Origin of the sequence: Micromonospora sp. NPDC000668, from assembly GCF_042897975.1 — a bacterium.
In the GTDB taxonomy this organism is placed as follows: Bacteria; Actinomycetota; Actinomycetes; order Mycobacteriales; family Micromonosporaceae; genus Micromonospora.
In genome coordinates this window covers 1-115,343 of sequence record NZ_JBIAYP010000005.1, presented here as the reverse complement: position 1 = coordinate 115,343, position 115,343 = coordinate 1, and the positions used below count along the sequence as shown (strand labels likewise).

The 115,343-nt window shown below is 70.1% G+C and carries 98 protein-coding genes and 5 pseudogenes (1 of these 103 running past the window's edge); 61 read left to right on the top strand and 42 right to left on the bottom strand.

The window, feature by feature from the left end:
* Together ACFY29_RS25160 and ACFY29_RS25155 are read left to right on the top strand one after the other, a co-directional pair.
* A protein-coding gene (locus tag ACFY29_RS25160; protein ID WP_386990096.1) for a hypothetical protein crosses the window boundary here: on the top strand, nt 1–765 show its 3' portion. It extends 258 nt beyond the left edge of the window; the window shows 765 of its 1,023 coding nt (coding positions 259–1,023); the start codon falls outside the window, past its left edge; its stop codon occupies nt 763–765.
* A 196-nt stretch (nt 766–961) separates the two neighbouring features.
* Nucleotides 962–1,240 carry a YggT family protein gene (locus ACFY29_RS25155; RefSeq protein WP_328415335.1) on the top strand — a complete coding sequence of 93 codons (279 nt, stop codon included), beginning with the start codon at nt 962–964 and terminating at the stop codon, nt 1,238–1,240.
* 229 nt (nt 1,241–1,469) lie between these two features.
* On the opposite strand, the gene ACFY29_RS25150 is transcribed toward ACFY29_RS25155, so the two are convergent.
* The gene (locus ACFY29_RS25150) at nt 1,470–2,423 is read right to left on the bottom strand and encodes an NAD(P)-dependent alcohol dehydrogenase (RefSeq protein WP_328415334.1); all 954 of its coding nucleotides are present in this window, start codon (nt 2,421–2,423) and stop codon (nt 1,470–1,472) included.
* A 324-nt stretch (nt 2,424–2,747) separates the two neighbouring features.
* Here ACFY29_RS25150 and ACFY29_RS25145 point away from each other — a divergent pair.
* Both ACFY29_RS25145 and ACFY29_RS25140 read left to right on the top strand, forming a co-directional pair.
* Nucleotides 2,748–2,951: pseudogene (locus tag ACFY29_RS25145) on the top strand (hypothetical protein); the annotation flags it as partial.
* A gap of 25 nt (nt 2,952–2,976) precedes the next feature.
* Nucleotides 2,977–3,489, top strand: a complete 513-nt coding sequence (locus tag ACFY29_RS25140) for an SMP-30/gluconolactonase/LRE family protein (protein WP_386990094.1) — start codon at nt 2,977–2,979, stop codon at nt 3,487–3,489.
* 315 nt (nt 3,490–3,804) lie between these two features.
* On the opposite strand, the pseudogene ACFY29_RS25135 reads toward ACFY29_RS25140, so the two are convergent.
* Nucleotides 3,805–4,690, bottom strand: a pseudogene (locus tag ACFY29_RS25135) (DUF72 domain-containing protein).
* Nucleotides 4,691–5,324: 634 nt separating this feature from the next.
* Between ACFY29_RS25135 and ACFY29_RS25130 the strand changes: the two are divergent.
* The 4 genes from ACFY29_RS25130 to ACFY29_RS25115 all read left to right on the top strand — a co-directional run bounded on the left by ACFY29_RS25130 (nt 5,325) and on the right by ACFY29_RS25115 (nt 14,960).
* A complete protein-coding gene (locus ACFY29_RS25130; protein ID WP_386990092.1) occupies nt 5,325–8,471 on the top strand; it encodes an OmpL47-type beta-barrel domain-containing protein in 3,147 nt (1,048 codons plus the stop codon).
* 23 nt (nt 8,472–8,494) lie between these two features.
* Nucleotides 8,495–9,460: a sugar phosphate isomerase/epimerase gene (locus tag ACFY29_RS25125; protein WP_328415340.1), complete on the top strand. Its 966-nt coding sequence runs from the start codon at nt 8,495–8,497 to the stop codon at nt 9,458–9,460.
* Nucleotides 9,457–10,662, top strand: coding sequence for a multicopper oxidase domain-containing protein (locus ACFY29_RS25120; protein ID WP_386990091.1), 1,206 nt, complete (start codon nt 9,457–9,459; stop codon nt 10,660–10,662). Before ACFY29_RS25125 ends, ACFY29_RS25120 begins: the two co-directional genes overlap by 4 nt.
* A gap of 248 nt (nt 10,663–10,910) precedes the next feature.
* Nucleotides 10,911–14,960 carry a ThuA domain-containing protein gene (locus ACFY29_RS25115; protein WP_386990089.1) on the top strand — a complete coding sequence of 1,350 codons (4,050 nt, stop codon included), beginning with the start codon at nt 10,911–10,913 and terminating at the stop codon, nt 14,958–14,960.
* A 243-nt stretch (nt 14,961–15,203) separates the two neighbouring features.
* Here ACFY29_RS25115 and ACFY29_RS25110 read toward each other — a convergent pair whose 3' ends face one another.
* From ACFY29_RS25110 to ACFY29_RS25100, 3 genes are all read right to left on the bottom strand, one after another.
* Complete coding sequence (locus ACFY29_RS25110) at nt 15,204–15,683, bottom strand: MarR family winged helix-turn-helix transcriptional regulator (protein WP_386990088.1); 480 nt, start codon at nt 15,681–15,683, stop codon at nt 15,204–15,206.
* Nucleotides 15,684–16,303: 620 nt separating this feature from the next.
* Nucleotides 16,304–16,747 carry a hypothetical protein gene (locus tag ACFY29_RS25105; RefSeq protein ID WP_386990086.1) on the bottom strand — a complete coding sequence of 148 codons (444 nt, stop codon included), beginning with the start codon at nt 16,745–16,747 and terminating at the stop codon, nt 16,304–16,306.
* Complete coding sequence (locus tag ACFY29_RS25100; protein ID WP_386990084.1) at nt 16,744–18,129, bottom strand: hypothetical protein; 1,386 nt, start codon at nt 18,127–18,129, stop codon at nt 16,744–16,746. Before ACFY29_RS25100 ends, ACFY29_RS25105 begins: the two co-directional genes overlap by 4 nt.
* A 120-nt stretch (nt 18,130–18,249) precedes the next feature.
* Between ACFY29_RS25100 and ACFY29_RS25095 the strand changes: the two are divergent.
* Nucleotides 18,250–18,394: pseudogene (locus ACFY29_RS25095) on the top strand (ATP-binding domain-containing protein); the annotation flags it as partial.
* Nucleotides 18,395–18,416: 22 nt separating this feature from the next.
* On the opposite strand, the gene ACFY29_RS25090 reads toward ACFY29_RS25095, so the two are convergent.
* The 6 genes from ACFY29_RS25090 to ACFY29_RS25065 all read right to left on the bottom strand — a co-directional run bounded on the left by ACFY29_RS25090 (nt 18,417) and on the right by ACFY29_RS25065 (nt 28,815).
* A complete protein-coding gene (locus tag ACFY29_RS25090; RefSeq protein WP_386990082.1) occupies nt 18,417–19,265 on the bottom strand; it encodes an AbiV family abortive infection protein in 849 nt (282 codons plus the stop codon).
* Nucleotides 19,266–19,680: 415 nt separating this feature from the next.
* On the bottom strand, nt 19,681–20,292 hold the full coding sequence (locus ACFY29_RS25085; protein ID WP_386990080.1) for a TetR/AcrR family transcriptional regulator C-terminal domain-containing protein: 612 nt from the start codon (nt 20,290–20,292) through the stop codon (nt 19,681–19,683).
* A gap of 396 nt (nt 20,293–20,688) precedes the next feature.
* The gene (locus ACFY29_RS25080) at nt 20,689–21,876 is read right to left on the bottom strand and encodes a sugar phosphate isomerase/epimerase family protein (RefSeq protein WP_386990078.1); all 1,188 of its coding nucleotides are present in this window, start codon (nt 21,874–21,876) and stop codon (nt 20,689–20,691) included.
* Between the two features lie 138 nt (nt 21,877–22,014).
* A complete protein-coding gene (locus ACFY29_RS25075) occupies nt 22,015–25,467 on the bottom strand; it encodes a ThuA domain-containing protein (RefSeq protein ID WP_386990076.1) in 3,453 nt (1,150 codons plus the stop codon).
* Nucleotides 25,468–25,748: 281 nt separating this feature from the next.
* Nucleotides 25,749–26,690, bottom strand: a complete 942-nt coding sequence (locus ACFY29_RS25070) for a sugar phosphate isomerase/epimerase family protein (RefSeq protein WP_386990074.1) — start codon at nt 26,688–26,690, stop codon at nt 25,749–25,751.
* Nucleotides 26,691–26,709: 19 nt separating this feature from the next.
* Complete coding sequence (locus tag ACFY29_RS25065) at nt 26,710–28,815, bottom strand: PQQ-dependent sugar dehydrogenase (protein WP_386990072.1); 2,106 nt, start codon at nt 28,813–28,815, stop codon at nt 26,710–26,712.
* A 581-nt stretch (nt 28,816–29,396) separates the two neighbouring features.
* On the opposite strand from ACFY29_RS25065, the gene ACFY29_RS25060 reads away from it, so the two are divergent.
* The 3 genes from ACFY29_RS25060 (at nt 29,397) to ACFY29_RS25050 (ending at nt 31,037) form a co-directional block, all read left to right on the top strand.
* On the top strand, nt 29,397–29,630 hold the full coding sequence (locus ACFY29_RS25060; RefSeq protein ID WP_386990070.1) for a DUF899 family protein: 234 nt from the start codon (nt 29,397–29,399) through the stop codon (nt 29,628–29,630).
* A gap of 217 nt (nt 29,631–29,847) precedes the next feature.
* Nucleotides 29,848–30,189 carry a hypothetical protein gene (locus ACFY29_RS25055; protein WP_355611884.1) on the top strand — a complete coding sequence of 114 codons (342 nt, stop codon included), beginning with the start codon at nt 29,848–29,850 and terminating at the stop codon, nt 30,187–30,189.
* 338 nt (nt 30,190–30,527) lie between these two features.
* A complete protein-coding gene (locus tag ACFY29_RS25050; RefSeq protein ID WP_386990068.1) occupies nt 30,528–31,037 on the top strand; it encodes an excalibur calcium-binding domain-containing protein in 510 nt (169 codons plus the stop codon).
* Between the two features lie 1,014 nt (nt 31,038–32,051).
* Here the strand turns inward: ACFY29_RS25050 and ACFY29_RS25045 are convergent.
* Nucleotides 32,052–32,330, bottom strand: a complete 279-nt coding sequence (locus tag ACFY29_RS25045) for a hypothetical protein (RefSeq protein WP_386990066.1) — start codon at nt 32,328–32,330, stop codon at nt 32,052–32,054.
* Here ACFY29_RS25045 and ACFY29_RS25040 point away from each other — a divergent pair.
* A complete protein-coding gene (locus ACFY29_RS25040) occupies nt 32,317–33,780 on the top strand; it encodes a protein kinase (protein WP_386990064.1) in 1,464 nt (487 codons plus the stop codon). The two genes, ACFY29_RS25045 and ACFY29_RS25040, sit on opposite strands and share 14 nt — an antisense overlap.
* Before the next feature lie 50 nt (nt 33,781–33,830).
* Here the strand turns inward: ACFY29_RS25040 and ACFY29_RS25035 are convergent, their stop codons facing one another.
* Nucleotides 33,831–34,007 (bottom strand): hypothetical protein, encoded by a 177-nt coding sequence (locus ACFY29_RS25035; protein WP_386990063.1) that lies wholly within the window; start codon nt 34,005–34,007, stop codon nt 33,831–33,833.
* An 11-nt stretch (nt 34,008–34,018) separates the two neighbouring features.
* Between ACFY29_RS25035 and ACFY29_RS25030 the strand changes: the two genes are divergently transcribed.
* The 11 genes from ACFY29_RS25030 to ACFY29_RS24980 all read left to right on the top strand — a co-directional run bounded on the left by ACFY29_RS25030 (nt 34,019) and on the right by ACFY29_RS24980 (nt 42,696).
* The gene (locus ACFY29_RS25030; protein WP_386990061.1) at nt 34,019–34,195 is read left to right on the top strand and encodes a hypothetical protein; all 177 of its coding nucleotides are present in this window, start codon (nt 34,019–34,021) and stop codon (nt 34,193–34,195) included.
* Between the two features lie 98 nt (nt 34,196–34,293).
* Nucleotides 34,294–34,698 carry an ABC transporter permease gene (locus ACFY29_RS25025; protein WP_386990059.1) on the top strand — a complete coding sequence of 135 codons (405 nt, stop codon included), beginning with the start codon at nt 34,294–34,296 and terminating at the stop codon, nt 34,696–34,698.
* A gap of 169 nt (nt 34,699–34,867) precedes the next feature.
* Complete coding sequence (locus ACFY29_RS25020; protein ID WP_328415375.1) at nt 34,868–35,545, top strand: response regulator transcription factor; 678 nt, start codon at nt 34,868–34,870, stop codon at nt 35,543–35,545.
* 78 nt (nt 35,546–35,623) lie between these two features.
* Nucleotides 35,624–36,178, top strand: coding sequence for an RNA polymerase sigma factor (locus tag ACFY29_RS25015; RefSeq protein WP_386990057.1), 555 nt, complete (start codon nt 35,624–35,626; stop codon nt 36,176–36,178).
* Nucleotides 36,175–36,912: a hypothetical protein gene (locus ACFY29_RS25010; protein WP_328415379.1), complete on the top strand. Its 738-nt coding sequence runs from the start codon at nt 36,175–36,177 to the stop codon at nt 36,910–36,912. The genes ACFY29_RS25015 and ACFY29_RS25010 overlap by 4 nt, the downstream gene beginning before the upstream one ends.
* Nucleotides 36,913–36,974: 62 nt before the next feature.
* On the top strand, nt 36,975–37,655 hold the full coding sequence (locus tag ACFY29_RS25005) for an ATP-binding cassette domain-containing protein (protein ID WP_386990800.1): 681 nt from the start codon (nt 36,975–36,977) through the stop codon (nt 37,653–37,655).
* A gap of 62 nt (nt 37,656–37,717) precedes the next feature.
* Nucleotides 37,718–39,109 carry a hypothetical protein gene (locus ACFY29_RS25000; RefSeq protein ID WP_386990054.1) on the top strand — a complete coding sequence of 464 codons (1,392 nt, stop codon included), beginning with the start codon at nt 37,718–37,720 and terminating at the stop codon, nt 39,107–39,109.
* 68 nt (nt 39,110–39,177) lie between these two features.
* A complete protein-coding gene (locus ACFY29_RS24995; RefSeq protein WP_386990052.1) occupies nt 39,178–39,783 on the top strand; it encodes a hypothetical protein in 606 nt (201 codons plus the stop codon).
* Between the two features lie 79 nt (nt 39,784–39,862).
* Nucleotides 39,863–41,278 carry a sensor histidine kinase gene (locus tag ACFY29_RS24990; RefSeq protein ID WP_386990050.1) on the top strand — a complete coding sequence of 472 codons (1,416 nt, stop codon included), beginning with the start codon at nt 39,863–39,865 and terminating at the stop codon, nt 41,276–41,278.
* Nucleotides 41,279–41,385: 107 nt separating this feature from the next.
* Nucleotides 41,386–41,940 (top strand): phosphatase PAP2 family protein, encoded by a 555-nt coding sequence (locus ACFY29_RS24985; RefSeq protein WP_386990048.1) that lies wholly within the window; start codon nt 41,386–41,388, stop codon nt 41,938–41,940.
* 60 nt (nt 41,941–42,000) lie between these two features.
* Nucleotides 42,001–42,696 carry a DedA family protein gene (locus tag ACFY29_RS24980; RefSeq protein WP_386990046.1) on the top strand — a complete coding sequence of 232 codons (696 nt, stop codon included), beginning with the start codon at nt 42,001–42,003 and terminating at the stop codon, nt 42,694–42,696.
* A gap of 192 nt (nt 42,697–42,888) precedes the next feature.
* On the opposite strand, the gene ACFY29_RS24975 is transcribed toward ACFY29_RS24980, so the two are convergent.
* Both ACFY29_RS24975 and ACFY29_RS24970 read right to left on the bottom strand, forming a co-directional pair.
* Nucleotides 42,889–44,076 carry an FAD-dependent monooxygenase gene (locus tag ACFY29_RS24975; protein ID WP_386990044.1) on the bottom strand — a complete coding sequence of 396 codons (1,188 nt, stop codon included), beginning with the start codon at nt 44,074–44,076 and terminating at the stop codon, nt 42,889–42,891.
* Nucleotides 44,069–44,548, bottom strand: coding sequence for a cupin domain-containing protein (locus tag ACFY29_RS24970; protein WP_328415393.1), 480 nt, complete (start codon nt 44,546–44,548; stop codon nt 44,069–44,071). Before ACFY29_RS24970 ends, ACFY29_RS24975 begins: the two co-directional genes overlap by 8 nt.
* A gap of 90 nt (nt 44,549–44,638) precedes the next feature.
* Between ACFY29_RS24970 and ACFY29_RS24965 the strand changes: the two genes are divergently transcribed.
* Entirely contained in the window at nt 44,639–46,405 is a 1,767-nt protein-coding gene (locus ACFY29_RS24965) for a GAF domain-containing protein (RefSeq protein ID WP_386990042.1), read from the top strand.
* Here ACFY29_RS24965 and ACFY29_RS24960 read toward each other — a convergent pair.
* The 4 genes from ACFY29_RS24960 to ACFY29_RS24945 form a co-directional block, all read right to left on the bottom strand.
* The gene (locus ACFY29_RS24960; RefSeq protein WP_386990041.1) at nt 46,378–47,562 is read right to left on the bottom strand and encodes an MFS transporter; all 1,185 of its coding nucleotides are present in this window, start codon (nt 47,560–47,562) and stop codon (nt 46,378–46,380) included. The genes ACFY29_RS24965 and ACFY29_RS24960 overlap by 28 nt on opposite strands.
* Nucleotide 47,563: 1 nt before the next feature.
* A complete protein-coding gene (locus ACFY29_RS24955) occupies nt 47,564–49,027 on the bottom strand; it encodes a CoA-acylating methylmalonate-semialdehyde dehydrogenase (protein WP_386990798.1) in 1,464 nt (487 codons plus the stop codon).
* Nucleotides 49,028–49,128: 101 nt separating this feature from the next.
* Nucleotides 49,129–50,403, bottom strand: a complete 1,275-nt coding sequence (locus ACFY29_RS24950; RefSeq protein ID WP_355611927.1) for a helix-turn-helix domain-containing protein — start codon at nt 50,401–50,403, stop codon at nt 49,129–49,131.
* A 272-nt stretch (nt 50,404–50,675) separates the two neighbouring features.
* Nucleotides 50,676–51,653, bottom strand: coding sequence for a LacI family DNA-binding transcriptional regulator (locus ACFY29_RS24945; protein ID WP_328415401.1), 978 nt, complete (start codon nt 51,651–51,653; stop codon nt 50,676–50,678).
* 465 nt (nt 51,654–52,118) lie between these two features.
* Between ACFY29_RS24945 and ACFY29_RS24940 the strand changes: the two genes are divergently transcribed.
* The 6 genes from ACFY29_RS24940 (at nt 52,119) to ACFY29_RS24915 (ending at nt 58,146) form a co-directional block, all read left to right on the top strand.
* Nucleotides 52,119–53,186, top strand: coding sequence for an ABC transporter substrate-binding protein (locus tag ACFY29_RS24940; RefSeq protein ID WP_386990038.1), 1,068 nt, complete (start codon nt 52,119–52,121; stop codon nt 53,184–53,186).
* 78 nt (nt 53,187–53,264) lie between these two features.
* Nucleotides 53,265–54,122, top strand: a complete 858-nt coding sequence (locus ACFY29_RS24935) for an ABC transporter permease (RefSeq protein WP_386990036.1) — start codon at nt 53,265–53,267, stop codon at nt 54,120–54,122.
* On the top strand, nt 54,119–54,943 hold the full coding sequence (locus ACFY29_RS24930; RefSeq protein ID WP_386990034.1) for an ABC transporter permease: 825 nt from the start codon (nt 54,119–54,121) through the stop codon (nt 54,941–54,943). Before ACFY29_RS24935 ends, ACFY29_RS24930 begins: the two co-directional genes overlap by 4 nt.
* A gap of 49 nt (nt 54,944–54,992) precedes the next feature.
* Nucleotides 54,993–55,757, top strand: coding sequence for an ABC transporter ATP-binding protein (locus ACFY29_RS24925; protein WP_328415409.1), 765 nt, complete (start codon nt 54,993–54,995; stop codon nt 55,755–55,757).
* 26 nt (nt 55,758–55,783) lie between these two features.
* A complete protein-coding gene (gene hisD, locus ACFY29_RS24920) occupies nt 55,784–57,094 on the top strand; it encodes a histidinol dehydrogenase (protein WP_386990032.1) in 1,311 nt (436 codons plus the stop codon).
* A gap of 41 nt (nt 57,095–57,135) precedes the next feature.
* Nucleotides 57,136–58,146, top strand: a complete 1,011-nt coding sequence (locus tag ACFY29_RS24915; RefSeq protein WP_386990029.1) for an amidohydrolase family protein — start codon at nt 57,136–57,138, stop codon at nt 58,144–58,146.
* Between the two features lie 23 nt (nt 58,147–58,169).
* On the opposite strand, the gene ACFY29_RS24910 is transcribed toward ACFY29_RS24915, so the two are convergent.
* The 3 genes from ACFY29_RS24910 to ACFY29_RS24900 form a co-directional block, all read right to left on the bottom strand.
* Entirely contained in the window at nt 58,170–58,580 is a 411-nt protein-coding gene (locus ACFY29_RS24910; RefSeq protein ID WP_328426562.1) for a heme-binding protein, read from the bottom strand.
* A 5-nt stretch (nt 58,581–58,585) separates the two neighbouring features.
* Nucleotides 58,586–59,476 carry an NAD(P)-dependent oxidoreductase gene (locus ACFY29_RS24905; RefSeq protein WP_386990027.1) on the bottom strand — a complete coding sequence of 297 codons (891 nt, stop codon included), beginning with the start codon at nt 59,474–59,476 and terminating at the stop codon, nt 58,586–58,588.
* 91 nt (nt 59,477–59,567) lie between these two features.
* Nucleotides 59,568–60,824, bottom strand: coding sequence for a PucR family transcriptional regulator (locus ACFY29_RS24900; RefSeq protein WP_386990026.1), 1,257 nt, complete (start codon nt 60,822–60,824; stop codon nt 59,568–59,570).
* A 111-nt stretch (nt 60,825–60,935) separates the two neighbouring features.
* Between ACFY29_RS24900 and ACFY29_RS24895 the strand changes: the two genes are divergently transcribed.
* Together ACFY29_RS24895 and ACFY29_RS24890 are read left to right on the top strand one after the other, a co-directional pair.
* On the top strand, nt 60,936–61,631 hold the full coding sequence (locus ACFY29_RS24895; RefSeq protein ID WP_386990024.1) for a cyclase family protein: 696 nt from the start codon (nt 60,936–60,938) through the stop codon (nt 61,629–61,631).
* Complete coding sequence (locus tag ACFY29_RS24890) at nt 61,628–62,428, top strand: SDR family NAD(P)-dependent oxidoreductase (RefSeq protein WP_386990022.1); 801 nt, start codon at nt 61,628–61,630, stop codon at nt 62,426–62,428. The genes ACFY29_RS24895 and ACFY29_RS24890 overlap by 4 nt, the downstream gene beginning before the upstream one ends.
* On the opposite strand, the gene ACFY29_RS24885 is transcribed toward ACFY29_RS24890, so the two are convergent.
* Genes ACFY29_RS24885 through ACFY29_RS24875 form a run of 3 tightly spaced genes read right to left on the bottom strand, consistent with a single transcriptional unit; the run spans nt 62,425 to nt 65,363 of the window.
* Nucleotides 62,425–63,075, bottom strand: a complete 651-nt coding sequence (locus ACFY29_RS24885) for a GntR family transcriptional regulator (RefSeq protein ID WP_328415421.1) — start codon at nt 63,073–63,075, stop codon at nt 62,425–62,427. The two genes, ACFY29_RS24890 and ACFY29_RS24885, sit on opposite strands and share 4 nt — an antisense overlap.
* Before the next feature lie 45 nt (nt 63,076–63,120).
* A complete protein-coding gene (locus ACFY29_RS24880) occupies nt 63,121–63,828 on the bottom strand; it encodes an enoyl-CoA hydratase/isomerase family protein (RefSeq protein ID WP_386990020.1) in 708 nt (235 codons plus the stop codon).
* Complete coding sequence (locus ACFY29_RS24875; RefSeq protein WP_386990018.1) at nt 63,828–65,363, bottom strand: aldehyde dehydrogenase; 1,536 nt, start codon at nt 65,361–65,363, stop codon at nt 63,828–63,830. The genes ACFY29_RS24880 and ACFY29_RS24875 overlap by 1 nt, the downstream gene beginning before the upstream one ends.
* A 29-nt stretch (nt 65,364–65,392) precedes the next feature.
* On the opposite strand from ACFY29_RS24875, the gene ACFY29_RS24870 reads away from it, so the two are divergent.
* The 5 genes from ACFY29_RS24870 (at nt 65,393) to ACFY29_RS24850 (ending at nt 69,655) form a co-directional block, all read left to right on the top strand.
* On the top strand, nt 65,393–66,286 hold the full coding sequence (locus ACFY29_RS24870; RefSeq protein WP_386990016.1) for an NAD(P)-dependent oxidoreductase: 894 nt from the start codon (nt 65,393–65,395) through the stop codon (nt 66,284–66,286).
* A complete protein-coding gene (locus ACFY29_RS24865; protein WP_386990014.1) occupies nt 66,283–67,029 on the top strand; it encodes an SDR family oxidoreductase in 747 nt (248 codons plus the stop codon). The genes ACFY29_RS24870 and ACFY29_RS24865 overlap by 4 nt, the downstream gene beginning before the upstream one ends.
* Before the next feature lie 243 nt (nt 67,030–67,272).
* Complete coding sequence (locus ACFY29_RS24860; protein WP_328415432.1) at nt 67,273–68,376, top strand: LLM class flavin-dependent oxidoreductase; 1,104 nt, start codon at nt 67,273–67,275, stop codon at nt 68,374–68,376.
* Nucleotides 68,373–68,936: a carboxymuconolactone decarboxylase family protein gene (locus ACFY29_RS24855; RefSeq protein ID WP_328415434.1), complete on the top strand. Its 564-nt coding sequence runs from the start codon at nt 68,373–68,375 to the stop codon at nt 68,934–68,936. The genes ACFY29_RS24860 and ACFY29_RS24855 overlap by 4 nt, the downstream gene beginning before the upstream one ends.
* Entirely contained in the window at nt 68,933–69,655 is a 723-nt protein-coding gene (locus ACFY29_RS24850; protein WP_386990011.1) for an alpha/beta fold hydrolase, read from the top strand. Before ACFY29_RS24855 ends, ACFY29_RS24850 begins: the two co-directional genes overlap by 4 nt.
* Nucleotides 69,656–70,168: 513 nt before the next feature.
* On the opposite strand, the gene ACFY29_RS24845 is transcribed toward ACFY29_RS24850, so the two are convergent.
* Nucleotides 70,169–71,170, bottom strand: a complete 1,002-nt coding sequence (locus ACFY29_RS24845; RefSeq protein WP_386990009.1) for a Gfo/Idh/MocA family protein — start codon at nt 71,168–71,170, stop codon at nt 70,169–70,171.
* 274 nt (nt 71,171–71,444) lie between these two features.
* Between ACFY29_RS24845 and ACFY29_RS24840 the strand changes: the two genes are divergently transcribed.
* On the top strand, nt 71,445–72,593 hold the full coding sequence (locus ACFY29_RS24840) for a flavin reductase (RefSeq protein ID WP_386990007.1): 1,149 nt from the start codon (nt 71,445–71,447) through the stop codon (nt 72,591–72,593).
* Nucleotides 72,594–73,764: 1,171 nt separating this feature from the next.
* Here the strand turns inward: ACFY29_RS24840 and ACFY29_RS24835 are convergent.
* The 4 genes from ACFY29_RS24835 to ACFY29_RS24820 all read right to left on the bottom strand — a co-directional run bounded on the left by ACFY29_RS24835 (nt 73,765) and on the right by ACFY29_RS24820 (nt 80,337).
* Complete coding sequence (locus tag ACFY29_RS24835; RefSeq protein WP_386990006.1) at nt 73,765–73,911, bottom strand: hypothetical protein; 147 nt, start codon at nt 73,909–73,911, stop codon at nt 73,765–73,767.
* 317 nt (nt 73,912–74,228) lie between these two features.
* The gene (locus ACFY29_RS24830; RefSeq protein ID WP_386990005.1) at nt 74,229–75,224 is read right to left on the bottom strand and encodes a hypothetical protein; all 996 of its coding nucleotides are present in this window, start codon (nt 75,222–75,224) and stop codon (nt 74,229–74,231) included.
* A gap of 273 nt (nt 75,225–75,497) precedes the next feature.
* Nucleotides 75,498–77,054: a hypothetical protein gene (locus ACFY29_RS24825; protein WP_386990003.1), complete on the bottom strand. Its 1,557-nt coding sequence runs from the start codon at nt 77,052–77,054 to the stop codon at nt 75,498–75,500.
* A gap of 574 nt (nt 77,055–77,628) precedes the next feature.
* Nucleotides 77,629–80,337, bottom strand: coding sequence for a sugar-binding protein (locus ACFY29_RS24820; protein WP_386990001.1), 2,709 nt, complete (start codon nt 80,335–80,337; stop codon nt 77,629–77,631).
* A 416-nt stretch (nt 80,338–80,753) separates the two neighbouring features.
* Here ACFY29_RS24820 and ACFY29_RS24815 point away from each other — a divergent pair, with 416 nt between their 5' ends.
* From ACFY29_RS24815 to ACFY29_RS24755, 13 genes are all read left to right on the top strand, one after another.
* A complete protein-coding gene (locus ACFY29_RS24815; RefSeq protein ID WP_328415450.1) occupies nt 80,754–81,917 on the top strand; it encodes an ROK family protein in 1,164 nt (387 codons plus the stop codon).
* 36 nt (nt 81,918–81,953) lie between these two features.
* A complete protein-coding gene (locus ACFY29_RS24810) occupies nt 81,954–83,003 on the top strand; it encodes an extracellular solute-binding protein (RefSeq protein ID WP_386989999.1) in 1,050 nt (349 codons plus the stop codon).
* A 127-nt stretch (nt 83,004–83,130) separates the two neighbouring features.
* Entirely contained in the window at nt 83,131–84,204 is a 1,074-nt protein-coding gene (locus tag ACFY29_RS24805; RefSeq protein WP_328415453.1) for an ABC transporter ATP-binding protein, read from the top strand.
* Nucleotides 84,201–85,997, top strand: coding sequence for an ABC transporter permease (locus ACFY29_RS24800; RefSeq protein WP_386989997.1), 1,797 nt, complete (start codon nt 84,201–84,203; stop codon nt 85,995–85,997). Before ACFY29_RS24805 ends, ACFY29_RS24800 begins: the two co-directional genes overlap by 4 nt.
* The gene (locus ACFY29_RS24795) at nt 85,994–86,854 is read left to right on the top strand and encodes a creatininase family protein (RefSeq protein ID WP_328415457.1); all 861 of its coding nucleotides are present in this window, start codon (nt 85,994–85,996) and stop codon (nt 86,852–86,854) included. Before ACFY29_RS24800 ends, ACFY29_RS24795 begins: the two co-directional genes overlap by 4 nt.
* On the top strand, nt 86,851–87,804 hold the full coding sequence (locus tag ACFY29_RS24790; protein ID WP_328415458.1) for an amidohydrolase family protein: 954 nt from the start codon (nt 86,851–86,853) through the stop codon (nt 87,802–87,804). The genes ACFY29_RS24795 and ACFY29_RS24790 overlap by 4 nt, the downstream gene beginning before the upstream one ends.
* 65 nt (nt 87,805–87,869) lie before the next feature.
* Nucleotides 87,870–89,294, top strand: a complete 1,425-nt coding sequence (locus ACFY29_RS24785) for an argininosuccinate lyase (protein WP_386989995.1) — start codon at nt 87,870–87,872, stop codon at nt 89,292–89,294.
* Between the two features lie 106 nt (nt 89,295–89,400).
* Nucleotides 89,401–90,330 carry an ROK family protein gene (locus tag ACFY29_RS24780; protein ID WP_386989993.1) on the top strand — a complete coding sequence of 310 codons (930 nt, stop codon included), beginning with the start codon at nt 89,401–89,403 and terminating at the stop codon, nt 90,328–90,330.
* A 466-nt stretch (nt 90,331–90,796) separates the two neighbouring features.
* Nucleotides 90,797–91,558 carry a cyclase family protein gene (locus ACFY29_RS24775; RefSeq protein WP_386989991.1) on the top strand — a complete coding sequence of 254 codons (762 nt, stop codon included), beginning with the start codon at nt 90,797–90,799 and terminating at the stop codon, nt 91,556–91,558.
* 13 nt (nt 91,559–91,571) lie between these two features.
* Nucleotides 91,572–93,227, top strand: a complete 1,656-nt coding sequence (locus tag ACFY29_RS24770; protein ID WP_386989989.1) for a thiamine pyrophosphate-binding protein — start codon at nt 91,572–91,574, stop codon at nt 93,225–93,227.
* A gap of 226 nt (nt 93,228–93,453) precedes the next feature.
* On the top strand, nt 93,454–94,536 hold the full coding sequence (locus tag ACFY29_RS24765) for a hypothetical protein (protein WP_386989987.1): 1,083 nt from the start codon (nt 93,454–93,456) through the stop codon (nt 94,534–94,536).
* Entirely contained in the window at nt 94,533–95,966 is a 1,434-nt protein-coding gene (locus ACFY29_RS24760; RefSeq protein WP_386989985.1) for a hypothetical protein, read from the top strand. The genes ACFY29_RS24765 and ACFY29_RS24760 overlap by 4 nt, the downstream gene beginning before the upstream one ends.
* On the top strand, nt 95,963–97,174 hold the full coding sequence (locus tag ACFY29_RS24755) for an MFS transporter (RefSeq protein WP_386989983.1): 1,212 nt from the start codon (nt 95,963–95,965) through the stop codon (nt 97,172–97,174). The genes ACFY29_RS24760 and ACFY29_RS24755 overlap by 4 nt, the downstream gene beginning before the upstream one ends.
* A gap of 228 nt (nt 97,175–97,402) precedes the next feature.
* On the opposite strand, the gene ACFY29_RS24750 is transcribed toward ACFY29_RS24755, so the two are convergent.
* Nucleotides 97,403–98,074 carry a response regulator gene (locus ACFY29_RS24750; RefSeq protein WP_355610451.1) on the bottom strand — a complete coding sequence of 224 codons (672 nt, stop codon included), beginning with the start codon at nt 98,072–98,074 and terminating at the stop codon, nt 97,403–97,405.
* Nucleotides 98,071–99,726, bottom strand: a complete 1,656-nt coding sequence (locus ACFY29_RS24745) for an ATP-binding protein (protein ID WP_386989979.1) — start codon at nt 99,724–99,726, stop codon at nt 98,071–98,073. The genes ACFY29_RS24750 and ACFY29_RS24745 overlap by 4 nt, the downstream gene beginning before the upstream one ends.
* A 111-nt stretch (nt 99,727–99,837) precedes the next feature.
* Here ACFY29_RS24745 and ACFY29_RS24740 point away from each other — a divergent pair, with 111 nt between their 5' ends.
* The 5 genes from ACFY29_RS24740 to rraA all read left to right on the top strand — a co-directional run bounded on the left by ACFY29_RS24740 (nt 99,838) and on the right by rraA (nt 104,115).
* Complete coding sequence (locus ACFY29_RS24740; protein WP_386989977.1) at nt 99,838–100,845, top strand: Bug family tripartite tricarboxylate transporter substrate binding protein; 1,008 nt, start codon at nt 99,838–99,840, stop codon at nt 100,843–100,845.
* Between the two features lie 5 nt (nt 100,846–100,850).
* Nucleotides 100,851–101,579: a tripartite tricarboxylate transporter TctB family protein gene (locus ACFY29_RS24735; RefSeq protein ID WP_386989975.1), complete on the top strand. Its 729-nt coding sequence runs from the start codon at nt 100,851–100,853 to the stop codon at nt 101,577–101,579.
* Nucleotides 101,579–103,081 carry a tripartite tricarboxylate transporter permease gene (locus ACFY29_RS24730; RefSeq protein ID WP_386989974.1) on the top strand — a complete coding sequence of 501 codons (1,503 nt, stop codon included), beginning with the start codon at nt 101,579–101,581 and terminating at the stop codon, nt 103,079–103,081. Before ACFY29_RS24735 ends, ACFY29_RS24730 begins: the two co-directional genes overlap by 1 nt.
* On the top strand, nt 103,078–103,470 hold the full coding sequence (locus ACFY29_RS24725) for a universal stress protein (protein WP_386989973.1): 393 nt from the start codon (nt 103,078–103,080) through the stop codon (nt 103,468–103,470). The genes ACFY29_RS24730 and ACFY29_RS24725 overlap by 4 nt, the downstream gene beginning before the upstream one ends.
* A 162-nt stretch (nt 103,471–103,632) precedes the next feature.
* The gene (rraA, locus tag ACFY29_RS24720; protein WP_386989971.1) at nt 103,633–104,115 is read left to right on the top strand and encodes a ribonuclease E activity regulator RraA; all 483 of its coding nucleotides are present in this window, start codon (nt 103,633–103,635) and stop codon (nt 104,113–104,115) included.
* Nucleotides 104,116–104,286: 171 nt separating this feature from the next.
* Here the strand turns inward: rraA and ACFY29_RS24715 are convergent, their stop codons facing one another.
* The 3 genes from ACFY29_RS24715 to ACFY29_RS24705 all read right to left on the bottom strand — a co-directional run bounded on the left by ACFY29_RS24715 (nt 104,287) and on the right by ACFY29_RS24705 (nt 106,007).
* Nucleotides 104,287–104,373, bottom strand: a complete 87-nt coding sequence (locus ACFY29_RS24715) for a hypothetical protein (protein WP_386990796.1) — start codon at nt 104,371–104,373, stop codon at nt 104,287–104,289.
* Between the two features lie 237 nt (nt 104,374–104,610).
* Nucleotides 104,611–104,958: a metalloregulator ArsR/SmtB family transcription factor gene (locus ACFY29_RS24710; protein ID WP_328417878.1), complete on the bottom strand. Its 348-nt coding sequence runs from the start codon at nt 104,956–104,958 to the stop codon at nt 104,611–104,613.
* The gene (locus tag ACFY29_RS24705; RefSeq protein WP_386989969.1) at nt 104,955–106,007 is read right to left on the bottom strand and encodes an NADP-dependent malic enzyme; all 1,053 of its coding nucleotides are present in this window, start codon (nt 106,005–106,007) and stop codon (nt 104,955–104,957) included. The genes ACFY29_RS24710 and ACFY29_RS24705 overlap by 4 nt, the downstream gene beginning before the upstream one ends.
* 547 nt (nt 106,008–106,554) lie before the next feature.
* Here ACFY29_RS24705 and ACFY29_RS24700 point away from each other — a divergent pair.
* Nucleotides 106,555–106,764, top strand: coding sequence for a DUF2795 domain-containing protein (locus ACFY29_RS24700; RefSeq protein WP_328417874.1), 210 nt, complete (start codon nt 106,555–106,557; stop codon nt 106,762–106,764).
* 105 nt (nt 106,765–106,869) lie between these two features.
* On the opposite strand, the gene ACFY29_RS24695 is transcribed toward ACFY29_RS24700, so the two are convergent.
* From ACFY29_RS24695 to ACFY29_RS24685, 3 genes are all read right to left on the bottom strand, one after another.
* Nucleotides 106,870–107,187 carry a hypothetical protein gene (locus tag ACFY29_RS24695; RefSeq protein ID WP_386989967.1) on the bottom strand — a complete coding sequence of 106 codons (318 nt, stop codon included), beginning with the start codon at nt 107,185–107,187 and terminating at the stop codon, nt 106,870–106,872.
* 31 nt (nt 107,188–107,218) lie between these two features.
* On the bottom strand, nt 107,219–108,859 hold the full coding sequence (locus tag ACFY29_RS24690; RefSeq protein WP_386990794.1) for a SulP family inorganic anion transporter: 1,641 nt from the start codon (nt 108,857–108,859) through the stop codon (nt 107,219–107,221).
* A gap of 74 nt (nt 108,860–108,933) precedes the next feature.
* A complete protein-coding gene (locus ACFY29_RS24685) occupies nt 108,934–109,299 on the bottom strand; it encodes a metalloregulator ArsR/SmtB family transcription factor (protein ID WP_328417870.1) in 366 nt (121 codons plus the stop codon).
* A gap of 803 nt (nt 109,300–110,102) precedes the next feature.
* Here ACFY29_RS24685 and ACFY29_RS24680 point away from each other — a divergent pair.
* Nucleotides 110,103–110,954: an aromatic acid exporter family protein gene (locus ACFY29_RS24680; RefSeq protein WP_386989965.1), complete on the top strand. Its 852-nt coding sequence runs from the start codon at nt 110,103–110,105 to the stop codon at nt 110,952–110,954.
* A complete protein-coding gene (locus ACFY29_RS24675; RefSeq protein ID WP_386989963.1) occupies nt 110,951–111,181 on the top strand; it encodes a hypothetical protein in 231 nt (76 codons plus the stop codon). The genes ACFY29_RS24680 and ACFY29_RS24675 overlap by 4 nt, the downstream gene beginning before the upstream one ends.
* 251 nt (nt 111,182–111,432) lie before the next feature.
* Here ACFY29_RS24675 and ACFY29_RS24670 read toward each other — a convergent pair whose 3' ends face one another.
* The 3 genes from ACFY29_RS24670 to ACFY29_RS24660 form a co-directional block, all read right to left on the bottom strand.
* On the bottom strand, nt 111,433–112,722 hold the full coding sequence (locus tag ACFY29_RS24670; protein WP_386989961.1) for a D-alanyl-D-alanine carboxypeptidase family protein: 1,290 nt from the start codon (nt 112,720–112,722) through the stop codon (nt 111,433–111,435).
* Between the two features lie 194 nt (nt 112,723–112,916).
* Nucleotides 112,917–113,921: a CU044_5270 family protein gene (locus tag ACFY29_RS24665; protein ID WP_386989959.1), complete on the bottom strand. Its 1,005-nt coding sequence runs from the start codon at nt 113,919–113,921 to the stop codon at nt 112,917–112,919.
* Nucleotides 113,918–114,511, bottom strand: coding sequence for an RNA polymerase sigma factor (locus tag ACFY29_RS24660; protein ID WP_386989957.1), 594 nt, complete (start codon nt 114,509–114,511; stop codon nt 113,918–113,920). Before ACFY29_RS24660 ends, ACFY29_RS24665 begins: the two co-directional genes overlap by 4 nt.
* A gap of 124 nt (nt 114,512–114,635) precedes the next feature.
* On the opposite strand from ACFY29_RS24660, the pseudogene ACFY29_RS24655 reads away from it, so the two are divergent.
* A pseudogene (locus ACFY29_RS24655) lies at nt 114,636–114,811 on the top strand (transposase); the annotation flags it as partial.
* 198 nt (nt 114,812–115,009) lie between these two features.
* On the opposite strand, the pseudogene ACFY29_RS24650 reads toward ACFY29_RS24655, so the two are convergent.
* Nucleotides 115,010–115,343 (bottom strand): annotated as a pseudogene (locus tag ACFY29_RS24650) (amylo-alpha-1,6-glucosidase); the annotation flags it as partial.

Below are 115,343 nucleotides of genomic sequence, written 5' to 3'. Positions count from 1 at the left end.
CTGGAGTGGTTCCTGGCGGCGCTGAAGGGTCGCGCGCACGTCCACCTGATCAACAAGGAGTTTTTTCTCGTCACCCGGATCGTTGATCTTCTGCTGACCGAGCCGTCGTACGCGGCTTGTACCCGCCTGACCTACGACCAGCGTCCGACCGCTCTCGCCCTTTACCGAGCCAGACGCTCGGCCGGAAGCGACTGGGATGCCTTCCTAGCAGCCTTCGTCGACCTCGTCCGGATCAAACGGCGGCAGCCGGTTCGCCAGACCGTGGAGCGGTTCTTCCAGGCCCGCGATGCGCTGCTACGACACGAGCTCGGCGCACACGCAGATGCTGTCCTCAACAAACTCAGTCCGACCCGCGTGTGGGCTGTGTTGACCAGGCTCGACAACGACGACCGGTCGATTCCTCCACCGCTGGAACCGATGCTGCCAGCACTGGCGGAAACGGTCGTGTCATGGAGCGGCGGACAGCGGCAGGTGCTGGTGATCCACGACGAGCAGAGCGCCCTTACGGCCGACCGGTTGACCCGCCTCCAGCAGGTGCTGGCCAACCACGGCGGACCGTCGGCGGCAGACGCCGACAAGGCGGGAGCATTGCCGGACGGGGTATCACCCCTGGCTGGGCTGGTGATGGTCGACTCCCGCGACGATCCTCGCGTCCAGGTCGCGGACCTCCTCGCGGGGGTGGCCCGGCGGTTGCCGGAGATCATCAATGACGCGTCACTTCAGCGGCCACTCTCCCCAACCTCATTGTGCGATCCCGAAGGGTGATGCCTGGTCACGACGATGACCGCTCGAAACAGTCCGCCCTGACGCGGGTCCGTCAAGGCGCGCTGCACAAGCCGGGCATTGGCGCGCAGCCCCGCCGTACGGCGCGTTCAGCCATGAGTAACAGCTTGTCGCTCAGCGGATTCACAACAAGGGGACGCACAGTTGAGCTGGATCAAACTGGTTCTGGAGGTATCTCATGGGTCCTGTGCTCGGCATCGTGAGCCTGATTTTGCTGCTGATGCAGCTGCTGCTGGTTGCCCGCGTGGTGCTCGACTGGAGCGTGGCGCTCGCCGGTCCCTCGGCGCCCGGGTCGATCCGGTCGCGGCTGTCCGCCGGAGCGCGAGCGGTCACCGAGCCGATCCTCGCTCCAGTTCGGCGGTTCCTGCCCCCGTTGCGGTTGGGCACGGTCTCGATCGACTTGGCGTTCATCGTCGTGTTCATCGCGATCCTGGTGATCCGCCAACTAATCAGCTGACCCCCCCCCGCACGCCGAACGGGGCGTCCGAAGATCAAGCGGTCGACCGATGTCGTGAGCCGGCGTCCTTCGAACCCTGTGGCTCGGCCGTGCGCACACGTTCAGCCCCACGCCGTCGTACCGTGCTGTCACTCCCGGCGCGCCCATCGGCACGCCCGGACGTTGACCTGCTCAACGGGCTGTGACGCTGCGTGGGGCGCGGTCGGCGGCAGATGTGCGCAGTCGCTGGTCAGTTGACGGTCACGATGACCTTTCCGAGGGCGCGTCCCTCTCCGACGTGGGCCAACGCCTCGGGCACCTCGTCGAGGGTGAAGGCTCGGTCGATGTGGATGGCGAGGTTGCCCGTGGCGCAGAGGTCGGCCACCGGTTCGAAGTGGGTCGGGCCTTCCTTGACGGCGAGCACGCCCAGCCGGCGGTGTGTGAGTCGGCCGGCCGCCGCGCCGATCGTCAGTATGCGCAGCAGCGCCGAGACCGATCCGCCGACGCACCGGTAACGGCCGCCGGGGGCCAGTGCCCGGCGGTAGGCGAACACCGACCGGTGCGCGACCAGATCGAGGATGAGGTCGTACGGGCCGCTGCGGGTGAAGTCCTGGCTGCGGTAGTCGATCACCTTGTCCGCGCCGACCGACCGCATGAAGTCGAGCTTGCCGGCGTTGTCGACGCCGGTCACCTGGGCGCCGAGTCGCTTGGCGAGCTGAATCGCGAATGAGCCCGATCCTCCGCCGGCACCGTTGATCAGGACCCGTTTCCCGGCTGCGGCGCCTTTGGTCCCCTGCCACGCGATTACGCCCGCCTGCGGGATCGCCGAGGCCTCGGCGAAGGTAAGGGCGGCGGGCTTGCGGGCCAGAACCGACTCGGGAGTGATCGCGTACTCGGCGAAACCGCCCTTGAGCATGAGGTTGTCGCCGTACACCTCGTCACCGGGTCGCAACCGGGTGACGGCCGGGCCCACCGCCTCGACCCATCCGGCGATGTCCGAGCCGAGTGTCCGGCGCGCCGGTGAGCGCAGCCCACCGATGCGCGAATACAGTGGTGAGCCTTGCAGGGTCTCCCAATCGCTCAGGTTGACCGAGGTCGCCGCAATCTTGACGAGCACCTGCCGGGCAGTGGGAGACGGCTTGGGGACGTTCTCGATCCGCAACACATCCGGGGGCCCGTACCTGTCGTACACGATCGCTCTCATCCGCGTACCCCTAGCCCTTCCAGGAAATAGTCCAGCCGCAGTACGTCCAAGGCCAGCAGGCTACGGCTTCTTGGTAGCACACAGAGACGAGCGACTGACCGACAAGGAAGCTGCCGGCGACGGCGGGGTAGGTGTCCGGGGGCCCGGGGTGGTGGCGGGTCCAGGATGGGCGATGAGTTCCGGTGCCGAATCGTTTCTACTCCAGCGCCGAGCAGAGGGAGAACGTGATGAGCGAAGCTGAAGTCCTGATGGAAGGGCTTCGTTTTCGGCGAGTCACCGCGCTGGCACGACGGGCGAGTCTGGTTCTCCGACTGGGGCGCCAACCAGGTGATCTCGCTTGACATCGACGGCAGCCACGAAGTGGTGGCAACCGTCGCGTCGTTTCCGATGTGCATCGACTTCCTGCCGGACGGTCGGCTGCTCGTCGTGGACTCGGCCCAGCGTCGGTTGCTGCGCCGTGAGCCGGACGGGTCGCTGGTCGAGCATGCCGACTTGTCCGCGGTTTCGGACAAGCCGTGGAACGACATCGTGGTCGACGACCGGGGAAACGCCTATGTCAACAGCATCGGTTTCGACTTTCCCGGGGGGCGAGTTCGCACCGGGCCTGGTCGTGCTTGTCACCCCCGAGGGCGACGTCGAGCAGGTAGCCGACGACCTCGCGTTCCCCAACGGCACGGCGATCAGCCCGGACGGCGCGGCCCTGGTCGTTGCCGAGTCGTACGCGAGCCGACTCACCGCCTACGACATCGGCAGCGACGGGGTCCTCAGCAATCGACACGTGTGGGCAGAGACGCCCGATGACCACCCCGACGGGATCTGCATGGACGCCGAGGGCGCCGTCTGGTACGCCGACGTCGGCAACCAGCGCTGTGTTCGGGTACACGAGGGCGGCGAGGTGCTGGCCACCGTCGGCTTTGATCGCGGAGCCTTCGCCTGCGTGCTCAGCCGCGGGCGGGACCCGCGGTTGTTCGTCGTCGGCCAGGCGTGGGGTGGACCGGAGCCGTCGCAACCTAGCGGGAGGATGGTGGCGTTCCCGGCGCCCGCACCGGGAGCCGGGAGACCTTGACCCGGACGCTACGCACGCTCGGTCGGCGGCATGTGAGGACGTCCGTGAGCCCTGTTACCGGCACGAAGTAAGACGAGGGCAGTAGAGCTTGTCGCGCCCTCCCACGGTGGTCATGCTGTTGCGGTGTTTCGTCGCCTGCAAGCAGACGATCTGCTGATCACGTCGGGGCCGGAGGCAGAGGTGTTCCGGGTGCCTTTGCAACCGTTCTCGTTCGTGTCCGCGCTCCGGTGGTGCGGCCACCGGCAGGAGCTGATCATGACCGCTGCTACAGCCGGGCAACGTGTCCCCGACGTATGGGCCAATGACCGAGGTGATCTACGCCTGTTCCGGTGCGACCCGCGCGACGGCGTCTGGCAGCAGATCTACCGTGGCTACGCGCACGATCCGGTGTGCCTGCCCGCGGGCGGATACGTGGTGCATCGCGGCGCCGGCCTGACCCTGCTCCACGTCGTGGACCCTGCGGGCGAGGTCGGGCGCGTCGGCGTTGTCCGGGGTGTGCAGGAACATGGTCGGCGAGCGGCCCTCGCGCAGCCAGCCAGTCACCACGTCGAGCCACGGTTGCCAGCCCTCGACCGTCCGCGCGGGGTCGTCCCGGCCGAGGTACCGGACGATGGGCCGGTCGGTCAGCGCGCGGGTGCGCAGCGGTGTACGCGGCTTCCTGGTCTATGCCTCCCGTTCCGCGTCGCTGGTCGGCGGGGTGCGGAAGAACGCGGTGGTGTCGAAGGGGATCCACTTCGCGCCGACCGGGTCGAGCGCTTCCTCGAGCGTCCGGACTGCCCGGGGGTCGTCGAAGAACACGGGGTGGCGGACCTCCACGGCGTACCGGTGGTCGGTCGGCAGCCCGCGCAGGAATCGAGCCAGCGCGGGTACGTCGGCGGGGCGGAATGAGCCCGGAAGCTGGATCCAGAGGGCGTGGGCTCCTGGGCAGAGGGGTTCGATCGCGTCCAGGAAGACCCGGTGCTCCTCCTCGGCGCCGGTGAGTCGGCGTTCGTGGGTGACGACCTTCGGCGGCTTGAGCACGAACCGGAAGTCGGGGTCGGTCTGCCGCGCCCACGACGCCACCGTCTCCCATGCCCGGGTGGCGTAGAAGGTGGTGTTCCCCTTGACCGCGGTGCACGCGGCCGGCGTAGGCGTGTAGCCGCTCGTGGGCCGGCAGCGGGTGCGCCAGGAAGCGCCCCTGCCAGGACTTGTGTGTCCACATAGCGCAACCCACGTGCGGGCGCACCTGACCCTCCCCACCAATTCATCGTTCGATATGGATGTCTGACCTGGTGTAACGCATTTGTGGTCGGCAACGCTGGCGACTTTCGTCGCTTTAGAGAAAAGTAGAGCCGGGGGCGACGAAAGCTCTGGACACCTCGAGACCAACTTAGTAGTGTCCGTAACCATCAATATGTTTCATCGAGATTAACCGACGGCGCGGTGAGTCTCGATCGATGGCCCCAGGCGGCGCAACACGTCCGGCGGCCACCGACCCAACCAGGGATGGCACCCCGGGTCAGCGGTATGACCCGTGGCCCGCAGATGCGGTGGGTTTGACCGATGTCCGTCCCTACTCGATGACGCCTCCTCAGCTCCGAGGCGCAACCCTCACCCCATCAGCTCCACGCTGAACGCCGTCCGACGACGCGTGCGATCCGGCTCGCCCGCGGACCAGGACGGAGTCCATCCACACCGGACGGCCGTGGCATCCGCCCCGGCCGGGGATCCCGTGCGGCCAGGAGGGGGCCACGCGATTCGTCGCTCGGGCGACATATCTCGACAAGAGGTGATCTGGCACCGCGGGGGACGTCTGCCCTGCCGGCGCACGCCTCGAACCTGGGAGAGAGGCATTGATGAACGGATACCCACCTCCCGGCCGGCTCCCGGCCGGCCGGTTGCGGAAATCGATCGCGGCCGTCGCCACGGCCGCCCTGGTGTGGGTGACCGCCGGGCTGGTGGCGGTGCCGGCGAGCGCGCGCCCGGTCGACCCGCAACCGTCGACCACCGCCGTCGCGCCGTCGCCGCCGCGCCAGTTGCAGGCCCAGGTGCTCACCTGGACCGCCGGTGACAACTTCCTGGCGTACCGCTCCGCCCCGACCACAGCGGTCGCCGGGCCGACGACGCTCGTCTTCGAGAACAGCGCCGCGACCGGCAACACCACCGGCATGCAGCACACCCTGACGTTCGACACCGGCAACCCGGCGTACAACAGCGACGTCGACGTGAACATCCTGGCCGATCCGACGGACGCCAACGGCGGCCGGTGGACCGTCGACGTGGTCCTCTCCCCGGGCACCTACCGCTACTTCTGCGCGATCCCCGGCCACGGCGGAATGACCGGGCTCCTGGTCGTCACCGGTGGCAACTCGGACACCACCCCGCCGACCGTGGCGGCCGCGGTCACCGGTGAGCGCGACGGCAACGGCGCCTACCTGGGCGCGGCGACGGTGACGCTGTCGGCGACCGACAGCGGATCGGGAGTGAGCCGGGTCGAGTACTCCCTGGACGGCGGGACCTACGGCACCTACTCGGCGCCGGTCACCGTGAACCAGCCGGGCTCGCACACGCTGACCTACCGGGCCACCGACCAGGCGGGCAACACCTCGACGCCGCAGTCGGTGTCGTTCACGGTGGTGGAGCCGCCGGCCCCGGACACCACCCCGCCGACCGTGACCGCCGCGGTCACCGGCCAGCGCGACGGCGCCGGCGCGTACGTCGGCACCGCCACCGTCACCCTCACCGCTGTCGACACCGAGTCCGGTGTCGACCGGGTCGAGTACTCCCTGGACGGCGGGCCGTACGCCGGCTACTCGGCGCCGGTCACGGTGAGCCAGCCGGGTCAGCACACGGTGAGTTACCGGGCCACCGACAAGGCGGGGAACACCTCGGCCGCGCAGTCGGTGTCGTTCACCGTGGTCGAACCCCCGAAACCGGACACCACCCCACCCACCGCTTCGGCCGCGCTCACCGGTGAGCGCGACGACAACGGGGCGTACGTGGGCTCGGCGACGGTGACCCTGTCGGCCACCGACACCGAGTCGGGCGTCGACCGGGTCGAGTACTCCCTGGACGGCGGGCCGTACGCCGGCTACTCGGCGCCGGTCACGGTGAGCCAGCCGGGTCAGCACACGCTGAGTTACCGGGCCACCGACAAGGCGGGCAACACCTCGGCCGCGCAGTCGGTGTCGTTCACCGTGGTGCGGCCGCCCGCGCCGGACACCACCCCGCCCACCGCCTCGGCCGGCGTGACCGGCCAGCGGAACGACGCCGGCGCGTACGTGGGGTCGGCGACGGTGACCTTGTCGGCCACCGACACCGAGTCGGGCGTCGACCGGATCGAGTACGCCCTCGACGGCGGCGCGTACGCCGCCTACTCGGCGCCGGTGAGCGTGAATCAGCCGGGCCAGCACACGGTGAGCTACCGGGCGACGGACAAGGCAGGGAACACCTCGGCCGCGCAGTCGGTGTCGTTCACGGTGGTGGAGCCGCCGGCCCAGGACACTACGCCGCCCACCGCGACCGCCGCGGTGACCGGCGAGCGGAACACTGCCGGGGCGTACGTCGGGTCCGCCACGGTCACCATCTCGGCCACCGACGCGGGCAGCGGCGTGGACCGGATCGAGTACTCCCTCGACGGGCAGCCGTACGCCGGCTACCCGGCGCCGGTCACCGTCAACCAGGTCGGCCAGCACACGGTCAGTTACCGGGCCACCGACAAGGCCGGCAACACCTCGGCCGCGCAGTCGGTGTCGTTCACCGTGGTCGACCCGCCGGCCCCGGACACCACCCCGCCCACCGCCACCGCCACGCTCTCCGGCCAGCAGGACGACACCGGCGCCTACCTCGGCAGCGCCACCATCACCCTCACCGCCGCGGACGCGGGCTCGGGCGTCGACCGGATCGAGTACGCCCTCGACGGTGGCACGTACGCCCGGTACTCGGCGCCGGTCACCGTCGACCAGCCGGGCGCGCGCACGCTCAGCTATCGGGCCACCGACAAGGCCGGCAACACCTCGGGCGCCGCCTCGATCACCTTCACCGTGGTCGCCAGCGGTCCTGCCGCCTGCCCGGTGCCAGACACCCGTCCGACGGTCTGGCTCGGCACGGTGGACAGCGGCGTACCCAACCGGGTGGTCGCGGACGCCTGCACGATCAACAACGCCATCCAGGACGAGCGGGCCTGGCCGAACCACGGCCAGTTCGTCAAGCACGTCACAGATGTCGCCGAGCACCTGCACCACCTGGGCGTGATCGACCACAAGGAGCACGGCCGCCTGGCCAGCGCCGCCGCCCGCTCGGGCGTCGGCAAGTCGGACGACAAGAGCGGCTACCAGCCGCTGCTGGACACCTCGGCGGCGTCGTTCAACCGGTGGGAGCACGTCGGGGCGGGCGGCTTCACCCGCGACGCTGACGGGTCGATCACCAGTCGCCCGGTCGCCGGCCTCGGCATGCTCTGGCTGCCCACGGCGACGTACGGGGACTTCTCGCTGAAGCTGCAGTGGCGCGACGACGCGCCCGGCGACGGTCGCGCCAACAGCGGAGTCTTCGTCCGCTTCCCGGACGTGCACGGGCACCCGGCCGAGTCCCGGCCCGAGTGGGTGGCCATCAAGTACGGCCACGAACTGCAGATCTACGACCGGCCCGACGGCGACCAGTACAAGAGCGGGTCGGTGTACGGGTTCGACCGGGTCGACCTGGCCGGCGCGCGGGTCACCCCGAAGGGCACCTGGAACGACTACGAGATCCGGGTGGTGGGGCAGCACTACTCGGTCTACCGCAACGGCGAGCTGATCAACGAGTACGTCAACACCCCGGAAGCCGCGTTCAGCCCGCCCCGCGCGGATGACCCGGGCGGGGCCGGACGGCAGAGCGCCCGCGGCTACATCGGCCTGCAGAACCACGGCACCGCCGATGTCGTCAGCTTCCGCAACGTCCGGATCGCGCCACTGAGCCCGTGCTGCCCGGACGGGACGCCGTCCGCCTCCACCAGCTGCTGCTGACCGAGCGAAAGGACCACACCACCATGGCGAAGAACAGGATCGACCGCCGGGCGCTGCTCCGCGGCCTCGCCGGATCCACCGTCGCGGTCGGCGCGGCGAGCCTCGCCGGCGCGCTGCCGGCCGTCGCGGCGGGCGAATCGAGCGGCCGCCTGATCCCGCAGGGGCATCTGGGCATCCAGCTCTACAGCGTCCGCGACAAGATCACCCAGCTCGGCTTCGCGGCGGTCTTCGAGGAGCTGTCCCGCATCGGCTACCGGGAGGTGGAGTTCGCCGGCTACACCCAGGGCAACGTCGGCCCGATCACTCCGGAGCAGATCCGGCAGCTGCTCGACGACAACGGGCTGAAGGCGGCGGGCAGCCACCGTGGGCTGGGTGACTTCCGCACCAACCTGGAGTGGGAGCTGGACGCCGCCGAGACGCTCGGCATGTCGGCGATCGGCACCGCGTCCGCGCCGACCGGCAACCGCACCATCGCCGGCTACCAGGCGGCCGCGGCGGAGTTCAACGCGTGGGGCGCCGCCGCCGCGGCCCGCGGGATCAAGCTCTACCAGCACAACCACACCATCGAGTTCAGCTTCGCGACCGACCGGCCCGACGTGCGGCTCTACGACCTGTTCCTGGAGCTCACCGACCCGCGGTACGTGTTCCTGGAGATGGACATCCTGTGGGCGTACGGCGGGGCGCGGAAGTACCCGGGCTTCCGCCCGGTCGACTACGTCAACGCCCACCCGCACCGCTACCCGCTGTTCCACGTCAAGGACGGCGTCCCACTGCCCGACCCTCAGCAGGGCAACTCGTACCTGGACGTGGAGTTCGGCGCCGGGGTGATCCCGTTCGCGGAGTTCTTCACAGAGCTCGACGGGGGCGGACGGTTCACCTACCTGTGGGAGCAGGACACCGGGCCGAACGCGCAGCCCAATCCGCCCGGCTCGCTGGGCGCCGCCGAGCGCAGCTACCAGCGGATGGTCGACCTGCGGGGTGAGCGGTGACGGCCTGGCGGCTCACCGAGGACGCTCCGCCGCCCGAGGACGCTCCGCCGCCCGAGGGCGCAGCGGCGGCTGAGGAGGGCCACTCGGCCGACCCCCGCCGCCCGCGGTCGAGCACCCGCCGGCTGCTGGTGGTGGCGGCGACCGTGCTGCTGACCCTGGTCGGCGCGGGCGGCCTGGCGATCGCCGGCACCGGCGTGCTCTCGGCGGAACGGCCGGAGGGCTGCGTCAAGCCGGACCGCAGCATGCAGCTCTACGCGGTGGAGTTACCCAGGGACGGCACCCAGATCCGGCTCGGCTACGGCACCAGCCCGCAGACCGCCTCCTACCCGGGGCCGACCATGGAGATGATGGAGGGGGAGTGCCTCGCCATCACCCTGCACAACCTGGTACCCGCCGCGACGCTGGAGCAGCTGCGCACCGACCCGGCGCACCCGCTGGGTGTGTCGCTGCACGTGCACGGGGTCAAGTACACCCAGCTCTCCGACGGCACCGTGCAGAGCGGCTCGTTCGTCCCGCCCGGCGAGTCACGCACGTACACCTGGTTCGCTCAGCAGCGGAACAGGAAGACCGGCTCGCCGGGCACGGCCGGCTACTGGTGGTACCACGATCACGTGGTGGGCGGCCCGCACGGCACCCAGGGCCTCGGCGCGGGACTCTTCGGCGGGCTGGTGGTACGCCGACCCGGCGACCCGAAGCCCGACCGCACCTACACCGTGGTCTTCGGTGACCGGCAGAGCATCAACCTGCGCCGCGGCGCGGCCACCGACACCTGCGACGCACAGAACCCGCAGCCCGGCCCGACCTGCCTGGTCGCCCGCAAGGGGGAGAAGGTGGAGTTCATCGTCGTCGGGATCGGCAACGACATGCACACCTTCCACCTGCACGGGCATTCCTGGGCGGACACCCGGACCGGCCTGGTGAGCAACGGGGAACCGTTCGCCGACAGCGTCCCGGTCATCGACAACAAGCCGCTCGGGCCGGGCGACTCGTTCGGGTTCCAGGTGGCGGCGGGCGACTCCGTCGGGCCGGGGCACTGGATGCTGCACTGCCACATGCAGTTCCACTCCGACGGCGGCATGTCGACGATGCTGCACGTCCTGGACGAGTCCGGGGCGATGCCCCCGGGCCACGACCACTCCCACCCGGCGACCGCCGCCGGCACCGGTGCCGCCACCGACACCGGCGAACACCAGCACAACTGAGCACCGGCGCCACCGCGCCGGTGACCGGGCCGGTGGCTGCTGGTCTGTCGGCGGACCAGCAGCCACCGGCGGGACCCCGCGCCCACGGCGGGCTCCCCAGCCATCCACCAGTCCGCCGCAACGTCCCCGCACCCACCCCCAACCCGTCCGGGCGTCGCCGGTGGTCCCACGCACCGGTGTCCGGTCGATCCCGGCACGACCGCTCGGCAGCGCATGTCCGCCACATCCCAACCTGAAGAGGAGTCGAGATGGCTCAAGGACGCCATTTCCGGTTATCCCGCTGGGTCGGACGACGGCTACGGTCCGACTCGACGACCACCCCACCACCGCCTGCCCGACGGCGGGCCATGCGCCGCGCCGGTGCCCTCGCGTCGAGCGCCGCGCTGGCCCTCGGCGTGCTGGGTCTGCCCGCCCAGGCCGCGAGCCCGACCCCGGTCAAGGCCGCGGCCGCCGAGGCCGCCGCGGCGGTCAAGGTGCTGGTGTTCCACGGTCCGGTGGCCCAGCAGGACGACCCGGTCAACCGGGCCGTCACCGCAATCCGGAGCCTCGGCGCGGACCACGGATTCTCCGTCGACGACTCCAGTGACCCCGGTATCTTCACCTTCGGCAACCTGTCCCGGTACCGGGGCGTGGTGTTCCTCTCCGCCAACGGGGTGACGCTCAACGACGCCCAGGAGGCCGCGTTCCAGGCGTACGTCAAGGGTGGCGGCGGGTTCGTCGGTGTGCACGACGCCGCCCGCGCGCAGCCCAGCTCGGCCTGGTTCACCGGCCTGATCGGCACGCGGCCGGCCGCCAGCCTGCCGAACGCCGAGAAGCCCGTCTCCGCCACCGCGAGCGCCGAGAACGCGCCGAACGAGACCGCCGCGAAGGCGATCGACGGGTCGACCGGCACCAAGTGGCTCACCTTCAACCCGACCGGCTGGCTCGCGGCAAAGCTGGCGAAGCCGGTCGTGGTGAGCCGCTACGCGCTGACCTCGGCCAACGACTTCCCCGGCCGGGACCCGAAGAACTGGACCCTGCAGGGCTCCCAGGACGGCACCACCTGGACGGACCTGGACACGCGCAGCGGGGAGTCCTTCCCCCAGCGGTTCCAGACCAAGCAATACAGCTTCACCAACACCACGGCGTACCAGCACTACCGGCTGAACATCACGGCCAACGGCGGCGAGCCGTTGATCCAGCTCGCCGAGCTGTGGCTGATCGGCCCGGACGCCGGACCGGCCCCGGACACCACGGTGCAGCAGGCCGTGGTGGACTTCACCGACCGTCAGCACCCGGCGAACAAGGGGCAGCCGCTGACCTTGACCCGCTCCGACCAGTGGATCAACTGGGACCCGAGCCCGACCGGCCGGGTGCACACCCTAGCCCAGGTCGAGGAGGGGACCTACAACCCGGGGCTGAGCGGCAACGGCGCGTTCCACCCGATCTCCTGGTGTCAGGACTACGACGGCGGCCGGTCCTTCTACACCGGGATGGGTCGCACCGAGGCCAGCTGGACGAGCGACACGAAGTTCCAGAGCCACCTGGTCGGCGCCATCCAGTGGACCACCGGCATGGTGCGCGGTGACTGCCAGGCGACCATCGCGTCGAACTACCGCATCGAGCGGCTCACCACCACCAACCAGCCCGGGCAGCTCGACCAGATCGGCGAGCCGCACGGCCTGACCGTCGCGCCGGACGGCAAGGTGTTCTACATCGGCAAGGCGGCCTGCGCGTCCGGGCCGGTCGTCAACTGGGACGACCCGAAGGTCGGCCTCGGCTGCGGCACGATCCACCAGTGGGACCCGAAGACCAAGCAGGTCAAACTGCTGACCACCCTCGCCGTGATGGGCAACCGGGGCAGCGGCAGCGAGCTGGTCAAGAACGAGGAGGGCCTGGTCGGCATCACCCTGGACCCGAAGTTCGCCGAGAACGGCTGGGTGTACGCCTACTGGATGCCGCACGAGTCGATCGACCGGGACCGGCGGATCGGCCAGCGGACCGTCTCCCGGTTCACCTACGACGCGGCGAAGCAGTCCCTCGACCAGGGCACCCGCAAGGACCTGCTGCACTGGGACACGCAGATTCACAGCTGTTGCCACGCGGGCGGCGGGATGACCTTCGACGAGTCCGGCAACCTCTACATCGGTAGCGGGGACAGCAACTCCTCCGGCGGCTCCAACGGCTACGCCGGCAACAACTGGACGCAGGAGTACAAGGGCGTGTCGTTCCAGGACGCCCGGCGTACCTCCGGCAACACCAACGACCTGAACGGCAAGATCCTCCGCATCCACCCGGAGCCCGACGGTACGTACACCGTGCCGGCCGGCAACCTGTTCACCGGCAAGGAGCAGGGCGGCGGCAAGACCCGCCCGGAGATCTACGTGATGGGCGTCCGCAACATCGCGCGGATCGCCTGGGACCCGGTCAACGACTGGCTCACCGCGGCGTGGGTCGGCCCGGACGCCGGTGGCCCGGACCCGAACCTCGGCCCGGCCAAGTACGAGACGGCGACCATCATCACCTCCGCTGGCAACCAGGGCTGGCCGTACTGCATGGGCAACCGGCAGCCCTATCGGGACCGCAGCAACGTCGACGCCACAGTGCTGACCGGCTGGTACGACTGCGACAACCTGAAGAACGAGTCCCCTCGCAACACCGGTCTGGTCAACATCCCGCCTGCGCGGGACAACATGATCTGGTACTCGCCGCAGGGCGGTGGGCCGGTCTACCCGAAGCGCACCGACGGGAGCGGACTGCCGACGTACCAGGCGGGTCAGGAGACCTTCACCCAGCCGTACCTCAAGGGCGGCGGGCAGGCCATCATGGATGGCCCGACCTACCAGCGGGAGAACGTCGACACCGCCAGCGGCGTGGCGTGGCCGGCATACTGGGACAACAAGTGGTTCATCGGTGACCAGTCCAACGCCAACAACCGGATCGCGGTCACCGTCGACCCGAGCAAGGTCGACAGCCACGGGCCGCCGGCCTTCGCCGAGGACCTGCGCAGCATCATCCGTTCGGGCAGCGGCACCACCCAGCTCCAGTCCTGGATGGACGCCAAGTTCGGACCCGACGGTGCGCTGTACATGCTCGACTACGCCGGCGGGTTCTTCAGCCTGCACCCCAACCAGAAGCTGATCCGGATCGCCTACCAGGGCGGCCCGGCGACGCCGAACCCGAACGACGCCACGGCGCGGGCGGTGGCGCAGAGCAACCCGAAGACGATCGCCTTCTCCAATGCCCGGACCGGTGGCCTGAAGTGGGAGTGGAACTTCGGTGACGGCAGCGCGCCGTCACACGAGGCGAAGCCCACCCACAGGTACGCGGACTACGGCACCTACCAGGCGACGGTGAAGGTCACCTACGCCAACGGCGAGGTCGCCACCGGCACGGTCCAGGTCGTCGTCGGGTGCGCCGCGCCTGACGGCCGGCAGACGGTGCGGATGCTCGACACCGACACCGGCGTGGCCAACCACCAGGCCGGCGGCGGCTGCACCATCAACGACCTGATCGACGACGAGCGGATGTGGTCCAACCACGGCCAGTTCGTCAGCCACGTCAGCGACGTGGTCAACGACCTGCGGGCGGACGGCGTCGTCGACAACCGTGAGGCGACGACGCTGAACCGGGCGGCGGCGCAGTCGGAGATCGGCAAGGTCGCCGGCTACCAGCCCATCTTCGACGGAACGGCGGGTTCCCTCGCCGACTGGCGACAAGCACCGGGCGGATCGTTCGCGCTCCGGCCGGACGGGTCGATCCGCAGCTCCGGCGGGCTGGGCATGCTCTGGTACGCCAAGGACGAGTTCGCCGACTTCTCCCTGCGGATGCAGTTCCGGGACGTCTCCGCCGGCAGCGTCTACGCCAACAGCGGCGCCTTCGTCCGGTTCCCGGACCCGAGGACGCCGCTGGCCGAGCGGCCGGAGGGCAGCTGCGGCACGTTCGGCTCGGCCCGGAGCTCGGAGGCGTGGGTCGCCATCTACTGCGGTCACGAGATCCAGATCTACGACGGACCCACCGGTGAACCGCAGAAGACCGGTTCGATCTACAACTTCGACCCGAACGGGCTGGACCAGGCGGGGGCGACCCCGAAGGGCCAGTGGAACGACTACGAGATCCGGGTGGTCGGCCAGCACTACACGATCATCCGGAACGGTGTGGTGATCAACGAGTTTGACAACACCCCGGGCAAGGCGTCGTCCCGCCAGGGCGACCCGCCCACGGACCTGCGGCAGTTCCTCAGCGGGTTCATCGGGTTGCAGAACCACGGCACCAACGACCTGATCGAGATCCGCGACGTCAGGGTTCGCGAGCTGTAAGCGGAGGGCGTGCCGGGTACGGGGGACCTACCCTCCGTACCCGGCACTGCCGTTGGTGCTCAGGTCTTGCGCGCCGTACGCCGGCTGCCGAACGACTCCATGGTGGTCGCCTTCTTGGCCGGGGCCCTCATGTACAAGCCTCCGAAGCTTCGCGGTGACCAACCCGAGCCCGCAGGTGCGCAGGGTGCTTGACGTCATGGGCGTCCTCGGGTTCCTCACCGAATCTGCCTGCATGCAACGCCGTTAGTTTCGAGAGGGGAACCCCGCTCCCGTCAAACACGCATTCGGCCCCAACTCACTCATGTGGCTTGCCAAGCACGAATCTCCTGACGATAGTGCCGTGTTCGATGACAGGTCCGCAGCGGCCGAGAGCGAGTGCAGCGCGGCGATGAGGACGTCCACTGAGACTGAGGAAAGCGCGGAGGCCGGGTCGGCGAGGGCGGCTCGCTGTCGGTCGGTGATCTCGGCCAGTAGGCGGCCTCCGGCCGCAGTGAGGTGCAGATAAACCTCCCGCCGATCGGTGGCGCCGCTGCGTCTGCTGACGACGTGGCGGCGTTCGAGGCGGCTGCATTGCCGGGAGGCGGAGGAGGGCCGAACGTTCAACGACGCGGCGACCTCGGCCATCCGCTGCGGTCCTCGCGACTCGAGCAAATCCGGGACCCGGTACTGCGACACTGTGACCTCAGGCTCGAGGCCGGCCAGTGAGCGCGTGACCAGAGCCATGGTTGCCCTGATCAGGGGCGCCAGCGCGTCGAGGGTCGTCGCGGGGTCGTGTGCACCTGAAGGCTGCCGGCGTTGACGTGCGGCGTCTGTCACTGCCTGTCACCCCGGCAGGAGTCCCGATCGAGATGGCCAGGTGTCCGACAGAGTGGCGGATCGTTGGCCCCTCGGGGTCGCTGTAGTCGACAACGAGATCGGGGCCCTCGTCACACTCGTGGTGGCTTCCCGCTGTCCTGCATGGGGACGTCCCGGACCGGGGAGTTTGGTTGTCCTCGGTGACGCGGATGTTGATCTGACACACTGTGTCGTCGTTGCTGGCATGAGTCCTGTCGACGATCTCGACGACCGTCGAGCTGTCACGGGTGCGCACAGTCGCGTCGGGAGCGTCCGTCGGAGGGCTGTTCGAGGTGGATGCCAGGCAGCGGCAGGCCCGCCCGCGGGCGAGCAGGGCGCGGGTTAGCTGTCCGGCGAAGGTCAGGTACGACGGGGAACAGGCGACCGCGACACGGAGGGCTCTGCCGAGGGCGGCGGTGACGATGGCGTCAGCGACGGTTGCCAGCACCTCCCGCTCCCGTTATCGGGGCTGGCGATAACGTCAGCTTGGGGCCCGTTGGGTGTGTAGGTCATGACGCTGCCGGCGGGGCCATCGGCGGCACGTCCACTACCCGAGGGCCGGGGTACCCGGGCCTGGCCACGGATGCCAGGCAGGCGAGCGCGGCCACAATCATCGGCGGCGGGCCGCCGGTTTCGACGTGCAGCGGGCTGAGCATCTGCTCGTGCAGGCCTTGCTTGTGCAGCACCTTGTATAGCTCGGTGAGCATCGCGTCGTCGGTGCGACCGGCCGCGGGATCCGGGATGCCGTACTCGGTCAGCGTGGCGCTCGCGGCGCGGATCTTCCAGGCGGGAATACCGGCAAGCATGGCGCGTTCGATCGCGTGGTTCGGTGGTAGGCGGATGACCACGTCGCAGGCGGCCTGGACTTCGGCCTCGACTGCCGCGCCGCCCTTGTCGCGATCGATGAGCGCGATGACGCGGAATCCGAGCTGGCGGGCGAGTTCGGCGATCATCGGGATCTTGCTGATGCCGCCGTCGCCGCCCGTGCCCGCGGCGACCAGCCTGACCCCAGACGCGGACAGCGGCGGGGTGGTAGTTGCCGCCCTGCGGTCGACGCGCTGTAGACCGTGACATCGTGGGGGCCTTCGACGATCGCGACGGTGGTCGCGGTGAGGGCGGCCAGGAGCTGGGAGTGCAGCTGGCGCATCGCCGGCAGCTTCTTGCGGTCGACGGTCTTGGGTAGCTGGTAGTGGGCGCGTACGCCGCCGTGACGGACCAGGCGTACCAGTTCTGCTGGTTCGAAGGCACGTGCCGCCTCCGGCCGCCTGGTCGACAGCCACAGCTGACCGGCCCCTGCGTGCAGGACCGAGGCGAGGTGTTCGGCCGCGGCGGCGTCGAGCTGGTCGCCGAAGTCGTCGGCGAGCACGATGGCGCCGGGGACGGTGGCCAGCAGCAGCGCTTCGGCGGTGGACAGCACTGCGGTGGCCGTACTGCCGTGGCTGGTCAGCGGTAGAGGTCCTGCCGTGTCGAGGTCCAGCGATGGTTGCAAGGTCCGCAGCAGCGCTGACAGGGATCCGTCTTCGGCGTGGAAGCCGACTTGAGCCGAGGTCACCGGGGTGTCGCCGAGGCGAGCATTGGTTCCGCCCGCGCCTAGCACGGCGTCGACTGTGGCGGAGATGGCCCGCTGGGCCGACAGGGTGGACGCGGCCGTGTTGACCGCATTGCGCAGCGTTTCGAACGCGAGCGCCGCAGCTTCCGGATCGCGTTCGTCGATGAGCTTGCGGAGGTTCCCGCCGGCACGCAGCTGCAGCGGCCTGCCTGCGCTGAGCGTGATGACCGGAAGCGCCCGGCGGGTGGCGGCCGCAGCGCGGGCGAACTGGCCCGTGGCAGGATTGCTGCGCGCCGGGTAGTAGATGACGGTGTCCAGCGTATCGGCGTCGGCGTCGTAGGTCAGCCGGTAGGTCAACCTGACGCACAGCGGGGCGGCGCTGTCTGCGTCCCCATCCTGGATAGCTTGCCCTTCGGCGTCCACGGGTTCGAGGAATCCATCGAAGAGCTGCTGCACGTCGGGATCGAGCCCGGTCAGAGTCACCTCGATCTCCGCCGTGTGTGCCCGTTGGACGCCGGTGCCGGCGACCTGACCCGGGTCGGCGACGGACGCGGGGCTGGAGGTGCCTGTCACTGTGGGTACCGACAGCATGCCCTGCCACAAGTCGGTCAGCGCGGGCCCGCGGCTTGCCTCCGGATCGAGCACACGACTCAGCGCGGCAATGATGTCGCTGCGGCCCGACCGGGGAACCCCGGCCAGCAGCACATGGCTGTTCGGCCGAAGGTCGAGTGCCCGCCAGCCGCGGAAACACGTGATGAGGAGTCTCGTGACATGCACGGCGACCATCAGCCCGGACGGTTCCGGACGCCCCCGGCCCGGGCACGCGAATAAGCGCCGCTGCCGGCCGCAAGGTCGTGTTGCGGACCACGGGCGGGATACCGCCGTGGCCTGGGATCTGGAGGTTCGCTGCGGCGGAACCTGCTCTACACCGCCGTCACCCGCGCCAGGAAGCTCGTCGTAATGGTCGTTCCCGCCGCGCCTTGCGGCGGCCGTGGGCACCGTCGGTGCCGGCCGCCGGCACACCGCCTTGGCCTACCGCCTTTCGACCTGACAGTCGACCCTCGCCCTCGGCGTCACCACCATGCCAAGGAGGCGAGGTGCTCGTCGCGGCGGGCCTGCAGCTCCTTGAGCGGCACCCGGACCTCAGCGAGGTCGAGGCTGTGCAGTGGGAAGGTCCACCGGTCGATGACCAGCCGGGCGTCGTCGGTCGTGGCGTCGGGCAGGACGAGGCTGGCCTCGGTCAGCTGCGTCACCACGCGCTTGTTGAGGGCGGCGACGCTAGTCCAGTGGGTATCGTCGTCGATGGCCTGTCCGGTCCACTCCTTGGCGATGATGTCCAGCCCGGGGCGGCTGGTCGCGCCGAGACGGTGCAGCGCGGCGACGAGGTGCTGCACGGCCCTGTTCGGTCCGAACGCGAGGCCGGCGTAGCGGGCGGGCGTGACCCATTCGGCGTCGTCCTCGTGCTGGACGTAGTCGACGTACAAGCCGCTCTCTCGGGCGTCCAGCAGCTCGTTCCGGTAGATCCAGTCCACGTCGCCAGGGCCGTCGAGGTAGTGGGACGGCCGCATCCCCCGCACCAGCCGCCGTACCTCGGCGAAGTCCGCTGGACTCATCTGCGACACCTCGGCGTAGATGCACCGGGAGAGGTGGCTGTAGAAGCAGCGGATTTGAGCCATGACCCTTTCGTGATCGCCCCAGCCGAGCCGGACCAGGTCGAGCAGGATCAGCACCTTGGCGGCTTCTTCCTGCGACTGGGTCTGCAGCATCGGCACGCCGCGACGCCGTCCGGCCTGCGCGAGGTACAGCAGGTCGTCGGTCAGCGCGGCGACGTGCTCGACGAGAAGTTCGAGTCCCTCCGCGATCGCGTCCAGGCGCCGCGACGGCGGTAGCTGCACCAGGTTTTTCAGGGCACGCGGTTGCACGTGGGCGACGGTACCGCGCCGCGGTGCCGGGAAGGCACCGGTTTTGCCGCAGGGGAGGTGCCCCGTCCGTGTCCGGTCAGCCGGCTGCGCCGCCATGGTGGGTGTGCCGATCGCAATTCTCGCCGGATTCGGGTGGATGATCATGTCGCCGCAGGAGGGCACGGCCGGCGGAGCGCCACACCTCCATGATCAGCTACACGTCGGAGGGCAACTACATCGAGGAAGGTTGCGGGCGAGGCGGTCCATCGAGTGCACGGTCACGGCGGCTGAGGGTGAGGGTGCGCCGTCCATGGCGTTAATAGTCATGAATCTATCGGCAGATCCCGGAAGTTTCAGGACTTGAACATCGCCACGACGATGGCGATGCACGCCAAGGCCCGGACCCGAACCGTGGGGATGCGGTACCAGCGGTGCGTCAGCGCGCGGCGCCGTACGCCCGCAGGAAGGCCTGAACGCCCACCGCCGTGATCCGATCGGTCTCCTCCCGTGGCAGCGGGATGACGCCCCAGTAGGACCGGTGCACGATATCCGTCGAGGTCAGGGCCATGAAGTGGGAAATGGCCTGGGCCGGATCGTCGTGCACATCGAGCAGGCCGTGGTCGGCGAGCGCGGCCATGACCACGGTGAACTCGCGGCCGACCGCGCGGGGTCCGGCCTCCTGCCAGGCGTCCAGGACCTCGGCCGGGACGTGTCCGGCCTCTCCGTGGATATGCCGGACCAGCGAGAAGTGGTCCCGGAATTCCGTCATCAGGGCGACCCAGGCGCGCGCCAGGGCCAGCAGGTCCCGCTCGAGATCCTCGGGCCGCGGTAGGCGCTGTGGATCCAGGTACTTCCGCAGCCGGGCGAGTTGCTCGTCCCTGACCTGCCCCGCACTCCACTGCATGACCGAGCGGAACAGTTCCGCCTTTCCGCCCGGGAAATGGTTGTGGAGCGTACGGGTGGAGGCGCCGGCCTCGGCGGCGATGGTATCGATGCTGGCCCGGGCTCGCCTTTCAGTAGCCACCGGACCGAGCGCCGAACTGAACACGGCTGGCCCGCTACGCGGGCCAGCCGTGCCACGATCACCCGAGATCGGCACCCAGGATCCACGTCAATTTAACAGTCAGCACAGCTGCAGTTCAGCGGCCATTTTGATCATGTAGTTACAGCTCAACTCGGGCCTCGAACACGAGACGTGACCGAGGTGCCGGCAACAAACTGTTGCGGTTACGTGAGCGTGAGTTGTAGTTCGCCACGAACGACGATCATGGATTCGTGGTCAACCTCCCCCCACCGACACGAACCCCCATGCCTGCGGTAGACGGGTCGTGACGGGTAGGCGCACCGAGTTGTCTTGAGGAAGCCGACGGCGGCGCTAGGCAGAAGATCGCCCGCTCCGGCCGACGCGCCGGGTCGGCCGGAGCGGGCGAATCTGTGGGAGTTGTCAGTAGCGCAGGGCGCGGAGGTTTGCGTAGCTGTCGCACGCGGACGAGACGCCGTCCGGGCGGGGGCTGTCGTTCTCGGTCAGGTAGAGGCCGACGCCGCTCATCTGGCTGTAGGCGAAGATGCGGGCGAAGTCGATGGTGCCCTCGCCCACGTCGGCGAAGGAGCCGTCGGCGGCCATGTCCTTGACGTGGAACAGCGAGAACCGGCCCGGGTACTGCTTGATCAGCTCCACCGGGTCGACGCCGACGCTGGCCGCCCAGTAGAGGTCGAGCTCCATCGCCACCAGGTTCGGGTCGGTCTCCCGGACCAGCACGTCGTAGCCGCGTACGCCGTTCTGGGCGGTGAACTCGAAGCCGTGGTTGTGATACGCGACGGTGATGCCGGCCTGCTTGAGCGTGGCGCCGACGGTGTTGAGGGTCACGGCCACCCTGGAGTAGTCGGCGAGGGTCCAGGAGCCCGATCCGGAGATGCGGACGTACTTCGCGCCGAATGCCTTGGCGTTGGCGATGACGCCGTCGAGGTTGTTCTGGAGGTCGCCGAGGCCGATCCCGATAGAGGGAACGGACAGTCCGGCGTCGGCCACCAGGGGCGCGAGCGCGGTGGCCGTCTTGCCGTAGAAGTTGTTGACCGCGCCCGAGGGTTCCGCGTTGCGGTAGCCGCAGGCGGCGAGCGAGCCGAGGGTGGCTTCGGGTGCGCTCGACATGGTGGCCCGGACCGTGTAGAGGACGAGGCCGATGCGGTCGTCGGGCAGCGCGCGGGTCCCCGATGCCGGCTGCGGTGTGCCGATCTCGGAGCCGGCCGCCGCTCGTACGATGCTCGCGCTCTCCTCGGGTGTGATGACGTCGTCCTGCCGGAGCGTTTTGGTCAGGCCGCTGACAGTGCTCACGAAGCTGCCGTGGTCGGCGAACGGGGCCTTCGCCCAGACGGCGTCCAGGATGGTGCACCCGCTGCCGAGGTCGCGGTTGGGTACGCCTGAGTCGGCGCCGGCGCGGCCGAAGAAGACCGTGGACGAGGTGGTGTAGCCCCACGGGCAGAGGTCGGCGGCGACCTGTTCCGCGGCGGACGTGTCGGGTTCGGCGGCCGACGCCGGAGCCGCGGTGAGCGGCAGGAGTGTCGCTGCGAGCAACACGGCGAGGTGACGGGCTCGCGGTCGATGGTGGGACGGGCGGGCGGAGCTGGAGTTCATCGTTTGTCTCCCGGAAGTCGGAGGGGCAGGTGGTCAGGCCACCGAGTGCAGCGCCACGGATGGCGGTTGCTGGAGGCTGTCGGGGCCGCGCCGGGTCGGTGGTGGCGGGGCGGCGTTCCGCCCCGCCACCCGTGACGCTCAGCTCACCGTCACGACCACGATCGAGGACGTCGTCGCCCCGACGCTGTCGGTGACGGTCAGTCGTGCCGTGTACGTGCCTCGGCGGGCGTACGTGTGACTGGCTGACGCCCCGTGCACGACGGCTGAGTTGTCGCCGAAGTCCCACGCGTGATCCGTGATGGTGCGCCCAGCCGCTGGCGAGGCTGTCCCGGCGAAGGCGACCGCCAGCGGCGCGGTGCCGGTGGTGGGAGTGGCCGAGGCCGAAACGGTGGCGTCGGTCTGTTCGCGTACCCCGGCGCCGTTGAAGCGCAGCCAGTCCAGCGCCATCAGGTCGGGGGTGCCACCCGTTTGGTTCGGGTTGAGGAAGACGAGGTAGAGGGTGGTCGTGCGGCCCGGATCGGTCAGCTCGACGGTGGGCGAGACGACGTTGTCCCAGCCGCCGGTGCCGCCGATGGTGGCCCGGCCGAGGAGCTGGCCGGTGGGGGAGTCGGCCCTGATCTCGATGTCGCCGCCGCTGCTGCCCGAGGCGACTCCGAAGGTGACCGAGTCGATGTTGCGGAGGTTGACCGGGCCGAAGTTGATCCACTCGCCGTTGTCGATGTCGCCGATGCGCTTGCCGGCGCTCGCTGTCGCGCGGTCGAGGACCTGGATGCCGCTCTGGCCGTCGAAGTGCTCGGCCTCCTTGCTCTTGGTCTGCAGCTCGGCCCGGGTCGAGCCGACCAGTTTCGGTGCCCCGTTCGCCCCGCCGTCGGTGTACTGGGCGGAGAGCAGCGTGTAGAGGTTCTGTCCCGGGCCGTGCCCGTCGCCGCCGTTGCTCTCGGTCACTGCCACCCCGGCGCACCCGACGTAGTTGTCCAGCGGGTGGGCGTGTGAGTCATGGCCGAGCTGGGTCTGCACGACCACCTTGGAGCAATCGATGGTGCTCTCCTCCGGGTCGGTGACTGTCACCGTGTACGGGATGCGGTCACCGAAATCGAAGAAGGCCCCGTCGGGGACGCTGAGGGTCACCGTCGGGCGCGTGTTGCCGGCCGTGATCTCCTGTACGGCGACGGCGGTCTGCCCGTTGGTGGCGGTGACGGTGAGCCGGGCGGTGAAGCGCCCCGGTGTGCCGTAGGTGTGGCTGGGGTTGGCGGCGGTGGAGTCGACGCTGCCGTTGCCGTCGAAGTCCCAGGCGTACTGGATCGCGGTGCCGTCCGGCCCGCTGGAGCCGGTGCTGGAGAAGGCGACGGTCAGTGGCGCCGGGCCGCTGTCCTTGTCGACGGCCAGCTTGGCCACCGGCGGCCGGCTGTTGGCGACGTAGTCGATGCGGTAGATGCCGGCGCCCTCGTTGCTGCCGCCCCGACCGCTGCCGCTGCCCTCGCCGAAGTCGATGACGTAGAGGGAGCCGTCCGGCCCGAACTCCGCCTCGAACGGCTGGATCCACGACATGTTGCCGAGGATCCCGTTGATGGACTGCAGGTCACCGGCGTTGGTGGGGCCGAAGCGGGGATCGCTGAAGGTCTGGGCGGTGTCGTGGATCGACAGCGTCTTGAACCACCTGCGGGTCAGCTCGTAGACGATCCACTTGCCCTCGTAGTACTGGGGGAACTTGGTCATCCGCTTGTTGGACGGGTCGTAGTCGTAGACGGGCCCGCTCATGGGGCCGCCGCCGCCCGTGCCCAGCTCCGGGAACTGTGGGGAGGCCGAGTAGGCGTACGAGACCAGGGCCGGCCGGGTTGCCGGGAGGTTGGTCAGGCCGGTGTTGTTGGGGGAGTCGTTGACCGGCGCGGCGCAGTCGAACTTCGGCCCCGAGGTGGCGGTGGCGAAGTCGTAGTCGTTGAACGGGATGTTGTTGCCGATGCAGTAGGGCCAGCCGTAGTTGCCGGCGCTGGTGATCCGGTTGAACTCGACCGTGCCCTCCGGCCCGCGGGCCGGGTTGGCGGACCGGGCGTCGGGGCCGTAGTCGGCGATGAGCAGCGCGTTCGTCTTGGAGTCGACGGTGATGCGGAACGGGTTCCGCATACCCATCGCATAGATCTCGGGCTTGGTGCGGGCCGTGCCCGGGGCGAACAGGTTACCGTCGGGAATGGCGTACTTGCCGTTGGGCAGGGGCTTGATCCGCAGGATCTTGCCGCGCAGGTCGTTGGTGTTGCCGGCGGTGCCCTGGGCGTCGTACGCGCGACGGCCGGTCCGCTCGTCGATTGGGGTGAAGCCGCTGGACTCGAAGGGGTCGGTGTTGTCACCGATCGCGGCGTACAGGTTGCCCTGCTGGTCCATCGTCACCGAGCCGCCCATGTGCGAGTTGGCGCGAGCCTCACCGCGCCAGGTCGGGATCGTGAGCAGGCGCTTCTCCGAGGCGAGACTGACGCTGTCGCCGTCGACGGTGAAGCGGGACAGGTTCAGCTGCTTCTCCACCCGGTCGGACCAGAGCAGATAGAGCCAGTTGTTGTTGGCGAAGTGTCGGTCCAGAGTCATGCCGAGCAGGCCGTCGGACTGACTGGTCTGCGCCGGCGTGTAGGCGAAGTCCAGCAGGGTGGTGACCGCGAGGGTGTCCTGGTTGACGACCTTCAGTGCGCCGGTGCGCTCGATGTAGAAGACCCGGCGGTCGGGCGCCACTGCCAGTTCGAACGGGTCGGAGAGGTCCTGGTTGACCAGGGGGATCCGCTCGAAGTTGGTGGTCCTGGTGGCACCGCAGTCACCGGGGGCGGCGCCGGCGGCCCACTTGATGCCGCCCAGCAGATGCGCGAGGAAGGCCGGCTCCTGGAACGACGAGGAGCTGTGCCCGCCGGCGGTGAACCAGGAGCGCCCGCCGTCGTAGTTCTGGCACCACGAGTAGGCATGGTCGGTGCCCTCGTCGAGCCCGGGAATGCCGTCGCGCACCTTGATCTGGGCGAGCGTGTGGACCTTGCCGGTGGGGTTGGTCCGCCAGTTGTACCACTCCTCGCTGCGCTCCCAGAGCTCCGGCAGGTCCTTCGTGGACGGGTGGGCGTGGTCGAGGACCTTGATCCGGCCCGGGAAGGTGCCGCCCGTGGCGGAGAAGTCCGGGTGCTGGTCGAAGATGGTCCCGACCAGTCCCTCGTACCAGGTCCAGTTCCGCTCGCTCGCCGACGCGGCGTGCAGGCCGACCCAGCCACCGCCGTTACGGATGAACCTCTGCAGCGCGGCCCGCTGGTCGGCGTCGAGGAGGTCGCCGGACGTCGGGGTGGAGTTGGTGTTGTTGAACACGAGAGCGTCGAAGCCGGCGAGGTTGGCGTCGGTGAACGCGCCCGCGTCGGTGGTCGCCTCGACGGCGAATCCCTGTTGGTCTCCGAGCTGCCGGATGGCGGCGACGCCGGCCGGGATGGAGTCGTGGTAGAAGTTCGTGACCTTGGAGAAGACCAGCACCCGGAAATTGGCGGCGGTCGCGGATTCGGCGGCGGTCGCTGCGGTGCTCGGCAACAGAAGTGTGACGGCCGCGAGCAGGGCGAACAGTAGCGTGCGTTGGCGTCTCATACACGCGCTCCTTGGCGAGGGTCGGTGGTAAGAAAGCGCTTTCCACGTGCTCTGAACCCTACGAGATCAATTTTGGCAGGTCAATATTCTGACGGCGCCCGCATTCGGCGTTGGCGCATTTCTTGCTGCCGTTTCATGGCATGCCGATAACCACTCTCCTCGCGAAGAGGGAGTGGTTATCGCGGTCAGTTTTATATCGACAATAAATGCTGGTCGGGCACCAGAGCCGAGATTTCCGGCCGCCGGCCCTGGTGCCCGTCAGCACTCCCGTCGGCGGTTCCTCAGAACCGCAGCTTGCGCAGGTAGCGGTAGCCGATCTCGGCCGTCTGCTGCGGTGTCACGTCGGGCGTGTCGTTCTCGACGATGTATTCCAGGACCGAGTGCTCGCGGAAGATCCGGGCGAAGTCGACGGTCCCGGTCCCGAGGTCGGCCATGTCGCCGGTGGTCTCGTCCCGGTCCTTGACGTGGTACTGCAGGACGCGCTGCGGCGCGGAGCGGATGACGTCGAGGGTGAAGCCCTCGGGGTCCGCGACGCCGTCGCCGGAGTTGATGCCGCCGGTGACCGCCCAGTAGAGGTCGACCTCCAGGTGCACGAGTTTCGGGTCGAGTTCGGCGGTCAGCACGTCCCACGGCCGCTTGCCGCCGCCGAGGTCGATGGTGAACTCGTGGGCGTGGTTGTGGTAGCCGTAGCGGAGGCCGACTGCCCGCGCCGCGGCGGCCTCGACGTTCATCTGCTCCGCCCAGCGTTTCCAGTCGTCCGTGCTTTCGGAGTACAGGTAAGGCACCACCATGAACTGCTGGCCCAGGGTGACCGCGTTCTGGACCTTCTGCTCCAGCTCCGCGGCAGTACCGCTGATCCCGTCGTGGCTGGAGCTGGCCCTGATGCCGATGCCGTCCAGGAACTGGCGGAGCTGGGCGGCGGTCCGACCGAAGTAGCCGAGCGCCAGCTCCACGCGCGGATATCCGATCCGGGCCAGGTGGGTGAGGGTGGCGTCGTAGCCGGGCGCACCCCACAGGGCGTCGCGCACGGTCCACAGCTGGATGCTGATCAGACCCGGGGGTACGTGGTGCCGTCCGGTCCGGTGGCCGGTGGCCGACGCGGCCGTCGCGCCGAGGCCGGACGAGGCGAGCCCGACGCCGACGGCGGCCAGCGTGCCGCGCAGCAGGCTGCGCCGGTCGACGGAGCGCCGCAGCGCGGCCATCCCGTCATGTCCGTAACACATGGTCTCTCCTTCTCGAACGTTATGCGCTGGGGACGAGGACGACCTCATCGGTGCCGGTCAGGGACGGCAGGCCGTCACCGCCGGGGTCGGTGTAGGACGCGACGAACACCCCGGTCAGGTGGTCGGTCGCCGGATCGTGACCGGACGGCACCGTCGTCTGGATCGAGCCGGTGCAGCCGTTCGCGGTGGTCTGCGGGTGCCCGTGGGTGTCGTGGCCGAGGATGTACGTGACGCTGACCCGGGAGCAGTCCACCGGCTGGTCGTCGGTCACCCGTACCTCGAACTGCACGGTGTCGCCGAAGGCGAAGGGCTGGCCCGCGACCGGCTTGACGAGCTCCACCACCGGCGGGGCGTTACCGACCACCACCCGCACCGACGCGGCGGCCGAGAGCCCACCCGGGTCGGTCACCCGCAGGGTGGCGTTGTAGAGCCCGTTGTCCCGGTACGTGAACGTCGGGTTCGCCGCGCGCGAGTCGACCTTGCCGTCGTTGTCGAAGTCCCACGCATACTTCAGCCGGTCGCCGTCGTAGTCCGTGGTGCCGTCGCTGGAGAACGTGACGGTCAGCGGCGCGAGCCCGGCGGTGGGCGTGGCCGAGACCTGCGGCGCCGGAGTGTGGTTGCCCGTCCAGCCCGTGTAGTCGATCCGGGCCAGCTGCGCGTCCTGGTTCTCACTGAAGTAGCCGTCGCCGTACTCCAGCACGTACAGCGCCCCGTCCGGACCGAACTCCAGGTCCATCGGGTTGTCGAACGTGAACGACGGCAGCACCGGCTCGATTCCGGTCAGGTCGCCGCCGGCGTCCAGCCGCAGGCCCTTCACGTAGTCGCGGGTCCACTCGGCCAGGAGCGGGACGCCGTCGTAGTAGGCCGGCCACGCCACCGGCGCGCGTCCCTGCGTCCCTGGCGGGCTGAACTGGTACGCCGGCCCGGCCATCGGGCCGATGCCGCCGGTGCCCAGCTCGGGGAACTGCGCCGACTGGCCGTAGGTGTACCACACCTGGGGCTGCGCCACCGGCGGCAGTTCCCGCAGGCCGGTGTTGTGCGGCGACTCGTTGACCGGCGCGGAGCAGTTGAACGGCGCCCCGGACACGCCCGTCGCGAAGTCGTAGTCGGTGTACGGCAGCGCCGCGGTGGCGCAGTAGGGCCACCCGTAGTTGCCGGCCTCGCGGGCGGCGAGCCACTTGCCGTGCCCGGCCGGCCCGCGCAGCGGGTCCGCCTGGCGCGCGTCCGGCGAGTAGTCGGCGACGTACAGGTCGCCGGTCTCGCGGTTCAGCTCGATCCGGAACGGGTTGCGCAGGCCCATCAGGTAGATCTCCGGACGGGTGCCGGCCGTGCCCTGCGGGAACAGGTTCCCGTCCGGGATGCTGTACCCGCCGTTGGCGCCGACCTTGACGCGCAGGATCTTGCCGCGCAGGTCGTTGGTGTTGGCCGAGGTGCGCTGCGCGTCGTATGCCGGGTTTCGGCCCAGGCGCTCGTCCAGCGGCGCGTAGCCACCGGACTCGAAGGGGTTGGTGTCGTCGCCGGTGGACAGGTACAGATTGCCTTCGGCGTCGAAGCCGATGTCGCCGCCGACGTGGCAGCAGATGCCCCGGTCGACCGGTACGTCGAGGATCTGCTGCTCGGTGGTGAGGTCCAGCTTGTCCTTGACCAGCCGGAACCGGGATAGCCGGAGGGCGCCCTTGAACTTCGCGAAGTCCGCGGCGGTGCCCCAGGCCGGTGCGTCGCCCTCGTTGACGTTCGGCGTCGACGGGTCGTCGACCGGGGTGTTCATGGGCTGGGAGTAGTACAGGTAGACCCAGTTGTTGCCGGCCTTGCCGAAGTTCGGGTCGATCGCGACGTTCTGCAGGCCCTCCTCGTCGTGCCGGTAGACGTCCAGGGTCGCGGCGATCGTGTTGCGGCCGGTGTCCGGGTCGTGCAGCCGGACCTCACCGGCGCGGGTCACGTGCAGCACCCGGCGGTCGGGCAGCACCGCGAGGTCCATCGGCTCGCCCGGGTTGTCGTTGAGGGTCACCTTCTGGAAGTCGCTCTCGGGCGGCGGGCTGGTCGGCGCGGCCGTCGCGACGGTGGGGGTAGCGACGAGCGCGATGGTCGTCAGACCCGCTACTGCGAGCGCGAGTCGTCTCTTCATCTGCCTCTCCTTGCTCGGGACTGGTCGGGGCAGGTCGAGGAAGCCAACAACTCCTTGATGGACCTGTGCGGGCATGGCTGAGTCGCCCGTCGCGACGCACGCCGCCACCGCGGCGTCGAGCAGGTTGCCGACGGCCTGCGGCTGCGTGGTCGGGAACGGGCGGAGGACAGGGGTAGGGGGGACAGGTGCGGTCAGATGTCGCCCGGCAGCCAGGGCTGCCAACGTCGCGGTTAACCGCGACGAAACACCATCGACCTGGCCGACGCTACAAAAGACATGTAGGCGTGTCTATAGCTTTCCTTCGACTCAACCGAACTTTCGTCCGAGACGGACGAAAGTAGCTCTTCGTGCGCGATTGCGGATGGAGTCGGTAGGCTCGCGCGCTGGTCAACCGCGAGCCGCGGGTATGGCGGAGCAGCTGTGGACCGCGGTCCACGCTGGGCGGGGTCAGGCAGCCGGCGAGCCGATAGGAGTCAACACGGGTGTCGCCGCCGGTGTGCAGGGCGATGGCGGCGGCGCCCGGGTCGATGAGGTAGATCCATTCGGCGTCGAGGTGACCGGCGTGGCACAGCGGGAAGACGGTGACCTTCGGCACCCAGGATGAGCTGGCCGAGGAGAAAGGTCCGCCGTGGGCCGGCGGCCCTTGGACGGAAGACATGCGCGGCACCGAAATGCCCGGGATTAGCGCGTTCCTCCAGGTTGATGGCGAAGTGTTTCACATGTACTCTATGTACGGTCGGGGCATCGAGGAATCGACGTTCACCACCGCCGGTGTGCCACGACCCGCGGCATCCTCATCGAGGAAGTACCCATGACCGTTCCGATATTCGACTGGTACCTGCAGCACCTTCACGAGTAGGTCATCACCACCGCCGTCAGCGCTTCACCCGCGAAGCTGTACGGGCGTGGCCACTGGGTCCGCCCGGGGCGGCGCAGAGCCCGACCTGGAGGAGGGCGTGTCGGACCTGCTCGGGCCTGCAGCCGCGGTCGCCGACCGGACCCGCTCTCATTGCGGGAAGGGGGAAATCCTCTGTGCAGGTCTTTCAGGTCAGTCTCATCCTTTTGATCACCGCACCCGAGGACGCCTCGCTGCCGGCATTCATTGACGATCTGCGCGATCAGCTGACGCAGCTTCAGCACCGGTGGGAAGGCGTCATCGCGCCGACCGTTCGCTGCATGATCGAAACAGACACCTGCGAGGTGACCCTGAGTGTCATGGCCGATGACATCACCACCGCTCCCATAGCCGCAGGCCGGGCAGTCGCTTACGCCGCCGATCGTGCGGCGGCCTCCTGGCGGGTCGCCATCGGGCGCATCACCGTTCAGAGACCACCTCGGCCAACCGCCCTCGCGGACCTGCCACCGCTTCCCTGACCCGGCCAGGCCGGGGTGCAGGTGCCGCCCACGCTCTTCGCCCGCATCCACGGACCCGGCCCGCCCCAGGCGCAGCAGTTTGGACGCACATGACGCACAGCGCGGCGCGGCGACGCCGGCACCCAACCAGGTGACGCTGCGGGTCGCTCTCACCGAGCCGCCCGCCACGGGCGCCACACCCGTGCTCCTCATCACGGGCCTCGACGACACGGGAAGCTAAGAAATACTGCTGCCCGTCAGGCCCGGACCGTGGCCTACCAGATTCGTCTTCTACCCAACCGACAGGGAAGCCGCCACTGATGACACCCGACCCCCACCAGGCGCCGCACGGTGACACCGTGCAGCTACCCATCTACCAGCCCCCGTCAGCAGCCAGGAAGAAGGCGGTCCCATGGGTGATCGCCGCCTCCGTCCTCCTCGGTCTCTGCTGCTGGGGGGGTTTCATCGTCGCCGCCAACGACGACGAACCGAGCCGCCCCTCCGCCGGAAACAGCCCCACCCAGGCCGGCCCCTCCGCCGCTGCACCCCCCGACGGCGGCGCGACCGCCACCACCGACTCGAACGTCCTCCAGCAACTGCCCACACCGACACGATCTACCCCCACCACGTCCGGGGCGCGGCCGAGCCCGTCATCAGCCCGGCCGAATCCGACCGCCACCCACAACACCACGCCACGGCCGGCGCCCACCAGCTCCCGGCCGAAGCCTCCACCCGCGCCCACGACCGACCCGCGATTCGGCACCTGCAAAGAGGCCAACAACGCTGGCTACGGCCCGTACTACCGCGGCCTCGACCCCGAGTACGCCTGGTACACGGACCGGAACAAGGACGGCGTGGTGTGCGACTGATAAGTCCCCAACCCCGGCGGAACGGAGCAACCGATCATCACTTGTGCCCACCGCTACGCCCTGCCGCTCCTGGCCGTACCCGGGCCAAGGTCGCGCACGGTGAGTGCGGCGAAGGTGGCGAAGGGGGCAGCGCTGGACGAGTGTAGATGTAACACCCCAGATTCCCGCGACGCCTGTAAATGATGGAAAGGTCGGGTGCGCGGCCTGACGAACGGGCGGAACCGCACCACCCCCGCAATCTCGCCCGGTACCTGGACCGAACAGCGCACCATGAAGCCCGTCGGGAGATATCCCATGGCTAATTCGACACCTCGTACCCCACCGCCGCGCTGGCCGGGCAGCCACAACGGCGTCGCCGCGCCCGCCGTCTGGAACCTGCCAACCCAGCCACTTCCCCAACAGCCGCAACGCTCGGGCGAGTGGTGGCCCTATGCGGTGTTCGGCGCAGGGACCCTACTGCTCGGGTGCTTGGCGATGGTGGTCGTCCTGCTGGCCAGGTAGCCCGCGGGGCGCCGTTTCTTACTTGCTGTCAGGCAGCGGCAGGCCCGGCCACGGGCGTTCAACGCCTGTCGGCCTCGGCCAGGTGCGAGGTCGGGCAGGCCACCGCGATCCTTAGGCCTTTGCCGACCGACGCTGCGACGGTCGCGTCGGCAATAGTTGCTAGCGCACCGCTGTTACATGATCCTGCCTCGGCCTGCAGCGCTAGACGATCATGGACGGGCTCTGAGCCGCCGCGGTACCCTCGCCAACCGTCGTGAGCAACTGGCGATCGGCTCGAAGCCGGTAGGAGCACGGCCAGTAGGCCTGGCAGTCTCGACACCGGCGGGGGTCGTCATCACACTGCCGGTGCCGCTCCGCCAACACGTGCCACTGCTCCAGGTCCATGTCCACGCCTTCCTGATACCCAGAGCGCGACCCCGGCACGCCCGGGCCGTGCAGCCGTGGCCCACAGTCAAGCGTGGCAGGAGTGTCATGTCCCGGAAGGTGTGTCAAACGTGTGTCCCGGGACGTGTGTCATGGGGTTGGGGTGAGGCGGACGTAGCGGGTGTCGTTGGTGGTGGCATGGCCGATGGGGTGGCCGCCCGCGGTGTAGACGGTGATGCGGTGGTGGTCGCGGATGGCGGTGAGGTGGTGTCCGCGCCAGGCGCAGCCGATGCCGATGCGGGCGGCTCCTTTCAGCGCTGCCGCCGTACCCCAGCGCTGTCTCCTCGGCGCGCTCAGCCCGGCGGCGGCAGGGCGGTTGATGGCTGGTGCCGCCGGGCGGGCACACTGGACGGCCATGTCGCCGTTCACGCCCACCCTCCGGTTGCACGATCGGTACGTCCTGCGCGAGCGCATCGGCCTCGGCGGGATGTCCGAGGTGTGGCGCGCCGACGACGAGGTGCTCGGCCGGCCCGTCGCCGTGAAGGCGCTCGCCGGTGAGTTCGCCGTCGACCCGCAGCTGCGGGCCACCATCCAGCGCGAGGCCCGCGCGGCCGCCCGGCTGACCCACCCGCACGTCACCCAGGTGTACGACTACGGCGAGGCGACCCTGGCCGGCGGCACGGTGGTGCCGTACCTGGTGATGGAGCTGGTCGACGGGCGCAACCTCGCCGATCGGCTCACCGGCGGCCCGCTCGCCTGGCCGGAGGCGGTCCGGATGGCCGGCCAGGTCGCCGCGGCGCTCGCCGCCGCACACCGGATCGGGGTGGTGCACCGCGACATCAAGCCGGGCAACGTCATGCTCACCGACACCGGCGCCAAGGTGCTCGACTTCGGCATCGCCGCGCTCGCCGGCCCGCACCACCCGCTCGCCGGACAGACAGGCGAACTGCTGATGGGCACCCCGGCCTACTTCGCCCCGGAGCGGCTGGCCGCCGGCCCGCCCAACCCGGCCAGCGACGTCTACGCCCTCGGTGCCGTGCTCTACCGCTCCCTGGCCGGCCGGGCCCCGCTGCCCGTGCAGACCTGGGAGGACGCGATGGAGGTGCACGCCGGGCGCACCCCGGTACCGCCGCTGCGCATCCCCGGCCTGCCCACCGACTTCGCAGAGCTCAGCCTCGCCTGCCTGGCGGCCGACCCGGCCCGCCGGCCTACGGCGGCACAGCTCGCCACCCGGTTCGGCGCCGGCCAGCCGGCCGATCCGCCCACCGCGGTCCTGCCCACCCTGCCGGCCAGCCGGGCGGCCGTCGCGCCCGCGCACCCGCCCACGCTGATCGACCGGTCGCTGCCCACGGCGCGACCGGTGCGCGCCGCATCGCCGGCAGGCCAGTCGCGCCGGTCGAATCGGCTGCTCGCGGTGCTCGTCGCGGCCGGCCTCGCCCTCGCCGTCGGGGTGGTTGGAATGCTTACCCTCGGCGGCGAACCGGACAATCCGCCCGCCGCGCCACCGGTCGCCGTCACACCCGTCGAGCAGCCGGCGTCGGATGCACCGGGTGATTCGTCCGATCCGGGTAGCGCTCCGCCAACGACCGGCGGGCCCACCCCGGTCACCCTGCGGCAGCTGACCGCCCAGCTGACGGCGGTGATCGACAACGCGGAGAGCCGGAGCGAGATCGACCCAAAGACGGCCGAGGAGCTGCGGGACAAGCTCGCCGATCTGGACCGGGGCAAGCCCAAGGACCGCGCCAAACGGATTCGGGAACTGAGCGAGCGGGTCGCCGACGCGGCCGACGGGGGCCGGATCAGCGCCGACACCGCCACCCGCCTTCAGGACCTGCTCGCCGGGTACTCGCAGGCGCGGGACGAGGAAGACGACGACTGACAGCTCAGGCGCAGGCTGATGCGGTCGTTGTCCGAGGCAGGCGAGGGCTGCTATCCGACCGGCGTTCCGTTGAGGTGTCGTCGCGCCGTCCCGGTCGGTGACGCCAGCTCGCCGGTCGATGTCTCCGCCACGGTGGCGGTGGGGTCGGCGGCGCGCGCGGCGAGCACGCGGGCGGCATTGGACGGGTCGAAATCGCCCGGGATCTGGCTCGCCTCACCGTGGGCCATGGCGTTACTCGGTGGCGCCCAACTCCGGTTTGGCCTTCGGCACCGGCGGCGGCCACGTCCGGCTGAATCTGGCCACCGCACCGGAGCTGATCACCGAGGCGGTACGCCGGATGGCCACCGCCGATTTCCGGGGCAAACTTCGTCAGCTATTGCCCGGCTGTTCGACGCTCCCGCCGGACAGGGGGTGATCATTCGACAGCGCCGGCATGTCTGTCACAACCGTCGGGACCGGCAGCGCCTACGCCCCTGGTGGGCGTGGCGGGCAACTGATGGCATGTCCTCGACGATGCTCGTGGTCGGCCCGAAGCTCGGTGTTGCGCTGGTCGTCCTGACCCTCGTGGCTGCGGTCGTCGTGACCCTCGGAAAACTGGGCCACGGTCGGCAGGTCATGGTCGCCGCCGTCCGTGCCGCGATCCAGCTGGGTGGCGTGTCGCTGCTGATCGCGGGCATCGTGGTGTCGCTGTGGGCCACGGCCGCGTTTGTGGTCCTGATGTGCGCGGTGGCGGCTGGCACCTCCGGTCGGCGTGTCACGGGCGGTGCCCGAGGCTGGTGGGCCGGTGTGCCGATCGTCGTGGGCAGCATGGCCGTGGCTACCTGTCCCAGGCACCCAACGACGGCGGCCTCGGGCTGGGCACGGACTTCACCAGCGCCCTGTTCCTCGCGACGATCCGGGGACTGGTCGCGTACCTGAACGTCACGAAGCGGGACGTGTCGGACCAGGACACCGGGGCCCCGCTCCGGTGACGGCACCTCACCATCGGGGTAGCAGGCCTGCCCCCGCCCCTTTGCACGCGATGATCGGAGGTGACGCGGACCCGGCCGGGCCCGCCGGGGACTACGGGCGGGAAGGAACGAACGGCGTGCGCGTGCTGGTCGTCGAGGACGAGACCGCCCTGGCGGAGGTGATCCGCACCGGCCTGACCGACGAGGGATTCGCTGTCGATGTGCAGCACAACGGGACCGATGGGCTGTGGGCGGCCACCGAGAACCCGTACGACGTGGTGGTGCTCGACATCATGCTGCCCGGTCTCAACGGCTATGAGGTGTGCCGCCAGCTGCGCTCGCGGGATGTGTGGACGCCGGTGCTGATGTTGACCGCCAAGGACGGCGAGTACGACCAGGCCGACGCGTTCGATCTCGGCGCCGACGACTACCTGATCAAGCCGTTCTCGTTCGTGGTGCTGGTGGCCCGCCTGCGGGCCCTGATCCGCCGCGGCGCTCCCGCCCGACCGGTGATCCTGACCGCCGGCGACCTGGCAGTGGACCCGGCCCGGCGGCAGGTGACCCGCGCCGGGCAACCGATCCGGGTGACCGCCCGGGAGTTCGCGCTGCTGGAGTTCCTCATGCGCCACTGCGGCGACGTGGTGTCCAAGCGGCAGATCATCGAGAACGTCTGGGACGCCAACTTCGACGGCGATCCCAACATCGTCGAGGTGTACGTCGGCTACTTGCGCCGCAAGATTGACCAGCCGTTCGGCCGGAGGGCCATCCAGACGGAACGGGGCATGGGCTACCGGCTGGCCGCCGACGGCGGGTGACAGCGTCGGGGGGCCAAGTTCACAAAATGCGTGTGTGATCAGTGAACCGATCCGCTCTGGAGCGCAACAGTAGTGGCGATGGACAACGAGGATTTGATCGCTGCCGTGGCTGGCGGTGACGAGAGCGCGCTGCGGGAACTGTTCTCGCGGCACGCCCCGTGGCTGGCTGTTCGGCTGCGCACGGTGCTGCCGCCCCCCGACGTGGAGGACGTCCTGCAGGAGACCTTTCTGGCCGCCTGGCGAGGCGCCGCGGCGTACCGACGTGAGGGTGCCGGCGGCTGGCTGTGGGGGATAGCCCGCCGCCAGGCCGCGCTGTGGCTGCGCCGACGAGGGCAACCAGAACTGCTGCTCTCCGCCCTGGCCGAATCCGTTGGCCAGCACGGCGCAGACCCGGCTGACGCGGCGCTGTCCAGGGCCGAGCTTGCCGACGCCGTGAAGGTGCTGGGGCCGGAGGGCAGCCTGCAGCGCGAGACCTGGCGATTGATGTACGTCGAGGACAAGTCCGTGGCTGAGGTGGCTGAGTTGATGGGTGTTCCCGCGGGGACGGTGAAGAGCCGCGCGTACCAGATCCGCCGGCTGATGCGCGCTGCCCTGCGGCGCCACGAGCCGGCGCGCGATGGAGGTGCGCGGTGACCAGCGGTGATGCGACGCGCCAGGCCCAAGAGCCCCAGGAACGCGGCCCCGGGCCAGAAGACGTCGATCTTGGTCGGGTCTGGATCGGGGTGGCCGCCCAGGTATGGCGTCGCCATCCCGGGGCGGTGGAGCGGCTGGCGGGCCACCTGCTCCGCTCGCCGGGCCTGGCCCGGGCGTTAGTGACGACGCCGTCGCTGCTGCTCGGGTGGGTCAGCGCTACTGCGGTGGTGCTGCTCGCCGGACTGCTCGCCACGCTGAGCACCGGAACGCCGTACGTGGCCCTCCTCGCGCCCGCGGTCGCCGCCGTGGGCATCGCGTTCGCCTACGGCCCGGGGATCGACCCCACGTGGGAGCTGTCGTGCAGCATGGCGGTCAGCGATCGCATGGTGCTGCTGGTCCGGGCAATGGCGGTGTTCGGTGTAAACGCGGCGCTCGGGCTGGCCGCCTCGGGCGCCTCGGGATCCGCCACTGCGGTCACGCTCGGCTGGCTGGTCCCGATGACCGCGGTGTGCGCGCTGGCCCTGGCCGCCGCGACCGTCGCCCGGTCGGCGAACGTGGGCGTGGCCGCGGGCCTGCTCGGCTGGACGATCACCGTTCTGTCCGGGCAGGTGGCCGCCGGTCGCCTCACCGCCGCGGTCACCGAATCCGCCCTCTGGCCTGCCTACCTGGCGTTCGCCGCCTGCTGCGCGGCGATCGTCCTCTATGCGACCCGGACACCGAGAGGAACGTCATGAACGTCGAGATCAGCGATCTCACCCGACGCTTCGGCCGCACCGAGGCCGTCGCCGGGGTGACGATGCAGACCGGCCCCGGAGTGTTCGGTTTGTTGGGACCGAACGGGGCGGGAAAGACATCGCTGTTGCGGATGATGGCCACGGTGATCCCACCGTCCTCGGGTCGCTTACGGCTGCTCGGCCGAGATCCCGACCAGTACGGGCAGCGCCGGCAGATCCGGCGCCGGCTCGGCTACGTGCCGCAGACCCTCGGCTACTACCCGCGGTTCACCGTCGTGGAGTTCGTCGAGTATTTCGCACTGCTCAAAGAGATGCCGCCAGCGCGAGTGCATCACGCTGTAGCGGCCGCGATTGAGCGTGTGGGCCTGGGCGACAAGGCGACGGCGAAGCTACGCACGCTCTCCGGCGGAATGCTGCCCCGGGTGGGAATCGCGCAGGCCATCGTCAACGATCCCGAACTGCTCCTGCTGGACGAGCCGACCGCCGGGTTGGATCCCGAGCAGCGGGTGGCGTTCCGTGCTCTGCTGCGCGACCTGGGGCAGCGGGCCACCGTCATGGTCAGCACGCACCTCGTCGAGGATGTCGGTGCCGCCTGCAGCGAGGTCGCCCTGATGGACCGGGGAAAGATCGTTTTCCAGGGGACGCCGGAGGAGTTGACCGCGCGCGCCGAGGGAACCGCCGCGGCCGGCGATGCTCCCCTGGAGCGCGGATACAGCGCGGTGCTAGCGCAGGCACGCGCGTGACCGCCGCTTCAGTAATGCCTGCGCCGGGCGAAACAGCTCGTCGTACGCGCCTGGCGCTCACGGTGACGGGAGGGCTGCTGCGGCTGGAGACGCGCCGCAGCGTGATGCTGTGGATGCTGCCGCTGGTCGCCATGCTGTTCTGGTTCATCACCTACCGCCCGAGCATGGCGTCCCCGCCGTTGTGGAACGTCCGGGCCATGGCCATGCAGACGACCACCCTGGCGGTTTTCGCGCCGACGGTGGTTGGCGCCGCCGCCTGGCTGGGTTGGCGGGAGCGTCGTCATCGCATGGCCGACCTGGTGATCGGTACGGCCCGGCCGCGATGGGCTCGCCAGCTCGCGACCTGGGCCGCGACCACCTGGTGGGCGATCGTCGCCTACCTGGGATGCGTGGGTGTCCTGTACGGGGTGACCGCGTGGCAGGGTGCCTGGGGCGGGCCGTTGTGGTGGCCGGCCGTGGTGGGCGCCGTGAGCATGCCAGCGTTCTCCGCGCTCGGGTTCGTAGCCGGGGTGCTTCGCCCCAGCCGGTTCACCGCCCCGCTGGTCGCGATCGGCGTGTTCCTCGCGCTGCAGATCAGCCTGCAATTCATTCACGGCGACCACTCGTACTGGCAGATCTCGCCGTTGGTCGCCGGCCCCTGGGAGATCGGGCCCGACCCGGGTGTGGCGACCTTCTACCGCTACCTGCCCGACCTTCCCATCGCCCAGGTGCTGTTCCTTGCCGGCCTGACCGCGGCACTGCTGGGCGCCCTCGGCCTGCCGGCCGGCGCTGGCGGGCGGTGCCTACGCCGGTGCGCGGCGGCCATCACCGCGGCCGGGCTGTTGGCAGCCGGAACCGCGGTTATGCTGGCCGGCACCGGCCGGCTCGACGCCCACGGCATGATCGCCATTCCGCTGCTGCACAATGCGGGCAACGACCGTCCGGTGCGCTACACGCCGGTCTGCAGCCACACCCCGATCCCGGTCTGCCTGCACCCCGCCTACACCGGCTACCTGCCCGCCGTGACGGAAGCCCTCGAACCGATACTTACCGAGGTGGTCGGCCTGCCCGGCGCACCCGTGCGGATCAGCCAATCCGCCGCGATATATGAACAGGGGCCCGACAATCGCGTCAGCATCAGTCGGGCTGGCCCTCCTACGAGCGGCACGCCGCCGGTGTTTCACCTGCTCCTGCCCCACCAGATGACCACCGACGAATTTGCTGTCGAGCTACGCGCGGCCGCCGGGCACAGCATCGTGAACAGCGTCGTGGGCGGCGGCCGCGACGCGAATCCGGCGCAGCAGGCGGTCACGGAGGCCATCCTGGGCACGTCCAGCGTGGCGCCGCCCGGAAGCCCGACCGCCGCTGCGGCGCAGCGGTTAGCCGCGCTGCCGATTACTGCCCGGCGCGCCTGGCTCCTGGAGCACGTGGCGGCGCTGCGAGCGGGCCAGCTCACCCTGGCGCAGCTGCCGTGACCGGGGACGAAACGCGTAATCTCTTGTCGGCGGTGGCGCCGGGCGGTGCGGGGCGGGCGAGGTTGCGGTTGGCTCGCCTGTACCTGGTCAACCGCCGCGTCCCGGCGGCCCTGGCAGCGGTGGCGGCCTGCGCTGTCGGCCTGAGGGTCGCGCTGCGGTGGCAGTGGGAGGCATACGGGGCGCTCCAGCTGCCGCTGATCTTCGAGACCGGTTGCGCCGTGGCCATCGCTGTCACCGCCACCAGTCTCCTCGGCGAGCCGGAACGCGTCACCGGACGGTGGCTACCGTTCCTCCGGTTGGCCACCGCGGTGGCACTGACCGTCGCCGCTGTCGGTGCGCTGGCCGCCGCCGGAGCCGGTGGCCACCTGGCCGGCGGCGCCCTGGAGGTGCTGCGCAACGTCGCCGGGCTGACGGGCATTGGCCTGTTGTGCGCTGCCCTGTTCGGCGGCGCGCAGGCATGGGCCGGCCCTACCGCCTACCTGATGGTCGCCCTCTACGCGCTGTACACGCAGTGGCACGGGCCGGCGGTGACCACGCCGTGGATCTGGCCGGCCCGACCGCCGCATGACGTCGGCGCCGCACTCTGCGCCGGCTTAGTTTTCGTCGCCGGCGTGGCGCTGGTCGCGGTGCGCGGAGCCCGTGACGCCGATCCCGAAATCCCGCGCAGCGAATGATCGCGAGAGACGGCGGGGAATCGCACCACCCCGCCGTCTCTCAGCGCCTTCTCAGCCCTGAGGACCCTAGGCTGCGGATATGGCCGCCATGCGCACCTCGTTGCGGGCCCCGGCCCGGTGGGCACGCCGCCGCTTGGGCGTGCGGCTGCGCTCGGCGCTGGCCGCCACCATGGTGGTGGCGGTGGCCTTCGGAATCGGCGCAGCCGCCTTCATCTACCTGGCCCGGGCCAACCTGGTCCACACCGTGGATGCGGCTGCCCGGCAACGCGCCGCTGAGGTGGCCGCCGCGGTAGCTGACGGCGACTCCGACACCATCGCTCGGACGCTGAAGCTCAGCCCGGGGGAGCAGAGCCTGGTGCAGGTACTGGCGCCGTCGGGTGAGGTGCAGGCGGCATCGCCGACGCTCGGCGGCGCGGAGCCGCTGTCCTCACTGCGCCCCGCTGCCGGTCAAACGCTACGGGAACAGCGGACGCTGCCCTTTGCTGTCGAAGACCCCTACCGAGTGGTCGCGATCGGTGTCGGCACCAACTCGGGCACCCGCACAGTGCTGGTGGCCCAGTCGTTGCGACCAGTACACGAGAGCACCGAGGTGATCGCCGCGATCCTGGTCACCGGTTTGCCGCCGATGCTGCTGCTGATCGGCGCGGCCGTGTTCCTGTTCGTCGGCCGGTCACTGCGCCCGGTGGAGGCGATCCGCCGCCGGGTCGCGGGCATCACCGCCCGCGACCTGCACGCCCGGGTGCCGGTGCCGCAAGCACACGACGAGGTGGCGGCACTCGCGCAGACGATGAACAGCATGCTCGACCGATTACAGATGGCGGCGACCAGCCAACGGCGGTTCGTCGCCGACGCCAGCCACGAACTACGCAGCCCGCTGGCAACCTTGCAGGCCGGCCTCGACCGCCTCACGATGACACCCCTACCCGGCGCGAACGACGACCTGGTCCGACTGATGCGACACGAGTCGCAGCGACTGGGCCGGCTGATCGCCGACCTGCTGGTACTCGCCCGCATCGACGAACACGGCCTCGCCCTGCGCCGCGAGGACGTCGACCTCGACGACCTGGCCTACACCGAGCGGGACCACCTCTCCGCCCGCCGACCTGACCTGACCGTCCGAACCCAGCTCACCCCGGTCCGGGTGACCGGCGACCCTCACGACCTCGGGCGGGCGCTGCGCAACCTCGCCGACAACGCCGCCCATCATGCGCGCCACGAGGTGCTCCTACGGGTCCGGGTCGAGGACGGGTGGGGATGTTTGGAGGTCACCGACGACGGGCCGGGCGTTCCAGAGGCCCAGCGGGAACGCATCTTCGAACGGTTCGTCCGGCTCGACGAAAGCAGAGCCCGCGCCGACGGCGGGAGTGGTCTCGGCCTGCCGATCACCCGGGAGATCGTCGCGGCGCACGGCGGGACAGTGCGGGTGCTGCCCGGCCCGCCAATGACGATCCAGGTCCTACTGCCGCTGACCAGCGACGGCGAATCGAGCGACTGACCCGCGAGAGATTTGCGCCTCGCTCTTCAGGGTCCTCTCAGTCGCGAGCGGAGAGGGTCAGCTCAGCCGGTCGAGGGAGCCGGGTCGGCCACGGGATCGGACGCCCGATGAACTACCACCTGTTTCACCTCATCAACGCAGCCGCCGGACACCACGATCCGCTCGACGACGTGCTGGAATGGTGCGCCGTCTGGCTGATCTACCTTCTCGGCGCTCTGGCGGCGGTCGCGCTGCTGCTCGCCCCGAGGTCGCGTAGTTGGTCGATATTCGTGCGCGTCGGGGCGTCGCTGGCCCTGGCGTTCGTCGTCGGTCAGGTGGTCGCCCTCGCCAGCACCGAGGTCCGCCCGTTCCAGACGCACCCTGTGCACCAGCTGATTCCGCACGACCCAGGCGGATCCCTGCCCAGCGACCACGCCACGGCGGCATTCGCGGTGGCCTTCGCTGTCGGGGTGTTCCTGTCCTGGCGCTGGGGACTCCTGCTGTCGGTGCTGGCCACTGTCATCGGACTCGCCCGCGTCTGGTCAGGTGTGCATTACCCGACGGACATCCTCGCCGGCGCGGTCATCGGAGCGGGAGCCGTCCTGATCATCGCGCTTGCCGTACGCGTCCTCGACCGGCGTGCCCATCAACACCGTTCCGGCGCGGCTGCCAGCCACCACTAGCCGCTCCGGCCCGTCTGCCCCGCCCGCTCCACCCGTCACGCCCCTCTCGGAGGTCTCCTCGTGTCAACGTCCCTCGCCTTGGCGGCCGTGGGTCCCAGCTTTCTCAACCCGGAGTGGCTGATCTCCACCTTCGGGCTGATCGGCATCCTCGCCATCGTCTTCGCCGAGTCCGGGCTGCTGATCGGGTTTTTCCTGCCCGGTGACTCACTGCTGTTCACCGCCGGGCTGCTCGTCGCCGACGGCCACTACCTGCACCAACCGCTCTGGCTGCTCTGCCTGCTGGTGGCCGTCGCTGCGATCGCCGGAGATCAGGTCGGGTACCTGTTCGGTAAGCGCGTCGGTCCGAGCCTGTTCCGCCGACCCAACTCTCGCCTGTTCAAACAGGAAAACGTGCACCGGGCCAACGACTTCTTTGCCCGCTACGGTGCCCGATCCGTGATCTTGGCCCGATTCGTGCCCATCGTGCGGACGTTCACCCCGATCATCGCCGGGGTCAGCCGGATGCGCTACGGGACGTTCCTCATCTACAACGTCCTCGGCGGGACCCTCTGGGGCGTCGGCGTCACCGTCCTGGGCTACTTCCTCGGCCAGGTCGCGTTCGTCAAGGCGAACATCGAGGCCATCCTGATCGGCATCGTCGTGGTCTCCGTACTGCCGATCGGCATCCAACTACTCCGATCCCGCCGCGCCGCCGCCCGCATATCCCCAGAGGCAGTGAACCCCGCGGCAGCGGCACAAGCGCCCCGAACCGAGTGATGCGCCGCACCGACGCGGATCAGCGCGGTGCGTATGGTGAGGAATTCGCTTGTGCGGTCGCCTTGGGCCCGTGAGGACAAGAAGGCTACGTCGCCCACCGTCTCTTCGTCCGCCCAGCCCCCAGGCGGTCAGGTAGGCCGCAGTCGAGGGGTCTTCCCGTTGCCTGCGTCCCACAGCCCCACCTGAGGCGTCCTACTGATCGGGGCCGTAGAGGCCGAAATGCAGCGCTGGGTCAGCCGGATCCCAGGTGTTCGTGAACTGCGACCGTGCACCCATCTCGGCAACTCGACTGAGAAGGTTGTTGCCCAACGCCAGCCGGGCCGGCTCCCAGGCGGCCAGCGCGCGCGGAATGTCGGGCTCAGCAGAGAGCGCATCCGCGAGCGCCCAGGCGTCGGCGGCCGCCTTGGCGGTGCCGGCCGCTGCGTGGGGTCGCGCGGCGAACGCAGCGTCGCCGATTAAGGCCACGCGTCCGAAGGCCATCTTGCGCACCGCGATGTCGAGAACGATCTGGATGTACGGCTGCGCGCTCCGGGTCACCAGCTCGGCTGCCGCGGGCGGCAGCAGCTCCAAGGCGTCGGAACGCATCCGGTCGACGTACCGCTGCTGCACCTGGCCCGGGTGCACCGAGACGGGCGCGGTGAAGCCGCGCTGGTCGGTGACCATCTCGTCCAGTTCCGGACCCTCGGGCACGTTGCGGTACCAGACGTAGTTGAGCTGCCGGTCCCCTCGGGCGAGGCTGCCGTTGCTGTCGGGGATCGGGTACATGCAGAGGTGCGAGGCGTCGATGACGGCGTAGCTCGTCGCGTTGTGGATGAGGTCGGCCGTCTCGACCGACACCGCGCGCTCGGGCACGGTTCCACGCCAGCCGATGTAGCCCGAGTAGCGCGGCTGGAACTGCGGCTGAAGCCGCCGGCGCCCGATCGACGAGATTCCGTCGGCGAACACCACGAGCTCGGCCCTCTCGGTCCGGCCGCTGGTGAAGCGGATGTCCACGCCGTCGTCGTCCTGACTGACTCCGACGGCGTACTCGCCGATGTGGTAGTGGTCGGTGCCGAAGTCGTCCAGCAGCACGCGGTACATCGTTGTCCAGGAGCTGAATCGCCAGGCGGCGGGCTCCTCATGCACGATCTTGTTTCCTACGCCCAGGTAACGCGTCACCGACGAGCCGATGCTGATGTCGTCGACGCCGAAGCTGTGGGGTCGTTCGACGATCCAGCGGACGGTGTCGGGCTGGAGGACGATGCCGCCGCCTCGGCCGTCGAGGTACGTCGGGGTTCGCTCGAAGACGTCGACCTCAAAGCCCTGCTCCCGCAGCAGCAGGGCCGCGGTGAGTCCGGCGAACGAGCCGCCGACGACGACCGCGCGGCGCGCCTCAGTCATGGTCGTACCTCTCGCTGTTGTCGAGTGCGGGTCCGTACGGGTGGTGCTCGAGGTTGACGACGATGGCGTCCTGGGTGGTGCGCGCGACGATCATCCGCACCGGCTCGGCGCCGCTGGCGTTCTCCTCCCAGTGCACGACGTGGGGCTTGATGTAGACGAAGTCGCCTGGGTGCGCCTCCCGCATGTCGTCGAGGGTGTCGCCGACCCACCAGCGACCCACCCCGCTGAGCACGTAGAGCGCGGTCTCGGACTGGCCGTGGTGGTGGACACCGGTCTTGCTGCCCGGGGGGAGCACCGAGAGCCCCATCCACAGGTCCTGGGACCCGAGGCGGCGGGCGGAGACGGCCTCGAAGCGCTTCAGGCCGGACGTCTGGGGTGTCTCGTCGGAGAGGTCGTCGCCGCGGATGATGTGCACGTCGGCCTCGCGGGACCTCCCGGGCGGCTCGGCCTCGGACAGGTGGTGATCGTTCATGGCGCCTACTGTGGCCTCCGCTGGCCCCGTTCGGACATGTGTCGCCACACAGGTATGGCGCGGAGTCGGGTGTCGTGGCACAGTCGCGCCATGCAGACGAGCGGTGCCCTGCACCTGCGCCCCTGGCTCGAGGCGATCGCGACCATCGCCACCGTGATCAATCGACCGGTTTCGCCGCCAGAGGTGCTCGACCTCGTGTCCGAGACGGCGGCTCGCCTGCTTGGCTACGACTTCTGCGCCGTCTTGATCGTCGACGAGGAGGGCAATTCGCTGGCCATCACCGGCACTTACGGCCTCTCGTCGAGCTACATCCAGCAGGTCAACGCCGACCATCCGGTGATGCTGGACCCGGACGACGAGCTGCAGGCTCCCTCCAGTAAGGCGTTCCTCACCGGTAGGTCGGTGCAGGTGGTTGATACCCTGGCCGACGCGACCTTCCTCCCGTGGGGTGGGGTGGCGCGCCAGCAGGGCTACCGCTCGTTGATCTCGGTCCCCGTTGTGTCGTCCGGCGTGCCCGTCGGGACGCTCAACTGCTACAAGCGGGTTCCCCACGAGTACGGCGCCGACGAGCGGGATCTGCTCTCTCTGCTCGCCGACCAGGCTGGCGTCGCGATCGAGACGACCAGGCTACGCGATCGCGAGGCCGCGACCATCGCCGAGCTGCTCGCGGCCAACACCGCTCTCGCCGAGCAGCACGAGTTGCTGCGTCGCGGGGAGGCGGTGCATGAGCAGTTCACCCAGGTCGCGCTCCGGGGCGGTGGCGTTGCGGGGGTCGCGGCGGCGCTGACCGAGGTGCTGGGTACATCGGTCGTGGTGACCGAGGAACCGTCTGGGGCCGAGCTGGCCGCGGTGAAGCGCGACGAGAACCCTCTCGTCACGCAAGACACGGAGGCGCACTCGACGCCGGTGATGCTCGGCCTGGACACGGTCGCTCGGATCTGGGTCCCCCGGTCCGTGCTGCCGCTGCCCGCCATCGACGTCCGCGCGCTCGAGCACGCCGCCACGGTCTGCGCCCTCGAGGTGCTGCGGGCCCGCACGGCACTCGAGGTCGAGTGGCGCCTGTCCGGCGAGGTGGTCACGGACCTGCTCACCGGGAATCCAGCGGGGTTGGTGACGGCCGCCGAGCGGGCGGGCCGGCTCGGTCTCGACCTGACGAACCCGCATGCCGTGATCGTGGTCCACGGCGGCACGCAGCGTGCCGGGTCCGCCCGCGTCCTGTCGGTCGCGAGGTCGCTGGTGGCCACCGCTCAGCCCCGTGCGTTGGTCAGCGCGATCGCGGACGACGTCGTGTTGCTGTTGCCGGCGAAGGACCAGGCCGACGCCTTGGACCGCGCCGGTCAGCTCCAACGGCAGCTGCGCCGTATCGGCGTCGGGGCGGACACCGGGGTGGCAGTCTCGCCGCTCTGCACGACGCTCGCCGACTACCCCGCGGCCTACCGACGTGCCCGCGGTGCGGCGACGATCGCCCAGCTCCGTGGGCAGGCCGACACGGTCGCGAGCTTCGAGTCGCTGGGCGTGCACGGGCTGCTGCTGCAGCTCGAGGACGTCTCGGAGCTACGTCGCTTCGCCGCCGAGACGCTCGCCCCGATCCGCGCCCACGACGCTACGCGCGGGACTGCTCTCGAGCAGACGCTGCGCGCCTACATCGCCCACGACCTCAACACCGCTGCCACTGCCGCAGCGCTGTTCGTGCACCCCAACACGGTCGGCCTGCGCATCCGCAAGGCCGAGCAGCTGCTGGGGGTGTCCACCGCGCACGTGCGGTCCCTCGCCGAACTCCAGATCGCGCTGAGTGCCGACGAGGTGGCCGACGCGCTCGGGACCCGTGGTCAGGACGGCGGCACGGCACGTGGCTGAGCACCGCGCGGGAGCACGAGCAACGGCACCAGCCACAGCATGGCGACGACGACCAGTGTTAAGGAGGCGTGCCCGTGGTCGGCTGCCCACCCCATGGCCGGGGTCGCCGTGACGACGAGACCGAACGCGGCCGTGTTCATCATCCCGACGGCAGCCGCCGGTCGCTGCGGGTAGCGCGCTTGGGCGGCGCCGACCACGCTCGCGAACGGCAGTCCGCTGAACAGCCCGAGCACCACCACGGCCAGGACCGCGACCACCGGCGCGGTCGGTCGGGACAGCGCCACGGTGGCGGCCGAGCACGCGATCAGTGCGAGGACACAGATCGTCCGGCTGTGGGTGGGCCACATCGCCGCGATGTGGCCGCCGAGGGGCCGGCTCACCACGGAGAGGCCGAGCACGCCCGATCCGATCACGGCGGCCGCCGTGGACTCGAACGACCAGATGTCGACGAGCAACGTGGTGGCCCATGACGAGAGTACGAGGCCCACGCCGAGCGTGACGGCGTGGACGGCGGCGAGGCGGAACAGCTCACCGTCGCGCAACAGCGTCGACGGTGGTGATCCGGCGGTGTGGACGCCATGCGTGGGCGTCGCTCGGCGGGCTCCGTCCGGCGGTTGCCGCGCCGCCAGTACCAGCGCGAGGGCCGTCACAGCAGCTGTCGTGACCCAGGGAGCCCGCCAGTCCAGCACGAGCTCGGCGAACGGCACCACGAGCACGGCCGCTCCCGACGCGGCGAGCGCCACGCCACCGAAGATCCCCATGCCCCACGATCCGCGGCCGCTGCTGCGCGCCAGCTCGGCTCCGGAGACGAAGCAGACGGCGAATCCCGTCCCGGAGGCGATCCTGGCCGCCACCGCCAGCCAGGGCAGGGGAGCCAGCAGGGCCAGCAGGTGCGCGGCGACGACGAGGGACAGCCCGGCGGCCGCCGCCGTTCGCACGCCGAGGCGGTCGACCAGGATCCCGCCGGGGAACTGGAGGGCGGCATAGGGCGCGGCCAGCGCGGCGGTGAGCAGGCCGACCCAGAGAAGGTCGGCGCCGTAGGCGGCCGCCATGGTGCTCGCTGCGGCGCCCGCGGCCGTCATCGCCCAGCCGGCCGAACCGCCGAGCAGGCAGGCAAGAAGGAGCGTCGGAGCGGGGGGCGCCGCAGTGGTCGCCACTTCAGGTGTTTTGCGGGAAGCCGAGCTGCACTCCGCCGCTCGGCGCGCCCCACCGCGACGTGATGACCTTGGCGCGGGTGAAGAACCGCACCCCCTCGGCACCGTGGGCGTGCGTGTCGCCGAACAGTGAGTTCTTCCAGCCGCCGAAGGAGTGGTGCGCCACCGGCACCGGCACCGGCACGTTGATCCCGACCATGCCGACCTGCACCTCGTTTTGGAACCGCCGGGCGGCCGGGCCGCTGGAGGTGAACAGGGCGGTGCCGTTGCCATAGGGGTTGGCGTTGATCAGGCGAAGCGCCTCGTCGAAGGATTCCGTTCGTACGACTGCGAGAACCGGGCCGAACACCTCGTCGCGGTAGACCGACATCTCGGGGGTGACATGGTCGACCAGCGTCGGCCCCAGCCAGAAGCCTGACGCCTCGCCATCCACGTCCCAGTCGCGGCCGTCGACGACGAGCTTGCCGCCCTCCGCCTCCGCCGCCTCGACGTACGAGGCAACCCGATCGCGGTGCTCGCGCGTCACGAGCGGCCCCATGTCGACGTCGCGGCGCCCGGACCCGACCGACAGGGCACGTGTCCGGTCGGCGATTCGGGTCACCAGGTCGTCCGCTACCGGTCCCACCGCGACGACAACGCTGATTGCCATGCACCGCTCGCCGGCTGAGCCGTAGCCCGCGCTGACGGCGGCGTCCGCAGCGGCGTCGAGGTCGGCGTCGGGGAGCACGACCATGTGGTTCTTGGCGCCGCCGAGGGCCTGCACGCGTTTGCCCGACACGGCTGCGGTCTCGTAGACGTGCCGCGCGACGTGCGTCGACCCCACGAACGACACCGCCTCGATCGCGGGATGTCTGAGCAGCGCGTCGACCGCTTCGGCGTCACCCTGCACGACGTTGAACACACCGGCCGGCAGGCCTGCCTCCTCCCACAGCCGCGCCAGCCAGATTGAGGCCGACGGGGTCTTTTCACTGGGCTTGAGCACGACGGTGTTGCCCGCCGCGATGGCCACCGGCACGAACCACAGGGGCACCATGGCCGGGAAGTTGAACGGGTTGATCACGGCGACCGGTCCCAACGGCTGGCGCACGGTCGACACGTCGACACCGGTGGCGGCGTTCTCACTCACGGCGCCGTGCAGCAGCTGGGCGATCCCGCAGGCGACTTCGACGACCTCCTGGCCGCGGCTGACCTCTGCGACGGCGTCCGCCATCACCTTGCCGTGCTCGTCGGTGATCAGCTCGGCAAGCTCCGTCTTGCGTGTGTTCAGCAGCTCGCGGAAACCGAACAGTGTCTGGGTGCGGCGGGCTAACGACGTGTCGCGCCACGCCGGGAACGCCGCGACGGCGGCGTCGACCACGCGGGCCACGTCGTGCGTGGACGCCAGTGCCACCGCGGCGGTCACCGCTCCGGTCGCTGGGTTGGTGACCGAGGCGGTACGGGTGCTCGCACCCGCGAATTCTTGCCCCATCCAGTGGTTCACACGCGCCACGTCGCCGTTCATCTGCTCGCTCCTCATGCGGGGACCCTCAGGATGGGAGGTCCGACCGAGCGGTGTACTCACGCCGGGCGTCATCCCGGCGTGCCGGGACTGACCGGCGGCGGCAGTATCGGGCTGTCGGCCCGACTGTTGTTCTCGGTCAGCAGCCGCGCGAGCCTCAGCGCGACCTGGAGCTCGGTCCGTCGCTCCGTCAGCGGGCGGCCCAGCAGCTCTGCGGCCTTCTGCAGCCGGTTGCGCACGGTGTGCTCATGCAGGTGGAGGTGCGCGGCGGTGGTCACATGACTGCCCCACCGTTGGGAGGCCTCGACGGTCTCGCGCAGCCGCGCGGCCAGGTCGTCGTCGGCACCTAGCTGTCCGAGTTCGGCGTGGACGAACGCACGGGCCTTGACCGAGTCGGCCATCAACAGGATCTCGAGGCTAACGTCGGGGTGGCCCAGCACCCTGGGGCTGCCCGCCGCACCCCACGCCGCGCGCACCCGTTGCACGTCCCGCACCTGGAGCCAGCCGGCCCGCACGCCCTGTACGCCGACGTGCGGGTCGCTGACCGACGCTTCGACGCCGAGGCCGCGGAGGCAGTCGGTCAGGTTGGCGATCCTCGCGGCGCGCCATCCCGGTGGCCGGGGGTGTGCCAGCCACACCACCGTGTTGGTGAGGTCGACCGGATGGACGAGGGTGTCGCGGGTGTGGCACGCCTCGCGCAGCGCGTTGAGGATCTGGCGCGCAGCGCCTTCGGGCATCGCCGGCAGCAACACGGTGATGTGGCTGGCGTCGAGGGGATAGTCGAGCAGAACCAGGTCCGACGGTGGGAGTGGCGTGGAGTCCTCGCGTAGCAGATGCTGGACGAGGCCGTTGCGTACGTGCTCGCGCGAGCGGCTCAGCGCCTCGTCGGCCCGGGCGAAGCTGTCCGCGACCTGCGATGCCACCTGGTGCTGGTAGCCGAGCAGCAGCGCAGTCATGCCGCGTAGTGCCTCGAGACTCTCTGCGCGCGGGACGTCGTTGCGGTCGGCCCGCTCGACCAGCCGGTCGCTCCACTCGTGCCACATGGTCAGGAAGCCCACACGGTAGGACCGCTGCAGTGCCGTCTGCGGCAACCTGAGCCGGGCCTGCAGGCGGGCCAGGGCGAACGGCTCGGCGAGCGTCACCTCAGTGAGGTGGATCCGCCCGGCGATGACCTGGCGGAGGTGGCGGAGGTTCTCGACCACGCTGGCCCGTAGCCGGGACACGAACTCGTCGTTGTCGCGCAACGTGTCGAACGCCGCCGCGAGGTCCGCCTCGACGACCCGGTCCGCCAGGGCCACCAGATCCACGCCGTCGGAGGCCTCGCGTGCCCACGTCGGCAGGCGCACGTCGGCGTCTGGACGCGGTCGTGGGGCTGGTGTGGGCGTAGTCACCTGGTGGAGCGAGGCGGAGGTCATGAGGCCACGGTGCCGCCGGCCGCGGATCCGTGCCGATGTGTCGCTCACCACACTGTCGCCTCAGAAATGGGTGGCCCCACATGGTGGCGCGTCGCGTGACGCGGCGAGGCTGTGGCGCGTGGGGCGGTGCCGAACCTACCGCCCCCTCTCGAGGAGGACATGCCATGTCACCAGCGACGGCCGGGCCCTGTGGGCACCGGGTGTCAGCGGGCCACCCGCTGGGTGGTCGACCGCTGCACGAGGCTGGTGGCGAACAGACGCTCGCGCCCGGCGCCGATGTCGCCGCCGTGCTCGATGCGCTCCACGAGCAGTCGGGCGGCCGTCCGTGCCATCTCCGACAGGGGCTGGCGGACCGTGGTCAGCTGGAACACCTCCCAGGCTGCCATCGGAACGTCGTCGAAGCCGAGCACCGAAACGTCGCCCGGCACGTCCAGGCCAAGCGACTTCGCGGCGTCGATGGCGCCGAACGCGATCACGTCGTTGCCGCAGATCAGCGCGGTCGGGGGAGTGGCCAGCCGGAGCAGCTCTCGGGCGTTCTGGTAGCCGCACTGGTGCGAGTACGGTCCTTCGCGGACGAGACGCTCGTCGAGTGCGACCCCGGCGTCGACGATGCCGGCGTGCCTGTCCCTGCTCGTCGAGGTGTTAGCGGGGCCACGGATGACGCCGATGGTGCGGTGGCCGAAGTCCAGCAGATGGCGAGCGGCGGCGCGTCCGCCCTGGTAGTTGTCCGCAATGACGCGGTCGACGTCCATCCCGTCGACGTACCGGTTGAGAAGCACGACCGGCAGGTCCCGCCCGGCGAGGGCCTGGCCGAGCCGCGAGTCGAGGGTGGCCGTCGTGACCAGGACGCCGTCGATCGACCGGTTGAGCAGGTTGACCAGGGCCTCCTGCCCGGTCGGGATGTCGGTGCGCTCGGCAAACAGCACGACCCGGTAGCCCATGATCTGCAGCTCGTCGTGCACCGGCGTGAGCAGCGTCGGGAAGAACGGGTTGGTCAGGTCGGAGACGACAACGCCGATGGTGCGTGTGCGCTGTGGCGTCGGGGGAGCCACCCAAGATGGGCGGTAACCCAGCCGCTCGGCGGTTTCCTCGATGAGGCGGCGGGTGTCCTCCCGCACCCGGGGGTCGCCCCGCAGGGCGCGCGAGACCGTCGACTGGGAAACGCCGGCGGCCTGCGCCACGGTCGAGCTGTTCGTCGCAGGGCGCGCGCGGCGCCGTCGTCCCGGACCATCGCCCGTCGTGCCCGGATTCACGCTCACAACCCGTCTCACTTCCTTCTCGTGTCCAGGCGTCGGCCCTCGATGCGGGCAGAAATGCATAATCTATGCACGACGAAGATAGACGATCATCTCGTTGGCTGTCAACTTCCTAGCACTCCGTCTGAGTCCGGAAATATCGGCCACGCAGGCGTGAACCCGGCGGCCGTCGAGCGCATGGTCGAGAACAGGAGCATGCATAAGTTTCCGAGAAATGCTTGACTTGCAAGATTAGTCACGGCAGTCTCAGGCGCCACATCCCCACCACTCCATCCCCACCACTTCACCCCCCACCACTTCACCCCCACCCCCAACCACCACCGGGCCCGTCGTAGCGCGTCGCCCCTGATCGCACCCTCGGACCGGTCGAACGACTCTGAGAGGCACGATATGAGCACTGCACGCATCTTCCGTCCCCACCGCTCGCGCCTGGTGGCCGCCGCCGGTGTCATTGCCCTGCTGGTCTCCGGCTGTGGATCGCGCCCAGGCGCCGCCAAGGGCGGCGAGGCAAAGGACGCCGGCGGCGTCGTCAACATGGTGATGGCTCCCGACCCGGTCTGGAAGTGGATGGAGAGCCAAGGCATCAAGCAGCAGATGGAGGAGGAGGCGGGGATCCAGGTCCTCACCTCGTCCTCTTGGGACGAGTACGGGGTGTACGCCGGCGGTCACGCGGACGTCGTCTCAGCCGCGTCGTACGAGGTACCCGACCTGGAAAAGCAGACCGGCGAGAAGACAACAATCTTCGGCAAGTTCAATTCCGACAGAAGCATCCTGGCCGTGTCGGCAAAGAGCAACGCCCAGACCATCTGCGACCTCAAGGGCAAGAAGATCGTGACGCACAGCGCCGTCTCGATCACGATCATGTGGGGCGTCTACGCCCGCAAGTTCTGCAACCTCGACCTGCGCGCCGGGGGCGGCGACTTCGAGCTCGTCGTGACCGACCCGCAGAACGCCGCCGGCCTCATCGAGCGTGGTGACGCCGACGCCGGTCTGCTGCTGCCCGACTTCTCGATTCCGCAGCTGTCCAGCGGCGCGATCAAGCCGCTCTACGACTCCAAGTCGGTCTCGCAGATCTACGCCGAGAAGTTCTCTTCCGACCCGCAGAACGTCACCCACCCGCAGAACAATGTCTTCGTCGCTCGTAAGGCCTGGGTCGAGAAGAACCCCGACGAGGCGGCCTTCCTGGTCAAGATCTGGGACCGCGGCGTGCAGGAGTGGGCCAAGAACCGCGACGCGATCGTCAAGGCCTACCCCGAGGACTTCGCCGCCGAGACGCCCGAGGAGAAGGCGTTCATCCAGGACTGGCTGGCCAACAAGTACGACTGGTTCGTCGACACGACCTACCTCGACCAGGCGTGGGTCGACAGCGAGACCAAGCTGTTCGAATTGATGAAGGAGACCGGCTTCGTCGACAAGAACACGCCGGCCCCCGACTTCACCATCATCCCGAAGTCCTGAACCTCGAGTCCCGACGCATCCAGCAGGCCCGGTGTGGCCGGGTGAGTGGGCCCGGTAGGGCCGAGTGAAGGAGAGATGATGACGGATCAGCTGGTGGGCGCGGCTTCGGCCGCGCCCCCCGCGGACCCCGACGACCGCGAGGCGAGCGCCCGCAGGATCGACCGGCTGCGGCGCTGGCGGCGCACCGGCCTGCTCGTCCTGGGCTGGATCGCGATGTTCCTGCTATGGGAGTTCGGCTCTTGGTGGTACGGATCCCGGCTGCTGCCCCGCCCGCACGAGGTCTTCCAAGCGGCGGTCGAGATCGTCGAGAACGGCAACTTCGTCACCGACTTCTCGGCGAGCGTGCTGAAGACCTTCGCCGGTTTCGGGGTCGCCGCCGCCATCGGGGCGCCGGTCGGCTATCTGATGGGCCGGTACAACTACTGGCGGGCGTTCTTCCACGGTGGCGTGACCATCGCTGGCACGATCCCCGCGATCGTCTACGCGGTCATGTCGCTGATCGTGTTCGGCCTGTCGAACTTCGGGCCGATCCTCGCGGTCGCGCTCGTGTCCGCGCCCTACGTCGCGCTCAACGTCGCCGAGGGCATCCGGGGCGTCGACAAGTCCCTGGTCACCATGAGCGAGGCCTTCGGGCGGGCCCCGCACCAGATCCGCCGGGAGGTGCTGCTCCCGACGATCGTGCCGTTCGTGTTCGCCGCGATCCGGATGTGCTTCGCAGTGGCCTGGAAGGTCGAGGCGCTGACCGAGGTGTTCGGAGGCCGCAACGGTGTCGGCTTCCAGATCCGCACCGAGTACCAGCTCTACGACATCGCTGCCGTGCTCGCGTGGACGTCCCTGTTCATCGTGTTCATGCTCCTCATTGAGCGCCTGGTCCTGTTCAAGGCCGAGGCACGGCTCCTCGCATGGCGTCCGGAGGAAAGGAGTTCCGCCTTATGAGCACCACGTTCCAGGCCACCGCCAACCGGCGCCGCTCGACCAGCGAGATCGAGCAGAGCACGCCGGCCTGGCGCAAGCGGCTCACCTCCGACGGGGCCGCCCGGGTCGCCGCGCTGCTGTCCTTCTTCCTGTTCTGGGTCCTGATGTCGCTGCTCTTCGGCCGCGTCCCGGGCCCGGTCGAGGTGGTGCAGCGACTCGGCGAGGAGTTCTCCCGCGGCGAGGTCTTCGGCAACTTCGGCTCGACGCTCTACCGCTTCGGCGTCGGGTTGCTGCTCGCGACCGTCGTGGGCATCGCGATCGGTGTGCTGATGGGCCTCTCCTCGCTGTCCCGGGCGTTCTTCGAGAGCCCGGTCCTGGTCGGCCTGTCGATCCCGGCGATCATCTGGTCGTTTCTCACGGTGATGTGGTTCGGCTTCGGCGACATGAGCCCGATCATCACGACGTTTCTGACCTCGGTGCCGTTCGTGGTCGTCAACGTCGCCCAGGGCGTGCGGGGCGTCTCCCGCGACCTGCGCGATATGTCGTCGACGTACAACGTGCCGGTCACCCGCCGCATCCGCGACCTCGTCCTCCCAGCCGTCACCGGGTACATCGCGGCCGGCGTGCGCTTCGCGATCATCATCGGCTGGAACGGCGTCCTGCTCGCCGAATGGTTCGGCGGCGGCGGGGGTGTCGGTTACCGGGCCCGCTTCTGGTACGACGCCAACCGGTTCGGCGGGTTCGCCGCCTGGGTCGTGCTGTTCGTCGGCTTCATCGTGCTGCTCGACCGGCTCGTGCTCGACCGCGCGATCAAGCGCGCCTTCCGCTGGCGGGATGGCTGATGATCCCGTCCGCCCTCATCCTGCACACCCCCAGCCCTAGGGAGCTCTCGTGGCAGTCCTGACCGTCAAGAACCTCGCCAAGACCTTCAACCTGGGCACTCCCCGGGCGAGCCGGGTCCTTGACGACATCTCCTTCGAGGTGAGCGGCCAGACATTCGTGTCGATCGTCGGGCCCTCGGGCTGCGGCAAGAGCACGCTGCTCAACATCATCTCGGGCGTGGAGGAGCACACCTCCGGCGAGATCAGCCTGACCAGTGACGATGGCGGCCCGGCCCGTATGGGCTACGTCTTCCAGGACCCGCGGCTGCTTCCCTGGCGCAGCGTCATGCGGAACATGATGTACGTCCAGGATGACCGGAGCGAGGCCACCGTGGCCAGGGCCAAGCGGTACCTCGAGATGGTGGGCCTGGCGAAGAACGCCAACTTCTATCCCGGTCAGCTGTCCGGCGGCATGCAGCAGCGCGTCGGCATCGCCCGTGCCTTCGCGGTCGAGCCCGACCTGCTGCTGATGGACGAACCGTTCAGCCATCTCGACGCGATCACCGCCCGAGGGCTTCGCGCGCAGCTACAGGACATCTGGGCCCAGTCGAAGAAGACCGTGGTCTTCGTGACCCACGACGTCGTCGAGGCCGTCGAGCTGTCCGACCGGATCATCGTGCTCCAGCCCGGCGGCCGGATCTACGAGGACATCACCATCGATCTGCCCCGCCCGCGCCGGCAGACCGACCCCACGGTGGCCACCCTCCAGGCCGAGGTGCTCGCGCGTCTCGAGGCCATGAAGGAAATGAGCCCCACTGCCGAGCCCGTGGCCTGACCGCACCCGCCCAGGACAGGAGCACCATGAGCACCCACCTGAAGTCCCCCACCGGCGGCGTGCCCGCCGCCCACGGCAACGATGACGTCTCCGCCGTCGTCCGCGAGGTGATCAAGGACGTTCGCGTGAACGGCGACGAGGCCGTACGCCGCTACTCCGAGAAGTTCGACAACTGGTCGCCCGAGTCGTTCAGGCTCGGGCCGGAGCAGATCGAGGAGCTCGTCGCGTCACTGACGTCCGAGGTCGTCGACGACATCCGAACCGTGCAGGCCAACGTCCGCGACTTCGCCCAACGCCAGCGCGACACCCTGCAGGACTTGGAGGTGGAGACCCAGCCGGGCGTGTTCCTGGGCCAGAAGCACCTGCCGATCGTCGCGGCCGGTGCCTACGTGCCCGGGGGCCGCTACCCGCTGACCGCCTCGGCGCACATGACCGTCGTGACAGCGAAGGTCGCCGGGGTCGAGCGGGTCACTGCCTGCACCCCGCCGCTGCGCGGAAAGATCCCAGCGGCGACCGTGGCCGCCCTACACATGGCCGGCGCGGACGAGATCTTCCTGCTCGGCGGTGTCCAAGCGGTCGCCGCGATGGCCATCGGCACCGAGTCGATCGGCAAGGTCGACCTGATCGCCGGACCGGGCAACGCGTACGTCGCCGAGGCGAAGCGGCAGCTGTTCGGTGAGGTCGGCATCGACCTGTTCGCCGGACCGACCGAGATCCTCGTCGTGGCCGACGATGCCGCCGATCCGTTCGTGGTGGCCGTCGACCTGCTCAGCCAGGCCGAGCACGGGCCGGACTCCCCGGCGGTGCTCATCACCACCTCAGAGGCACTCGCCCGAGCGGTCATGGTCCACGTCGACGAGATCCTTCCGGGCATGTCGACCAACGACATGGCCGGCCCCGCGTGGCGCGACCACGGGGAGGTGCACGTCGTCGAAAACCTCGACGCGGCGTACGCGCTCGCCGACACCTACGCCAGCGAGCACGTGCAAATCCTCACCCGCAACCCGCGCGAGGCGCTGGACAAGATGCGGCACTACGGCGCGCTCTTCCTCGGCGAGGGCACCTGCGTGTCATATGGCGACAAGGTGATCGGCACCAACCACGTGCTGCCCACCCGCGGTGCCGCCCGCTACACCGGCGGGCTGTGGGTCGGGAAGTACCTGCGCACGGTGACGTACCAGGAGGTCACCGATCCGGCCGCCAGCGCCCGGCTCGGCGAGCTGTGCGGCCGCGCCGCACGCGTGGAGCTCTTCGAGGGTCACGCCCGCTCCGGCGACGTCCGGGCCGCGAAGTACGCCGGCGCGCAGCTGCCTTGGGCGCCCACGCCCGTCGGCTGAGTCCGCTTTCGCCCCACGTCCCAACGAACAGAAGGTCATCCATGCCCAGCGGATCCCACCGAACCGTCGACATCCACGCCCACGTCATCCTCCCCGACTGCCAGCCGCTCGTGGAGGGGCTGATGGCGCCGGAGATGGAGCCGTTCAGCTACTACGGCGGCGACGAGACCAACGCCTACCAGCTCGAGCACGTCCGCGAGATCATGCCGCAGGCAACCGACCCGCAGACACGGATCGCCGACATGGACCGGATGGGCATCGACGTCCAGGCCATCTCGGTGGCCCCGGCCGGCTACTTCTACTGGGCCGACCCGGAGCTTGCCCGTGAGCTCGCCCGGATGCAGAACGAGAACCTCGCCAAGATCGTCGGCGACCACCCCGATCGGTTCGTCGGGTTGGCCACCGTACCGATGCAGGACGTGCGATCGGCGGTCGAGGAACTCGAGCGGTGCGTCACGGAGTTCGACTTCCGGGGCGTCGAGATCAACACCAACGTCATGGGAATGGATCTCGACGACCGCCGGTTCCGGCCGTTCTTCGCCAAGGCGGAGGAGCTCGACGTCGTCGTGATGCTGCACCCCAACGGGTTCACGGGCGGCGAACGGTTCCGGAAGTACTACCTGACCAACGTCATCGGCAACCCGCTCGACACCACGCTCGCGCTGACCCGAATCATCCATGGCGGGGTCCTCGAGGAACACCCCAACCTCAAGCTGGTCGCCGTGCACGGCGGCGGCTACCTGCCGTTCTACTCCTCCCGAATGGACCACGCCTACGAGTTGCGGCCCGAAGGCCGGCACCACATCTCACGACCGCCGAGCACCTACCTCAAGCAGATCTACGTCGACTGCCTGGTGTTCGACGCGCCGCACCTGGAGTTCCTGGTCGAGCAGATGGGCGCCGATCACGTCGTCATCGGCACCGACTATCCGTTCGACATGGGCCACTACGACCCGCTCGGCCAGATCGACGGGACCCGCGGGCTCAGCGACGACGACCGGGAGGCCATCCGCGGTCGGACGGCAGCGCGGTTGCTGAAGCTCACCGACTGATCCGCCGACCGGGGCGCGCGCCGTCAGACCAAACCGGCGGCCGCGATCCCGGCCAGCACGCACGCCTCGTCCACGTCCGAGACGTCGCCACTCGCGCCGACGGCTCCCAGCAGGGAGCCGTCGGCGTCCCGTACCAGAACACCTCCCGCCGCGGGCGCCAGCCGACCGCCGGTCACGGCGGCGAGCGAGGCGAAGAACGTCGGCTGCCGCTCCGCCCGCTGGGCGATCTCCCGCGACGACATGCCCATACCGAGCGCGCCGAAGGCCTTGGCGGTCGCGATCTCGACGCGCAGGATGCCCGCGCCGTCCTCGCGCTTCACCACGACCACGTGGCCGCCCGGGTCGAGCACCGCCACCGCGAGCGGCGCCGCCCCGGCCGCGCGGGCGTGTCGCAGCGTCCCGGCGGCAACCGCCTCCGCCTGCGCCAAGGTCATCCCGCTCAACCCCGCACCTCCGCCTCGACGACCTCCAGCAGCGCGGCCGCGTCGGCATCGGCCCACCCGGCGTCCACCGCCTTCGTGTACAGCGGCAGTGTCGCGTCGAGCACCGGCGTGGCGACGCCGACCGACGCGGCCAGCTCCTGCACCAATGAAACGTCCTTGACGAACATCGACACCCGCGCGGTCGCCGGCCGGTAGGCACGCTCGACCATGAGCGACCCGCGCTTGTCGAAGATGACCGACCCGCCCGCCCCCTCGCGGACTGTCTCGTAGAGGACGGCCGGGTCGAGGCCCGCGGCCACGCCGAGCGCGAACGCCTCCGCCGTCGACGCGTTGTGGATCGACACCAGCAGGTTGGCGACCAGCTTCATCGTGATGCCGTGGCCGAAGGGCCCGACGAACCGTACTGACCGCGCGAACGCTGCCATCACCGGACGGGCTTTCTCGAACGCCGCCTCGTCGCCGCTGCCGAGCACCACCAGGTCGCGGTCGCGGGCCTGCGCGCCGGTACCGCTGAGCGGGCAGTCGAGCAGCGGTACGCCGACCGCGGCGAGCAACTCGCGGCACTCCTGCTTCACGGCCAGCGACAGCGTCGACGTCTCGACGACGACGAGGTCGGCCGGCTCTGCGGCGGCGAGGCCCCGGCACACCTCCAGCGCCGCCGCGGCGGACGGAAGCGAGGTGACCACGACCGCCGACTCGCGCGCGAGGGCGGCGAGGTCGCGGGCCGGGCGGCCGCCGCGGGCGACCAGTTCGTCGACCGCGGGCCGGGCCAGGTCGGTGCCGGTCACGTCGAAGCCGGCGGTCAGCAGGTGGCCGGACATCGCCGACCCCATGATCCCGAGGCCGACCACGCCGACCGTCGTCACGTCCGTCTGGGCTGTCGTCATCCGGCCACCCTAGGGCGAGCCGGTGTGAACAGGGGTGTCAGCAAACGTCAGTGCCGGGCCGCCGGACTGCTGGGCGACAGGTGTCCCAGGCTCAGGGGCGGCGCAGCACGAGGTCGCAGGCGATGCGGACTTCGGGGCGGTCGAGCCGGAGCCCCGAAATCGCGGCTATCCGGTCGAGCCGGTGCCGGACGGTGGTGACGTGCACGCCGAGCTCGCGGGCCGTCGCCGAGGCGCTGCCGCACGCTGCGAGGAACGCGCGCAGAGTGCGCTCCAGCTCGCCGCCTTCTGGCCCGGTGCCGCGGTCGGCCGCGCGCAGCCGATCGATCCCCGACAGCCGGACACCCGCCGGCAGCGCGGCAACCACGTCCGCGACGAGCACCTCGGCATCGACGTCCGCGTACGCGACGAACGACCCGTCGTCGCCTGCCACGACTGTCGCGGCGGTCGCCTCGGCACGCAGCCTCGGCAGGACGGCGAGGCCGGCGCCGACCGAGCTCGCCGCGACCCGCATGGTGCGCAGCGGGCCGTCGCCAGCGAGCCTCAACACCTCCTGGCCGAGCCGCGCGGCCATCTTCTCGGACTCTTCGGCCCGCAGGGCCACCAGGGCGAGCCCGCCGTCGCCGCGGGGGGTCACCACCCAGCGGCGGTGGAACGAGTCAAGACAGAGACGCAGGTGCTCCAGCAGGCGCGTCCTTCCGGCCTCCCCGTCCTGCGTCCGTGCCCGCGCCTGTGCCGGACCGGCGACGGACAGGACCACGAAGCGGCCGTCCCGGTCGAAGCCGAGCCGGTCGGCGGCGGCAGGTGCTCCGGGCAGTCCGTCGAGCAGCGCGGAGGCGAGCCGCGACCGGTGCGCCTCCTCGGCGTCGAGCCGCTCAAGGTGCCGCAGCAGGGCGGGCGTCTCCTCGTCGACGGCGCGGCGGAAGGCGCGGGCCGCCCCATCGCCGAGCGGCCGCTCGCCCTCCGCGACCCAGGCGAACCCCAGCAGGCGGTCTCCGGCCCGGAACGCCGTGATCAGCCGGCGGTGCGCCTTCCACGGGCCGTCGGACAGGTCGACGACGTCCGCGGTGCCGCGGAGCCGGTCGAGGCTTCCGGTCCGGGTCAGATGCTCGAGCCACACACCCGGGATCCTGCGGCCGAGGATCGCCTCGGCGCGGCCACGGTCCATCGGGCCGACGAAAGCGGAGTAGCCGAGCACTCGGAACGACGGGTCCTCCAGGATGACCGGGCCGCCCACCACCTCGGCGATCCGGTCCGCGATGTCGAACGGCGACGCGGTGGCCCCGGGCCGGGGCGGTGTCATGCGTGCCGAACCGGGACGCCGGACCGCTTCACCGATCGGTGCGTTCATGACCGTAAACCTACTCCGATTGAAGCGTCCGTGCCGCGCGCGGCCGCCCTAGAGTTCCGACACCCAGCCACCCCGGTCAGCGGGGCCGGCCCGACGGAAGGGAGTGTCGACGTGCAGCTCGTCGACCTGTCACAGGACATCTACCAGGGCATGCAGGTCTATCCCGGCCACCTCAAGACCGTGGTGTTCGACCACGCGTTGCACGAAGAGACGGCGCTGCGCTTCGTGGGCGGCTTCTCGTTCCAGACCAAGGGCATCATCTTCAACGACAACGGCCCGACCCACGTCGACTCGTTCTCCCACCTCGACCCCGACCCGTCGGCCCAGACAATCGACCAGATGTCGCTCGACCTGTTCTACGGGCCGGCGGTCTGCCTCGACGTCTCGCACGTCGGCGCCGGCCAGGACATCACCGCCGAGCATCTCGACGCGGCGCAGGACGCCGTCGACGTGACCGTCGAGCGCGGCGACATCCTGCTGCTGCATACCGGGACGCACGGCCGGTACGCCGGGCAGCCGCAGTACCTCACCGAATTCCCCGGCCTCGGAGAGACCGGCAGCGAATGGATCGTCGAGCACGGGGTGAAGACGTTCGGCGTGGACAGCCCGACACCCGACAACCCGACCAGCAAGTCCTACCCGTGCCACATGATGTGCCGCCGCCACCACATCACCCACTACGAGAACCTCACCAATCTCCACCAGCTGATCGGCAAGCGGTTCACGTTCGTCGGCTTCCCGCTCAAGGTGCTCGGCGCCCACGGCGGCCCGACCCGCGCGGTCGCCCTGCTCGATGGTCCAGCGTGACCACCGTCGACGGGCCCGCCTTCCCGGGCGACCGGGTGGCGGGCCGTACCGCCGTCGTGACCGGTGCCGGCAGCGGGCTTGGCCGTGCGATCACGCTCGCTCTCGCGGCCCGCGGCGCCCGCGTGGTCGCGGTCGGGCGCAACCGGGAGCGGCTCGATGCCGTGGCGGCCGAGGCCAAGGCGATGTCCGGCAGCGTCCGGGTCACGGCGGCCGACGTGTCCGACCCGGCGAGCGTTGCCGCGCTCGCCGAGGAGGTGGCCGACGAGACGGTGGGGATCCTGGTCAACAACGCCGGCGTCCCTGGCCCCGTCGCGCCGCTGGTCGACATCAAGCCCGACGAGTGGGACGACGTCTTCGCGATCAACGTCCGCGGCATCTACCTGATGTGCCGGGCGTTCCTCCCGGCGATGGTCGAGCGGGGCGTCGGCGACGTGATCAACCTCGCGTCGGTGAGCGGCAAGCGCCCGCTGATCCGCCGCACGCCGTACACCGCCTCCAAAATGGCGGTGATCGGGCTGACCGCGACGCTCGCGTACGAAGTGGGCCCGGCGGGCGTCTCGGTGAACTGCCTGTCGCCGGGTCCGGTCCAGGGGCCGCGGATGACCCGCAACTTCAACCTGGAGGCCGAGCGCACTGGGACGACGTACGAGGAGGCCGAGGAGGCGTTCGTGTCGCGGGCAGCGCTGCACCGGATGCTCACCGAGGACGAGGTGGCCGCGGCCGTCGTCGCGATGCTGCACATGCCCGGCCTCTGCGCGGCCGACATCGACCTGTCCGCGGGGATGGTGGCGCGCTAAGCCCCGTCCCGCTCCTGGGTGAGCAGGTAGTCGAGCACGACGGCGTGTGACGACGCGAGGTGGGCGCGGGTGAGCTCGGCGGCAGCCCGCGCTTCCTGCGCCTTCACCGCGTCGAGGATCTGCCGGTGCTCCTCCTGCAGGTGCCCGGCCTGGCCGACCACGTCGAGATGGAAATAGATGTAGCGGTCGGCGAGCCGCCGCAGCTGCTCGACCATCGCGATCATGCGCGGCCGTCCGGCCAGCGTGTAGACCTCCGCGTGGAAAGCCGCGTTGGTCTCCACCCAGGTGCCCGGCCCGATGGCCGGGTCATCCATCACCGCGAGCAGATGGGTCATCCGCGTAATGCCGGCCCGGCCCACCCGCGGGACGGCGAGCCGGGTGGCGACGGGTTCGACCGCCTCACGCAGCTCGTAGAGTTCCTGCAGATCGTCGATGGACAGCGGGGTCACCACCGCGGTCGCGCCGCGTAGCTCGACGAGCCCTTCGCTGGCGAGCTGCTGGAGGGCGTCGCGGACCGGGATACGGCTGACGCCGTACTCCTCGGCCAGGCCTGCCTGCGACAGCGCGGTCCCCGGCAGGAGCTGCCCGCTGGACACACGCTCGCGCAGGCTACCCGCCACTCGCGCGGCGGCCGACTCGGTGGACACCCGAGCAGTCTGCCGTACGCCGGTTGAACCCGTCATGCCGCCACGTCAGCCCTCGCCACGGCGTAGCGACCCGACCACGAGCCGGTCGATGCTCACGTCGAGAGCGCGCTCGTCGCCAACATCGCCGAACACCCGGAGCATGTCCTTGATGTCGCCGTGCACCCGCGGGCTGCGGGCGCGCAGCTGCGCAACCATGTCGTCGACCCGCTTGGTCAGGGCGTCACGCGTGTCGACCACCTCGTTGAGCAGGCCGAGCTCCGCCGCCTGTTCGGCGGCCAGTGGCTCTCCCGTCGCGGTGAGCCAGAACGCCTTCCGGCGGCCGACCACGCGAGGCAGCCAGGCGAGGACCAGGGCCGGCGCGAGGCCGATGCCGACTTCGGGGAACCGGAAGGCCGCGTCCCGCACCGCCACCGATACGTCGAAGGCCGCCACCAGGCCGACACCGAACCCGGCCGCGTCGCCCTGCACCTCGGCGACGGTCACCAGCCTCGTCCGCTGAGCCGAGCGGGTGAGCCCGGCGAGCGCCTCGGCCTCCGCCCGCACCTCGGCCGGGGTCGAGCCGCCACGGTCGCGGCCAAGGCAGAACACGTCACCGGTTGCCCGCAGGCGCAGCACGTGCGCGCCCTCCGGCGGGTCGTCGAGCACCGCCGCCAGCTGTCCGCACAGCTCGATGCTGAACAGGTTTTCCGGGGGCCGGGACAGCTCGGCCAGGATCACGCCGTTCTCGACCGGTTGGATGGTCAGGTCGCTCATCAGTTCAGCCTTCCGGTCGCTTTGCCGCCGTACCAGTCAACGTCGTCGGGCGCCGTCCGGACGGTCACCGCACGCACCTGCGTGAAGTCGTGGAACGACTCCCAGCCGCCCTCGCGGCCGATTCCGCTCTCCTTGAGACCACCCCACGGGGAGGACGGGTCCAGGCGGTGGTGGTCGTTGATCCAGACCATCCCGGCCTCGAGCCGGGACGCCACGCGGTGGGCGCGGGCGATGTCACGGGTCCATATCGCGGAGCCGAGGGCGTACGGCGAGTCGTTGGCGATCGCGACGGCCTCGTCCTCCTCGTCGAAGGGGATCACCACGACGACGGGGCCGAAGATCTCCTCGCGGGCCACGGTCATGTCGTTGGTGACATTGGCCAGCACGGTCGGCTGCACGAAGAAGCCGTCCTCCAGCCCGGGCACGGTCGCGGCGGCGCCACCCGTGACGACGCGGGCGCCGGACCGCACGCCCTCGGCGATGCGGCCGAGGATCCGGTCCCTGGCTCGGGCGGAGATCACCGGGCCGAGCTGTGTGGACTCGTCGCTGGGGTTGCCGATGCGAATTCCCTCGGCGACCGCGGTCAGCGCGTCGAGGAACCCGTCGTGGATGCTGCGGTGCACCAGCAACCGGCTACCCGCGATGCAGGTCTGGCCGGCCCCGATGAAGCCGCCGAACGCGGCGCCGCGCGCGGCCACGTCGACGGGGGTGTCACCGAAGATGATGACCGGCGACTTGCCGCCGAGCTCGAGTGTGGTCTTGGCGAAGCGCCTCGCCGCCGCGAGCGCGATCGACCGGCCAGGCTCGGTGCCGCCGGTGAACACCACCTTCTTCACCAACGGGTGCTCGGTGAGAGCGGCGCCCACGACCGGGCCGAGGCCGTTGACGACGTTGAGTACGCCGTCGGGAATGCCGGCCTCGTGGGCGATGTCGGCCAGCAACATCGCGGTCAGGGGGGTCTGCTCGGACGGCTTCAGCACCACCGAGTTGCCGGTCGCCAGCGCGGGCGCGAGAGCCTTCGACGCGATCATCATCGGGTGGTTGAACGACGCCAGGATCGTGACCACGCCGAGGGGCAGCCGGCTGGTGTACGAGTGGTAGGGCCCGGGCATCGGGACCACCGCGTCGCGGTCCGCGAGCAGCAGCGAGGCGTTGTAGCGGTACCACTCCGGCAGCCGGGTGATCTGCGCCTTCGTCTCGGTCAGTGGCCGGCCGTTGTTGGCGGTCTCCAGCTGGTAGAGGTCGCTCATCCGCGCCGCGATCCCGTCAGCGAACCGGTGCAGGATCCGCGACCGCTCGTGGATTGGCATCCGACTCCACACGCCGGAGTCGAAGGCCGCTTGCGCGACCCGGACGGCCTCCTCGACGTCGGCCTGGTCGGCACTGTCGGCGACCGCGAGCACGCCGCCCGTCGCGGGATTGACGACATCGAGCCGAGGGCCCCGCCCCTCGACAACCCGGCCGCCGATGCGTAGCCCGGTCGCCAATGGTCCAGAGGGGAGCGCCACCGTCGGCCGGATGTGGGCCGTGGTCACGGCGCCATTCGCTTGGTATACATCATGGCGTGAAGGTATACACGAGTTCCGGTCAGGTCAACGGTCCCCGCGTCTCCGTGCTCGGCACCGGGGTGATGGGCGCCAGGATGGCGCGCAACCTCGCCGCGGCCGGGCTGCCGCTCAACGTCTGGAACCGCACGCCCGAGCGGGCGGCCCCGCTGGCCAAGGCCGGCGCCCGCGTGGCCCCGACGGTCGCCGACGCTGTCCGCGACGCCGACGTCGTGCTGACGATGCTGTGGGACGCCGACACCGTCGAGGAGGTGCTCCGCGACGCGGACGGAGCGTTCGCGCAGGGCGCGGTGCTGCTGCAGACCAGCACCGTCGGCGTCGACGGCGCCGCGCGCCTGGCCGACGTGGCGGCCGAACTCGGGTTGCGGTACGTCGACGCGCCAGTCCTCGGCACCAAACATCCCGCCGAGCAGGGAACCCTCGTCGTGCTGGCGTCCGGGCCCGCCGACACGCGGGCCGTGCTCACCCCAGTGCTCGACGCCATCGGCTCCCGGACCGTCTGGCTCGGCGAGGCCGGCACGGCCTCGCGGCTCAAGCTCGCGGCCAACGCGTTCGTGCTGAACGTGACGGCGGCCATCGCCGAGTCGATGGCGGTGGCAGGCGCGCTCGGCCTCGCCCCGACAGCGTTCCTGGACGCGATCCACGGCGGCCCGATGGAGTCGCCGTTCGTCGCGGCCAAGGGCACCCTGATGGCGGCAGGCGACTACCCGCTCTCCTTCGCAGTCGACAGCGGGATCAAGGACGCCCGATTCATCCTCGCCGCGGCCGGCGACGCCGCGCCCCTCACCGCCGTCACGCTCGAGCTGCTCGCGACCGCCTCCGCGGCAGGCCACGGCGGCGACGACATCGCGGCGCTCGCCCACGCCGTACCCCAGCCGCGGGGGGCGCGGTGAGCCGCCCGGTTGCCGTCGTCACGGGCGGAACGCGTGGCATCGGGGCCGCCACCGCCGAACTCCTCGCCGACCGCGGCCACGACCTGGTGCTGGGCTACCGGTCGCGCGACGCCGAGGCGGCCGAGCTGGCCGAACAGCTGGGCGAGCGGGGCGTCGAGGTGCGCACCGTGCGCTGCGACGTCGCGGACGAGGCCGACGTCGAGCGACTGTTCACCGTCGCCGACGCGCTGGGTCCGCTGGCCGCACTGGTCAACAACGCCGGAGTCCTCGAACAGCAACGATCGATGGTCGAAATCGACATGGCTCGCTGGCGCCGGGTCTTCTCCGTCAACGTCTTTGGCGCGGCCGCGTGCTGCCGTGCCGCGGTCCGCCGTATGTCCACCCAGACCGGCGGCAAGGGTGGCGCGATCGTCAACCTGTCGTCGCGCGCCGCGCAGCTCGGCTCGCCCCTGGAGTACGTCGACTACGCCGCCAGCAAGGCCGCCGTCGACACGATGACCCGGGGACTCGCGCTGGAGGTGGCCCGCCACGGGGTGCGGGTGAACGCCGTGCGCCCCGGCATCATCGACACCGAGATTCACGCGAGTGGTGGGGATCCGGGGCGCGTGCCGCGGCTCGGCCCCACGCAGCCGATGGGACGGCCGGGCACGGCCGTCGAGGTCGCAGAGGCCGTCGTGTGGCTGCTCTCAACATCGGCGTCGTACATCACCGGCACCGTGCTCGACGTTTCGGGCGGCCGCTGAACCGACGCCGCCTGCCGGCTCCCTCGGCGCGCGGGCTGATCACCGAAGCCGGCCGCCTGCACGTCATCGACAGCCGCAGGACAGCGGTGGTGGAGCGCTGGCCACCGCACCGGCACTGACGACTTGCGTCATTCACCGCCTGCGGATTCACAGGCCGCGCCACTGCCCAGACACGGATCGCGAACGAGACTGCCGATACGCGGAACAGACCGCGGGCCGACGCACAGGAAGCGAGAGCACGCCGTGAGACTGGGTTACTTCTCGATGCCGCTGCACCCACTCGGCCGGACGTGGGCCGAAACCCTCCGGGAGGACCGCGAGGCGGTCATCCTGGCGGACTCGCTGGGCTTCCACGACGCGTTCATCGGAGAGCACCTCACCGACCAGCACGAGAACATCACCAACAGTCTGCTGTTCCTGGCAACGCTGATCTCCGACACGCAGCACATTCGGCTGGCGACCGGCACCACGAACCTGTCACAGCAGCACCCGGTGCTGGTAGCGGCGAACTCAGCGATGTTCGATCACCTCAGCAACGGCCGGTTCATCCTCGGCATCAGCCCGGGCGCGCTGACGTCCGACGCGGAGGCTCTCGGCATCCTGCACGAGGACCGCAACCGGATCTTCGCCGAGGCGATCGACGTGATCACGAAGATCTGGGAGCTGGACCCGCCGTACTCAATCGATCTGCCCGACAACCGGTTCAAGGTCACCACCGAGACCACCATCGACCTCGACTTCGGCGTCGGCATCATGCCGAAGCCGCTCCAGCAGCCCCGGCCCGAGATCGTCGGCACCGTCGTGGCGCCGTTCTCCAAAGGCGTCATCGCGATGGGCCAACGGGACTTCCACCCGCTGTCGTCCAACTTCCTGCTCCCGCAATGGGTGGCCACGCATTGGCCCAACTATGTTCAGGGCAAGCAAGCCGCCGGCGAGGTGGCAGACCCGGCCGACTGGCGCGTGGCTCGTACGGTGTTCGTCGCCGACGACCCTAGCGTGGCGCAGGCCTACGGCCGCGACAACGAGGACAGCCCGTACCGGTTCTACTACTCGCAGATGCTGAAGAAGATGCGGAAACTCGGCCGCCTCGAGCTGTTCAAGACGCACCGGGACCAGCCGGACGAGGAGATCACGCTCGACTACGTTCTCGACAAGCTGGTCATCGCGGGCACGCCGGAGTCGGTTACCGAGCAGATCCTCGCCTTCCGCCAGGAGATCGGCGAGTTCGGCGAACTCGTGTACGCCGGACTGGACTGGGTCGACCCGAGGCTGGCCCGCCGCTCGATGGAGTTGATGGCGCAGAAGGTCATGCCCGACGTCAACTCGGCCCTGGGTTCCGCGGCGTGAGCGACCGCCTGCCACTGCCATCCGACGCCGAGCTCACCCACGAGCAGCGCGCGGCCGCCGCACGGATCGCCGCCGGTCCGCGCGGCGCGATCTTCGGGCCGTTCGTGCCACTGCTGCGCAGCCCCGAACTGATGACCCGGCTCCAACTGGTCGGCGAGTACCTGCGGTTCGACAGCGCACTCGACGACGACCTGGTGGAGCTGGTGATCCTCTACGTCGCGCGGGCTTGGGACCAGGAGTTCGAGTTCGGCTACCACCAGCCGCTGGCGTTGCAGGCCGGCCTCCCCGAGGACGTCGTCGACGCCGTCGCGCGAGGCGTGCGGCCGGCGGGTGGCCGGCCGGAGGTCGGTTATGTGTACGACCTGCTCGACGAACTGCACACCACGCGCCAGGTCTCCGACGCGACGTACGCCTCCGCTGTCGAGGCACTGGGCGAGGCGCGGGTCGTCGAGGTGGTCGGCACAGCCGGCTATTACACCACTCTGGCAATGACGATGAACACCGCCCGGACACCCCCGCCCGACCGGGCGCCACGACTTCCGGCCCGGGAGCGCGCATGAAGGCCCCGCTGGTCCTACTGCATCCGCTGGGTGTCGACCACCGGTTCTGGAACCCAGTGGTCGAAGCACTGCCCGACGACGTGGGCGACGTCGTTGTGCCCGACCTGCTGGGTCACGGGTCCGCCCCGCTGCCGCCGCAGGGCGCGACAATTGATGACTTCGCCGATGCGATCGAGGCTGACATCGCCAGGCATAGCCAGATCCATCTCGTAGGGGTGTCGCTCGGCGGCCTGGTCGCCCAGGTGCTCGCCGCTCGACGGCCCGACCTTGTGAAGCGACTCGTCGTCGCCGACACCGTCGCGGTCTACCCCGACGCCATGCGAGCGATGTGGCGAAACCGGGCGGCCACGGTGCGGCGTGAGGGCATCGAGGCCGTCGTCGAGCCGATGGAGGCGCTGTGGTTCTCCGAGGCGTTCCGCCGGGACGCGACCGATGCGGTCGAGCGCGTGCGCCGGATCCTGCTGGCCAGCGACCCGGAGGGGTACGCCCGCACCTGTGAGGCGTTGGCGATCGCGGACACCACCGCCTTGGTGGGGTCGGTTGCGGCGCCCGTGCTCGTGGCGTGCGGCAAGGACGACGCGCCGCCGTTCCGGCAAGCGACCCAATGGTTCGCCGCGACGATTCCAGCGGTGACGGTGGCGTGGCTCCCGGGCGGGCACGCCACGGCATACGAGCACCCGAAGCCTTTTGCGGACGTGGTGGCGGGCTTTCTCTCCTGACCGTCGGTGCGGATAAGCCGTCGCCTCGCGTTCGGGCTGGGCGAGGGGACGTAGGAGCAGCCGTACCAGCCGGACGGCGACCTCAGGCAGGGTTCGCCGCCGCTGAAAGGAGTGGCCGAGCAGCGCGGTCTTGTGCAGCCGGTTTCGCACCGTGCGCTCGTCGCAGTCGTAGCTGCTCTGCCGCCGCTACCTGACTGCCGGGAGCAGGGCCCGGACCTCGTGCGGGTCGTCGCCGTGAAGTCCGGCGAGCTCGACGAGGGCTGACCCGTCGTATCCCCCTGCGAGCCAGAACGCGGCCCACCGAGGGATCCATTCGGTGGGCAACATGCCCAGCGTCAGCCACGCGACAGGAGTTGGTGCGGGAACCTCGCTGCCGGAGTGTCCGGGCCAATCGTGCATTCGGTCGTCGTGTCGACTCGGTGGTGATCGCGCGAGACGTTTCGTCGCTGGAGTGGTTAGGCGCGGACCGCTAGGGAAGCCGGCTGCTGTCGAACCACGATGCGCCTGGGGTCGTCACGACGAACCACCCACCCGTTCAACGAGCCCGCTGTGCGCCGAGCGGGTGATCGCCTCGAACGCGTCGACGTTGTACAGCATCTCCTCGTACAACACCGGGTACGGCTTTTCGCCGGCGGCGGCACGGGCGAATGCTTCGATGTTCTCGCGGACGCTCGGGTGCGGCGGAAAGAACACCGTCTTCGGCTCCGCTCCCCGGTGCACGGTGGTGACATCCCAGCCGCGCGGGAGCTCGGGGTGGTTGCGATCACGGATCTCCACCCACGCCTTGGACCCGAGCACCGTCACCCGGCCGACGAACGGCGTGGTGAGGATGGCCGTGATCATCGCAGTTCGGCCGTTCTCGAAGCCCATGGTGATCGTGAGAGTGTCACCGTTTTCGAACGTCGTCGCGTGGATGCCGAGGCGGGCCCACACCTCCACCGGTCGACCGAACACCGCGATCGCCAGGTCGACCATGTGGATGCCGGTGGCCGACAGCGGGCCGACCGGCGCGTCGACGGTGGACAGCCGCCAGTTGTCGCCCGGCAGGTCCAGGAACTTGTTCTGGCTGAAGTTGCCCTCGAACACCAGCGGGGTACCTACCTCGCCGCTGCGGCACATCTCGCGCAGCTGCTGGACGGCCGGCTCGAAGCGGCGCTCGTGGCCGATGCCGAGCTGCACGCCCGCCGCCTGCACCGCCGCGATGGCGGCACGGGCCTCGCGGCCGTTGGTGGTCAGCGGCTTCTCGCAGAACACGTGCTTGTCAGCCCTGGCCGCGGCCACAATCTGTTCCGCGTGCAAGCGGTGCGGCGTGCAAAGGATCACCGCATCGACGGCCTCGTCCGCGAGGGCCTCGTCCAGCGAGGTCGCCACGCGGATGCCGTGCTCGGCTCCGCGCTCACGGGCGGATTTGGCGACGTCCACGCCCAGTACGACTCGAACGTGCTCGCTGTTGGCCAGGTCGGCGACGATCTTCTGGCCCCACCATCCGAGGCCCACGACGGCTGCGTTGATCACCCTAGAAGTCAAGCCTCGGGACCGGGGAAAGCGGAGTGTCCCCCAACGTGAAATTCACCCGCCGCGATGGCGGAATCCGTCAGTCCCACCGGATACCTCGCCGGGTACGACGCGGAGCAGCAGCCTTCTTACGGCCCCCGGCACCCCGGCACCCGCGATCTCACGGCTTGCGTGAGTGCCCGCCATCCGCCCGCTTTGTTCAATGAGCAGCACCGGGAAGAAGGACGTGACACCGTCCGCAGCCAGTCCCGGCAGCGACGACGGAGGTAGGGGAATGAAGCCCGCCAGCACCAGCACGGACCCGTCGGTGGATGCGGCCAACTTCCGGCACGTCGTCGGTCACCTCGCCAGCGGGGTCACCGTCGTCACGACCGAGGCGGACGGCAAGCGTCACGGCATGACCGCGAGTTCCGTGACGTCGCTGTCGCTCGACCCGCCGATGATGCTCGCCTGCATCAACAACGCCGTCCCAACCGCACAGGCGGTGTCGATGTCCAGGCGGTACGTCGTCAACGTGCTCGGCGAGGACCAGGGCGAGCTCGCCAAGCAGTTCGCCATCGCGAGCAGTGACAAGTTTCGCGGTGTCGCCCTCCACATTGGGGCGCTCGGGCTGCCGCTGCTCAGCGACGCCCTCGCGCACATCGAGTGCGAGGTCGTCGAGTCGGTCGCCGGCGGTACCCACACGATCTTTCTGGGGCGGGTGGTGTCCGCGACCGCCGGCCAGGGGCAGCCGCTGACGTACTTCCGCGGCGGGTTCGGCCGGTTCGAGTTCGCTCGCGACGATGAGGTCTACGGACGCGCGCGCGAGCTCGTGCTGAGCCGGGTGTACCCCGCCGACCACGCGTTGCCGCTCGAGGAACTGGCGACGCAACTCGACGTCGACCAGGCAGCTGCGTTCTACGCGCTGACCCGGCTGTCGTCGGATGGGCTGGCACGCCGTGACCCGGACCGCGGCTACGTGATCGCGCCGCTCGACGTGCGCACCTCCGACGAGACCTTCGACGCCCGGCTCGCGATCGAACTCGGCGTCATCACGCTATCGATGCATCGGGTGACCGATGACGAGGTGGCCGAGCTGCGTCGCCGTTTCGACACGATGGCCGCGTTGCTCGTCGGCGAGCGGTTCGTGGACTTTCACGGCTATCTCGACGCCAACTACGCGTTTCACGAGCACCTCGTGTCCCTCGCCCGCAATCCGCTGCTCACGTCGACGTTCGGTCGGCTCAGCATCAAGAGCGTGATGACCCGCTCATTCGGGTCGACGCCCGAAACGTCACAGAAGTTCGTGAAGGTTCAAGGGCGCCTGATGGAAGCGTTCGAGCGGCGCGACGCACGCGCCGCAAGGCAGGCCGCCGTCGACTACTGCGAGCTCGCAAAGAAGCGGGTCCGCGAGATCCTGGTGTTCACCGGCGGGCGGCTCTAGATGCGCCTGCTTACAGTCGGCCGATCGGGGATCCGCCGAGCGCGCTGTGCCGTTCGGCTCAGTCCCGCGTGAGCTTCCTCGATCGCCGCAAGGGTGGCCTGCAGGTGCTGGACGGTCAGGCGCACGGCGGCCTGTTCGTCCCGCCGCTGGTAGATGTTCAGGAGCTCCTTGTGCTCCGCGTTCGCCTCGGCAACCTGGCATGGCCGCGCGGTGAGCGAGAGTGCGACATAGGCTTCTGTGGACGTCTGAGCTGGCGGGATGCGGCCGGAGCAGGTCCTGCGAGCGTTCGGGACGGGGCTATCGAGACGGTTGGCCCGGTTCGCTGGCCGGCAGGAGCCTCATCATGCAGGCCTGCCTGTGGGCTACCAACACCTTGGCTACGTGGCTGAGCTGGGCATCGGTCCAAGTCGCTCATACTCGTGATCAGCAGGTGGAGGACGGGCTGACGTTTTGTCCGCGCGTGGGTCAGGTCAGCGGCGACGGAACATTTGGAGCATAACGGTTGCAAGTGCAGGGCCCGGATGTCCGCCCATCGTGGTGACCCTTCCTGATTTTCGGTCAAGGACCTGAACAGTCCTTAACGAAAGGCCGAGGTGAGGTCCGATCACGGTTTACCAAGTCAGGCGCGAGGGGTAGCCTCCTGGAAAACTCTCAGTCCATAAGTCGACGAGCGACATGCCACGAGACAGGCCTCCGGTATAACCCATTCCGATTAATCGTGTTGGTCCACGCTCAGAGGCCTCTGTCGAGGTCGCCCGATTCGGAGGTGTTTGATGAGGTCGGACGAAGGTGTCCCAATCCGATGGATCACTTGGCCAGCTGGCGTAATCGCCGCGCTCGCCTGGGGGGCTGGTCGCCTTACGTCGATCGCGTTTCTTGACCTCATCTTCGTTGCCGCGGTCGCTTGGTTAGGCGGTTGGTTGTTGAGCGACTTTGCATGCCGCTACCTCACCCGTCGTGGGGAGCTTGCACCGCGGGAGGGTGAAGTCGAGTGGGCGGTCGACGAGCCAAGACCGCGCCCACGGTGACGGATCCGCCACCTCCTTCCCCCGGTTGTTCGTGCCGACCGACGGGTGGGTAGGAGAAAGGAAGGGTCCTGGACCGGCGAGCGATGGACGGGCGAGATCATCGGGTACAAGCCGGGCACAACCGACGCCAACAAGGGCTGTAGTCAGATGGTGCCGCTGGACCGCGGCCTGATCATGAAGTCCTCGGCATCGGGCACGGGCGGCAGTTGCGCGACGGACAGGAATGTGCAGGTAGGAAGCCCATTGCCGGAATAGCCGGTAACGGGCTTCGCTGCATTTGCGGCGTACATTTGAGCCATTCTCATCGTAGGTGGCGGCGTCTTCGGCGGGCTTGAGGACGAGGATGGCTTGCGGCTCGTTGTTCGATCGCTTTGGATGTCGATGTCGTTCTCGTCTTTCGAAATAAGCGCGGAGACAGTATGACGCGCCAACAACAGGAACCAGCGGTCGTACGGATGACCGAGGTGTGGTTCCTCGTGGGAAACTCTGGCTGGCCGATCCAGGCAGACGCGCTGCGCCGCCTCGATGCCAGGACCAGAACTGCAGACATCAACAGCGATCAAATCTGCCGGGCGGACGGAACCGGCGTCGGCGCGAGTTGGCGAGGCTAAGCCCGTCCAACTGTCCGGTCAGTTTGGTCGTGGTCAGGACGTCCGCTGCCTGGGCTGGACCGTTGCGCTTTAATGGGTGACAGCTCTCCAGGATCACCGCCATCGGGCCGGGGCTCGTCGCGCCACCGTTCGATGGTCTGCACCATCCAGAACACGGCAAAGAACGCGGCGACGACGATCTCGAGCAGGAACAGGCTGATCCAGTCGACAAGCCACAGCAAGATGCCTGCACCGGCGGCCCCTAGCAGGATCCGCGCGAACCATGCGTAGAAATCCCTGGAGCGGGCTAGCGCGCCGGGAACGGCGTTGAGAGTCTCCAGCCGCCCCTGGTCGCGTCGAAGTGCGTTGGCCACCGCCACGACGATGATGCACGCGAGCAGACCGACGGCGGCGATGTAGTGGGCGTTATCAACAAACCATGCCCTGGACACCGCGAAGGCACCGGCGCAGCCCCCGTACACCACCAACGTCGCCGCGAATGCCCACCGAGGAAACTTTTCCCCAGGCGTCCTCCGGTCTTTCAACGAGTAGAAGAGTACGGCGGCGAGGAGAGCCAGCGCGCCCACGAACAGCAGAGCAACCGTGCTGTTCTCGACGTTCGCATTGGTGGCCTCGGCCAACGTCCGGACAGTGGGGCAGTCCAGCTTTTCGAGCGCCGGACTGTCCGCCTGCTCGCAGGCACGAACCGCCGTCCTATAGTCCGCGCCGCGCGACGTGGGAACGATCGCGACCACGGCCGCAAACATGCCGCCGAGGTTGAGGAATACGTCTTCGACCTCGTTCGTCCCTTTCAGAGCGATCATGCAGGCTCCGAGGGCGATGAGGGCACCGACGAAGATCGCCTGGGCAGGGGTGTAGTAGTAGGCACTAACGGATGCGAGGAAAGCACCCGCTTGCAGGCTGTGGTACAGGACCGCTGCTCCTAGGCCCAGCAGCAAAGCGACCATCGCCGTTCGCAGATAGCGGTAAGATTTCACCTCGATGTTGGACATTTCGATGCTCCTCGACCGCAGTGAGCGTGCCCTTGTGTACGCATCGTGTACCGAGAAAAGTGCGCCTGGCGGGCACCGGCGTCCAGCGTGGTGTCGTCAAGCCGACAGCCAACGAAATGCGATTGGATACAAGCGGGATCGGGGGACTGCCTCGTGAACGGTGTTTCCGGCGATCTTGGTTAGTAGGTTTCAGCGGCTGGGAAGCGGTCGCTGAAGGTGATGGTCACTGCGGCCTGGGAGTATTCGTTGATCAGGCCGTTGAGGATCTTTCCGTCAGGGCCGACCGGCCTCGGCCGACTGGGCGTTCGACCGACGCCGAACGGTCTCCGAGCTCGGTCGCGGGTCCCCGTCGTCCCGCCGACGCGGTCGCGGTCGCGACGCTGATCGTTGCTCGGTGGCCTTCTCCACCGCGTCGGGGGCCGCGACGGGTGGTGTGGTGCGGCTCGCCGCGGTGTTTACCAGATCCGGCAGGTCCCGCCCGGCCACCAGGGGTAGCTCTCGCGTGACTTGCGTGGTCGGCGCCGCCTCGCCCGCCAGGTCGGCGACTCGGGCGGCACCTGCCTGTCCCGTCGCGGTTCGCGGCATCGGTGCCGCGCGGCGGGTCGTTGCCCGCGGCGCGGTGTCGGCCGGCTCCGCGACGGAGCCTGGCGCGTCCGTGGTCGACGGCGATTCCGCCCGGCTGGTGGCCGACCGGCCTGCTGTGTTGCGCGGCGTTCGGCGCGATGGGGCTGCCGGTAGGAGCGGGGCGAGTTCCGCGTGCAGCGCCGCCCAGTCGGAAGCGGGGGGCGGGTCGGGCTGATCCGTGGTCGAGGTGAGCTGACCCGTGTCTTCGGACCGCTCCGACTGCCGGTCGGTACGGTCCGGCGTCACCGCCAGGGACCGCTCCGATCCCGGGCGCTCGTCACCGTCTCCTCCCGCCTGCTGAACGGCGTCCCCGGCCGACTCTGGCCGTGCTGAGCCGCCGGCGGCCACGTCCGCCGCGGGGGCTACGGGGGCCGCGTCCATGAGCGGCTCGGGGGCGTGGGCGAGCAGCCGCGCGGCCGAGGCTAGTGCGGCGGGGTCGGGGTGGCCGGCCCGACGCCACCGGCGGCGGCGGCCGCCAGCCGGCAGGTTCCCGGCCAGCACGCGCGCAGGTGCCAGATCGGCGGCGATCAGCGCGGTGAGCCCTTCGTAGTCCGCCTGCTCGGCCAGCCGCTGGGCGATCTCGTCGAGGTCGTACACCGCCAGGGCGATGTCCGCGGTGGTGGCGTCCAGTGCTCGGCTGATCTTGCGGCGCAACACCTTTCTGAGCGCCGCCTGCCGCCGCTCGGCGCGAATCTGCGCGCGGGCCGCGTCGAGCGAACCGTACAGCCCGAGGCCGGGATCGGCCTTGGCCAACGAGCGGGCGCGGCGGGTCAGCCACGGGTGTCGCAACCAGTGCCCGACCGGTTCGTACCCCGGCGTCGTGGGTGGCAGCTGCTGCCTGGCGCGCAGCCGGTCCCGCCGCTGATTCTCGCTGCTCATCAGCCACACGAGATAACCGAGTAGCGACATGCCCGCGTAGAAACCGCCTTCGAGGTGGTTACTGTGAGCCAGCCAGTTGAAGGCGACAGCGGCGGTGGCGATGCCGGCCGACAACACCCGGGACAGCATCGCCCCTTCGCCTAGTCGACGGCGTACGTCGGCGTTCGCCAGCACCACGACGCCGCCCAGCTCCAACGCCCCAACCGCGGGAAGGGCGACGTACCACGGCATGCCGAGCCCTTCCATCGCCCCGGACACCTGGCCACCGAGCGCGATCAGCAGCACGACAACGTAGAACCCGGTGCGCAGCACGGCAACGTGCCGCATCGCCTTGGCTAGCTCCGCGTCCCACACCTCCGGCGGCCCGGCGCCTGACGCCCCGCCCCTGGCGCCTGAGGCCCCGCCAATTGAGTTTCCGCCGATCATCCGAGTCTGGTCCGGTTCCTGGAACACGCCGAGCAGGTTCCTCTCTCACGCCGGCCCCGGCCTGACCGGCGCCGCGGCCGCCCGACCCGGCGGGTGCCGCCCGCCGAGTCGTACCAGAGCCGCGCTCCAGCTGCCGGCCGTCGTCCGCCGCATGCTACAAGGTTGCGGGCCGAATTGGAGTTCTCAGATACCACGCTGAGTGCGTCGGGTCGCCCCTCCCGTGCCTTGGCGGTTCAGCCGCGCACTCTGGAGGTCCTGGCCAGTCGCGAAACGGTCGACGACGCCCGTCCCAACCTGCGCGTGATCGACCGCAACGACTCACCCCGCAGCCCGACCCAACCCGATCTGTTCCCGCTCCAGCGGGCTCAACCTTGAGCCACAACCACCCCAACGAAAATCACAGAAGAGTGTTGCAACCACTGGTTGAGCCCGCCGGTGGAACGACAACTATCCAAGATCACTGTCCGGAGCGGAGTCAGCGGTGGATCGGGGCCTGCTTCGCCAGCGCCGCGCCATTCGCCTCGAAAGCGGCCAGAACCGAGGTGGCCGTTCCGTCGGACACCGGGACCAGCACCTTCACCGCTCGGCCGGGCCGCAGCTCCACGGTGCGGCTGCCCAGCGCCCGGTCACCGTCCCAGCTGTAGAGGTACGCCGTACCCTTCCGGTCCGCCTTGACGGTCACCTCGACGCCACCGGCTACCGGGCGCTGCCCGGTCAGGGTGAGCGCCCGCTCGGGCAGCCGGGCCACGGCGGCCGGGGCCACCCCGTCCACGGCAGACTGGGCGATCGTCTGCGGGCTGTGAACGCTACGCGCGGAGGTGTCCGGGAAGACCGGGGCGCTCGGCGCCCGGTCCGCCGGGGTGTAGCCGGGCAGGGTCACCAGCCCGTACCGGTACGGGTCGGCCCGGACGCCGGTGAAGGTCGACCAGCCGAGCCGGGACTGGGACGACAGGTCCTGGGTGTCCGAGTCGTAGACCAGCACGTTGAAGCCCATCCGGGCCGGGTCCACCGCGTCCGGCAGCACTGCGAAGGGGATGCTCGTCTCGATGGTGTAGCCGGTGTAGGGCGAGCTGACCCGGCTGACCACGGTCATCCCCGGAGCGGTCTCGGCGCCCGGCCCCTGCCGGTTGTCGGCGTCGCGCTGCCAGCACGGCGGGTTGCCGTTGGCCGGGTCGTCGGTGACCGGGAAGATGCCCGCCTTGAACACCGTGGAGGTGTCCGAGGAGTTTCCCTTCGGGTCGACGATGATCTCCACGCTGTCGGTGCGCCGCTGCCGCTTGCAGTCCTGCGGTACCACCTTCCTGCCGAGCACGTCGTCAGTGACCGTGACGATCACCTTGAGCGCGTCCTCGGTGTACGCGATCCGGCCCTTCGCCGAGGCGTCCTGCGGTGTGCTGGCCTCACCCTCCCAAATCCGGGAGAGGTCCAGCTCCGGGCCGGGGTACTCGCCCGCGCTGGCCACCCCGTCGACCGCGTGGTCGCCGCCGGCGTGCGGCACCTCGCTGGCCGGCACGATCTCCAGCGCACCGGTCTCCACCGTGCTGCCGACGGTGCTGGTGGTGGTGATGGTGACGCCGTAGTCGCCGTTCTCGCCGCCTTCGTTGGCGGTGGGCAGCGAGGCGTCGGTGTTGGTCACGGTGAAGGTGACCGCGCCGGTGGCGCCGGCCGCCAGGTCGGCGTAACTCTTGGTGGTCGCGTCGGCGGTGAACCCGGCGGGCAGGTCGAGGGTGACCGTGCCGCGCTGTGCGGTCTCACCGACGTTTCGCAGGTCCACCCGGACCTCGCGGCCCTGACCCGAGCCGATGGTGAGCACCGGCTTGATCAGCGTGTCGAGCTGGCCGTAGCCGCCCTCGGCGGCCCACTCGCGGAACAGGCCCACCTCGGGCAGCGGCTCCAGGGTGCCCCTGACATCGGCGACCACCCGGAGCGCCTCGTCGGTGGTCCCGGTGCCCTGGCCCTTGGTGGTCAGGGTGGCGGTGAGCAGCTTCTGCGCGCCGGTGTCGGCGCCCTTCGGCACGGTGACCGTGAAGGTCGCCGTCCGCTCTTGGCCCGCCGGGACCACGGTGCCGAGGCCCTTGCCGGCGGAGACCTGCCAGCCGTCCGGGGCGCGCAGCGCGACCCGGGGCACGTCCAGCTTCCGGTCGCCGCCGCGTACGTGTGCGGTGACCTCGACGCTCTCGCCGGGGGCGACGTCGAACCGGTCGGTGGTCAGGTACAGCTCGGTGCCCTTGGGCAGGCCACCCTTGACCGGCGGCAGCACCGGCCCGCGCAGGATCGCCGCGGGTGAGGTGTCCGACGGGTCGTAGGGCACCCGGCTGTCTACCAGGGTGTAGAAGTCGCAGCGCCGTGCGGCGGGGTCGGTCGGGGCGGCGGCGGTGCCGGCCCAGCCCTGGGTGACGTACTCCCGGCGGGCGTCGACCTCGATCTCCGCCCAGCTCTTCCCGCTACTGCTCGGGGTGCCCTCCCATACGCCGAAGACCTGGTCGGTCGGCACGGTCGGGGTGAAGCTGGCCGCGCACTGCGGGCCGGCCGAGGAGCTGCCGGTGCCGCCGGTACGCAGGAACTTCGCTGCCCGGAACGGCTTCAGCCCCTCCTTGCGCAGCTGGTCGGGGAAGGCATTCGGGTCGGCCGCGGCCTGGAACGCCTCGGCGGCGAACCGGGCCGCCTGCTGGTGGTTGCCGTGGTTGCCCGGGGTCGGCGACGGGTTCATCGTCATGATGATCTCGGGCCGGGTCTGTCGGATCACCCGGACGATCTGGCCGAGGGTCTCGTCGTGCCCCCAGATCTGCTCCGACAGCGGAGCGGACGCGGTGTACCAGAAGTCGACCCGGTCCAGGTTGTACAGGTTCGCCACGCCGGCCTTGCCGATCGCGGAGCGCTCCTCGCGCTCCCGGATGATGCCCAGCGGCGGCCCCTCCTCCAGGCCGACGGCGTTGCCGCCGCCCTCGCCGCGGGTGATGGTGACGACGCCGGCCCGGGCGCCATACTGCTCCTTCCACTGGCCGAGGGTGGCCAGGCTGCCCGCCTCGTCGTCGGGGTGGGCGCTGACGAAGAGCACGTCCAGGTCGACCGCGCCGGTGGGCCGCTTCGGGGCGGCGTCGGCGGGCGCGGCGAACGCGGTGGTGGGGGTCGCCGTCAGGGCCAGGGCCAGGGCGGCGGGTAGCAGGAATCCCTTTGCTCGCATGCAGATCCTTCCGGACCACGGATCCGACCAGCGTCGACCGGCGGCGGACGCACAACCGCGTCGGCGCCGGGCAGGGTGGTCGGATGGCTGGTGGGGAGCGGACGGTGCTGGACGCCGACGGCGTCGGATCACCGGGGTGCACAGCGGCACGGCTGGTCCGTACACACTGGAAGGCCTTCGCCGGGTGACGCTAAAGATCGGCGGTACGGACCGTCAATACCTTGGAGAAGGTTTTCTTCGTTTGCGAAAGAAACTAAGCCGGCCCGCTCTGGCCCGCCCCCGGCGGCCATCCGCCGGGGGCGCTCTCCCGTCCATCCCGCTCGCGGAGGCCGTCTACGCAGCTCAGCGCAGCTTTCGGATACGCCGAGACGCATTCGTTACTTGACTCATTACTTTATTCGCCGTAGGAAGGAAGTGTGACTGACGTGGTGACACCCCCAACGAGCCCGGTGAGCCGGGAGCGGTCGAAGGAGATCAAGCGGTTGTCCGTGATCTCCACCGCCCGTCAGGTCCGGTTGCTCTCGCGCGCCGAGCTGACCGAACTCACCGGCCTCAGCCCCGCCACGCTCACCCCGCTGGTCCGCGAGCTGATCGCCGAGGGCTACCTGATCGAGCGGGGGCCGGGCGCCTCCCGCGCCGGCCGGCCCCGGGCCATGCTGGAGTTCAACCCGCGCGCCGAGCTGGTCGCGGCGGTCTCCCTGGAGCCGTCCCGGATCAGTTGCGAGATCGCCGACAGCGACGGCAACGTGGTGGCCCACCGCGGCGTCCGGCTCACCGGCGACATCGTCGACACCATCTGCCGGTTCATCCCGGAACTTACCGGTGACGCCCTGCCCGCCCTGCGCGGCGTGGCCATCGCGGCGCCCGGCGTCAGCTCCGGCGGTGCCGTCCGGCTCGCCCCGTCGGTGGGCGTGGTCGAGGGGCTGCCGATAGGGGAGTCGGTGCAGCGGCGGCTCGGCGTGCCGGTGGTCGTCGACAACGACGTCAACCTGATGGCGGCCGGCGAGCACGCCGCCGGTGCCGGCAGCGACGTCGCCGACCTGCTGCTGCTGCATGTGGCCGACGGGATCGGTGCCGGGCTGGTGCTCGACGGGCAGGTCCGGCGCGGTGCCGGCGGGGCCGCCGGCGAGGTCGGCTTCCTGCCGCTGGACCCGGCCGACCGGGGGCACGACGGGATCGGCCCGTTCGAGGCCCGCTGGTCGGAAAGCGCGATCGCCGAGCGGGTGGTCGCGCTGCGCCCGGGCCGGCGTCCCGAGTCACCCGTCCGTGCCCTGGTCGAGCTGGCCGGCACCGACCCGGCCGCCGCCGCGTACCTGGACGAGGTGCTGCACGCCTGGTCCCGCCTGATCGTCTCGTGCGCCTGCGTCATCGACCCGGGCCGGGTGCTGCTCAGCGGGGCCGCCGCCCAGCTCGACGACGCGGCCGTCGCCCGGGTCCAGGAATACGTCACCGCCGCCGCGCCGGCCACCACCGAAGTACGCCGGGCGGTGCTCGGCGACCGGTCCGTGTTGCACGGGGCGGTGAGCTACGCCCTCTCGGCCGCCGCGTCCGGCCTGCCCAACCTGCTGCCCACACCCTGATCCCCTCGCAGTTCCCTTCCCCCTCGGAGGTACCCCATGAGACGTCGCCTGTTCCTTGCCGGAGCGCTCGCCACCGTGCTGGCCGCCGGCACCGCCTGCGGCGGCGGAGGCGGAGACGGCGCGGCCGACGGCGCCAGCGCCGAGAAGCTGACCATCTACACCGCCCGCGACAAGAAGGTCTCCACCTTCGTCGTCGACCAGTTCACCGCGAAGTACCCCGAGTACAAGGGCAAGGTCGAGATCCTCAACCTCGGCGCCCAGGAGATCCTGGAGCGGGTACGCGCCGAGAAGGCCAACCCGCAGGCCGACGTCTGGTGGGGAGGCACCCAGCAAGGGCTCACCGCCGGCGCGACCGAGGACCTGCTGGCCGCCTGGCAGCCGACGTTCGCTGCCAAGATGGACGCGCAGTACAAGGACTCCGAGGGCCGTTGGTTCGGTGAGATCCTGCTGCCCGAGGTCATCATGTACAACAACAAGGCGCTCACCCCGGAGCAGGCCCCGAAGGACTGGGACGACCTGCTCAAGCCGGAGTGGAAGGACAAGATCCTCATTCGGGATGTCGCCGCGTCCGGCACGATGCGGTCGATCTACGCCTCGATGATCGTGCGGCAGTCCGCCGACGGCAGCAACCCGCAGCCCGGCTACGACTGGCTCAAGAAGCTCGACGCCAACACGGGCGCCTACGCCGCCAACCCGGCCGACCTCTACCTGAAGCTGTCCCGCCAGCAGGGCCTGCTCAGCGCCTGGAACCTCCAGGACATCCTGCTCCAGGCCAACCAGTCGAACATGCCGTTCGGCTTCGTGATGCCGACCTCCGGCGCTCCCGTGCTGGTCGACGGGCTGGCCGCGGTCAAGGGCGGCAACACCACCGGAGCGCAGAAGTTCGTGGAGTTCCTCTTCGACGACAAGCTCCGCGCCGACCTGGCCAAGGACTACTACCAGATCCCGGCTGTGGACATCGCCCAGAAGCCAGAGTGGCTGGCCCAGCTCAACCTCAAGCCACTCGACGTCGACTGGGACGTGATCGGCAAGAACGAGACCGAGTGGATCAACCACTGGAACAGCCAGATCAAGAACAAGGGCTGACCGGACGGGCGCCGGACCGGGTTTACCCGGGCCCGGCGCCCGCCGCCACCCGGCCCGCACCGCCCACCGGGCCCGGCCCCACCACCTGCGACCGGCCAGCCCCGGTACCAGACAGAGGAGAGACATCATGATCGATGTCACGTTGGAGTCGGTGAGCAAGCGCTTCGCGCGCGCCGGCGACACGGCCGCCGTCGACGGCGTCGACATCACCATCGCCGCCGGACAGTTCTTCACCCTGCTCGGCCCGAGCGGTTGCGGTAAGACCACCACGCTGCGCATGGTGGCGGGCTTTTACTTCCCGACCTCCGGCCGAATCCGGTTCGGACAGGAGGACGTCACCCGCCGCCCGCCGAACAAGCGGGACACCGGCATGGTCTTCCAGAACTACGCGCTCTTCCCGCACCTGAGCGTCGCGCAGAACGTCGCGTACGGGCTGAAGATCCGCAAGGTCGGCAGGGCCGAGTCGAAGCGGCGGATCGAGGAGGCGCTCGGCCAGGTGGACCTCGCCGGTTACGGCGGCCGGCGCATCGACGAACTCTCCGGCGGCCAGCAGCAGCGGGTCGCGCTGGCCCGCGCGCTGGTCATCCGGCCGCGTACCCTGCTGCTCGACGAGCCACTGTCCAACCTCGACGCCAAGCTGCGCGAGGAGACCCGGACCGAGATCCGCCGGATCCAGAAGGAGACCGGCACCACCGCCCTGTACGTCACACACGACCAGGCCGAGGCGATGGCAATGTCGGACCGGATCGCGGTGATGCAGTCCGGCCGGGTGCAGCAGATCGGCTCGCCGCAGGAGATCTACCACCGGCCGGCGACCACATTCGTCGCCCGGTTCATCGGGCGCAGCAACGTGCTTACCCTGCCGGTGCTCGGCGCCGGCCCGGAGACCGTCACGGTGGGGCTGCCCGACGGCAACGAGGTCACCGTCGCCGCCCCGGCCGACCACGGCCTGCGCGCGGGGGAGACCGGCCTGGTCTCGATCCGCCCGGAGCACATCGGGCTCACCTCGACCACCGCACCGGACGCCCTGCCCGGCCGGATCACCGACCTGGAGTTCACCGGCATGGCCACCAACCTGGTGATCGACGTGGCCGGCGAACCGGTCCAGGTCGCTGCTGTGGACGTACCGGCCGGGATCGCGGTCGGCGACCAGGTCGGGCTGCGGCTGCCACGGGAGCGGATGTGGGTGGTGCGGCCGTGACGACCATCCCGGCCGCGCCGAGCCCGGCGACCGTCCCGCCGATCACCGAGGACCGCACGCCCTCCGACGACGGCCGTCGGCCGCGGTTCACCGACCGCTTCGCCGGGGGTACCAACTCCCGCTGGTTCCCATACCTGCTCGTCTTCCCGCTCGCCCTGATCCTCTTCGGGTACGTGGTCCAGCCGATGTTCGCCACCTTCGTGGAGAGCTTCGGCGAGGACGGCACGGCGAACTACACAAGCTTCCTCACCGGCGCCGGGGTGGCCCGGTCGTCGCTGGTCACCTCCCTGATCATCTCGGCGGCCAGCGTGCTGCTCTGCGGGATCGTCGGAGTGTCGATGGCCTTCCTGCTCAAGCGCTTCTCGTTTCCCGGCCGCCGGCTGATCGAGGCGATCATCCTGGTGCCGGCGGCGCTGCCACCGCTGATCGGGGCGATCTCGTTCCAGCTCCTCTACAGCGAGACCGGCATCCTGCCGCGCGGCCTCCAGCAGCTCTTCGGCACCGAGAACCCGGTGCTGCCGTTCAGCGGCATCGCCGGGGTGCTGGTGGTGCACACCTTCACCATGTACCCCTTCTTCTACCTGTCCGCCTCGGCAGCCCTCGCGGGGATGGACCCATCGGTGGAGGAGGCCGCCTACAACCTCGGCGCCGGCCGGGTCCGGGTCTGGCGCACCGTGCTGCTGCCGATGCTCACCCCGGCGCTGGTCTCCGCCTCGCTGCTGGTCTTCATGACCTCGCTGGCCTCGTACACCGCCCCGCTGCTGTTCGGGGTGGACCAGACCATGACCATGCAGATCTACATCAACCGCACCAACAACGACCTGCCGATGGCGTCCACCTACGCCTCCGTGCTCGCGGTGGTCTCGGTGCTCTTCCTGCTCGGCATGCGCTGGTACGAGGGGCGGCGCAGCTACCGCTCCCAGTCCAAGGGGGTCGCCGCGCACCGCCGGGAGATCACCAACCCTTTCGGCAAGTGGCTGGCCCTGGCCGCCTCGCTGCTGGCCACCGCGCTGCTGCTCGCCCCGGTGGCGACCATCGCCCTGGTCGCGTTCTCCCAGGACGGCTCCTGGACCACCGAGGTAATCCCGGCCGCGTACACCTGGCAGAACTTCGTCACGATCTTCTCTGACCCAGACGCGTTCCAACCGATCCTCAACTCGCTGCAGATGAGCCTGCTCGCCACCGTCGGCTGCGTGGTGATCGGCGTGCTCATCGCTTACGCGGTGCGCCGGCTCAACTTCCGCGGCCGGGGCCTGCTGGACGTAGCGGTCATGCTGGCCTGGGCGCTGCCCGGCACGGTGGTCGCGATCAACCTGATCTCGGCGTTCAGCACCGGAAACGCGTTCAGCTTCGGGCAGGTGCTGATCGGCACCTTCTGGATCATGCCGCTGGCGTACTTCGTGCGATTCCTGCCGCTGGTCTTCCGGTCCAGCTCGGCGACACTGGCCCAGATCGACCCTTCGCTGGAGGAGGCCGCCCGCAACCTCGGCGCCTCCTGGTGGCGAGCGTTCGGCACGGTGACCCTGCGGCTGATGCTGCCGGGCGTGATCGCTGGCGCACTGCTCGCCTTCGTGCACGGCGTCGGTGAGTTCGTCGCCTCGGTGCTGATCTACACCTCGGAGACCGCGCCGATCTCGGTGGAGATCAACAACCGGATGTACTCGTTCGAGGTCGGCACCGCCGCCGCATACGGCATGCTCCAGGTGGTGTTGATCTTCGTGGTGATGGTGGTCTCCGGCCGGCTGCAGAGCGGTCGCCGAGCCACCCGCGAGGCGGCACAGTGGACCACGTGACATCCTGGCCGGCACCCGGGGGGCTCGTCCCGGCCTCCCGGATACCCGGCGGCGAGCTGGCGGCGGTCGCCGCGGCGGCGGACTTCGCGGTCCTGCCGGTCGGCGCCGTCGAGTGGCACGGCCCGCACCTGCCGCTGGGCACCGACCTGATCCTGGCCGAGGGCTTCGCCGCCGAGAGCGCAGTGCCCGGCGACACCGGCCCGCGCGGGGTGCTCTTCCCCGCCGTGCCATACGCGGCCTGCCCGGGACAGACCCGGCCGTGGCCCGGCACGGTGGCGATCCGACCCGAGATCGCGGTCGGCTACCTCGCCGACGTGATCGAGGGGATCGTCGCGGCCGGCTTCCCCCGGCTGCTGATCGTCAACGGCCACGACGCCAACATGTCCACCGTCCGGGCCGCCATGGAGTGGGTCTCCGGCCGTCGGCAGGCCAGCCTGCTGCTGGTCAACTGGTTCCAGCTGGTCACCCCGGCGGAGACCGCCGAGATCTACGGCCCGCTGGTCTCCCGTGGGCACGGCGGGGCGTACGAGACCTCGGGCGTGCTCGGCTTCGACCCCGACGCGGTACGCCTCGACGCTGCGACCGACCTGCCGCCGAAGCCGAAGCTGCCGGTGACCCAGCCATACGTCCTGGTCGAGTCCCGGCCGGACCCCTGGCAGGGCTGGTCCGGGCACGTCTCGTTGGCCAGCGAGGCCGCCGGCCGGCAGATCCGCGAACTGGCCGGAGCCCGACTGCGCGAGGTCGTGACCGCCTGGGTGGCCGCCGAGCTGCCCGCCCCGCCCACCGCCGACCCGCTGCCGTCCGATTCGCCGCCGTTCTCGGCGCCGGCCAGACCACTGCCAGAGGAGAGCGCATGACCGTGGACCGTGGACTGGACATCGTCGACTTCCACCTGCACTTCCGGATCGGTGCCGACGAGACGGTCAAGGGTTGCGAGCACGCCGCCGGCATGCACCCCGGCGGCGAGCACGAGGCGGCTGTCCGGGCCGCCGGCTCTGCTCCGTACGCCCGGCAGTGGCGCCGCGCCTGGAGCTTCCCCGACCCGGAACCGCCCGCCCAGCGCTGGCAGGACGAGGCTGACCGGTGGGCCCAGGAGCTGCGCGAGGTCAACATCCGCCGGGCGGTCTTCGTCACCGGCGGCGGCAACGACACCGTGGCCGACGTGGTGGACCGGCATCCGGACCTGCTGCTCGGCTTCGCCCACCACGACCCGTACGGCCCCGACGCCGCCGGTGAGCTGGAGCGCGCGGTGGTCGAGCGCGGCCTGCGCGGGCTGAAGCTCTTCGCCCCGTTGCTGCGCGGCCCGCTGGACGACGAGGCCCTTGACCCGCTCTGGGGCACCGCCCAGCGACTCGGCGTGCCGGTGCTGATCCACATCGGGCACTACGGCAGCGCCGGCGGCCTCACCGTCGGCCGGTACGGAAGCCCGGACGAGCTGGCCCGGATGGCCCGCCGCTTCCCGGAGCTGGCGGTCGTGGTGCCGCACTTCGGGGTGCAGCACGTACAGGAGCTGTTCTTTGCCGCCTGGGGCTGTCCGAACATCCACATCGACACCTCAGGCTCCAACCAGTGGGTGCGCTGGATGCCGTACAAGCTCACGCTGGAGGACCTCTTCCGCCGCTGCTACGAGACCATCGGCCCGGAGCGGATCGTGTTCGGCAGCGACTCGTCCTGGTTCCCGCGCGGCTACGTCACCCGATACCTCGACGACCAGCTCCGGGTCTGCCACGAGCTGGGCCTACCCGACGACCACCTCCGCGCGATCTTCGCCGGTAACGCCGAACGGCTGCTCGGCCTCAGCGACTGACCGGCTGACCCCTCCGGGGGCGGCGAACCGGCCGCGTCCGGCCTGGAAGGAAGTAAGGAACCGCCATGAGCACACCCGCGCTGACCACATACCAGCGGCACCACCTGCGGCCCACCTACGACCACCACGTCGGGTACCTGTACCCGGCGATGGTCCGGGCCAGCCAGGCCCACGTGGTGATGCTGACCGAGCAGGGGCTGATCCCGGCCGAGCGGGGCGCCCGGCTGCTGCGCGGGCTGGCCGAGCTGCGCGCGGACACCACACCGGCGCCAGCATTCGACGGCAGCTTCGAGGACACCTACTACCTGCTCGAGAAGCGGCTCGCCGAGGCGTGCGGTGTCCCCACCTCCGAGCTGGACGTGCAGATGGCCCGCAGCCGCAACGACCTCGACGCCGGGGTGTTCCGGATGCTGCTGCGCGACCAGCTCCTCGGCGTGCTGGAGCGGGCCGACCGGTACGCCGACGTGGTCATCACCGGCTACACCCACCGCCGGCCGGCCCAGCCCACCACCATCGGCCACGCCCTCGCCGGCTACGCCGAGGCTCTCGCGGGCGAGGCGGTCGCCTACGCCGACCTGATCGACCAGCTCAACACCTCGCCGCTGGGCTCCTGCGCCTTCGCCGGCACCGACCTGGACATCGCCCCGGCCCGGGTGGCGGAACTGCTCGGCTTCGCCGGCCTGGTCACCAACTCGTACGAGGCGGTCGCCGGCGCGGACCACCTGGTCCGGGTGGGCACACTCAACGCCCAGGCGCTGGCCACCGGCGCCCGGCTGGCCCGGACCCTGATGGACTGGCTCACCTGGCGCTGGGTGGCCACCCCCGGCGACTTCACCCAGGGCAGCAGCATCATGCCGCAGAAGCGCAACCCGGTGGTGCTGGAGCACCTGGTGTCGATGGCCGGCGCCACCGCCGCTGACGCCGCCTCCGTGCTCAACAACGTCGGCGCGGCCTGGTGGGAGGACTCCAACAACGCCACCACCGACGTGCAGGTGCGGCTCTGGGACAGCAACGACCGCACGGACCGGTTCTTCGCCCTGCTCGGCGGCTTCCTGGCCGAGCTGGAGCCGCTGGAGCCGCCGACCCGGGAGGAGATCGTCGCCTCCGGGGCCACCACGACCGCCGCCGCCGACGCGCTTACCCGGCACGGGGTGCCGTTCCGGGCCGCGCACTCGGTGGTCGGACGGCTGGTCCGGGGCGGTGCGCCGGACGGCTGGACCGTCGACTCGGTGCGGGCCGCGGCTGACGGGATCACCGCCCGGCTCGACGACGCGGCCGTCGCCGACCTGATCGCCGCCGCAGTCCGGCCGGAGCTCGTCCTCGACCGGGTCCAGGTCGACGGCCCCGGCGCGGCCGCCGTCCGCGCCCAGGTGGGCGTGGTACGTGGCACTTTCGACACGGTCGCCGGCCGGCTCTCGGCGGTCCGGGACCGGCTCGCCCGGGCGGACGCGGCGCTGGACGCGGTCGCCGCCGAGCAGGCGGCCCGGTGACCGCGCGGTGGTCGGAGGATCCGCGGCCGCTGACCGCCGGTTGCCCGGTGAGCGCGCGACGGCCCGGCGCGACGCCCGCCAGCCCCAGTGCCGAATGGCGGGACCGATGAACGTCCGGCTCGCCGGCCAGGCCGCTCAGCCTGTCGCACCGACCGGCACCGGCCCGCTGCTGCTCGGCATCGACTTCGGCGGCACCAAAATGGCGGTCGGGGTGGCCGACCGCCAGGGCCGGCTGCTGGCCCGGGAGCGGGTGCTCACGTACGCCGAGCAGGGTGCCCCGCAGGCCCTGGACCGTGCGCTGGAGCTGGCCGCGAAGCTGGTGGCGCAGGTCGGCGGCCCGCTGACGGCGGCCGGCATCGCCTCGCCCGGGGTGGTCCGGCCGGACGGCATCGACCTGGCGCCGAACGTGCCCGGCTGGGACCGGCTGCGGCTGGCCGAGGCGGTCCGGAAGCGGCTTGACGTGCCGGCGGTGGCCGTCGACAACGACCTGAACGCCGCCGCCCTGGCCGAGCTGCGGCTCGGCGCGCTGCGCGACGCCGACCCCGGCCTGGTGGTCGGACTCGGCACCGGCGTGGCGGCGGCGGTCACGGTACGCGGGGAGGTGCTGTCCGGTCACCACGGCGCGGCCGGCGAGATCGGGTACGCCGTCGCCGGTGCCGCCCGGCCCGGCGTCATGCTGGAGGCGACCTTCTCCGGTCGGGCGTTGGATCAGCTCGCCGAGGAACTGGTCCTGCCCGGTGGGGCGGCCGGGCTCGCCGTCCGGGCCGGACAGCCCGGCGGGATCCGGGACGCGTTGCTGGCCCGGGTCGACGAGCTGGCCCGCCACCTGGTCACCTGCTGCCTGCTGGTGGATCCGCAGCGGGTGGTGCTGGTCGGTGGGGTGACCGGCAGCGACCTGATCCGGGGAATGCTGGTCGAGCGGATGGCCGAGGTCCTGCCGTACCCGCCGGAGGTCGTCCGCTCCGGGTTCCCCGACGACGCCGCCCTGCTCGGCGCGGTGATCCTGGCCCGCGAGGCGGTGTCTGCCCCGCACTGACCCACCGCCGGGCCAATTTCGTCGCCTGGACGCGGTACGCCAGCTGGCGGCACGAGGACGTTAGTCGTGTCGACCAGCCGGCGCCGGGCAAGGCGGCGATGACGGGGCGTTGCCACTGTCGTTCGCGGGGACCACCCTGCGGTACTTCGGGATGCTGTCCGCGTCGAGAGGAGGACCGGGGTCAGGTTCGCCTCCAGAACCTGTCCCCAGAGGTAGCGTCCAACTCGCCAGGGGAGCGAACTCACCGAACATGCCAGCATGAAGACCTGCAGCCGGGGCCTCCGTGTGCGAGGACCACCCCCGTCCGGAATGCGCGGCCACCGCCGGGGGCGTACGACGACCGCGCCGCACGGCGGGGCCCGGGAGCCGCTCCCCGGCCTACGAGCCGCGGGGGCGGGGCAGCGCCGCTGACACGCCCCCGTTCGAGGGTCCATCGTGGAGCGGGAGCGCGGTGTACCGTCGCCGCATGACGGTGCTGCAGGAGTTTGTCGCCGCTCTTTCCAGCGGCCGGATCCAGGTTGTCGACCTCACCGCTCCGCTCTCGGACCAGACCCCGATCCTGGGTCTGCCCGAGCAGTTCGGCCAGACCTGGCCGTTCCGGCTCAGCGAAATCAGCCGGTACGACGACCGCGGTCCGGCCTGGTACTGGAACAACTTCTCCACCGGCGAGCACACCGGCACCCACTTCGACGCCCCGGTGCACTGGGCCACCGGTCAAAAGGGCGCGGACGTGTCGCAAGTTCCGGTGAGCCAGTTGATCGCCCCGGCGGTGGTGATCGATCACGCTGCCGACGCCGACGCCGACCCTGACTTCCTGCTCGAGGTCGAGCACATCAAGGCGTGGGAGGCGGAACACGGTGCCCTTCCCACCGGTGGCTGGCTGCTCTACCGCACCGGCTGGGACACGTACGGCGACGACCCGGAGCGGTACGCCAACGCCGGGCGTACCCCGGGCATCTCCGTCGAGTGCGCCCGCTGGCTGGCCGAGGAGTCGCCGATCCAGGGCGTCGGGGTGGAGACGGTCGGGACCGACGCGGGCGCTGCGCATTCATTCGACCCGCCGTTCCCGTGCCACTCGTTCCTGCTCGGCCAGGATAAGTACGGCCTGACCCAGCTACGTAACCTGGCGCAGTTGCCGGCGACCGGCGCGGTGGTGATTGCCGGACCACTGCCGATCGTCTCCGGGTCCGGCAGCCCGTGCCGGGTCCTCGCGCTGGTCGAACGGTAGGACCGGGCCACAGATGCGGGTAGCCGAGGTGGTCGGGCGGGTTCTGTACGGACACGGCGCACGGTACGTCTTCGGGGTGGTCGGCAGCGGCAACTTCCATGTCACGAACGCGCTTGTGGCGGCCGGCGCCCGGTTCGTGGCGGCGGCCCACGAGGGCGGCGCGGCGAGCATGGCGGACGGGTACGCCCGCACCTCCGGGACGGTGGGCCTGCTCTCGGTGCATCAGGGTCCGGGCGTCACCAACGCGCTGACCGGCCTCACCGAGGCCGCGAAGAGCCGTACCCCGATGGTGGTCCTGGCCCCGGAGGCGACCGCGCCCCGGTCGAACTTCTTCATCGACCTGCCGGCGCTCGCCACCTCGGTCGGGGCCGACTTCCACCGGGTATGCGCGACGCACGCGGCCGAGGACGCGGGCGCGGCGTACCGGGCCGCCGCCCGGGGCGCGACGGTGGTGCTGGGCCTCCCGTTGGAGGTGCAGCACACCGTGACCGAACCGTGGTCCGGCCCGGTCCCTGCGGTCGCGCCGACCCCGGCCACCGCCCCGCAGGTCGAGCCGTTGCTGGCCGCGCTCCAGGCCGCACGTCGACCGGTCTTCATCGCGGGTCGGGGCGCCCGGGCGGCCCGGGAACCGCTGACCCGGCTCGCCGACGCGTCCGGCGCGCTGCTCGCGGTCTCGGCTGCGGCGAAGGGACTGTTCGCCGGGAACCCGTGGAACATCGATGTGGCCGGCGGCTTCGCCACCCCGCTCGCCGTCGAGCTGATCGGCGCGGCGGACCTGGTTGTCGCGTGGGGCAGCACGCTGAACATGTGGACCACCCGGCACGGCGAACTGATCCCGCCCTCCGCCGTCGTCGTCCAGGTAGACCACGACCCGGCCGCGTTCGGGGTGAACCGCCCGGTTGACCTGACGGTGGCCGGCGAGGTAGCGGCGGTCGCCGAGGCGGTGCTCGGTCGGCTGGGCGCCGGCTCCACGAGGCCCGTGGACGCCGGGACCGGCGGCTGGCGTACGCCGGAGCTGGCACAACGGATTCGCGACCACGGCCGGTGGCGGACGGTCCCGTACCGGGACGAGGGTGGGTCGGCGCGAGCCGGCGCGGCGACGATCGACCCGAGGACGCTCTCGGCCGCCCTGGACGACCTGCTGCCGCCCGACCGGACGGTGGTGGTCGACTCCGGCAACTTCATGGGCTACCCGTCGATGTGGCTCGACGTGCCGGACGTGGCCGGCTTCTGTTTCACCCAGGCGTTCCAGTCGATCGGGCTCGGCCTGGCCAGTGCGCTCGGCGCGGCGGTCGCCCGGCCGGACCGGCTCACCGTCGCCGCGGTCGGCGACGGTGGCTTCGTCATGTCCGCGTCCGAACTGGTCACCGCCGTCCGGCTGGCGCTACCCCTCCTCGTGGTGATCTACGACGACGCGGCGTACGGCGCCGAGGTGCACCACTTCGGCCCGGACGGGCACCCGTTGGAGACGGTCACCTTCCCCGAGACCGACCTGGCCGCGATCGCCCGTGGTTACGGCTGCGACGGGTTGACCGTCCGGACCGTCGACGATCTCGAGCCGGTACGCCGCTGGCTCGCTGGTCCCCGTACCCGGCCGCTGGTGGTCGACGCCAAGGTCTGCGCCGCGCGCGGCTCCTGGTGGCTGGAGGAGGCGTTCCGTGGCCACTGAGCCACCGCCGTGCGTACGGCGACGCGGGGCGGCGTAACCGGAATCAGGGCGGGAACCCGACCGGGGCGCGGAGTCCAACCAGCACAAGACGGGCTCTCAAGAGCATGTTCTCGCCGAGCGGGTCCGCGTCGACCTGATAGCCGGCCTGCTCCAGGACTCGGCGGTAGCGCCCGCTCGTATCGGCGCCGGCATCCCTGGTGGCGTCGTCCGGATAGGATGATTGGCCGTGTCCCCTCACTCGCGCACGCTATCCGCATTGCTGAAACCGCTACGGAATTGGGGCATGGTCCTGGTCCTGTCGATGGCGGTGGTCGTGTCCGGGGCGATCGTGGCCGTCAAGCTGCGCTCTTCCCCCGTCTCTCCCTCCCGGCCGGTGCTGATCTCCAGTGGAGCGTGGGCTCCGTTCGTGGGGCCTGAGCTGCCCGACGGTGGACCGGTCACGAAGTTGGTCGTCGAGGTCCTCAACAGATCTGGGTATTCCCCCGAGATCAGCTACACGTCGTGGTCCCTTGCCGAGGAACAGGTCGCCTCGGGCTCCGCTGTCGGGGTGTTTCCACTGGTGAGCAGCGGATCACGGGGCGCCAATTTCCTGATTTCCGATCCACTCATCGACTTCGAGTACGTCCTGTTCTACGACCGTCGTGGCGGCAAGCCGCAGATCTCCCCGGCTGCGAACCTGAGCGCGCTGCGGGTGGGCAGGATCGCCGGCTACGACTACTGGCACGAACTGGAGTCGGCGGTGACCGACTTCGTGGAGTTCGACTCAGCGTTGGATGGCTTCCGGGCTCTGGCCGATGGCAGGATCGACCTACTCGCCGAAGGTCTGCTCTCCGGCCACGCGGTGCTGACCGATCCGGCCTTCGCCGGGGACGCCGGGAACTTTGCCTACCTGCAGGACGGCGGCCCGCTGGTGCACTCGGTGCAGGGCCTGCACTTCATGATGGCGGACACTAGTGCGGCCACCTCCGTGATGAAAGAGTTCAACAAGGAACTGGCGAAGATGCGTCAGGGCCCGGCGTACGAGGAGATCGTCTCGGAGCTCGAGCCGTCCGCGGTCAGGGACGTTACCTTGACCCCGTCCGGTAAGACGGGTTTGGTGGAACTGCTGAACGCCGATGGGAAGCTGGTGCTGCTTGCCCCGGGAGGTACGCGGGCACGCGTGCTCACCTGGCCCAAGGAGTTCGTCGGCTCCGCCGGAACACCCTCCGAAAACATCCTCGTCGAGGTGAAGGTCACCAATGGCCCGGCGAAGGGCCGCGTCCTCTACGTGGACGCCCGTGCCCTGCAAATCGAGGCGGAAGGGCGATGACCGAGCTGCGGATCCTCGCCCCAGTGGTGGTGGACTACTACGCCGTGCCCGGAGCATCTCTGCGCGATCCCAGGGCTTACGCCCAGTTCTGGGCCAAGCAGCAGCCGGCCGTAGACGAGCTGCTGGAGCTCCTGGTCCCCGATTCTGTGAAGGAGGGCCCCGGGACGTCCCCAGCTGTCGTGCTGGAACACACCAGGGCCACCAGCTCACTGAACCTCTACCGCACCATCAGCGACCACGCGTTGGAGCGCACGTTTCACGTCCTCACCGGCAAGCTGGCCCCGGAGCACCTGCCGGGCGAGTTCGACGGGGCCACCGACGCCCTGCACGTTGGGGTCACCGAGATCGGCTTTCGACTCTACGACCACGGCCTGATGCTGCTGGAGCTGCTGGCAGACGTGCAACGGTCGCTTACCGAGCCCAACGACGGCCTCGAGGCCCACCTCGACGACCTCCAGGCCCGCGCGGTGACGATGGGTGAGCGGGTGGCGCGTGAGACCGTTCGGCGATACTTGAATCCGGTGCTCGACCTACTGCGCCAGGCCGACCGCGACGAGCAGATCCTCGTCGCGGCCACACCTGCGGACGACCCGGTGACGGCGGAGTTCGGCGAGTCGCTGTGGGTCACCCGCAGCCTCGTGGTGGACCCGTCAGAGTCGGGTATCGAGAGGGTGGTGCGGCACTGGGTCAAGGACGTGGTGACGGCCGGAGACGGCGACACGACCCCGGCGGACCGATTGTTGGACGGCGACCTCGACCACCTCGTGCGCTGGCTGAACTACATCTTCATGGATCGAACTGGTGCGGGCGGTCGGATGTTGCCCGGTGACCCGTTCCGGGACCAGTGGGACGCGTTGCGCTACGCGCAGGTGTTCTACGGTGTTCTGGACCGCATCGACACCCGCCTGTCGAAGATCGTGGCCGACTCAGCGGCGCCAGCTTCCCGCTGGGACCTCGAGCAGCTCAAGGGGCAGCTGATGAGCCTGAGCAAGCGGGCCGAGCTGATCATCATGGAGCGCCGCGACCTGTCGAAATACCTCAAGCGCGCCGTACGCGTGGAGATGGACGCGATCCTCGAGTTCTGGGACTACGAGAACGTCCTGGAGCAGCCGGTGCGGTTCAAGATCGAGATTTGCGACCGACGCCTGGCCGAACTTGCCTCGAGGCGCACAGCTCGGTCGACGATGTTCACCGACCTCATCCTGTTGGGCATCGGTGTGACGTCGATCCTCGGCACGGCCTTGGCGGTGACCGAGTTCGGACGGTCGATAGCCAGCGATCCGGGCACGGCAATATACGACCTGGGCCAGTCCTCCGCAATGGAGTGGATCGCCGCACAGCCAGCGGACGCTATCCTCATTACCTCTGGACTGGTCTCAGTGCTGCTAGTGATGGTGTACCTGTTCTTCCGTCGCGACAACGGCTCATGAGGACAGCGCTTCGCAGCCGTTCAATACGCACCTTTGCGGCCACCCAGTTCCTGCTCGAGGTGCAGTTCTGGTTCCCGATCTGGCTTATCTACCTGCTGGACCTGGGCTTCCCGCTGACAACGGCAGTGCTTGCCGACGCGGTATTCCGGCTCGTCTCGGTGGTATGTGAGTTCCCGGTGGGAGTGGTCGCGGACCTGATCGGGCGGCGGCGCACCTACCTGGCCCTGACCGGTGGGACAGTGCTGACGTTCGCGGTGATCACCCAGATCCAGTCCGTGCAGTTGCTGATCGGGGCATGGGTGCTGTGGGGTGTGCTGTGGGCGCTGACATCTGGGGCGGCCAGCACCTACCTGTACGAACTGTGCGCCCACGACGAACTCGACGTCAACCCGTCCAAGGCTTTCGGGCTGGTCCGGGCCACCGGCCATGTGTCCATACTGCTCTCACTCCTGACTGCCGGTTACCTGTACGAGGTGGATCCACGGCTGCCGTTCGCCGTCACCTCTGTCCTGGCTGGAGTGGCGCTCGTGCTCGCGTTCACCCTGCCGGAAGTCAGCGGGCCGCGGGTGGTCTCCACGCTCACCTCGGTGATGGCGGACATTCGTGGCGCGGCGGCTGACGCGAGGGTGCGCCGGGCCGTGTGGCTGGGCGCCCTGCTGCTGTTGGTCGGGTGGAGCGCCCGCATTCTGTTCCAGCCGTTGGCGCTGGAACTGGGCATGTCCGTGCGGGTCGCCGGGTGGATGTATGCCGCGTTCGCGGCTGCCTCAGTGCTGGGTGGGTTGGTGGCCGGGTACACGGGCGAACTGCACCGCCGGTTGGCCCTGACCACGGCGTTCGTCCTCATCCTTGCCGCTCTAGTGGCCACGAGTCAGGTGATCTGGCTCGGCCCGTTCATGTTTTTGCCGGTGATGGGATTCGGTTACGCCCTGGGCACGACGGTGCTGGAGGTCTTCACCAATGAAGTCACCCCACAAGCGGTGCGCGCCATGATCTTTGGGGTGATGACCTGCATAGGTGGGGTTGGCATCGCCGTGGCCCGCCCCGCGCTCGGAGTGCTGGCAAATGACCACTCCACCGCGTTCGCGTTCGGAGTGTGGGCCGGCGTCGGTGCGGTTTTGGTGGGCCTGGCCGTGCTGGTGATCCGTCGGGTGCACCCGGAGCGCCGACCTACGCCCCGCCAACGAGCGGCTGGACCCATACCGAGGTGATGGCCCGGTCGAGGCTGGGCCGGGATTCCCGACCTGCTTCACAGCCAGACGGCCGGCCCTACAGGAGCGATCGTCGCCCGACAGCCGACATCGTGCTGGCGGAATCCGCCAACCGTCAGGGTGATACTTGCGGCGGCCACCATGAGATCCGGGCGTGCAGTCTCTTCCAGCCCGGCAGCAGCCGGCTACTGTCCCGCCAGCGGTCCGCTGGCACGCCCGCAGCACCCGTCACCCGACCCAGCTGTAGCGGCGTTCCGGCCGGCCGGCCGCACCGTAGCGCAGGGTCACCGCCGCCCGTCCGGTACCCGAGAAGTGCTCCAGGTAGCGACGGGCGCTGACCCGGGAGATTCCCACCCGGTCCCCGCATTCGGCTGCCGAGAGGGTGCCGGAGTTCTCCCGGAGTGCGCGTTCCACCAGCTCCGCGGTCTCAGTGCTAAGGCCCCGGGGCAGGGCGGAGGTGACGTGCGAGCTGCTACGGGACAACACCCGGTCCACGTCGGACTGGTCGCTGACCACCGCCGCACGCAGCGAGTTTCGGCGCGCGGCGTACTGCTCCAGCCGGGTGCGCAGCTCGTCGAACCCGAAGGGCTTGAGCAGATAGTTGACCGCGCCGTAGCGGACCGCCCGGCGGATCGCCTCGGCCTCCCGGGCGGCGCTGATCACCAGGATGTCGCAGTCGTGTTGGGCGGCGCGCAGCCGGGTCACCACGTCGAGGCCGAACATGTCCGGCAGGTAGAGGTCGAGCAGCACCAGGTCGGGCCGGAACTCGTCGACAGCGGCGACGGCCTGCTCGCCGGTGCCCGCGGTGCCGACGACCCGGAAGCCGTCCATCCGCTCGACGAACCCTCGGTGGATCCGGGCGACCATGAAGTCATCGTCGACGACCAGGACGTCGATCAACGAACTCCCTCCAGGATGGTGGCCACCGACATCCGTGCGGTGAACATCGCGCCCTCCTCGGTGTTCGTCACCGTGATCTCCCCGCCGCGCCGGTTGCAGACCAGCCGAGTGAGCGCCAGCCCGATACCGCGCTCGCCGCCCTGCGCCGCCTTCGTGGTGAAGCCTTGGGTGAAGACTTCCTGAGCCAGCTCCGGGGCGATCCCCGGCCCCGAGTCCCGGACGATGATCTCCACGGACGAGGCGTCCTGGCGCAGCTCAACCTCCACCCAGGCCGATCCGTCCGCCGCGCCGGTGCCGCCGGCGGCCGGGCCGGCGTCCCGGCCGTCGACGACGGCGTCCACGGCGTTGTCGACCAGGTTGCCCAGCACCGTGGCGACATCCGCGGTGATCTCCGGCTCCATCCGGGCCAGGCTGGTCCGTTCGGAGACCCGCAGCTCCACGCGACGCTCGGCGGCCACCGCGGACTTCGCCATCAGCAGCGCGGCGACCGCGGTGTCGTGGATCCGGCTGGTCACGGTCAGGTCGAGCGACGCCCGGTGCCGGCTCAGCGCGTCCACGTACCGGACCACCTCGTCGTGCTCGCCGATCTGGATCAGCCCGGAGATGGTGTGTAACTGATTGGCGAACTCGTGGGTCTGCGCGCGGAGCAGCTCCGCGGTGCTGCGGAATGACCCGATCTCCCGTTCCAGCCGGGCCAGCTCGGTGCGGTCCCGCAGCGTGGTCACCGAACCGAGCCGGCGACCGTCCTTGTTGACCGTCATCCGGTTCATCACCAGCACCCGGCCGGCGCGGACGACGACCTCGTCGCGGGCCTCCGGACCGTCGCCGGTGCCGGCCAGCACGTCCCGCAGTCGGCCGGAGATGCGCAGGTCGGCGAGGCTGAGGCCGAGGCAGTGCTCGGGCAGGTCGAGCAGCCGCCGCCCGACGGCGTTCACCAGGGTGACCCGCAGTTGCGGGTCCAGCGCGATGACGCCCTCGGCGATGCCGTGCAGCAGCGCCTCTCGGTGCTCCGCCAGCCCGGCGATCTCCCGCGGCTCCAGGCCCAGGGTCTGCCGCTTGATCCGCCGGGCCAGCAGCCAGGATCCGACGACGCCGAGAGCGCTGGCGATGCCGAGATAGGTGAGGAGGTACGAGGAGGCGCCGACCATTCGCTGCGACCACGTCGGCGAGGCCTCACCGATCACCACGGCACCCAGGTAGCGGCCGAGGTTTTCCTTGCGGTCGTCGAGTACCGGAACCTGGGCCACCAGTTCCCGCGATCGGTCGACCTCCAGCTCGCCGAACCAGCTACGGCCGTCGGTTACTCGGGGATCGCCTAGCACTACCGCGGTGCCCACCAGGGTGGGGTTGGTGGAGCTGACCACCCGGCCGCGGGCGTCGGCGACGCTGACCGTGGTCACGCCGGCCTGGGTCAGCACGTTCTGCACCAGCGGCGCGATCGTCTCCGCCGGTGCCGGCTGGGTGAGGCGGTCGCGCAGAAGCCGGTTGCCGGCGAGCTGCTCGCCGAGGGCGGCGACGCGGCGGCCCTCCACCCGGTTGAAGGTCGCTGCCGACTGGGCCAGGGACACGGCGGCGACGGCCAGCAGCACCACGACGATGATCGCGAGCTGGAGGACCAGCAGTTGCCCGGCCAGGGTGCGGCGTCGGGACATGATCGCGACCACAAAGACCTCAATTTCCGCTGGTGACAGAAGGCAGACACGGAGTCCGCCCGAAGGCCATCATCTTGCCGCCGGACTCCTTCGAAACGGAAGAGAAACATGATGGCAACTCGGAGAAACATGCTGGTCATGGGTGTCGCCGCCGCGACGGCGCTGGCGCTGGGCGCCTGCGGCGCCACCGCCGGACAAGACGAGGGCGGGTCCGGCGATGACGGGAAGCCGATCGCCGGCCTGCGGATCATGGTGCCGAACACCCCCGGCGGCGGGTACGACACCACGGCCCGCACCGCCGCCAAGGTGATGGAGGACGCGAAGATCGCCACCGGCGTGCAGGTGTTCAACCTGCCCGGCGCGGGCGGCACCGTTGGCCTCCAGCGGATGGTGAACGAGAAGGGCAACGGCAAGCTCGCCATGCAGATGGGGCTGGGCGTGGTCGGTGCCTCCTATACCTCCAAGTCGTCCGCGACGCTCACCCAGACGACCCCGCTGGCCAAGATGATCGAGGAAGCCGGTGCCATCGTGGTGCCGAAGGATTCGCCGTACAAGACGATCGGCGATCTGGTCACCGCCTGGAAAAAGGACCCGAAGAAGATTGCCGTCGGCGGCGGCTCCTCGCCAGGCGGGCCGGACCACCTGCTGCCCATGCAGCTCGCCAAGACGGTCGGCATCGACCCGCGCCAGGTCAACTTCGTCTCGTACGACGGCGGCGGCGAACTGCTGCCGGCGGTGCTCGGCGGCAAGGTGGCCTTCGGCGCCAGCGGCTTCGGCGAGTTCCTCGACCAGGTCGAGGCGGGCCAGCTCCGGGTCCTCGCGGTGACCAGCGAGGAGCCGATTGAGGCGCTCAAAGAGGTGCCGACCCTCAAGGCGTCCGGGATCGACCTGGTCTTCACGAACTGGCGCGGCATCGTCGCCCCGCCCGGCATCAGTGACGGCGACAAGAAGGTCTGGATCGATGCGCTGACGAAGATGCACGAGTCCGCGGAGTGGAAGGCCGAGCTGGCCAAGCGGGGCTGGAACGACGCCTTCGTGACCGGTGACGCCTTCGCCACCTTCCTCACCGACCAGGACGCGTCCGTGGCCGACCTGCTCAAGCAGCTCGGGCTGGCGTGACCGGCATGACGACCCGACCGGACCGGGGCGGCGACCCGCCGCCCCGCCCGGCGGCGCCGGGGGCGACCGCTCCCGTCGTACCGCCGATCCCGGCACAGCCGACCGCGGGGGCCGCCGATCCGGTGCCCCCCACGACGGAGACCGAGACGGCCGCGGAGCGTACGCCGGACCTGCCCCCGGTGGCGAGGCCAACAGCGGCCGACGACCGGCCGCCGGTTGCGGATGCGCCGGACGGCGCGCCTCGGACAGCGAAGCCGGACCCGGCGCAGTACGGCGTCTGCGCATTCCTCGCCGTGGTCGGCGCACTGGTCATCGTCGACGCGATCCGGATCGGGCACGCGATCAGCAGCGCTGACCCGATCGGGCCGAAGCCGGTGCCGATCCTGCTCGGCGCACTGCTGCTGGTGGTCGCCGCGATCTACGCAGTGGACGTGGCGCGCGGCGGCGCGGGTGAGCCCGAAGCCGGCGAGGACGTCGACCTGAGCAGCCCGATCGACTGGCGGACGGTTCTCCTGCTGATCGGCGCCTTCCTGGTCAACGCGGTGCTGATCGACCGGCTCGGATGGGTGATCAGCGGCACCCTGCTGTTCTGGGGTTCGGCGTTCGCGCTGGGCAACCGGCACTACATCCGCAACCTGCTGATCGCCGTCGCCCTGTCGCTGATCACCTTCTACACGTTCGCCATCGGGCTGGGCGTCAACCTGCCCGCCGGCGTCCTGCAAGGAATCCTCTGATGGACAATTTCGGCCACCTGCTCGACGGGTTCGCCAATGTGCTGACCCCGATGAACCTGCTGATCGCGCTGCTCGGCGTGACCATCGGCACCGCTGTCGGTGTGCTGCCCGGCATCGGCCCGGCGATGACGGTCGCGCTGCTGCTGCCGGTCACCTACGGGATGGAGCCGACGCAGGCGTTCATCATGTTCGCCGGCATCTTCTACGGCGGCATGTACGGCGGCTCGACCACCTCGATCCTGCTGAACACCCCCGGCGAGTCGTCCTCAGTGGTGACCGCGATCGAGGGCAACAAGATGGCGAAGGCGGGTCGGGCCGCGCAGGCACTGGCCACCGCCGCGATCGGCTCCTTCGTCGCCGGCACCATCGCCACCCTGCTGCTGGTCGTGGTCACCCCACCGGTGGTGGCATTCGCGATCAGCCTCGGCGCGCCGGACTACTTCGCACTGATGCTGCTCTCGTTCGTGGCGGTGACCGCGGTTCTCGGCGCGTCCCGGGTGCGCGGCTTCGCCTCGCTGCTGATCGGCCTGGTCATCGGCGTGATCGGGATCGACCAGACCGGCCAGCAGCGCCTCACCTTCGGCATCCCGCAACTCGCCGACGGCATCGACGTGGTGGTGGTCGCGGTGGGCATCTTCGCCGTCGGCGAGGCACTCTGGATCGCCGCGCACCTGCGGCGCAAGGCCGCCGAGGTGATCCCGGTGGGCCGCCCCTGGATGGGTCGGCAGGACTGGAAGCGTTCCTGGAAGCCCTGGCTGCGCGGCACCGCGTATGGGTTCCCGTTCGGGGCGCTGCCGGCGGGCGGGGCGGAGATCCCGACCTTCCTGTCGTACGCGACCGAAAAGAAGCTGTCGAAGCACCCGGAGGAGTTCGGCAAGGGCGCGATCGAGGGTGTCGCCGGGCCGGAGGCGGCAAACAATGCCTCCGCCGCCGGAACGCTGGTGCCCATGCTGGCGATCGGCCTGCCGACCAACGCCACGGCCGCGGTCATGCTGGCTGCCTTTCAGCAGTACGGCATCCAGCCCGGCCCGCTGCTCTTCGAACGGGAGTCCGGCCTGGTCTGGACCCTGATCGCCAGCCTCTTCGTGGGCAACCTGCTGTTGCTCGTGCTCAACCTGCCCCTCGCGCCCGCCTGGGCCCGGCTGCTGCGGGTTCCGCGGCCGTACCTCTACGCCGGGATCGTCTTCTTCGCCTCGATGGGCGCGTACGCGGTCAACGCCCAGCCGTTCGACCTGTTCCTGTTGCTCACCCTCGGCCTGATTGGGTTCGGGATGCGGCGCTTCGGGCTGCCGATCCTGCCGCTGATCGTCGGGGTGATCCTCGGCCCCCGGGCGGAACTTCAGGGCCGGCGGGCGCTGCAGCTCTCCGGTGGCGAGCTCTCCGGGCTGCTCGGTGGCTGGGTGTCCTGGCTGATCTACGCCACCGTGCTGGTGGTGCTGCTCTGGCCGCTGCTCGGCCGGTTCCTCGTACGACCGCTTCGGGAAAGGTTGGTGACCGGGTGACCGTGCTTGTGGGGTACGTGCCGTCGGCGTTGGGCGAGGCGGTCCTGTGCGCGGCGGTTGAGCAGGCCCGGTTCCGCGGTGAGCCGGTGCTCGTGGTCAACACCTCGCGCGGGGAGGCGTACGTCGACCCGCGGTTCGCTCAGGACCACGACCTCGAACGTGTCCGCCGGGAGTTGACCGGGCTGGGCGTGCGGCACAGCGTCCGGCAGTTGGTGCGGGGCCGTGACGCGGCCGATGAGATCCTCGAGCTGGCCAAGTCCGAGGACGTGTCGCTGGTGGTGATCGGGATCCGGCACCGGACGCCGGTGGGCAAGATGATCATGGGCTCCACCGCGCAGGAGATCCTGCTCGGCGCCCGCTGCCCGGTGCTCGCCGTCAAGGTTGACTAAGTGCGACGCTTCCTGCCGTGTGCGGGGACCCTTTGCTGAACCAGCCGGAGCGGAAGGGAATCCTCGTGCCAGCCGCAAACCGCACCCAGCGGCCGTCACCGCCACCGACTACGCCCGTCACCGCCCCTGGATCCGACACCCAAAGTGGAAGAAGGACGAACCATGCAGGCCCCCACCGCGGACCTTTACGACCGGTACATGGACGAACTCGGCTCGTGCGACACGCAGCTGCGCCAGTTCGGTGGAGTCCACGCCTTCAGCGGACCGGCGGTCACCGTGCGCTGCTTTGAGGACAACGCCCTGCTGAAGTCGGTCGTCTCCGCACCGGGTGAGGGGCGGGTGCTGGTGGTGGACGGTGGCGGGTCCGTGCACACGGCTCTGATGGGCGACGTGATCGCCGGTATGGCGGCGGAGAACGGCTGGGCGGGTGTGGTGATCAACGGCGCCGTCCGCGATGTCGCCGCCCTGCGCGCCCTTCCGATCGGCATCAAGGCGCTCGGCTCCAACCCGCGCAAGAGCGCCAAGACCGGGGCCGGCGAGCGGAACGTGCCGGTGGCGTTCGGAAACTGCACCTTCAATCCCGGCGCCGAGGTTCACAGCGACGACGACGGCATCGTCGTCCTGCCCCTGGGCCGGCGCGCGTAGGCATGGAAGGAGGGCTCCCTCCCAGCGGAGAGCTGTCTACGGCCACGAGGGACGGCGGGACGCCCTGCCGGAGAGGGGGCGAGCTTCCCGAGCTCGGCGGGCTGCACGAAGAGTTCCCGCCGGGCGGCAGCCCCTCCCCGAGCGTCCAACCCTCGGCGGCGGCAGTCTGGTTCACCGGCCCGTCGAGCCGCGCAGGGCGGACACGATTGCAGCGGGTTCCGGCGGGCAGCCCGGCACCTGCACGTCCACCGGCACCACGTCGGACACCGGTCAACACGTCAGCGTGCCGCGGCGAGGCCACCAGCCGTACCCCATGCCGCTCGAGGTCATACACCAGGCTGAGCCGGCAGCGGCCCCACCGGGGCCTCGGGCGCGGGTTCGGCCGTCCGACCTACGCGGCGGATTTTGCCGATCAGCCCCAATGTCCGCTCCGATCATCGACGCCATCGGCTCCTGCTCATGAGGGCCACCGTGCTGCCGACCTTGACCGCTTGTTCACGAGGGTTCAGCGCGCTCGGTCGCGGCACGCAGGTCACCCAGCAGTTCGGCCTGACTGGTCAACACCTCGGTCAGGATCCGCCGCGCCACCGCCAGCAACTCGGCTACGTGCGGGCTGACCAGCGAGTAGTACACGGTCGAACCATCTCGGCGGGTCACCACCAGGTTCGCCCGGCGCAGCACCGCCAGTTGCTGCGACAGGTGCGCCGCCTCGATACCCACCTGCGGCAGCAGCTCCGAGACCGCGTGCTCCCGTTCGGCGAGGAGTTCGAGGGTCCGGATCCGCGCCGGATGCCCCAAAATCTTGAAAAACTCAGCTTTAGCCTGATACAACGGCGTGCTCACGGGCCCACCCCTTCCTGCGGGGATACGTTACGAGCCGTGTCCTGCCGGAGCACGCCACCGGCCGCCGGAGCGACACGGCGCCGCCGCTCGGCCGCGACCGCCGCCACCGCCCCGGCCACCGTGGGCGCCACCTGTTCGTTGAGCACCTCGGGTAGCAGCCGGGTGGTTGACAGCGCCTCCCGCGGCACCAGCCCGGCCAGCACATCAGCGGCGGCCAGCCGCATCGGCATCGTGATCCGCGGCGCCCGCGCATCCAACGCACCCCGGAACACGCCCGGGAACGCCAGCGCGTTGTCGACCCGGTTCGGGTAGTCGCCGTGCCCAGTGGCTACCACCGCGGCGATGTCACTCACCAGCTCAGGTCGAATCTCCGGCTCCGGGGCGGCCAACGCGAACACCACCGGCGCCTCGCCCATCGACGCCACCAATGCCCGGGTTAGCACCCCCGCCCGAGACAATCCCACCACCGCGTCCGCCCCCGCTAGGGCATCGGCCAGCCCGCCACGGACCCGTCGCCGGTTGGTCAATTCGGCCAGCCGTGCCTCGTGCGGCGGCAACCAGGGCATGTCGTCGCAGTGCAGCACCCCGCCCCGGACGACCACCACCACATCGGTGGCGCCGCCCGCCACCAGCAACCTCGCCGTCGCCGTACCCGCCGGGCCGGCCCCGACCACGACCAGCCGCGCCGACTCCACACGCTTGCCCACCACCCGCAATGCGTTGCGCAGCGCGGCCAGGACCACGATCGCTGTGCCGTGCTGGTCGTCGTGGAACACCGGAATGTCCAGCGCCTCCTGCAGCCGCCGCTCCACCTCGAAACATGCCGGCGCGGCAATCGCCTCCAGGTCGATCCCCCCGAACGAGGGGGCCAGAGCCCGCACCGCCGCCACGAACTCGTCCGGGTGCTTGGTGCCCAGGCAGACCGGGACCGCGTCAATCTCGGCCAGGTGGACGAATAGGGCCGCCTTGCCCTCCATCATCGCCAATGCCGCCGCCGGCCCCACATCACCCAGGCCCAGCACCGCCGTGCCATCGGTAACCACTGCCACCCGGTTACGCCGCCCGGTCACCTCGCCAGCCGCGGCCGGGTCAGCTCGTTGGCTTTCGTTCGGCGGTCCGCCCGTGGCCCCCAACTGGTCCGGCCGCCGTTGCAGCCGTGCCGGGCCTCCACTTTTGGCATCCATCCGGTGACGCCGCCTACTCCTCGGCGATCCGCGACGTCCAGGCGTCGGTCATCCGGACCGGTGCGGCGTAAGCCAGTTCCCGGTCCGGCCACCCTTCGACCCAAACGAATCTCATGACTTGCTAAAGTTAGCAAGTCATCAGAGCGCCAGGAAGCCAATGCTGTGAAGGCGTGACTGGTGACCCCGCTCATGGCAAAGCTCCGAGTCCGTTCCGCCCGCAACCCCTGTCAGGCGGAACGGACTCCCCGTGCACCGTTACCTCGCCGCGCCGTAGCGGCGCGCTGACCCGGCATGGCCCGCCGATCCTTCTCTCGTACGGCGGGCCATGCCGCCTTACCGCAACGGAACTACCTCGCGTTGGCAACCATCCCTTCGGCGCCGATGGGCGGCCGGCAATCAACGAGGAGAAGTCGTGCTCTCAGTCACCCGCACCGAACTCGCCAGCCACATCGCTACGGCGTTCGACGCCGGCCGCGCCGGCCGTGCTGAGCTGCTCGCCGCAGCCGCGAGCAGCCATGCCCGGCCGCAGGTGATCGCGGTGCTACAGCGGCTGCCCGACCAGGAATACGGCAGCATCCGCGACTTGTGGCGCCACCTGGCGGACGTACCCATCGGTGGTTGATCTCGCCACACACCCGCTCCGGATGCCGGGGCGTGCCCGTCCGTCGGCGTCGTCTCCAGCGGCCGCTCACGCAGGGAGAAGCTCCCAACGCCACACCCCGGTCGGCTATTGCTGGGCGCCCGGCAGCCGGACTGCGCCTCGGGAGAGTCTGAACAGCCACAGGAGCATGATCCGCAGCATGGCGGTGAGGCCGGCACGGTCGCCGGCGCGCTGCAGTTCGCGGGCACGACTGACCACGGTGATGAGCCTTTTGCCGTAGTCGGCCCACAGCGGGGCATGCCAGTGGATGCGGACCGCGAGCCCGGCAAGCTTCGCCGCGACCCTTCGGTCGCCCACCGGTAGCGTGTCAAGGTCGGGTAGCAGGCCGACACGCAACGTCAGATAGGTGTCCCACGCCGCACGTCGGGCCGGTTCCATCGCCATGTCCGCCTTCCTGGCTGCGGTAACGCTGCCGTCATGATCGTCCGGGCGGGTCGAGTACGTTCCGCTGCGCGGTGGCCAGGACGCCGGTGTGATGCAGATGGGCTCGGGCTGCGGCGATCGCCTCTGGCGTACCGGGAAAAACGCGGTCTGCGGCGCGGAGTCGGTCGAGCACGCTGACCGCGTCGAGGGTCTTCTCGTGTCCGGCTGGGACGCCGGAGACGTATACCGTGATGCCACGGTGTTCGAGACGTTCGATCGCGTCGCGCAGCACGAGCGCGCCGGTGCCGTCGATCGTCGACACCCTTGACATGCGCAAGATGATCACCCGCACGTCCGCCACCTGGGACAGTTCGAGCAGGAACCGGTGGGCGGCGGCGAAGAACAGCGGCCCGTCGAAGCGATAGGCCACGATGTGCTCGCGGAGCAGGGCGGCCTCCTCGACGTGATGATCGGTGATGTCGAGCGGGACCTCCTCCAGCCGAGCCGCACGCGCGATCTTGCGGATGGCCAGGGCGGCAGCGAGGACGAGGCCGATTCCCACCGCGGCGATCAGGTCCAGGGCGAGGGTGGCGATCGCGGTCAGAGCCATGATGAGAGCGTCAGAGCGGGTCGAGCGGGCCAGCGCGGCCAGCGAACCCACCTCGACCATGCGCACAGCCGTGGCCAGCAGCACCCCGGCCAGCGCGGCGAGCGGAATGTAGGCCACCAGCGGGGCGGCCACCAAGATGATCACCGCCAGGGCAATCGCGTGGGTCAGCGAGGCGAGCCGCGACTGGGCTCCGGAGCGGACGTTGACTGCGGTGCGGGCGATCGCCGCCGTCGCCGGTACACCGCCGAAAAGCGGGGTCACCAAGTTCGCCACGCCCTGACCGAACAGTTCCCGATCCGGGTCGTGGCGCTGGTTGACGGTCATGCCGTCGGCGACGGTCGCCGACAGCAGGCTCTCCAACGCAGCCAGGGCAGCGACCGCCAACGCCGAGCTGAACAACGTCGGCACCGCGGCCAGGTCCAGAAAACCCAGCGAGGGAACGGGAAGGGTGGCCGGCAGGACACCGATGCGGGTGACATTGAGCGACAACAGTTGCCCGAGTACGGTGGCCGTGGCCACCGCGATCAGCGAGAACGGCACCGTGGGGCGCCAACGCGCACCGGCCAGCATCGCCGCCGCCACCCCGAGCGCCAATATCAGCGCGGGCCAGTTCGGGTGGCTGGCGAACTCGACCAGCGCTCGCCAGGCCACCGCAGCGACCTTCTCGCCGTCCGGGTTCGGCACCCCCAACGCTGCGGGAACCTGTTGCAGGAAGATCACCGCAGCGATTCCCACGGTGAAGCCCTCCACCACCGGAGCCGGCACGTAACGCACGTATCGGCCGGCGCGGAGCAGGGCCAGAGCCAGCAGAATCACGCCCGCCAGCACACCGACGGTGAGCACACCTCCGGGTCCGTAGGTCGCCACGATCGGCACCAGCACCACCGTCATCGCGCCGGTGGGCCCAGACACCTGCAGGTTGGACCCGCCGAACAGTGCCGCGAGGATCCCGGCCACGATGGCGGTCGCCAGGCCGGCGGCCGCCCCCAGGCCGGAGGACACCCCGAACCCGAGCGCCAAGGGCAGCGCGACCACCGCAACCGTGAGCCCAGCGATGAGGTCGCGGCGGGGCTGCCGACGCATCGCGGCGACATCCGCCTTCGTCGGCAGCAGGACAGCCACCCGGCGCCAGGTTGAGCGGGCGAGGGCGGCGGCGCTCACCGCGGCACCGGGAGCGACGGGTCGTCGGCGTTGTCCTGGTCCTCGCGGAGCGTCTCAAGCAGCTCAGCCTGACCTGTCAGCATCTCGGTGAGGAAGCGTCGGGCCGCCCGCATCAGATCGGCCACGTCCGGGCCCGCGAGTGCGTAGATGACTGCCGACCCGTCCCGCCGGGACGTCACGATCCCGGCCCGGCGCAGCACCGACAGCTGCTGAGACAGGCTTGACGCCTCGATCTCCACCTCAGCCAGCAGATCCCGAACCGGCATCGGCCCATCGCCGAGCAGCTCCAGTACCCGGATACGCACCGGATGCCCGAGCGTGCGGAAGAACTCCGCTTTTCTCTCGTACAGCGGTAGCGCCACACGCCCTCCCAGCATGACTAGCAATTTGGCAATTGAAGACCTCTTCATATGGTTGAGTGACCGCAGCCCCGCCCGAAGTGATCCTCGACACTCCGGCGCCGACCCCGCGCACATGGTCCAGGCCCGAAACCCCAGTACCGACCCTTCAACCACCCGGCATCGCCCAACGACTTGCCGCACCTAGCGGGTCACCGCGGCTCCGCTGAGTTCGACAGCCGGGCTCGCGCTCCGCGGCCGCTGCGCCCCGCCGGTGCCCGGCGGCTTGGCGCGCAAGCCCGAGGAACCCGGGCCGCCGGAGATGACCGGCCGGCGGGTGGCGAGAACTGGTCGGCCGGCGGCCAGCCGGGGCGCGGCGGCCGTAGGGTCGTAGCGCGAGTCACCACCGGCCGTGGCGGGGATGCGGCGTGGAGTATGCGGGGGCCGCCCCTCCAGGGACACGGGGAGTCGCTGCACGGCGGCCCCTGTTTGACTGCACGGGCTTCCTTACCAGATCCATTCCGTTGATGCCGGGACCAGGCGAATGGGATCCAGGAGAATGGAGCCGTGGCCTCGGACCAAGAAGCACTCAAGCGGCCCACGAAATCAGCCAGGCGGTCCGTGAGCTGGGGCATCCGTGCCCCGAGGGCCCGGAATCCCGGGCCTGCCCCATGCGCAAGTCGCTACCAGCCCAGCGCTGCATCAGCGTGCCCGGCCACACCTCGCATGACCACCACCCCGAGCGGTGACCGCAGACATGACCCCGCGCCTCCGTTGCTCCTCGGAGGTTGAACGTGCGTAGCCGAGATCGGAGTCTGGGAGAGGAGATGGTGTGGCGAGAAAGCCGGGGGGCTTACGAGCGGCTTCGCACCTACCTCATTATCGCGGTTCAAGCGGGTGCAGCGGTCGGTCTGTCCTGGTTCATCGCGCGCGACGTGCTGCACAATCCGCAGCCGTTGTTTGCGCCTGCCGCCGCGATCGGCACGATCGCAGCGGCTCTTGGCAATCGGATCAGGCGAGCGGCGGAACTTATCGCCGGGGTGATTGTTGGGGTGCTGATCGGACAGTTGATCCTCCAGGTCATCGGGACGGGACCTGTACAAACCGCCTTGATCGTGGCGTTTGCGATCTCGTCGGCAGCGTTGATCCACGGGAGCGGCGCCGTCATGGTGCATGCAGGAAGCACCGCCTTGCTGCTGGGAACGCTGTCTGCGGAACATTCACAGCTGGCTGTGGCGCGGACCGTCAACGGGCTGATCGGAGGGACGACCGCGATCGCCGTGGCGCTGCTGATCATTCCGGCCAACCCCGTCCGCGTCGTCAATCGCTCTGCCGGCCCGACGCTGGATGTCTTCGCACGTAGTCTCACGGCTGCCGCTCAGGCATTGGAGCAGCGTGACGTTCGACAGGCCGAGGGCGCCTCGCAGCGCTTGGTTGCGGCAGAGGAGGAGAGAAACAAGACGGTCGAGATGGTCGCTGCGGCGGCGGAGATCGCGGTTCTCTCACCCTGGCGGTGGCGACGATTAGGAATTCTGCGCCGCTACCAGCATCCCAGCACCTCCAATACGCCTATTCCAACAGCCGAGAGATGTCGCATTGGGTCGTATCGACGCCACGGCAGCGTGAGCCGATACCGGCCAGCCTTCCAGCGTCGATCGAGCACCTCAGCCAGGCGGTGAGGCTGCTGCATCGCGACTTCCTCGCCGGCCGAGAGCCCGACCTTGCGCGCGCACGGGCACAGCAGGCCATCGAGGAAGTCAACCAAGCCAGCGCCGAGGATATTGGGTTCTGCGGGAAGGTGCTCGCTTCGCGGCTACGTCTTGCCATCAGCGAAGTGCTCCAAGCATCCGGAGTGCTGAAGGCAGAGGCAAATCGGCAGGCGGGGTTGACGGCCGACGCGAGCTGACTAAACAACCTGTTGCTGTCGTCATATGGCGCAGGTCGACCACCACCGCACCGGTTCCGTGGACACCGAGAAGCCCCGCCAACACTCCACCAACCTGTCCGCATCTGACGACCAGCACGCCAACCTCGACGTCGCTCCGGCCCCTCGGCGTCCGCTACCCCGATCCATTCGACAAGCCCAGGGCGACGACTCCGTGAGACTCATGCCGCCCGAGCGCCTGGCCGGTGGCGTCGGGCCAGAGCGCCGTCGGCTCAGCGGTGCTGTCGGATGCGATCCCAGGTGCTGGGCGGCTCCAGCCGTACGCCGGTGCGTAGCGCGGTGGCGACCGGCGTGCCCTCGCCGACGACCGCGCTGACCCGGCCGTGTTCGGCCTTGGCCGGCAGCCGTGCCGGTACGGCCGGGATGTCGATGTCCAGCCTTACCCGCATGCCGGGCCACCCCACCACGGTCAGGTCCTGCGACGCGTTGATCGTCGTGCTGGCGCCGAGCGGCCCCCGCACGGTGGCGACCTGATCGCCGGCCTGGACGATCGGGTGCACCGTAATCGCGGCGGCGGCGGTGCGGACCAGCGGACGGGTCGCCCGGAACACCCGGTCCAGCTGCACAGGGGTGTTGGCGCCGGGCTGCCCCAGGACAGCGCCCACGATGGTGAATCTACGGCCGCCGACCTTGACGACGGCGGCGAAGACGAGGCAGCCGCCGGCCTCGTCGGTGGACCCGGTCTTGATCCCCACGACGCCGTCTTGGCCGACCAGGGAGTTGTAGTTCTGCACGGTGCCGGCGACGGGCAGGGTGGCTTTCTTCTGCGCCACGATCTCCGCGAACGCCGGCAGTTGCATCGCCTTGCGGGCCAGGATCACCTGGTCGACGGCGGTGCTCATGGTGTCCGGGTCGAGCCCGGCCGGATCGGTGTAGTGGGTGTGGGTCATGCCGAGCGCGGCGGCGGTGTCGTTCATCTTGGCGACGAAGGCCTCGACGCTGCCGGCGTCCCAGGCGGCGAGGATCCGCGCCATGTTGTTCGCCGACGGGAGCAGCACCGCCTGGAGTGCCTGGCGTTCGGTGAAGACCGCGCCCGCGACGACCGGCACGAGGGACTCGCCGCGCGCCAGCTCTCTCGGGTATGCGGCTGCCTGCTCTGCGCTGACGGTGAGCTTCGGTCCCTGCTGGCCTCGCTTGAGGGGGTGCTCGGTCAGGATGAGGTACGCGGTCATCACCTTGGCCACGCTCGCGATCGGCACCGGGTTGCTCCCGCCCGACGTGCCGAGCGAGCCCAGCCCTTCGACCGAGAGGGCAGCCTGCCCGGTCTTCGGCCACGGCACCGCCGGGGGCGTGCCGGGGATGATCGTTGACGCCGGCAGGGTCCGCGTGACGGTCGGCGCGGGCAACGGGCGGCGCAGCGGCTCGACCGCGACCACCGCGGTACCGGCCAGGAGCACGGTCAGCAGGCCACTGATCAGCACCGAGAGGCCGCGTGCGCGACGCCGACTCGGCGGTTGTGGCGGGACCGGTTCGATCACCTGGGTCGTGGCAGAGTCGAGCATCCTGATATCTCCCCCGTGTGGCATGCCGGCGAACCTAACATCGGCGGCGCGCTGATCTTGGTATCACTGACGTGGGCGCTGCCGGTGAGCCGGCAGCGCCTGGCTCGGGCATGGACGACCCGTGTGACCTGCTGTACTCCGAGTGCCGATGTACGGGGCGGGCAGGCCCCGTGCGCCCGCTCGCCCCGTACCGGTCACTCTGGCAGTTGGCCGGCGCTGCTGACGACTGCGACGGTCAGCACCGCCGTCGAGTTGATCGTCTGTCCGGCCTTCATCCCGTCCTGGTCGCGGACGACCACCGACCGCTCACCGAGGTACGCGTAGCTCTGCCGGTCGAAGATCAGCTCGGTGCGGGAGCCCTGCACCTCGTTCAGAGCCAGCGCCACCCCGGCCCGCCCGGCCTCGTCTGTTACGTCGCCGACCACCCGTACACCGGGAATCTTGGCGACCGCGGTGAAGACCGCGGCGAGCGACGCCGGCGACAGGTACGCCTCCCGGATCAGGTCGCCGGCTGCGGTGAACGCCTGTTGGTCGCGCGGGTTCTTGGTGCCCGCTCCCTTGGCGTAGAGGTACACCAGCATGGCGTCGGCGTCGGTCGGCACGTCCGCGTGGTGGCCGGGGGTGGGCGTGCACTCCACCTCGGCGGTCTTTCCGTACTTGGTGGCGACACTCTTGCCGTCGCGGCAGCCGGGCAGCGGGGTCTCGTCCCAGTCACCGGCGCCGCCGCGCGGACGCTCGCGGAGCAGCCCGTCCCGGGTGCCGTCGGCGGAGAGCCAGATCTGGCGCTGCGTCGGTCTGGTCGTCCCCGGCCCGGGCTCGGCCTCGTTCCGGCTCAGCGCCGTGGCAATCGACTCGATGTAGACGAACTGGTTGCCCCGCACGGTGACGGCGGGCTGGCGTTGCGCCTGGGCGGCGGCGCCGGCCAGGATCCGCTCAGCGGCCGACGCACTGGACGCCGGGGCCTGGCCGTCCATCGGCACCACCTGGGTGACCAGGACGCCGGCGGTGAGCACCGCCGCCATCCCGCCCACCGCGGCCATGCGCCAACCGAACCGGGGCGCGGTGAACCGGGGCGCCCGGAACCGGCCGTGGGGATGCCTCGCCTCGGTCAGCACGCGGTGTCGCAGCCGGGCCGGCGGGCCGGCCGTGTCCGGGTCGAGCGTCCTGCCGAATTCGTCCAGGGTCTTCAGGTCGTTCATCGGTCCACCTCGGGGAAGTCAGCGGGGTTGGTGTAGCCGAGCGCGTCGCGCAGCTTCCGGCGGGCGCGGTGCAGTCGGGAGCGCACCGTGCCGATCTTGATGTGCAGGGTCTCGGCGACCTCCTCATAGCTGAGATCGCTCCAGGCGACGAGCAGCAGCACGTCGCGGTCGCCGGGAGAGAGTCGGCGTAGCGCGTCGACCAGCGGGCGGCGGTTCGCCTGGGCGCTGACCGAGGCGGCGACGCGGTCGGCGAACCCGTCGGCGATGTCGCCGCTCCCGGCCCGTCCCATGGCCCGGTAGCGGGCCTCCTCGGCCCGGCGGTGCCGGGCGATCTCTTTGGTGAGGATGCCGAAGAACCACGGTCGGGCGTCAGTGCGGGTGAGGTCGTAGGCCCCCCGCCGCCGGAACGCGGCGAGGAAGGTCTCGGCGACCACGTCCTCGGCGCGTTCCGGCCCGATCCGCCGGTGGGCGTATCGGTAGAGCTGGGCGGCGTACCGGTCGTACAGCACCCCGAACTGTTCGGCGTCACCCCGGGACGCCGCGATGGCCGTGGCATCGCTGACGCCACCGCCCACCACCGCGGTCACCACGGTGGAAGGTTCTGTTTGAGTCGACTCACGAATGGACCTCCCGTCCACGGACGATCTGACACCCTGTCTCTCCTCCAGCGCCGTATCGAGTTCTCGACGGGTGTGCGTGGACGGGGTCGCCGACCGCCGCGGTTACGGAGTACTTATGACGCCCTCGCCTGCGGCGACCGGACATCAACCGGTCGCGCACCGCCCTCGCGACGGCGCCGCTGCCACCGGCAGCCGACGGCCGCCTCATTCTGGCGGTGGTCATCACCTGTTGGTTTCGGCCGGAGGCTACACACCTCCCCGCAGCGGATCACGCCCTAGCTGGGTTGCGAGCCCACCCGGGTTTGGAGACCGACGCATGGTCGAGCTGGGTTGACCACCTTCGGTGGGCAGTGGCGCTCGCCGCGCTGCAGGTGGTGGCCGCGACGGTGGCCTTCGTCCTGGTCGTGGCCGCCGCCTTCCGCGTCGTCGACATGGCCGCGCGGCACGCCGCCTGAGCACCGTCGGCTCTCAGCCGATGCGCCCGCGTCCGAAGGCGTCGGCGCGACCCCACCGGCCAGGGATGTCCCGCAGTTCGATCCGGCCGATCTCTCGGGGCACCGCCGGTCTGGTCACCATGTGCTCCCCGCGCGGCTCCAACCCGAGCATGGTCCGCAGCAGCAGCAAAGGGGTGCCCGTCGACCACGCCTGCGGACTGCAAGCCGTCGGATATCGCACGGGATATCTGGTCAGCTCCCGGTCATGTCCGGCGAAGGCCTCTGGCAGTCGACCGTCGAAGAACTCGGCTGCGTCGATGATGCCCTGGGCGATGTGTGCGGCTTCCTGGGTGAAGCCGTAGCGGCGT

What these genes read in the sequence shown, in the direction of transcription:
- ACFY29_RS25155 (WP_328415335.1), top strand. Translation starts at nt 962, where the DNA reads ATGGGTCCTGTGCTCGGCATCGTGAGCCTGATTTTGCTGCTGATGCAG.
- ACFY29_RS25150 (WP_328415334.1), bottom strand. Translation starts at nt 2,423, where the DNA reads ATGAGAGCGATCGTGTACGACAGGTACGGGCCCCCGGATGTGTTGCGG.
- ACFY29_RS25140 (WP_386990094.1), top strand. Translation starts at nt 2,977, where the DNA reads ATGTCAACAGCATCGGTTTCGACTTTCCCGGGGGGCGAGTTCGCACCG.
- ACFY29_RS25130 (WP_386990092.1), top strand. Translation starts at nt 5,325, where the DNA reads ATGAACGGATACCCACCTCCCGGCCGGCTCCCGGCCGGCCGGTTGCGG.
- ACFY29_RS25125 (WP_328415340.1), top strand. Translation starts at nt 8,495, where the DNA reads ATGGCGAAGAACAGGATCGACCGCCGGGCGCTGCTCCGCGGCCTCGCC.
- ACFY29_RS25115 (WP_386990089.1), top strand. Translation starts at nt 10,911, where the DNA reads ATGGCTCAAGGACGCCATTTCCGGTTATCCCGCTGGGTCGGACGACGG.
- ACFY29_RS25110 (WP_386990088.1), bottom strand. Translation starts at nt 15,683, where the DNA reads ATGGCTCTGGTCACGCGCTCACTGGCCGGCCTCGAGCCTGAGGTCACA.
- ACFY29_RS25105 (WP_386990086.1), bottom strand. Translation starts at nt 16,747, where the DNA reads ATGATCGCCGAACTCGCCCGCCAGCTCGGATTCCGCGTCATCGCGCTC.
- ACFY29_RS25100 (WP_386990084.1), bottom strand. Translation starts at nt 18,129, where the DNA reads ATGGTCGCCGTGCATGTCACGAGACTCCTCATCACGTGTTTCCGCGGC.
- ACFY29_RS25080 (WP_386990078.1), bottom strand. Translation starts at nt 21,876, where the DNA reads ATGAACTCCAGCTCCGCCCGCCCGTCCCACCATCGACCGCGAGCCCGT.
- ACFY29_RS25075 (WP_386990076.1), bottom strand. Translation starts at nt 25,467, where the DNA reads ATGAGACGCCAACGCACGCTACTGTTCGCCCTGCTCGCGGCCGTCACA.
- ACFY29_RS25070 (WP_386990074.1), bottom strand. Translation starts at nt 26,690, where the DNA reads ATGTGTTACGGACATGACGGGATGGCCGCGCTGCGGCGCTCCGTCGAC.
- ACFY29_RS25065 (WP_386990072.1), bottom strand. Translation starts at nt 28,815, where the DNA reads ATGAAGAGACGACTCGCGCTCGCAGTAGCGGGTCTGACGACCATCGCG.
- ACFY29_RS25040 (WP_386990064.1), top strand. Translation starts at nt 32,317, where the DNA reads ATGTCGCCGTTCACGCCCACCCTCCGGTTGCACGATCGGTACGTCCTG.
- ACFY29_RS25035 (WP_386990063.1), bottom strand. Translation starts at nt 34,007, where the DNA reads ATGGCCCACGGTGAGGCGAGCCAGATCCCGGGCGATTTCGACCCGTCC.
- ACFY29_RS25025 (WP_386990059.1), top strand. Translation starts at nt 34,294, where the DNA reads ATGCTCGTGGTCGGCCCGAAGCTCGGTGTTGCGCTGGTCGTCCTGACC.
- ACFY29_RS25015 (WP_386990057.1), top strand. Translation starts at nt 35,624, where the DNA reads ATGGACAACGAGGATTTGATCGCTGCCGTGGCTGGCGGTGACGAGAGC.
- ACFY29_RS25005 (WP_386990800.1), top strand. Translation starts at nt 36,975, where the DNA reads ATGCAGACCGGCCCCGGAGTGTTCGGTTTGTTGGGACCGAACGGGGCG.
- ACFY29_RS24990 (WP_386990050.1), top strand. Translation starts at nt 39,863, where the DNA reads ATGGCCGCCATGCGCACCTCGTTGCGGGCCCCGGCCCGGTGGGCACGC.
- ACFY29_RS24985 (WP_386990048.1), top strand. Translation starts at nt 41,386, where the DNA reads ATGAACTACCACCTGTTTCACCTCATCAACGCAGCCGCCGGACACCAC.
- ACFY29_RS24975 (WP_386990044.1), bottom strand. Translation starts at nt 44,076, where the DNA reads ATGACTGAGGCGCGCCGCGCGGTCGTCGTCGGCGGCTCGTTCGCCGGA.
- ACFY29_RS24970 (WP_328415393.1), bottom strand. Translation starts at nt 44,548, where the DNA reads ATGAACGATCACCACCTGTCCGAGGCCGAGCCGCCCGGGAGGTCCCGC.
- ACFY29_RS24965 (WP_386990042.1), top strand. Translation starts at nt 44,639, where the DNA reads ATGCAGACGAGCGGTGCCCTGCACCTGCGCCCCTGGCTCGAGGCGATC.
- ACFY29_RS24955 (WP_386990798.1), bottom strand. Translation starts at nt 49,027, where the DNA reads ATGGGGCAAGAATTCGCGGGTGCGAGCACCCGTACCGCCTCGGTCACC.
- ACFY29_RS24940 (WP_386990038.1), top strand. Translation starts at nt 52,119, where the DNA reads ATGAGCACTGCACGCATCTTCCGTCCCCACCGCTCGCGCCTGGTGGCC.
- ACFY29_RS24935 (WP_386990036.1), top strand. Translation starts at nt 53,265, where the DNA reads ATGACGGATCAGCTGGTGGGCGCGGCTTCGGCCGCGCCCCCCGCGGAC.
- ACFY29_RS24930 (WP_386990034.1), top strand. Translation starts at nt 54,119, where the DNA reads ATGAGCACCACGTTCCAGGCCACCGCCAACCGGCGCCGCTCGACCAGC.
- hisD (WP_386990032.1), top strand. Translation starts at nt 55,784, where the DNA reads ATGAGCACCCACCTGAAGTCCCCCACCGGCGGCGTGCCCGCCGCCCAC.
- ACFY29_RS24915 (WP_386990029.1), top strand. Translation starts at nt 57,136, where the DNA reads ATGCCCAGCGGATCCCACCGAACCGTCGACATCCACGCCCACGTCATC.
- ACFY29_RS24910 (WP_328426562.1), bottom strand. Translation starts at nt 58,580, where the DNA reads ATGACCTTGGCGCAGGCGGAGGCGGTTGCCGCCGGGACGCTGCGACAC.
- ACFY29_RS24905 (WP_386990027.1), bottom strand. Translation starts at nt 59,476, where the DNA reads ATGACGACAGCCCAGACGGACGTGACGACGGTCGGCGTGGTCGGCCTC.
- ACFY29_RS24900 (WP_386990026.1), bottom strand. Translation starts at nt 60,824, where the DNA reads ATGAACGCACCGATCGGTGAAGCGGTCCGGCGTCCCGGTTCGGCACGC.
- ACFY29_RS24880 (WP_386990020.1), bottom strand. Translation starts at nt 63,828, where the DNA reads ATGAGCGACCTGACCATCCAACCGGTCGAGAACGGCGTGATCCTGGCC.
- ACFY29_RS24850 (WP_386990011.1), top strand. Translation starts at nt 68,933, where the DNA reads ATGAAGGCCCCGCTGGTCCTACTGCATCCGCTGGGTGTCGACCACCGG.
- ACFY29_RS24840 (WP_386990007.1), top strand. Translation starts at nt 71,445, where the DNA reads ATGAAGCCCGCCAGCACCAGCACGGACCCGTCGGTGGATGCGGCCAAC.
- ACFY29_RS24835 (WP_386990006.1), bottom strand. Translation starts at nt 73,911, where the DNA reads ATGTACGCCGCAAATGCAGCGAAGCCCGTTACCGGCTATTCCGGCAAT.
- ACFY29_RS24830 (WP_386990005.1), bottom strand. Translation starts at nt 75,224, where the DNA reads ATGTCCAACATCGAGGTGAAATCTTACCGCTATCTGCGAACGGCGATG.
- ACFY29_RS24825 (WP_386990003.1), bottom strand. Translation starts at nt 77,054, where the DNA reads ATGCGGCACGTTGCCGTGCTGCGCACCGGGTTCTACGTTGTCGTGCTG.
- ACFY29_RS24820 (WP_386990001.1), bottom strand. Translation starts at nt 80,337, where the DNA reads ATGCGAGCAAAGGGATTCCTGCTACCCGCCGCCCTGGCCCTGGCCCTG.
- ACFY29_RS24810 (WP_386989999.1), top strand. Translation starts at nt 81,954, where the DNA reads ATGAGACGTCGCCTGTTCCTTGCCGGAGCGCTCGCCACCGTGCTGGCC.
- ACFY29_RS24805 (WP_328415453.1), top strand. Translation starts at nt 83,131, where the DNA reads ATGATCGATGTCACGTTGGAGTCGGTGAGCAAGCGCTTCGCGCGCGCC.
- ACFY29_RS24790 (WP_328415458.1), top strand. Translation starts at nt 86,851, where the DNA reads ATGACCGTGGACCGTGGACTGGACATCGTCGACTTCCACCTGCACTTC.
- ACFY29_RS24785 (WP_386989995.1), top strand. Translation starts at nt 87,870, where the DNA reads ATGAGCACACCCGCGCTGACCACATACCAGCGGCACCACCTGCGGCCC.
- ACFY29_RS24780 (WP_386989993.1), top strand. Translation starts at nt 89,401, where the DNA reads ATGAACGTCCGGCTCGCCGGCCAGGCCGCTCAGCCTGTCGCACCGACC.
- ACFY29_RS24775 (WP_386989991.1), top strand. Translation starts at nt 90,797, where the DNA reads ATGACGGTGCTGCAGGAGTTTGTCGCCGCTCTTTCCAGCGGCCGGATC.
- ACFY29_RS24770 (WP_386989989.1), top strand. Translation starts at nt 91,572, where the DNA reads ATGCGGGTAGCCGAGGTGGTCGGGCGGGTTCTGTACGGACACGGCGCA.
- ACFY29_RS24760 (WP_386989985.1), top strand. Translation starts at nt 94,533, where the DNA reads ATGACCGAGCTGCGGATCCTCGCCCCAGTGGTGGTGGACTACTACGCC.
- ACFY29_RS24755 (WP_386989983.1), top strand. Translation starts at nt 95,963, where the DNA reads ATGAGGACAGCGCTTCGCAGCCGTTCAATACGCACCTTTGCGGCCACC.
- ACFY29_RS24745 (WP_386989979.1), bottom strand. Translation starts at nt 99,726, where the DNA reads ATGTCCCGACGCCGCACCCTGGCCGGGCAACTGCTGGTCCTCCAGCTC.
- ACFY29_RS24740 (WP_386989977.1), top strand. Translation starts at nt 99,838, where the DNA reads ATGGCAACTCGGAGAAACATGCTGGTCATGGGTGTCGCCGCCGCGACG.
- ACFY29_RS24735 (WP_386989975.1), top strand. Translation starts at nt 100,851, where the DNA reads ATGACGACCCGACCGGACCGGGGCGGCGACCCGCCGCCCCGCCCGGCG.
- ACFY29_RS24730 (WP_386989974.1), top strand. Translation starts at nt 101,579, where the DNA reads ATGGACAATTTCGGCCACCTGCTCGACGGGTTCGCCAATGTGCTGACC.
- rraA (WP_386989971.1), top strand. Translation starts at nt 103,633, where the DNA reads ATGCAGGCCCCCACCGCGGACCTTTACGACCGGTACATGGACGAACTC.
- ACFY29_RS24695 (WP_386989967.1), bottom strand. Translation starts at nt 107,187, where the DNA reads ATGGCGATGGAACCGGCCCGACGTGCGGCGTGGGACACCTATCTGACG.
- ACFY29_RS24690 (WP_386990794.1), bottom strand. Translation starts at nt 108,859, where the DNA reads ATGCGTCGGCAGCCCCGCCGCGACCTCATCGCTGGGCTCACGGTTGCG.
- ACFY29_RS24680 (WP_386989965.1), top strand. Translation starts at nt 110,103, where the DNA reads ATGGTGTGGCGAGAAAGCCGGGGGGCTTACGAGCGGCTTCGCACCTAC.
- ACFY29_RS24670 (WP_386989961.1), bottom strand. Translation starts at nt 112,722, where the DNA reads ATGCTCGACTCTGCCACGACCCAGGTGATCGAACCGGTCCCGCCACAA.
- ACFY29_RS24665 (WP_386989959.1), bottom strand. Translation starts at nt 113,921, where the DNA reads ATGAACGACCTGAAGACCCTGGACGAATTCGGCAGGACGCTCGACCCG.